Source organism: Rhodobacter maritimus (genome assembly GCF_058747975.1).
Window position 1 is genome coordinate 3,113,832 of the sequence record NZ_CM179095.1, and the last position, 111,613, is coordinate 3,225,444.

The window sequence follows — 111,613 nt, forward strand, 5'->3', positions numbered from 1 at the left end:
GGGTGAGCTGCTGGAGGCGCTGGACGGGCTGGAACACTGGCCCGAGAAGGTGCGCCTGATGCAGGCCAACTGGATCGGCAAGAGCCGCGGGCTGCAATTCGCCTTCTCGACCGTCGGCGCGCCCGGCGGGTTCGACCGGCTGGAGGTATATACCACGCGCCCCGACACGCTGATGGGGGCGAGCTTTGCCGCGATCAGCCCCGATCACCCGCTGGCCCGGCACCTGGAGCGCCACGACCCCGAGATCGCCGAATTCGTGGCCGATTGCCGCCGCATCGGCACCACCGAAGAGGCGCTTGAGAAGGCCGAGAAGCGCGGCATGGATACCGGCATCCGGGTGCGTCATCCGCTGGACGAGGCCTGGGAGCTGCCGGTCTATATCGCCAATTTCATCCTGATGGATTACGGCACCGGGGCGATTTTCGGCTGCCCCGCCCATGATGCGCGCGATTTCGAGTTCGCCACGAAATACGGGCTGCCGATCCATTCCGTTTTCCGCCCGGTGTCCGACGATACCGCGGCGGCCGATCTGCCCCCGGCCGAGGAATATGTGCCGCTGAAATCCGAGAAGGTGCGCTATATCCGCGGCTTCGCCGGTGAGGACGCCCAGACCGGCGAGGAGGCCGTTGCCGCCGCCATCGCCTTTTGCGAAGCCAACGGCATCGGGCAGGGCGTGACCAATTACCGCCTGCGCGACTGGGGGCTGAGCCGCCAGCGCTACTGGGGCTGTCCGATCCCGGTGGTGCATTGCCCCGGTTGCGGCGTGGTGCCGGAGAAGAAGGAAAACCTGCCTGTCCGCCTGCCCGACGACGTGACATTCGATCAGCCCGGCAACCCGCTGGACCGTCACCCCACATGGCGCGACTGCACCTGCCCCGCATGTGGCGGCGCCGCGAAGCGCGAAACCGACACGATGGACACTTTCGTGGACAGCAGCTGGTATTTCGCGCGGTTCACCAGCCCGCATGCCGCCACCCCCACCGATCCGGCCGAGGCGGATTACTGGATGAATGTCGACCAGTATATCGGCGGCATCGAGCATGCGATCCTGCACCTGCTGTATTCGCGCTTCTTCGCGCGCGCGATGCACAGGACGGGCCACCTGCCCGCCAAGGCGATCGAGCCTTTCGACGCGCTTTTCACGCAGGGCATGGTGACGCACGAGATCTACATGACCCGTGATCCGGCGGGCCGGCCGGTCTATCACCTGCCCGAGGACGTGGCCGAGGGCAAACTGGCCGACGGCACCGCGGTCGAGGTGATCCCCTCGGCCAAGATGTCGAAATCCAAGAAGAACGTCGTCGATCCGATGAACATCATCGCCTCGTTCGGGGCGGATACGGCGCGCTTCTTCGTGATGTCCGACAGCCCGCCCGAGCGGGACGTGGAATGGACCGCATCCGGGGCCGAGGCGACCTACAAGTTCCTCGCCCGCGTCTGGCGCATCGCCAACGATGTGGCCGAGGGTGCGGAAGGTCCGGGCGGGGCCGAGGATGCGGCGCTGCTGAAGGCCACGCACAAGGCCATCGACGAGATCACCCGCTCGATCGACGGGTTCACCTTCAACAAGGCGGTCGCGGCGATCTATGCGCTGAGCAACACGATGTCGAAATCGGGCGCCTCGAATGCGGTCCGGCGCGAGGCGATGAGGCTGATGGCGCAGCTGATGGCGCCGATGGTGCCGCACCTGGCCGAGGATGTCTGGCACCTTCTGGGCGGTCAGGGGCCGGTCGTGCGCGCGCCCTGGCCCAAGGCCGATCCCGCGCTGCTGGCCGACGATTCGGTGATCCTGCCGATCCAGATCAACGGCAAGCGGCGCTCGGAGGTCTCGGTGCCCAAGGACATGCCCGCATCCGAGGTTGAAAAGATCGTCCTGGCCGATGAGACTGTGATCAAGGTGCTTGCCGGTCAGGCACCAAGAAAGCTCATCGTTGTGCCGGGGCGGATCGTCAATGTGGTCATCTGATCGTCGTTCATTCCTGCTGGCGGGCCTTGCGCTCGCGGGCTGCGGCTTTACCCCGGCCTACGGGCCGGAGGGCGGGGCGGCGGGGCTGCCGGGTGGCGTGGCGCCCGACACCCCCGTCACGCGCGACGATTTTGCGCTGGTGCGGCGGCTGGCCGAACGTCTGGGGCCGGCCGGGAACGCGCGCTACCGTCTGGCCTACGGCATCGAGACCGAAGCCATCGGGCAGGCGATCACGCCCGACAACGCCACCACGCGCTATTCGCTGACCGGCGCGGCCGATTACACGCTGCATGACGCGGCCAGCGATGCCGTTCTTCTGACCGGGCGGGTCAGCTCGTTCACCTCGTGGTCGGCGGCCGGGTCGACCGTCTCGACCCTGACGGCCGAGCAGGACGCCCATCGCCGCCTGATGCGGATTCTGGCCGATCTGATCGTCACCCGGCTTCTGGCGCAGGCAGGGTCCTTGCCGCAATGAAGCTGTCCGGGGTTGCGGCAAGCCGGTATTTCGCCAAGCCCGATCCGGGGCGCACGGGGCTTTTGATCTTCGGCGCGGATGCGATGCGCGTGGCGCTGCGCCGGCAAGAGGTGATCCGCGCCCTGATCGGCCCCGAGGGCGAGGCCGAAATGCGGCTGAGCCGGATCCCCGCGGCGGATCTGCGCAAGGATGGCGCGGCCCTTCTGGATGCGGTGAAGGCCGTGGGCTTCTTCCCCGGCCCGCGCGTGGCCTTCGCCGAGGACGCGACCGACGCCCTTGCCCCCGTCATCAAGGCCGCGGTGGACGACTGGCGCGAGGGCGATGCGCAGATCGTGGTCACCGCCGGATCGCTGACCGCCAAATCCGCCCTGCGCAAGCTGTTCGAGGGGCATGCCAATGCCTATGCGATCGGGATCTATGACGATCCCCCCTCGCGCGAAGAGATCGAGGAGACGCTGAAGACCGCGGGCCTGCACCGGATCGGCCCCGAGGCGATGACCGATCTTCTGGCGCTTGCGCGCGATCTCGACCCCGGCGATTTCCGCCAGACGGTCGAGAAGGTCGCGCTTTACAAGCACGGCGATGCCACCCCGCTTTCGCCCGGGGATGTGGCCGCCTGCGCACCCGCCACGATCGAGGCCGAGGTGGATGACGTGCTGCGCATCGTGGCCGAAGGCGAGGTGGCGGCCCTTGGCCCGATGATGCGCCGCCTTGAGGGACAGGGCATCCTGCCCGTCACGCTTGCGATTCAGGCCTTGCGGCATTTCCGGGCGCTTCATGCCGCCGCCTCCGATCCCGGCGGCCCCGGTGCGGGCATCGCCCGGATGCGCCCGCCGATCTTCGGCCCGCGGCGCGACCTGATGCAGCGCCAGGCGCAGGCCTGGGGCATGTTCCGCCTTGAGGATGCGATCCGCCTGCTGGTGGAAACGGACCTCACGCTGCGCTCTTCCAGCCGCGCGCCGCAGATGGCGCTGATGGAGCGCGCGCTGATCCGCCTTGCGATGATGGCCAACCGCCGATAGGCGCGCGGACTTGCCTGTCACGGCGGCACATGCGAAGGAACGACACGCGCGCCGGAGCCGGACATGAACCCGATCAGTCAGTATCTTGAACAAGCGATGGGCTTTGCGCAGCCCTATCTTCTACTGGCGCAGGACTGGCTGACCAGTCCCGCGGCCTGGTCGCAATTCGCGCTTCTGGTGGTGTCCTGGCTGGTCGCGGGGATCGCCGCGCATCGCATCGCCCCGCGGCTGGAGCGGCTGATCGCCCCCCGTCCCGAGGCGAAGGGCGCCTTTGCCACCGCGCGCCGCTTCGTGCTGCGGTTCCTGCCGCTTCTGCTGCCGCTTCTGGCCTATGGCTTCACCGCGATCGGCGAGGCCTTTACCCGCTCGGTCTTCGGATCGGGCGCGGTGATCGCCTTCGGCAAACGGGTTTTCCTGCTTCTGGCCGCGCGCGCGCTGGTGCGCGACATCCTGCGCGAGCCGTTCCTGAGGCTGCTGGGCCGCTATGTGCTGATGCCGGTCGCCCTGCTTTACACCTTCAACCTGCTGGAGCCGGTCTCGGCCTGGCTGGACAGCCTGACGGTAGAGTTGGGCAATATCCACTTCTCGGTGATGGCGCTCTTGCGCGGCGCGATCGCGGGCAGCCTTCTGTTCTGGCTCGGCTCATGGTCGAACCGGCAAAGCACCGACTACATCAAGGCGCAAGAGGCGCTGCGCCCCGCGACCCGCGAACTGGCCGTGAAGGCGACCGAGGTCGCAATCTTCGGCGCGGCGTTCCTGCTGCTCATGTCGATCATGGGGATCGACCTGACGGCGGTCGCGGTGCTGGGCGGCGCGCTTGGCGTGGGCGTGGGCCTTGGGCTTCAGCAGATCGCGGCGAACTTCGTCTCGGGCGTCATCCTGCTGATCGAGGGACAGACCACCGTCGGGGACTATGTCGAGCTGGACGGCGGCGAAACCGGCACGATCGTGAAGATGACGGCGCGGGCCTGCGTGCTGGAAACCTTCGACGGCAAATGGATCGTGGTCCCGAACGAGCATTTCATCACCACCCGCGTGGTGAACTATTCCGATCAGGGCTCGGCCAACCGCTACGAGGTGGAATTCTCGGTCAGCTACGACACCGATATCAACCGCGTCCCAGACCTGGTCGAGGCCGCCGTGGGCCGCCTGCCCTTCGTGCTGAGCAAACCCGACGGCCCGGATGTCGAACTGGCGGGCTTTGGCGATTCAGGGATCGACTTTGTGGTCGAATACTGGGTGAACGGCATCGACGACGGCAAGAACAAATATGCCAGCCATGTGCGCTTCGCGGTCTGGAACGCGCTGAAAGAGGCCGGGATCGAGATCCCCTATCCGCATCGCGTGGTCGAACTGAAATCGCCGCTGCCCGCATGACCGCGGCCCTTGTCATCGGCGGCGGACCGGCCGGCCTGATGGCCGCCGAAGAACTGGCGCGGGCAGGCCATGCCGTCACCCTGGCCGAGGCGAAACCGACGCTGGCGCGCAAGTTCCTGATGGCGGGAAAGTCCGGCCTGAACCTGACCCGAAACGAGGCCCTTCCCGATTTCCTCGCGGCCTATGGGTGCGACTGGCTGGCCCCGATCGTGGCCAGTTTCGGCCCCGCCGAGGTGCAGGATTTCGCGCGCGGGCTGGGTGTCGATCTGTTCACCGGCAGCACCGGGCGCGTCTTCCCGGTCGGGATGAAGGCCTCACCGATGCTCCGGGCATGGATCGCGCGGCTGGCCGCAGCGGGCGTGCAGATCCGCACCCGCTGGCGCTGGAGCGGATGGGAGGATGGGGCCTTCCGGTTCGACACGCCCGAGGGACCAGGGTTCAAGGCCCCGCAGGTCGCCGTGCTGGCACTTGGCGGGGCAAGCTGGCCCCGGCTGGGGTCGGATGCCGCCTGGCTGCCCTGGCTGGCCGAGAAGGGTGTCCGCATCGCCCCCTTCCGCCCCGCGAACATGGGCTTTTCGGTGGACTGGTCGCCCCATATGGCGCCGTTCTTCGGCCAGCCGGTGAAGGGCGCCGCGCTCTCGGCCGCCGGGCGCATCAGCCGGGGCGAATTCGTCATCTCGGCGCGCGGGATCGAGGGCGGCGGGGTCTATGCCCTCTCTGCCCCGGTGCGGGACGGGGCCGATCTGACCCTGGACCTGATGCCCGATCAAGGCCTGCCCGAACTGGCGCGCCGCCTGTCGCGTCCGCGCGGCAAGGACAGCCTTGGCAACTGGCTGCGCAAATGCCTGCGGCTGGACCCGCTGCGCCTTGCGCTGGTGCAGGAATGGGGCCGACCGCTTCCCGCCACGCCCGAAGGGCTGGCCGCGCGGATCAAGGCGCTGCCGGTGCCCCATTGCGGCCCCCGGCCGCTGGCCGAGGCCATTTCGTCCGCCGGCGGGATCATGGCCGACGGCCTGAGCCCGGATCTTGAACTGACCGCGCTTCCCGGCGTGTTCGCCTGCGGCGAGATGCTGGACTGGGAGGCGCCGACCGGCGGCTACCTGCTGACCGCCTGCCTGGCCACCGGGCGCCATGCCGGACGCGCCGCCGCCGCGCGGCTGGCCCGCACCGCCTAGCGGTTCTGCGCGCGGCCCAGCGCCGGGCGCGCGCGCATCCGGTCCAGATACTCGGTCAGCCGGTGCTCGACGATGGGGAACTTCGCGCTCAGCGCCCAGGTCAGGCAATGGGTCAGGATGATGTCGGGCACAGTCATCATCTCGCCCATCACGAAGGTGCCTTCACCGATGCGCTGCATCAAGGTGTGCTGCGAACGCTCGAACTCCCAGCGCAGGGTGTTCTTGATGCCCGACATGCGCAGCTCTTCGGGCAGGATGAAGGAATGGCGCGCCGCCATCCACAAGGCCGCGTCGAATTCGTCCAGCAGGAACTGGGTCAGGCTGTCCTGCCGCGCGCGCTCCAGCGTGCCGGCGGGATGGGTCAGCGCGCCGTGGCGATCAGCCAGATACTGGATGATCGCGGTGGAATCGGTGATCGGCGTGCCGTCCACGATCAGCACCGGCACCTTGCCCGCCGGGTTGAACGCCACCACCCCTTCCGAGCGCGGCGCAGCCACCACATGCTCGTAGGATTGCCCGAGTTCCTCCAGCATCCACAAGACGCGCAACGCGCGCGATTGCACCGTGCCGATGACCGTATACATCCATGCCCTCCGCTTTTGCGGTATTGGGTCACGAGGCCCGCGCCAGTGCAAGGGGCATTGTGGCAGGAACAATTCCGCGATTGACGCCGCTGCCGCAAAGGCGGATTTTCGCGGGGCGAACCGGAGAGTCCCATGCAAAACCCGCGTCTGTTCACGCCCGTCCTGATCGGCGGCGCCATCATCCTGATGCTCGGCTTTTCCATCCGCGCCAGCTTTGGCGTGTTCCAGATCCCGATTGCCGAGGAATTCAACTGGCCGCGCGCCGAGTTCAGCCTGGCCATCGCGATCCAGAACCTCGCCTGGGGCATCGGCCAGCCGATCTTCGGCGCCATCGCCGAGCGGTTCGGGGACCGCCGCGCAATCGTCCTGGGGGCGCTGATGTATGCCGCGGGGCTGGTCCTGTCGGCCTTCGCCATCCATCCGCTGCAACACCAAATCCTTGAAATCCTTGTCGGTTTCGGCATCGCGGGCACGGGCTTCGGCGTGATCCTTGCCGTTGTCGGCCGCGCCACCAGCGACGAGAACCGCTCGCTCGCGCTTGGCATCGCCACCGCGGCCGGGTCGGCCGGGCAGGTCTTTGGCGCCCCCGTGGCCGAGATGCTGCTGGCCTACATGCCGTGGCAAAGCGTGTTCATGATCTTCGCCGCGGTGATCCTTCTGGCGCTGCTGGCGCTTCCGCTGATGCGGACGCCGGTTTCCGCGACCCGCGCCGAGCTGGAGGAAAGCATGGGCACGGTGCTCAACCGCGCGTTCCGCGACCCGTCCTATACGCTGATCTTCCTGGGGTTCTTTTCCTGCGGCTACCAGCTTGCCTTCATCACCGCGCATTTCCCCGCGATGGTGACCGAGATGTGCGGCGCGGTGGACCCGACGGGCATGCTGGCCGGGATCGGGATCTCGACCACCTCGGCGCTTGGGGCTGCGGCGATCTCGCTGATCGGGCTGGCCAATATCGTCGGCACGATCTACGCGGGCTGGGCGGGTAAGCGCTGGTCGAAGAAATACCTTCTGGCCGGGATCTATACCGCACGCACGGTGGTGGCGGCGGTCTTCATCCTGCTGCCGATCACGCCGGCCAGCGTGCTGATCTTCTCGCTTCTGATGGGGGCGCTGTGGCTGGCGACGGTGCCGCTGACCTCGGGGCTGGTCGCGCATATCTACGGGCTGCGCTACATGGGCACGCTTTACGGCTTTGTCTTTCTCAGCCACCAGATCGGGGCGTTCCTTGGCGTCTGGCTGGGCGGCAAGCTTTACGACATCTACGGCGATTACACGATGGTCTGGTGGGTCGGCGTGGGCGTGGGCGCGTTCTCGGCCATCGTGCACCTGCCGATCCGCGAACGCCCCATGGCGGTGCCTCAGCCGGCCTGAGCCAGAAGCGCCTGCAACCCGCTGCGATAATCGGGATAAAGCAGCCGCACGCCCAGTTCCGTCTTGATGCGGTCGTTGCGCACGCGCTTCGACTCGGCATAGAAGCTGCGCGCCATCGGCGTCATCTCCGCCGCGTCATAGGCCACGGCCGGCGGGGCGGGCAGGCCCAGCAGTTCGGCGGCATAGCTCAGCACGTCCTCGGGCGGGGCGGGATCGTCATCGCACAGGTTGTAGATCGCCCCCGGATCGGGCCGCCCGATCGAGGCCGCCAGGACCTGCGCGATATCCTCGACATGGATGCGCGAAAACACCTGTCCGGGCTTGATGATGCGCCGGGCAGAACCGTCGCGCACCTTCTCGAACGGGCCGCGCCCGGGGCCGTAGATCCCGGCGATGCGGAAGATGTGCAAGGGCAGGCCCGCCTGCCGGGCAAGCGCGCCCCAGGCGGCCTCGGCCGCAACGCGGGCACGGCCGCGCGCGGTGGCGGGGGTCAGGGGCGTCGTCTCGTCGACCCAGCCGCCCTGATGGTCGCCATAGACGCCGACGGTCGAAAGATACCCCACCCATTGCAGGTTCGGTGCGGCGGCGGCAATCGCCGCAGCCTCGGTTGCCAGAACCGGGTCGCCCTCGCGCCCCGGCGCGACCGAGGTCAGAAGATGCGTCGCCTGCCCAAGCGCCGCGGCCAGCCCCTCGCCGGGCCAGATCAGCGGCTCTGTTCCCTCGGCGCGCAGGGCATCGGCCCTGTCGGGGCTGCGCGTGGTGCCGATCACCCGCCAGCCAAAGGGCAGAAGGCGGCGCGCAAGCGCGCGCGCCGAATATCCATGCCCGATCGACAGCAGCGTGCTCATGCGCCCGCCCGGTCGATATGGCCCAGATCGCGGTCCGGCTCGATCACGTCGCGCAGCCGTTTCTTCAGCTCCTTGGCATCGGGGAAGCCGCCATCGCGCTTGCGCTCCCATATCGGGGTGGCGCCCACCCTGACCTCGAAGATGCCGCCATGGCCGGGCACCAGCGTGACGCCGCCCAGATCCTCGCCGAAGGTGGACAGCAGCTCCTGCGCCATCCAGCCGGCCCGCAGCAACCAGTTGCAGCCCGTGCAGTAGACAATCGTGACTTGAGGTTTCATGCTTTGCTCCTTGACCGAGTGATACCCCGGCCGCGGCTTCATCACAACGTCACTTGAAAGCCCCGCGCCACGGGCGCACAGTTGGCCATGGAAACGACGAATACCTTGAAATCATGGCCAGAGGCCGCGCCGCGCCTGATTGCCGTCGCCTCTGGCCGGGCGCCGGCCGATCTGGTGATCCGGGGCGGCCGATGGGTCAATGTCCAAACGCGCGAGGTGCTGCCCGGCATGGATGTCGCCGTGGCCGAAGGGCGCTTTGCCGCCATCGCGCCCGACCTTTCCGCCGCCATCGGCCCCGGCACGCAGGTGATCGAGGCCCAGGGGCGCTACATGCTGCCGGGCCTTGTCGACGGGCATATGCATATCGAAAGCGGCATGCTGACCCCGGCCGAATTCGCCGCCGCCGTGATCCCGCATGGCACCACCACCATGTTCACCGACCCGCACGAGATCGCCAATGTCCTTGGCCTTGAAGGCGTGCGGATGATGCATGACGAGGCGCTGATGCAGCCGGTCAACATCTTCACCCAGATGCCAAGCTGCGCCCCTTCGGCGCCGGGGCTGGAAACCACCGGCTTCGAGATCACCCCTAAGGACGTGGCCGAGGCGATGACATGGCCCGGCATTGTGGGCCTGGGCGAGATGATGAACTTTCCCGGCGTGATCCATGCCGACCCGAAGATGCTGGCCGAGATCGCCGCGACGCAGGATGCGGGCAAGACCGTGGGCGGGCATTACGCCAGCCCCGATCTGGGTGCGCCGTTCCGCGCCTATGCGGCGGGCGGACCTGCGGATGACCACGAGGGCACCTGCGAGGCCGACGCCATCGCGCGGGTGCGCAACGGCATGCGCGCGATGATGCGCCTCGGCTCGGCCTGGTATGACGTGGAACGCCAGATCACGGCGGTCACCGAAAAGGGTCTAGATCCGCGCGGCTTCATCCTGTGCACGGATGATTGCCATTCCGGCACGCTGGTCAATGACGGCCATATGAACCGCGTCTATCGCCATGCGGTCGCCTGCGGGGCCGATCCCCTGGTGGCGCTTCAGATGTGCACGATCAACACCGCCACCCATTTCGGGCTGGAGCGGGAACTGGGCAGCATCGCCCCCGGACGGCGGGCCGACCTGATCCTGAGCCCGGACTTGCGCACGCTGCCCGTCGAGACGGTGATCGCACGCGGCAGGATCGTGGCCGAGAATGGCCGCCTCTTGGCCGAATGCCCGCATTACGACTGGCCCGATACCGCGCGCCGGACAGTCAGGCTTGGCAAGATGCTCAGCCCGACCGATTTCGAGATCGCGGCGCCGGAGGGTGCGAATTCGGTCACTGCACGGGTCATCGGCGTGGTGGAAAACCAGGCGCCCACCCGGGCATTGACGGCGGAACTGGCGGTCACGGACGGGCTGGCGCAGCCCGACCCGGCACAGGACATCGCGCAGATCGCCCTTGTCGAGCGCCATCGTGGCACCGGGGGCGTGGTCAACGGCTTCGTGTCGGGTTTTGGCTATCGGGGGCGCATGGCGATGGGCTCGACCGTCGCGCATGACAGCCACCACATGATCGTGGTGGGCACCGACCGCGCGATGATGGCCGCCTGCGCCAACCGGCTGGGCGAGATGGGCGGCGGGATTTCCGTCTGGAAGGACGGGGCCGAGATCGCCTCGGTTCCGCTGCCGATCGCGGGGCTGATGTCCGACGCCCCCGCCGCCGAGGTGGCCGATGCCGCAAGCCGCATGGTCGCGGCGATGGCGGATTGCGGCTGCACGCTCAACAACGCCTATATGCAACATTCGCTGCTGGCCCTTGTGGTGATCCCCGAGATCCGCATTTCGGATCTCGGACTGGTGGATGTGACACGCTTTCAACTGACGGACCTGTTCGAATGAATATGACCGATACGCTGACGACCCTGACCCCGCACAGCCACGAGCCCGAGCTGTTCACCGATGCCGCCGAGGCCGTGACCCGGCTGGAAGAGCTTTACACCGAGGCCACCGGCTTTCTTCTGGAGAAGTTCAACGAAACCCTGCAAACCGGCCGCGCCGCGGCGCGTTTCCGCGCCTATTACCCCGAGGTGCGCCTGACCGTCACCTCGCATCGCAAGGCCGACAGCCGGCTGGCTTTCGGCCATGTGCCGCTGCCCGGCACCTATGGCGCCACGATCACCCGGCCCGACCTGTTTCGCAATTACCTGACGCAGCAGCTGGGCCACCTGATCCGCAATCACCGCGTTCCGGTGCAGGTGGGCATCTCGGACACGCCGATCCCGGTGCATTTCGCCGTGGCCGCCAACCCCGATGTCAACGTGCCGCAAGAGGGCGTCCTGGATTTCCCGCTGCGCGACGTGTTCGACGTGCCGGACCTTGCCTCGATGAACGACGATATCGTGAACGGCACCGCCGTGGCCAATCCCGACGGCTCGCTGCATCTGGCGCCCTTCACCGCGCAGCGGGTGGATTATTCGCTTGCCCGCCTGGCGCATTACACCGCCACCAGCGCGGATCATTTCCAGAACCACGTCCTGTTCACCAACTACCAGTTCTATGTGGACGAGTTCGAAAGCGTGGCGCGGCGCATGCTGGCGGACCCGAATTCGGGCTATTGCGAATTCGTGGGGCCCGGCAACACCGCCATCACCACCGCGGACGGCGACCTGCCCGCCCTGTCCAAGCTGCCGCAGATGCCCTCATACCACCTCAAGCGGGCCGACGGGCAGGGGATCACGCTGGTCAATATCGGCGTCGGCCCCTCGAACGCCAAGACGGCCACGGACCACATCGCGGTACTGCGCCCGCATGCCTGGCTGATGGTGGGCCACTGCGCGGGCCTGCGCAATTCGCAAAGCCTTGGGGATTTTGTGCTGGCCCATGCCTACCTGCGCGAGGATCATGTGCTGGACGACGACCTGCCCGTCTGGGTGCCGATCCCCGCCCTGGCCGAGATCCAGATCGCGCTTCAGGAAGCCGTGGCCGAGATCACGCAGCTTGACGGGTTCGAGCTCAAGCGGATCATGCGCACCGGCACCGTGGCCACGATCGACAACCGCAACTGGGAGTTGCGCGACCAGTCCGGCCCCGTGCAGCGGCTGTCGCAGTCGCGCGCCATCGCGCTGGATATGGAAAGCGCCACCATCGCGGCCAACGGCTTTCGCTTCCGGGTGCCCTACGGCACGCTTCTGTGCGTTTCCGACAAGCCATTGCATGGCGAGTTGAAGCTGCCCGGGATGGCCACGGATTTCTATCGCACGCAGGTCGCCAGCCATCTGCTGATCGGGATCTGCGCGATGGAAAAGTTGCGTGAAATGCCGCTGGAGCGCATCCACAGCCGAAAGCTGCGCAGCTTTGAGGAAACCGCCTTCCTTTAAGGCGGCAAATTCCCGCAACAGGACGAAAAAGGCTTGCCTTGCCCTTAAAAAGCGTGTGTTACAGGCGCACCAAGCCGTGTAACGCGGTTAAAGCGACCCCCCGAACGGGGCGATACAGAGGATTGTGACATGACGAAACCGATGACCAAGACCCAGCTCGTCGCGGCCCTTGCCGAAACCATGGGTTCGGACAAGAAAAGCGCTTCGGCCGTTCTGGACGCCGTTGCCGAAGTCGTGACCCGCGAAGTGGCCGCCGGCGGCGCCGTGACTCTGCCGGGCATTGGCAAGATCTCGTGCAAGGCACGCCCCGAACGTCAGGTTCGCAACCCCGCGACCGGCGAGATCATGACCAAGGCCGCCGACAAGCAGGTCAAGGTCACGATCGCCAAGGTTCTGAAGGACAGCGTCAACGGCTGATCCTGACCGGCCGCCTGCAAAAGGCGAATGCTGATAATAAACGGGCCGCCCTTCGATAGTCTCGGGGCGGCCCTTCTCCGTCCCGGATATCACAAGAGGATTGCCATGGATCTGCGCGCGATCGGCATGGGCCTTGCCTTTGCCCTGATGTGGTCCTCGGCCTTCACTTCGGCGCGCATGATCGTGGCGGATGCGCCCCCGCTTGCCGCCCTGGCCCTGCGGTTCCTGTTCTCGGGGATCATCGGCGTGGGCATCGCGCTTGCGCTTGGCCAAAGCTGGCGGCTCACCCGTGCGCAATGGCGTGCGACGCTGATCTTCGGACTTTGCCAGAACGCGATCTACCTGGGCCTCAACTTCATCGCCATGCAATGGGTCGAGGCGTCGCTGGCCTCGATCATCGCCTCGACCATGCCGCTGATGGTGGCGTTCTTCGGCTGGCTGCTGTTCAAGGAGAGGCTGCGCCCGCTTGGCCTTCTGGGGTTGCTCGCCGGGCTGGTCGGCGTGATCGTCATCATGGGCGCGCGGTTGTCGGGCGGCGTGGATGTGATGGGACTTGCGCTGTGCTTCATCGCGGCGCTTGCGCTGACCGCCGCCACGCTGATGGTGCGCGGAGCCTCTTCCGGGGGCAACGTGATGATGATCGTGGGGTTGCAGATGTTCGTGGGCGCGGCCCTTCTGGCCGTGGCCTCAGCCCTGTTCGAGGATTTCACCGTCCACTGGACCCCGCGCCTGCTGGCTGCCTTCACCTATACGACGCTGGTTCCCGGCGTTCTGGCAACCTGGATCTGGTTCGTCCTTGTCGGCCGCATCGGCGCGGTCAAGGCGGCTACCTTCCATTTCCTCAACCCATTCTTCGGCGTCGCCATCGCCGCGGCCCTGCTGGGAGAGCGTCTTGGCTGGGCCGATATCCTTGGCGTGACGATCATCGCGGGCGGCATCCTGGCCGTGCAGATGTCACGCCAGACGCGCTGAACCGCTGGCGGCCCACCGCCAATGCATCATCGTGTGGTTGAGCAACGCCCTGCCCGCTGCTAATCGTTTCTGCGCCCGTGTCGCGGCCCGGCGGCAGGTAGATTGAAGGTCAAGCTCATGTCCCGCAGCCCACGCAAGGCGATCGTCCAGGCCCTGACCAAGGTGTGGTCCACCCGGCGCTTCATCGCCGACCGGGATCTGGCCGGCTGGCTGCGGCTGCGCAATGCGCCGCCCCAGACCTTCTCGATGGTCGTGGCGATCTACAAGGTCGAGGATTACCTGGACGATTTCGTCCGCAGCGTCCTGCGCCAGCGTGGCGGGCTGAAACAGCTTGAGGTGATCTTCGTCAATGACGGCAGCCCCGACCGCTCGGGCGAGATCGCGCAGGCCTGGGTCGCGCGGCGCCCCGACGTGTTCCGCTATATCGAGCAGGAAAACCAGGGCGTCGCCGCCGCGCGCAACGCAGGCCTGCGCATCGCCACCGGCGACTGGGTGGGCTTTCCCGACCCGGACGATTTCTTTTCGCGCAACTACCTGCTGGAGGCGCGTATCGCCGCAATGCGCGGGGGCGAGACGCTGACAGCCATCACCCCGAACTTCATCTTCTACTGGGAAGCGCGGCACATGTTCCGCGACGGTCACCCGCTGCGCTATCGCTTCCGGAAAGGGCGCCGCACGGTTCCGCTGGTGGAAATGGATCGCGACATCTTCAATTCCGCGAGCCATCTTTTCCTTCGGCGCTCGATCCTCGACGCCAGTGGCGCATTGTTCGACCCGCATATCAAGCCCACCTTCGAGGACGGCTCCTTCGTCAACAACGTCTTGCTGTCCGTCGAGGATGGCGCCATCCGCTTTGCCCCGGCCGCGCATTACTTCTACAGGCGGCGCGCCGACAACAGCTCTGCCATCAACAACGCAGCCGACGACAGACGCTGGTTTACCGACCAGATCCGGCTAGGCTATCTGGGCCTGATCAACAACGCATTGTCCCGTTGGGGTTACATACCGATCTATATCCAGCGGATCGTCCTTTACGAGATCATGTGGAGATTCCGCCATGTCCTCAACAATGCCAACCGGGCAAGTTTCCTTGAGGATTCCGAAGTAGAAGAGTTCAAGGCCCTTCTTCATGAGGCCTTTGAACACATCTCCTGCGATACGATCAACGAATTCGAGCTGGCCGGCTGCACCGAGGAATACAAGGTCGCAATTCTCGGGCACTACAAATCCACTACCCGCGTTGCGCAGCGGGTCTATGTGAAGGATCTGGACGAGGTAAAATCCCTCATTCAACTCGCTCACTACGATGTGCCGGGATATGAGCGCGACATCACCGTGCGGGTGAACGGCAAGGTGGCGGACAAGCTGTTCCCCTCGGGGCGCAGCGCCGATCTTCTGGGCGATGTCTTCTTCCGTGAGCGGCGCTTCTGGGTCCGGGCGGAACCTGCGGACCTGATCGAGATAACCACGGCGGGCGCAGAGACCACCCAGATCGTTGCGCGCGGCGGCGCCTTTACCGAACCGGCCAGCCGCGAGACCCTTTTCACCCCGCGCCCCGGCCCCACCGGGATCGCGGCGCTGCGTCACAGGATGCGCCGGATCAAGGCCCGTGGTTTCGGGCTGGCGCGCACCGTGCTTCTGGGCAACCGCTCGTTGCTTCAGAACGCGCGGCGCAAGCTGAAACTGATGGCGCTGCGCCGCTATGCGCAATCCGATGCGGCCCGAAGCCTTTATGGCGATTGCTGGCTGCTGATGGACCGGGCCGACCGGGCCGACGACAATGCCGAGCATCTTTACCGCCACCTGATGAAGATCGGACAAGCGGACAAGGCCTATTTCGTGGTGGAGGCCGACTCTCCCGATTGGGCACGCCTGTCGGCAGAAGGCTTCAAGCTGCTCCCCTTCCGCTCTCGCGAACATATCGCCGCGCTGATCAATGCGCGCTTCGTGATTTCGTCGCATGCTGACCACTTCATTCTCTGGCCCGAAGAGCGCAAGCATATCGGCGATCTGACGCATTACCGCTATGTCTTCCTGCAACATGGCGTCACGACCAATGACCTGTCGGGTTGGCTCAATCGCAAGCTGATTCACCTGTTCATCACCGCGATGCCATCGGAATATGACGGAATTTCCGATCCTGCGGGGCAGTATCTGGTCTCGGAAAAGGAAACCGCGCTGACCGGGTTTGCCCGGCATGACCACTTGCTGGAAATGGCCGAAACGCCGTCAATCATCCTGATTGCCCCGACATGGAGAAAGGGTCTGGTTGCCGATACGGCTCCGGGCGACTACCGGCGGGATAAGCTTGATGAGTTCACTGAATCTCTTTATGCGCGAAGCTGGTCGGGCCTGCTGAACGACCCGCGCCTGGCCGAGGCCGCGCGGCAGCATGGCCTTCAGATCGTGTTCTGCCCGCATCCGAACATGATGATGTATGTGCCTGAATTCGGAGTGCCAGAGCATGTGCGCGTGGTGGAGCCCATGAAAGAGGGCGGCTACCAGCCGCTTCTGGCAAAATCGGCGGTGTTAGTTTCCGACTATTCATCGGTTACATCGGAGGCCGGATATCTAAATCGGCCGGTAATTTACTATCAATTCGATGAGAGTGACTTCTTCGGGGGGGGGCATATTCTATCACGCGGCCATTTCGACTATCGCCGCGACGGGTTCGGTCCGGTCACGACCGCGCATGACGCGACCGTGGATGCGATCATCGATGCGATCTCGGGGGACGAAGATCCGGTCTATGCCGAACGTCGCATGCAGGCCTTCCCGCATCGCGACGGGCGCTGCTGCGAGCGGATCCATCAGGCAATCCTTGCACTGGACGATCCCGCGGCCGATGCCCTGCCGTCGCGGCCTAACGCTCCCACTCTGCCGGGTCGGGAAAACGCTCTGCCAGAAGCCGGCTGACCGTGCGCAGCCATTGCCGCGAGGGCGCGGTGTCGCCCCGTTCGTTGATGCAATAGGTCTGCACCTTGGGGTGTGCCGTGCGGCGCAGCATCGCGCGCCAGCGGATGTCGTTGTTCTGCGCCAGCACCGAGGCGATCTCGGCCACCACCGCACGACCGGTGGCGATGGCGTAGTGGTGATAAAGAAAGCTCGTCACATTCACATCGCCCGGATCGCGGAAATGATTGCCGCGCATGGTGCGGAAGGTATCGGCAAACCGCTCCTCGATCTCGGCAAGGACCGGACGGCGCAGGGCAAAGGTGGTGTGGAGATGCAGCCGGGTCGGGGCTAAGCCGAAGGCCTGACGGATGAGCGCGGCGGAATTGCGCGCGGCATTGCGGTAATCGGCATCCCCTGGCGTCACCGGACCGCTGACCATGCCATAGGGCTCAAGAAACGAACGGCTGATCCCCGAGGGTTCAAAGAAGAACCGACGGGGCAGCGGATGCGCAATGATCACATCGTCGTTCTGATACAGGAACGCCTCGGACAGGCCGGGGATACGGTGGAGGTAGGATTCGATCACATGCGAATTGAAGGTCGGCAGGAACTCGGCCGGGATCACCTCTTCGTGCCGCACCCAGACCAGGCGATCCTGACCGGGATCGAACCAATCGGGCGGCGCGCAGTTCGAGAAAACGAAGATCCGGTTGACCCACGGCAGGTTCTGCGCAACCGAGCGCAGCGAATAGCGCAACTCGTCATTGCTGTGAAAGCGCGACAACGCATCGCCATCGGCGCTTTTCGTATCCGCGCGGGACAGAGCGCCCAAGGATTTCGCCGCCTGATAGGCGGCCTTCCAGTCCGGATCGTCGTGATTGACCCAGGTATAGACCACGTCCACAGGGGCCTCGGCCGCGCGGTCCTCGAAGGTCGGGGCGCCAAGAAGCTCTGTGATCAAGGTTCGGCCCGGCGCGTCCAGGCAGGGGGTGAACAGCCCCCTCGCGCGCAGGTTGGCAAGGTTGCGCGACACGCGCTGACCGGGCGGCCCCGGATCATAAGGCTCAAGGCGCAGGGTCAGCGGCGCGGCAGTGCGCGCACGGAACACCACCTGCGCGGCGCGCAGCGCAAGCCGCGCATCGCGGCGCCGGGCGGGGGCGATGGTGCGTGCGCCCACTGTTGCGCGCCCCTGCGGCACCAGCGCCTGCAACAGCTTCAGCGCAAGCAGCAGGTTTTCGGTGCCGACACCGATATGCGCGCTGTTGCCCCGCATCTCTAGGACCAGCACCCCCATCCGTTCGGCAAGGCGATCGACCAGAAGATCGGGCGACAGTTCGGCATCGGCGGGCAGCGCCTGGGGCAGAGCCACACCATCCGCGCGGCGCAGACTTTCGCGCCTTGCTGCGCGGTTCTGCCGGACACGGGCCAGGGCTTCGCGGAACAGGGCGGGGCTTTCGACGCTCGTTCGTGCATAGTCCATCCAGTTTCGCGGCCGGGCAAAACCGGAATGCAGCAGTTTTCTCGTTCTCTTGAACACGGACAGGGCCTTCTTGGGGGCATCGGGACTGGGTCCGCCCGATTTCGCCGGGCTTGTGGGCGCCTGACTACAGGATAAGTGCGAAGGGGTGAAGCGGCCAGCCATCCGCACCCGGCAGAACGGCGCCTAAAAGAACAGGTGACGCAGATCCGCGATCCGTTCGACCCTGCGCCAGTTGCGCATCACGAACAAGAGCGCGAAGACCGGCCCCGCACGCCCGAAGACGCGGCGAAACAGCGCCTTGCGCGCCCGCATCGGCGCCGCCCCCGAAAAGCGCAGCCCCGAGCTTTCGGCCGGATGTTCGGCGATCGTCACGGGGATGAAGCGCGCGCCCAGCCCCGCGCGCAAGAGATCGGCCACGAAGATATATTCGTCACCGATGAAATTCGGCCTGCCCGCCCCGAACGCCTCGTCGAAGCGCAGACCATGGCGGCGCACCGCGTCAAGCCGCACCATCATCTCATAGGTCGCGATCCGGGCCGAGTTGAACAGGGTCAGCCGCGTGGGCCGGTCGGCATACCGCTTGTGCAGGCGGCCATCGGGGTTGCGCGCCTGCCCCATCACCAGCGCAAGGCCCGGATCCGCGGCAAAGGCCGCAAGGAAGGGCGCGACGGCCTCGGGCAGATGGGTGATGTCGTCATCGGCGAAAAGCAGGAACTGCCCCTCGGCATACGCAATGGCCGCATTGCGCGACCGCGCCACCCCGTCGCCCTCAAGCGCGATCACGCGGATATCGGGACGCGCCGCGGCCTCGGGCGCGACCTGCCCACCGCCCTGCACGAGAACGAGGATCTCGACCCCCGCACGGGGCTCGGGAAAGCGGATCTGCGCGCAGCGTTCGCCCAGGGTCGAATAGGCGATGCTGAGTTCCGGGCGCATCACGCCTGGACCGGCCGCGCCATGTTGGCCTCATGCGCGGCGATGGCATCGTCGATATCGTCGTAAAGCGTCAGCTTGCCGGCCTCGAGCACCGCGCCCATCGTCGCCATGCGCTTGATCATCGCCATGGAGTGGGTCACCACGATGGCGCCCGCATCCTGCATGCGTTCCATGAAGACGGCCTCGCTCTTGGCCTTGAAATTGGCGTCGCCCACGCTTGTCACCTCATCCACGAGGTAGGTGTCGAAGCGCACGCCCATCGACACGCCGAAGGCCAGCCGCGACCGCATTCCCGAGGAATAGGTGCGGAAAGGCAGGTGGAAATGCATCCCCAGCTCTGCGAATTTCTCGACGTAATCGACCAGATAGTCGGAATCGACGCCATAGACACGCGCCACGAAGCGGGTGTTCTGTGCGCCCGTCAGGTCGGCATGGAAGCTTCCGGCAAAGCCCACCGGCCACGAGATCGTGCCATCCGACACGATCCGTCCGCGCGTGGGCCTGCTTGTGCCCGCGATCATGCGCAACAGGCTGGATTTTCCCGCACCGTTGCGCCCCAGAAGACCGACCGAGACACCCGTGGGAAAGACCGCGTTCAGATCGTCGGCAACGACCTTGCGGCGCCCCTTGATATAGAAGGTCTTGCTCAGGTTCTGGAGGCGGATCATCGTCTTAGTGGCGGTCGCGGATGCTGAAATAGATCAGGACACACATCGCCCATACGATCACGAGGAAGAACCCCGCGATCGCAAGCAGGGACCAGCGCTGCGGGAACTGCGAGGTCTCGGCCAGCGTCGGGCGCACATGGGCCGCCAGGTAGCGCGACTGCCGGCGTGCCTCGCCCTGCGCCATGTCATAGGCGGCGAGCGCGGCGCGGTAGGTTTCCTCGGCAAACAGCATATCGGCGCTCAGGCCTTCATATTCGGCGATCAGCGCGCCATAGACCTCGCCGCCGGGGCCGCCGCCTGTTTCCCCGAATTTCGAGCGCTCGTCCTCCATCCGCGCGCGGATGACGTCGATCTTGCGCTGCGCCTGCAACAGCCGCGCATCGTCGGCCTTCAGGCCGGCGGGCAGCATGTCCATCTCGATCATCGACGAGGCGAGCTGCTCTTGAAGCGAGTTCAGGATGCCCATCTGGCCCTGAAGATCCGCCGTCGGGTCGACGATCTGGTTTTCGATCCGGAAGCGCGTCAGATCCTGGCGCGCCTGCCGCAACCGCGCGAAGGCGCGATCCAGCTCGCCCTTGGCGAAGCGCGTCGAATCCGCGCGCGCACCGGCCGACAGTTCGTTGATCATCTCGCTGCTCTGATCGAAGACCGTCTGCGCGATCAGGCGCGCATCTTCAGCCGTGAATGCCAGCGAGCGCAGGGAAATCAGCCCGGTGTGGTTGTCGTAGGACACGCGCACCATGCGCTTGGTATGGTGGTGCAGGTCTTCGATCGAACCGCCGGGGTTGAACGCGAAGACCGGATCGTCGGGCCATCTTTTGGAATACAGGCTGCGCAGGTCGATCGCCGCATCGACATTCTCGACCAGTTCCTGGCTTTTCAGAAAATCGTCCAGAATATCAGTATCCGAAATCATCGAGCCCGACAGCAGCGGAATACCCCCAAGCACATCGAGCGAGGATTTGTATTCCTCTTTCTGGACCGAGAAGGATACCGTGGAGGCATACTGATCGGCCGCCCAGAACCACAGATAGGCCGCGATCACCACAAGCGGCGCGATCACCGCCCATGTGAAACTGACGACCAGACCATTGCGGCCGCCCTTGCGCCTGTTGCCCGCCATCAAGCCCCCCAGATACGCCCTCAGGCGCGCCAAACCGGATATTGCCGGCGTTCGTCCGCCACCCGCGAAGGATTCTGCCGAAAGCGGTTTTCGCTGCTCTGTCAAAACGCCCTCTTCTCGGATATGGCTTGTTCGATCCAAAGGTTGATTACAGAACCAGCGCCCGCAATGCCAGAGACAACTGCCCCCATGACCGCTTTGCAAGCCGACGATCCGGGCCGCCCGAACCGGCGTTTCCGCACGATCCGCACCATCACCGCATTGATGATGCGCGAGATGGCCACGACCTATGGCCGCTCTCCCGGCGGGTACCTGTGGGCATTCCTGGAACCCGCCGGTGCGGTCGCCATCCTTACCCTCATGTTTTCGTTTGCCTTTCCGGTCCCCCCGATGGGCAAGAGCTTTGCGCTGTTCTACGCGACGGGATACCTGCCCTTCACGCTTTTCAACGACATGTCGCGCAAGGTATCCGCGGCGATCAAATTTTCGCGGCCCCTGCTGACCTATCCGGCCGTCACCTATGTCGATGCGCTTCTGGCGCGCTTCGTTCTGACCCTGCTCACCCATATCGTGGTGGGCATGATCATCATCGGCATCGGCTGGCTTCTGTTCGAGCCCGATGCCCATCCCGATGTGCTGAAGATCCTGTTCGCCTTTCTCATCACCGGGCTGATCGGCTTTGGCGTGGGGGTGTTCAACTGCTATGTGATGACCGATTTTCCGGTCTGGGAACGGGCTTGGTGGGTTCTGACGCGCCCCCTGTTCATGATATCGGGGATCTTCTTCACCTTCGACAACCTGCCGCCGCTGGGCCAGGACATCCTTTGGTATAACCCGCTGATCCATGCTGTCGGGCTGACACGCGGCGGGTTCTACGTCACCTATGACGACAGCTATGTCAGCCTGCTCTATGTGTGCACGGTCTCTGCGGTTCTGTCGCTTGTGGGCATGTTGCTGGTGCGGCTGCGCTACCGTGACTTTCTCGAATGAAATGGCCGCACGCTTGAATCCAATTGTCGATAAAAGGCCCTTGGCCGTGGCCCCGTGTTGATCGCCGGTTAAGACCCGCGGCCTAGCCTCGATCCTTGCACGGGGGTGCGTGAAATCGGGGGTCGGGGCATGCCATGGTTCAGGCATCGCAGCACGCTATACGCGGGCTTTGAAAGCTATGTCACCACGTTGACGGATCTTGAGGTCGCGCGGATCGGGGCGCGCACGGTGCTGCTGGCCTCGACGGGCAGCGGCGGCGGGATCTCGGTCTTCGATCTCAGCCCGGGGGGCAGCGCGCAGTTCCGCTCGGCGGTGGGGCTGGTCTCGCCGCTGGGCCATCTGGTTGCGCCGCAGATAGAGTTCGTGCCGAACGCCGGCGGCGGTGCGGTCATCTCTTACGGGCTGCGCAGCGCGGCCAACAATGTCTTTGCCGTGGATACCCTCGGCAATCTCGGTCCGCGGGTCTCGCTCGGGCAGGCAGGCTCCCCTTTTGCGGATATCATCGCAACCACGCAGATCGAAAGCGGGGGGCGGAAGTTCCTTTTCGCCAGTGCCTCGCAAACCGGCGACACCACCACCTGGGAGGTTTTGGGCAACGGGCAGCTTGCCCTGTTGCAGGCACCTTCGGACCTGCCGGGGCCGGTGTTCAACCTGCTGGCCGGCCTCACGCTTGAGGGCACCGCATTTCTGTTCAGCGCCAGCACGGCCAGCAACCTCATCCGAAGCCAGGCCGTCGCGCCGGACGGATCGCTGTCCACGGTGGCGGAATTCGCCATGCAGTCGGGCATCGGCTTTTCCGCCCCCACCGCGCTTTGCACCGTGCAGGTGGCGGATCGTTCCTTCCTTGTGGTCGGGGCGGCCGAAAGCTCGTCCCTGACGGTGTTTTCCGTGGGCGCGGGCGGGGTGCTGAATGCCGTCGACCATATCGTCGACAGCCTGTTCACGCGGTTCGCCGATGTGACGGCGCTGCGCAGCTTCGTGATCGGGGATCAGGTGCATATCCTTGTCGGCGGCTCCGATGGCGGGCTGAGCCTGTTCACCATGACCGCGCGGGGCCAGCTGGTGTTTCGCGCCACGCTGGAGGACAACGCGACCATGACCCTGTCGGAACTGTCCGCACTCGCGCTGTGGCAGGAACCCGGCGGCGCGGTGCAGATCTTCGCGGGCAGCGAAAGCGAGGCCGGGCTGACCCAGATCACGCTCGACGTGGGGCCTGTCGGCCTGACGCGCGAGGCGGCGCATGGACAGCAACTGCTGACGGGATCGGCGGGAAACGACATCCTTCTGGGCAGTGACGAAGCGGTCCGCATTCAGGGCGGCGCCGGCGACGACATCCTTGTGGGCGGCAGCGGGGCGGCGCAACTGGCCGGCGGCGCGGGCGCCGACATCTTCATGTTCCAGCACAATGGCGCGGTGAACCGGATCCTCGATTTCCAGCCCGGAACCGACATCATCGACCTGACTCTGATGCCCATGCTGCGCGGGGCCGGGCAGCTTCGGGTGGTGACCACAGCCCAAGGTGCGGGCCTTGAATATATGGGCACCGAGATCGTGATGGAATCCGCCGACGGCACCTGGCTGACCGAAACCGAGATCACCGCGGCGCTGCGCTTTGCCGTGGCACGCTATACGCCCGGCATGGTTCTGGCCGAACAGATGGGGATGCCCCCTCAGGATGCCTCGGGTCTTTTTGCCAATGGCCGGACCTATGACGACATCCTGGTCGGCACGACCGGCAATGACATGCTGTTCGGTGGCACGGGGGACGATCTGCTTTACGGCCATGGCGGCAACGACACGCTGGAAGGGGGCGCGGGGCAGGATGTTCTTGTCGGCGGCACCCTGCACATGGCCGATCCGACGGCGCTTGTGGCCAGCTATGGCCGGGCCGCCGGAGGCTGGGTCTCGCAAGAGGTCTATCCCAGGCTTCTGGCCGATGGGCCCGAAGGGGGAACCGCGCTTGGCTTTGGTTACAAGGGGGTTTACGCAACCCCTGTCAACGCCCCGGAGGGCGCGGCGCGGGCGACCCTTGTCCTGGCCAGTTTCGGCACGAATCTGGGCTGGACCTCATATGACAAGTTCCCCCGGCTGGTCGGCGATTTCAACGGCGACGGGCTGGATGACATCGTGGGGTTCGGCCATCGAGGCGCATATGTCGCCCTTGGGCGGCAGGACGGAAGTTTCGGCAACACAAGGCTCGAGGTCGACAATTTCGGGGTGGCGCAGGGCTGGTCCTCGTTAAACAAGTTCACGCGCGCAGTTGCCGATCTGAATGGCGACGGGCTGGACGACCTGATCGGATTCGGCAATCTGGGGGTCTATGTCGCAGAGGCAGATGGATCGGGCGGTTTCGGCGGGATCCGGTTCGCGCTTGCCAGTTTTGGCGCCAATCTCGGCTGGACTGACGACGCCCGCCTGCCGCGCCTCATGGGCGATGTGAATGGCGACGGCCATGCCGATATCGTGGGCTTCGGGTACCGTGGCGCCTATGTCTCGCTTGGCGATGGATACGGTTTTTCCAATCCCCGCCTTACCGTAGATGAGTTCGGCGCATCGCACGGATGGGAGGCCGATCCGCTAATTCAGCGGCTGGTTCAGGACATCAATGGCGACGGGTTCGACGACATCATCGGCATCCGCGACGGCCAGGCGCATATCGCGCTGTCACGGGGCGATGGCAGCTTCCAGAACCCGCGCAGCTTTGCCGCGCCGCTGGACGATGGCTGGCTGGGCCACAACCTTGAGCCGCGCTACTATGCCAACCTGAACGAAGACGGCATCCTGGACGCGCTCACCTTCACCACGAACGGGGTCACGGTTGCGCTCGGGCTGCCGAACGCGGACCGTTTCGTGTTCCGCGACGGGTTCGGCACGGATCGCATCGTGGATTTCGACCCGCTGGACCCTGATGAGAGGATCGACTTCTCGGGCCTGACGCTGTTTGACAGTTTCGAGGATGTCGCGGCGGTCATGCGGCAGCATGGCGACGATGTGCATATCGACGCAGGTCCGGACCTGCTGATCCTTGAGCACGTTCAGATCGCCTGGCTTGGCGCGGATGACTTCCTGTTCTGAGCGGCGCCCTCAGGCAAAGGGGCTTTCGAACTGCGCGAAAGGCACCGCGCCGGCATCCTTGTCGGACAAGAGCGGGTCTTCCACGCCCCAGTCGATCCCGAGGCTGCTCCAGAGCACCGCGCCATCGCAGGCCGGGTCGTAGTGATCGGTGCATTTGTAGACGATCTCGGTATCGGGGTCGCGGGTGACGAAGCCGTGCAGGAAACCGGCGGGGATCCAAAGCTGGCGGCCATTCTCGAAGGACAGCTCCTCGCCCACCCATTGGCCATAGGTGGGGCTGGAGCGCCGCGCATCCACCGCCACGTCGAACAGCCGCCCGCGCCCGCAACGCACCAGCTTGCCCTGCGCATGGGGGGGCGATTGATAATGCAGCCCGCGCACCGTGCCCGCCCTGCGCGACAGCGAATGATTGTCCTGCACGAATTCGGGCAGATCCAACCCCGCCTGGGAAAGCGTGCGGCGGTTCCAGCTTTCGCTGAAAAAGCCGCGTTCGTCGCCAAAGCGGCGCGGGGTCAGCACCAGAACCCCGGGCAATGCGGTTTCACGGATGTCCATATCGTCCCCTCAGCGCAGGCGCCGCAACAGATCGAGCGTGGCATAGCCATCGGGCGTCATCCCCTGATGGCGCTGGAACGCCTCGATCGCAGCAATGGTGTTCGGCCCGATCCTGCCGTCCGACCCCTGCGTGTCGAACCCGCGCGCGGTCAGCCGCTCTTGCAGCTCCTTGCGTTCGGTGGATGACAGGGCGCGGTCGTCGCGGGGCCAAGGCGTGCGGAACGGCGCCTTCCCCTTCAGCCGGTCGGACAGGTGACCGACCCCGATCACATAGGCATCGGCCGAGTTGTAGCGCGAGATGGCGGTGAAATTGCCGAAGATCATGAAGGCCACGCCCTTCGATCCGGCCGGCAGCAGGATCGAGGCCGCGCCATGATCGGGCACCGTCCCGCCCGAGGCCGCGCGCACGCCCAGTGCGGCCCATTCGGCGGGGGATTTCTTCACCTTCTTGCCCGCCAGCCCATAGTTGAAGCCCGGCGGCAACTGCACCTCCACGCCCCATGGCTGGCCGCTTCGCCAGCCCGAGCGCGCAAGGTAGGCCGCGGTCGAGGCCAGCGCGTCGGCCGGGTTATCCGACCAGATGTCGCGCCGCCCGTCACCGGTGAAATCCACCGCATAGGCCAGATACGAGGTGGGGATGAACTGCGTGTGCCCCATCGCGCCGGCCCAGCTTCCGGTCAGATGGGCCGGGTCGGTATCGCCCGCCTGGATGATCTTCAGCGCGGCGATCAGCTGCTCGGCGAAAAAGGCGCCGCGCCGCCCGTCATAGGCAAGCGTGGCCAGCGCCGGAATGATCTGCGTGGTGCCGCGGTTCTTGCCGTAATTGCTTTCCATGCCCCAGACGGCCACCACCACTTCCTTGTCGACCCCGTAGCGCGCCTCGATCTGGCGCAGCACCGCGGCGTGCTGGGCCAGCATGGCGCGGCCGTTCTCGATGCGGGTATCGGACACGGCACTGTCGAGATATTCCCAGATCGTCTTGGTGAATTCGGCCTGGCTCCGGTCCCGCTCGATGACCTTGGGGTTGTAGCGCAGATCGCGCATCGCGCGGTTCCAGGTGGCCTCGGAGACCCCGGCGGAAAGCGCGCGCGGGCGGAAGGATGTCACCCAGGTCTCGAAGCCGCGCTGCACCTCGGGCGCAACCGGGGCGATGGGATCGGCCGACGGCATGGAACCTCCTGCGCGCGACATCGGGCGCGGCGAATCGGTCGGCCCTGCACAGGCCGCCAGCGCCGAAAAGACCAGCGCCGGAATAAGGGTGGATCTGACTGCGTGTTTCATGGGGTGTGCCTGCCTGCTTGTCTTTTCACCAAGTGTAGCAAGCATGCCGGCGAAGGCAATTCACCTTTGGCGCCTTATTGCGGCTTGGGATGATCCTTGCCGAAAAACGGCGTGAACTGCGCCACGACGACCGAATTTTCGGCCAGGGCGCGCTGCATCAGCCCGCGCTCTTCCTCGCCGATCTCATGGCCCTGCGCTTCGCGTTCGGCCAGCGTGCCATAGCCCGTCACGTCCAGCGGCGCCATGTCGGCCTGCTTGAGGATGGCCACGGTTTCGCGCACCGCCTCGGCCTCGTCCACGCCGCTTGCATAGCACAGAAGCCCGGCCCCGCTTGCCCCCTTGGGCAGGCCGTCGCCGGCCTTGCGGCCGACCTCGACCAGCAGGGTGTAAACCTGTTGCGGGCGTTTCTCTTTTTTCGGGGGGGAAGGTTCGCTCACATCGGCCTCATGGGGTTGCGCCACAGACAGGGGGGGCGGCCCCCTGTCACACGCCGTTACCGGCTGCGCAACCACTCTACCGCCAAACCGTTGCGGATCACCAGAACGCCCGCGGCGGTTTTCATCAGCATCACGCGCCCGGCGTCCTGATCGCCGCAGGTAGTGTCGTAAAGCGTGGCATCCATCGCGCGCACGTTCACGGGGTTGGCGATCGTGCAGCTTGCGCCCATGCCTTTCAGGCTGTCGCCCTCGATCTTCAGCCCGTTTCCGGAGGCCAGCGTCATCGCCTCGTCCCAGCCCGCGGCGAAGGGCAGATCGGGCTTGTAAACCCCGTCATATTCCGTTGCCATGACCGGCCCGGCCACCGCAACCGACAGGACTATTGCCCCGAAAATCCTTGGAATCATTGCGTTCTCCATGCTCGCGCGTCCGGCGGGCGGCACCATGCCCCCAGTCAGACCGGGCAGCGCGCCGCCATTTCGGCCGCGCGCCCGCCGCATGGCAATTCCGCAAATCGCCTCAGTCGCGCAGCAGCTCGTTGATCCCGGTCTTCGAGCGCGTCTGCGCATCCACCCGCTTCACGATCACCGCGCAGTAAAGGTTGATGCCGTTCTTCGAGGGCATCGAGCCCGACACGACGACCGAATAGGGCGGCACCTCGCCATACATCACCTCGCCCGACTCGCGGTCGACGATCTTGGTGGACTGGCCGATATAGACGCCCATGCCAAGGACCGAGCCTTCGCGGATGATGCAGCCCTCGACCACCTCGGAGCGCGCGCCGATGAAGCAGTTGTCCTCGATGATGGTGGGGCCGGCCTGCATCGGCTCCAGCACGCCGCCGATGCCCACGCCGCCCGACAGATGCACGTTCTTGCCGATCTGCGCGCAGGACCCCACCGTGGCCCAGGTGTCGACCATCGTGCCTTCGTCGACATAGGCGCCAAGGTTGACGAAAGACGGCATCAGAACCACACCCCTGGCGATATAGGCCGAGCGGCGCACGATGCAGTTGGGCACCGCGCGAAAGCCCGCGGCCTTCCACTGTGCCTCGCCCCAATGGGCGAACTTGCTGTCGACCTTGTCCCACCAGTTGCCGCCCTGCGGGCCGCCCGATTGCAGCTCCATGTCCTTCAGGCGAAAGCCCAGAAGAACCGCCTTCTTGGCCCATTGGTTGACATGCCACTTGCCGTCGGCCTGACGCTCGGCCACGCGCAGCGCGCCCTGGTCCAGCGCGCCCAGCGTCGCTTCGATCGCGTCGCGGGTTTCGCCCTTGGTGGCCGGGGTGATGGTATCGCGGATCTCCCAGGCGGTTTCGATGGCGGTCTCAAGGGCGGCGTTCGACATGGTGTCCCCTCTTTCATGGCGCGTTGGTGTGGTCTTCCCGAAGGACAGCCTATAGTTGGAAGGCAAAGGCCGTGCAATGCGGCGCTTGGACAAAGCCCCTGTGCCGGGGCAAGGAAAGGACATCGCATGAAGGATGACGGCCGCAACCACCCGTTCCGCGACAGCCATCAGGATGCCCGCGCGGCAGACAGCGTGCCCGACACGCCGCAGACCCGCGCGCCGGCCTACCGGCTGTCTTTCCTAGACAACGATTTCATGCTGCGCGAAGAGCTGCGCCCCGTGCGCCTTCAGCTTGAACTTCTCAAGCCGCAGATGATCCTGGACGAGAGGGGCGTGGAATCCACCGTGGTGGTGATGGGCTCGGCCCGCATCCCCCCCGAGGGAGAGAAGGGCAAGGCCGGAAAACTCTCGATCTGGTATGAGCGCGCGCGCGATCTGGCGCGCCTGGTGACCGAGAAAAGCCTGGAAAGCTATGGCCGCGAGAATGTTGTCGTGACCGGCGGCGGGCCGGGCATCATGGAGGCCGGCAACCGCGGCGCGCAAGAGGCGGGCGGCCACTCGATCGGGCTCAATATCGTGCTGCCGCATGAACAGGCGCCCAACCCCTATGTGACGCCCGACCTGTGCTTCAACTTCCATTACTTCGCCATCCGCAAGATGCATTTCCTGATGCGCGCGCGGGCGGTGTGCATCTTTCCCGGCGGCTTCGGCACGCTGGACGAGATGTTCGAGGCCCTGACCCTGATCCAGACCGGCCGGATGAACCGCATCCCCTTCATCCTGTTCGGGCGCGAATTCTGGGAAACCATCGTGAACTGGAAGGCGCTTGCCGAGGCGGGCACGATCTCGCCCGAGGATCTGGACCTGATCACTTTCGTGGAAACCGCCGAAGAGGCGATGGCCGTGATCGAGGGATGGGATTACGGTTGCGACTGAGGCGTTTCGAACAAGGGGGCAGCACCATGACAACCCGGCATCTTCTGGCATCCCTGCTTGCGGGAATGGCGTTTCTCGGGCAGGCCCAGGGCGCCATGGCGCGGCCGGCCGAGGGCACGCTTGGCTATCCGCAACGCATCGCCCTGCCCGAAGACGCGCTTGTGGTGATCGAATGGCGCGGGCCCGACGGTGCGGTGGCGGGCGAAAGCCGCTTTGCCACCGAGGGCCGCCAGGTGCCGCTGCCCTTCACGCTCGACCTGCCCGACGGGATGGACCTGAGCCTGCGCGCGGCGGTCTTCGTGGCCGGGCGCACCGCATGGCTTTCGGACATGGCCGAGATCGTCGCAGGTGACACGCCCGTGGCGATCGGAGAGCTGCGCCTGACACCGTTCCAGCCGATGGGCTTCGACAGCGTGATGCAATGCGGCGACCTTCGCCTGCGCATCGGTTTCGTCGGAGAGGATGCGGTGATGGAACTGCCGGGCGGCGAAAGGCGGGTGCTGTCGCCCGCCATCGCGGCCTCGGGCGCGAAATATGCCGCGGCCGACGATCCGGACACATGGTTCTGGTCCAAGGGCGGCACGCTTGCGCTGGTGTCACTGGCGGGGCGGGAACTGCCCGAGTGTTTCCCCGTTCCGCCCGCCCCCGGCCCCGGCTTTCAGGCCGCCGGGAACGAGCCGTTCTGGATGCTGCGCCTGGACGAGGGCCGGATCAGCTTTACCCCCAATATCGGGGAAGACCCGGTGACCGCGCCCCTGCCCGCCCCGCGTCTGGACGGAAGCGATTTCGTTTTCGACGCCCCAGAGGCCGCGCTGCGCCTGCGCCTGGCCCCCCGGATCTGTCACGATTCGATGTCGGGCATGCCGCATCCCCAGACCGTGACCGTCACCCATGACGGGCAGGACTACAGCGGCTGCGGCGGGGCGCCGCTTGACCTGCTGCTGGGCGGGGAATGGGTGGTCGAGGATATCGCGGGCGGCGGCATGATCGACGCCGCGCATGTCACCATGGCCTTCACCCCCGCGCGGATTTCGGGGCAAGGCGGCTGCAACCGCTACAGCGGCGGCTTCACCCTGACCGGCGAGGGCCTGAGCTTCGGCCCGGCCATCGCCACGCGCATGGCCTGTGCCCCCGCGCTGATGGATCAGGAATCGCGCTTCTTCGGCCTTTTGCCGCAGGTCGCGGGCTTCGACATCGACGAAACCGGCGCGCTTCTGCTTCTGGGGGCGGATGGCGTGGCGATGATCACCGCGCGGCGCGGGGGATAGCCGGCAAGGCCGCAGCCGGTCAAAGCCCGGCTTCGGCCTGGATCTCGGCGCGGGATTTGCGGGCCCGCTCGGTCGCGGATTTCAACTGCCCGCAGGCCGCCATGATATCCTCGCCCCGCGGGGTGCGGATCGGCGAGGCATAACCCGCCTTGTAGATGATATCGGCAAAGGCCTCGATCCGGGCCCAGTCGCTGCGCTCATAGGGCGCGCCGGGCCATTCGTTGAACGGGATCAGGTTGATCTTGGCCGGAATGCCGCGGATCAGCTTCACCAGCCGCCGGGCATCCTCGTCGCTGTCGTTCACACCCTTGAGCATGACGTATTCGAAGGTGATCCGCTCGGAATTGGACAGGCGCGGGTAATCGCGCAGCGTGCCCAGAAGCGTTTCGATGTTCCATTTCTTGTTCACCGGAACCAGCCGGTCGCGCACCGCGTCGGTGGTGGCGTGGAAGGAAACGGCCAGAAGGCAGCCGATCTCTTCGGCGGTCTTTGCGATCTCGGGGACGATGCCGCTGGTCGACAGCGTGATGCGGCGGCGCGACAGGCTGATCCCCTCGCCATCCATCACCACTTTCATCGCGTCGCGCACATTGTCGAAATTGTAAAGCGGCTCTCCCATGCCCATCAGGACCACGTTCGACACAAGCCGGGTTTCGTCCCTGGGCACGCCGGGTTCGGGCCATTCGCCCAGATCGTCACGCGCCAGCATGACCTGGCCCACGATCTCGCCCGCGGTCAGGTTGCGCACCAGCTTCTGCGTGCCCGTATGGCAGAACGAACAGGTCAGCGTGCATCCCACCTGCGAGCTGATGCACAGCGTGCCGCGGTTTTCCTCGGGGATATAGACCACCTCAACCTCATGGCCGCCGGCGATGCGCACCAGATATTTGCGCGTCCCGTCCGCCGATACCTGGCGCGAAACCAGTTCGGGCACCGCAATCTCGAAGCGCTCGGCCAGAAGGGCGCGATAGTCCTTGGCAAGGTTGGTCATCGCCGCGAAATCGCGCACGCCCCAGTGATAGATCCATTGCCAGATCTGCCCGACGCGCATCTTCGCCTGCCGCTCGGGCGTTCCGGCCTCGATCAGCGCCACGCGCAACTGCTCGCGCGTCAGCCCGACAAGGTTGCGCTTCCCCCCCTCGGGCAGCTTGCGCGGGATGGTCAGCATATCCTGGGTGATCGGGGCGGTGGCGTCGGTCATGGCGATCTCGGCATCTGGCGAAAGGCTTCATATAGGGGATTCGCACCAGGGCGGGTAGGGGGCAAAGCAAAACGGCCCCGCATTGCTGCCGGGCCGTTGCCGCAAAACCGGATGCCGCTTACTGGCAGCGCTTGGCGGCCTCTTCCATCGCGGCCGTGAAGCCCAGAAGCGAGAACTTGTCGCGCGTCAGCGTGCCCCGGCCCGAACGCCCCGTCACGACGGCATCCGCCCCTGCCTTGAGTGCGGTGACGATCTTGGCATCCTCCTCGGGCGATCCGGCCCAGGCACCCTCGCCATTGGTGAACAGGGTGAATTTCGTCCCGCCGACATCCAGCTCGACGGTGGAACCGTCGGCAAAAGGATAGCCGCCCATGAAGGACACCTCGCCCGGCTTGCCCGGCCGGAAGGTCACGAACAGCAGGATATCCCCGCGCCGCACCGCCACGGGCTGGCCTTCCTTGGTGTTGACGGTTTCCTTGGGCGCCGACACGCCCCAGCATTCCTTGGGATTGTCGCCCACGAAAACGCTCCAGTCCGTATTCGCCGCCACGCGATTGGAGCTTTCCTGAGCGAAGGCGGTGGCGCCGAACGCGAATGACGCGGCCAAGGTCGCGGCGCCAGCGGCCCGCAGCACGAAATCTTTCATAGTTCACAGCCTCCAGCTGCCTGATGCCTCTGCCCGCCGGACGGGCCTTCGAAAACCCTTTTTTATAATGGCGGACGTCTTTTCAACTCGATATCGAACAGATAACGCAAAAGTGCCGTGGGGGGAAAGCCCCCTGGGCAGGAAATCGCGCATCCTTGAAGGAGAAATCATGACAGCCGTGCCGATGATCGAACTGTGGCGAAACGGGATGCTGGAAAGCAGCCATGCGGGCCATGCCGTGATCTTCGGGCCCGGCGGGATCGAGGCCGCCTGGGGCGACCCCGCAGCCGTGATATTCCCGCGCTCGTCATGCAAGATGCTTCAGGCCCTGCCGCTTCTGGAAAGCGGTGCCGCGGCCGCGGCCGGGCTGACAGAGGCGCAGCTTGCCCTTGCCTGCGCCTCGCATAACGGCGCGGCGATCCATACCGATGCGGTCGCGGCCTGGCTCGCCGCCCTGTCGCTGGGGGAAGGCGATCTGCGCTGCGGCGCGCATATGCCCCAGGACAAGGCCGCGAACAAGGCGCTGACCTGCTCGGACACGGCGCCATGCCAGTTGCACAACAACTGCTCGGGCAAGCATGCAGGCTTCCTCACGCTTACCCGCCACCTGGGCGCGGGCCCCGAATATGTCGAACTCGACCATCCGGTCCAGCGCGCGGTCAAGACCGCCTTCGAAGAGGTCACGCAGGAAACCTCCGCCGGGTTCGGCATCGACGGCTGCTCGGCGCCGAATTTCGCCTGCACCCTCACCGGGCTTGCCCGCGCCATGCAGTTCTTCGCCACAGCCAACCCCGAAGGCTCTGCGCGCGAAGCCGCGGCCAGCCGGCTGACCCGCGCCATGACCGCCTTTCCCGAACTCGTCGCCGGCGAGGGCCGCGCCTGCACCGAACTGATGCGGGCCATGAACGGGCACGTCGCGGTGAAGACCGGGGCCGAGGCCGTCTTCGTCGCCATCCTGCCCGAACAGAAACGCGGCATCGCCCTGAAAATCACCGACGGCGCCACCCGCGCCTCCGAGGCCGCCATCACCGCGCTCCTGATCCGGCTTGGCGCGCTCGACCGCGCCCACCCCGTGGTGGACCGCCTCCTGACCGGCCCGCAGCGCAACTGGCGCGGCCTGATCACCGGAGAGATGCGCCGGGCGCCGGGCTTCGTCTGACGCCCCCTGAACAGGCACGCAATTCTTCAGAGCGGCAAATATCCCCGCCGGAGGCTCCTGCCCACCCCGCCTGCACGGGCGGGCGAATACCTCACAACATCTGCCAGATCAGCCGCAGGGCAAGCACCGTCGAGGTCACGACAAGAAGCGGCTTGATCACCCGCGCGCCCACCCGCATCGCCAGCCGTGCCCCGATCCGCGCGCCCGCCACCTGCGCAAGGCCCATCGCAAGCCCCGTCACCCACCACGGCGCCCCCACCACCGCAAAGGCCACCAGCCCCCCCATGTTCGAGGCGAAATTCAAAAGCTTGGTATGCGCGGTCGCCTTCAGCACGCCATACCCCGCCAGCGTGACGAAACCGATCATGTAGAACGCCCCCGCGCCCGGACCGATCAGCCCGTCATAGAACCCGATGAACGGCACGACGAAGGCGGTGAAGGCCGCGGGCCGGATGCGTTCCAGCCGGTCGGTATCGTCCAACCCCTTCTTGAAGGCGAAGAACGCCGCGATCCCGATCAGAACCACCGGCAGCGCGATGCGCAGCCCGTCGGTGGGAATGACGCTCACCAGAAGCGCACCCCCCAGCCCCGCGGCAAAGGCCAGCCCCGCAGCCCCGATCTGCCGACGCAGGTTCACATGCCCCGAGGCCGCATAGCTCAGCGCCGCGGTCGCCGCGCCGAACGCGCCCTGCACCTTGTTGGTCGACAGCGCCTGCAAGGGCGAGGCCCCCGAAAGCAGCAGCACCGGCAAGGTGATCAGCCCGCCGCCCCCGGCGATACTGTCGACGAAACCGGCCGCAAACGCCGCCACGATCAGAATGAGAGCAATCTCGGTCGAGACTTCGAACATGATGGGGTTCCCTGCGCCAACCGCCTCTCTTCCGCCGCCCGCCTGCCAAAGTAAAGCGCTTCCGCGCGTTCCGCCCCTTGCATCCCGGCGCCGCCGCGCGGAAAACTGCGCCCAGACAATGGCAAGAGGCGGATGATGAGCGTTGAGCGACACCTGCGCGCGGAGTATGCGGCGCTGCCGCGCTTCGTGGCCCCCGCCGCCCCGCGCGCCGAGCTTTGGCGCAGCCTTGTCGGAACGGTGCTGATCGCGCTGATCTACGCAGCATTGCTTTACGGCAGTCTCGCGGCGCTTGCGGTCGGCATGGGGGAATGGCGCTTCAGCAAGATGCTCTACGCGCTCGTCTCGGCCAGCACGCCGCGGGGCGTGCTGATGCTGTTTGCCACCTTCCTGCCCATGGCGATCGCCGCGATCTTCGTCACCCGTATGGTCCATGACCGCCCCTCGGGCACGCTGTTCGGCCCCGCCCCAAGGGTGGCGCGCGATTTCCTGCGCGTCAGCCTGCCGCTTGTCGCGCTCTGGATCGCGCTCTTGCCGCTGACCACCGCATCGCCCGATGTCGGCAAAAGCCTCCCGCTGCGGCAGCTCCTTGCCTGGCTGCCGCTGGCCCTGCCGCTTCTGGCGCTCCAGATCACGGCCGAGGAACTGGTCTTCCGCGGCTACCTGCTGCAACAACTGGCCATCCGCAGCCGCGCGCCCTGGATCTGGATGGGGCTGCCCTCGATCCTCTTCGGCGCGCTGCACTACGCCCCGTCCGAGTTCGGCGCAAATGCCTTCTGGCCCGCCCTGTGGGCCGGCATCTTCGGCTGCCTTGCCGCGGATCTTACCGCCCGGACCGGATCGCTCGGCGCCGCGATGGGGTTTCACTTCGCCACCAATGTCTCGGCGATCTTCCTTGTCGGGCTTTATGGCAATCTCGACGGGCTCAGCCTCTACACGGTCGTCATCAACACCCGTGACGCAAGCCAGCTCCTGCCCTATCTTGCGATAGACTTCGCGTCGATCCTCGTGGCCTGGCTGGTCGCCCGGCTGATGCTGCGGGTCTGATTGCATTTCCGCGCGCCGGGGCGTATCTGGTGCGGACGCGACGGAAAGGGGCTTGGCCGATGAACTGGATCTCGAATTACGTCCGACCGAAGATCAACTCGCTGTTCTCGCGCCGCGAGGTGCCCGAGAACCTGTGGACCAAATGCCCCGAATGCGGGACGATGCTGTTTCACCGGGAACTGTCGGACAATCTCAACGTCTGCACGAATTGCGATCACCACATGGCGATCACCCCGCGCGAACGCTTCAACGCACTTTTCGATTCGGGCATCTTCACCGAGGTGAAAATCCCCGAGCCCATCGCCGACCCGCTGCATTTCCGCGACCAGAAGAAATACCCCGACCGCCTGAAAGCCGCCCAGAAGGCCACTGGCGAGAAAGAGGCGATGCTCGTCGCCGAGGGCGAAATGGGCCGCACCCCGATCGTCGCCGCCGCGCAGGACTTCTCGTTCATGGGCGGCTCCATGGGCATGTATGTCGGCAACGCGATCATCGCCGCGGCCGAGCGCGCGGTGAAACTCAAACGCCCCCTCGTGCTCTTCTCGGCCGCGGGTGGCGCGCGCATGCAGGAAGGCATCCTGTCGCTCATGCAGATGCCGCGCACGACCGTCGCGGTGCAGATGCTGCGCGAGGCGAACCTGCCCTATATCGTCGTGCTGACCCATCCCACCACCGGCGGGGTGACGGCCTCCTACGCCATGCTGGGCGATGTCCAGATCGCCGAGCCGAACGCGCTGATCTGCTTTGCCGGCCCCCGCGTCATCGAACAGACGATCCGCGAGAAACTGCCCGAAGGCTTCCAGCGCGCGGAATACCTCCTTGATCACGGCATGCTGGACCGGGTGACCCACCGCATGAAGATGCGCGACGAACTGATCACCATCCTGCGCATGCTCATGCGCCTGCCGCCCCCCGTCGCGGGCGACCTGCCCGCCCCCGAAAAAGCCGAACCCGCCGAAAAACCCGCCGAGGCCGCTCCCGCCAAGGGCAAGAAGGCCTGATCCCTTCATCTTCGCTCAAATATCCCGGGGGTCCGGGGGCGGCGCCCCCGGCCCGCCCGCCAGTCCAGGGGTGCCCCCATGTCCCAGCCTTCCGACGCGATCCTTGCCCGGCTGATGTCGCTGCACCCCAAGGTGATCGACCTCACGCTCGACCGGGTCGAACGGCTTCTGGCCGCGCTCGGCCATCCCGAACGTGACCTGCCGCCGGTGATCCACCTCGCCGGAACGAACGGCAAGGGCTCCACCCAGGCGATGATTCGCGCAGGCCTCGAGGCGATGGACAAGCGCGTGCACGCCTATACCTCGCCGCATCTTGCGCGCTTTCACGAACGCATCCGCCTTGCCGGCACACTGATCTCCGAACCCGCCCTCGCGGCCCTGCTCGACGAATGCGACGCCGCGAACGAAGGCCAGCCGATCACCTTCTTCGAGATCACCACCTGCGCGGCCTTCCTGGCCTTCGCGCGCAGCCCCGCCGATTACACCCTGCTCGAGGTCGGGCTTGGCGGCAGGCTCGATGCAACCAACGTGATCGAGCGCCCGGCGCTTTGCATCATCACCCCGGTCTCGATCGACCATCAGCAATATCTGGGCGAAACCCTGCCCGAGATCGCCGCCGAAAAGGCCGGGATCCTCAAGCGCGGCACCCCCGTCATCGTCGGCCCCCAGCCCGAGGCCGCGCTTGAGGTGATCGAGGCGCGCGCCGCCCGGCTCGGCGCCCCGGTCCTGGCCTGTGGCCAGCACTGGCACGCCTTCGAGGAACGCGGCCGGCTGGTCTTCCAGGACGAGAACGGCCTGCTCGACCTGCCGTTGCCGAACCTGCCCGGCCCGCATCAGATCCAGAATGCGGGGGCCGCCCTTGCCGCGCTGCGCACCCTTGGCGCGAACGAGGCCGCCTGCGAGGCCGCCGTGACCCGCGCCGAATGGCCCGCCCGCATGCAGCGCCTGCGCCGCGGCCCACTGGCAGATGCGGCGGCGGGGGCAGAGCTGTGGCTTGATGGCGGGCACAATCCGGCCGGGGGCGAGGCGGTGGCCGCGACGCTTGCGCGCCTGCCCGCGCGCCCGACCCACCTGATCTGCGGCATGCTCAACACCAAGGACATCGCGGGCTATCTGCGCCCGCTGGTGGCTCAGGCGCAAAGCCTGACCGCCGTTTCGATCCCCGGAGAGGCCAACACCCTGCCCGCCGAAACCACCGAGGCCGCGGCCCGCGCCGCAGGTTTCGCCCGAGCTTCCAGCGCAGACAGCGTGGCCGACGCACTGGAACGGATCATTGCGGCCGATCCCCATGCGCGGGTGCTGATCTGCGGCTCGCTCTATCTTGCCGGGCAGGTGCTGAAGGAAAACGGCTAGCCCGCCGCGGGCGTATCCCCGGCGGCGGCCCAGTCGGCCGACTGCATCTCGCGCAGGCGGCTTGCGGTGCGCTCGAACTCGAACGTGCCCTCGCCTTCGATATAAAGCCGCTCGGGCACATCCGCGGCCGAGCAGATCAGCCGCACGCGCGCCTCGTAAAGCGCGTCGATCAGGATGACGAAGCGCTTGGCCTCGTTGAAATTGCCGGCCGACAGGTGCGGGATGTCGTCGATCATCAGCACGCGCACCGCCTCGGCGATGGCCAGATAATCCGCCGGACCCAGCATCGCCGCGCACAGATCCCAGAAAGAGGCCCGCCCGACGCCGTTGTGGAAATGCTCCAGCACCACCTCGCGGCCCTTCACGTTCAGCACAAGGCGGCTGGCCTCGTCATGGCCGGTCAGCTCGTCCCAAAGGCGGTTCATCTGCGCATGGGCGGCCGCGCCGGCGGGGGTGAAATAGACCTCAGCCCCGGCAAGGCGGTGCTGGCGGTAATCGGTTTCGCTTTCCAGCGCATGCACGTCCAGCCGGTCGCGGATCATGGCGATGAAGGGCAGGAAAAGCTGCCGGTTGAGCCCGTCCTTGTAAAGATCCTCGGGCACCCGGTTCGAAGTGGTCACCACCGTCACGCCGCGCTCGAACAGGTAATCGAACAGGCGCCCCACGATCATCGCATCGGCAATATCGGTCACCTGCATCTCGTCGAAGCACAAAAGGCGCACCTCGTCGGCGACCGATTGCGCCACCGGGCGGATCGCATCGGCCACGCCGCTTTTGCGCGCGGCATGCAGCCTGGTCTGCACCTCCTGCATGAAGGCATGGAAATGCACACGTCGCTTGGGAACCTGTGTCGCATCGCAGAACAGATCCATCAGCATCGACTTGCCGCGCCCGACGCCCCCCCAAAGGTAAAGCCCGCGCACCGGCGCCGCCGGTTTGCCGAAGATCCCGAAAAGGCCGGGCTTGCGCACCTCTTCCAGGCCCGTGCGCACCGCCTCCAGAAGCGGCAGCACCGCGCGTTGCGCCGCATCGGCGCGCAATGCGCCGTTGGCCACGCGCGCGTCGTAGATCTCGGTCAGGCTCTGTCTCATGCCCATCGCATAGCGCGCGCCGGGGCGATTGAAAAGTCGCCCTCCGCCGCCCTGCACGCGCCTTGAGCCCGCCTTCCGCTTGGCGTAGGCTCCGGCCGCGCAATTCCGCCACAGGAGCATCCATGAGCAACCCGACCCCGCAACGCCTGCATCTCGTCTTCGGCGGCGAGCTTGTCTCGCCCGCCCGCACCGAGTTCAAGGATGTGAGCGATATCCATATCGTGGGCATCTTCCCCGATTACGCATCGGCCCATGCCGCCTGGAAGGCCGAGGCGCAGCGCACGGTGGACAACGCCCATACACGCTATTTCATCGCCCACCTGCATCGCCTGCGCGACGAGGAAACGGCCGCGTCCCCGACCGAAGAACTGGGGGCCTGACGGACCCGACCCGCAATGGCACCGCGCCGATCCCTTCTGCTGTGGCTGTATCTTCTTGTGCGGCCCCGGCTTGTCCTGTCCGGCAGGCTTGCCCCCGACCCCAGGGAAGGGGAACGCCCTGCCGCCGGCCGGATATGGATGCATGTCACCGAGACCCCGTCGGCACAGGGGGGGGCGCTGATCGCGCGGCGGCTGGTGGCGGCGCGGCCGGAGCTGGAACTGCGGGTTTCGCAGGCGCAGGACCCACCCGGCGAGGTGGCTTTCCCCCCCGAGGCCAGGCAGCTTCCCGCCCCGCAGGGACGGCGCGCGATCGCCCGGCTGCTTGCGCAGCACCGCCCCGATCTGGTGTTGCTCTTGGGGGCGGACCTGCCGCCCGAGCTGATCGTGGAGGCCGGTGCCGCGGAAATTCCGCTGATCCTTGCCGATGCGCGGTTCGGGGCGCCGCAGTTGCGCCGCTGGCGGTTCCGGCGCGGCATGTTCGCGGCGCTCATGGCGCGGTTTTCCCGAATCTTCGTCGAGGATCAGGCCAGTGCCGCCATCATCGCGCGCCTGCATGCGCCCGCCGCGCAGGTCGAGGTCACCGGCCCACTGACCGAGCCGCCCGAGCCGCTTGGCTGCTCCGAGGCCGAGCGCGTTTCGCTTGCGACGCTGATGCAGGCGCGTCCGGCATGGCTTGCAACCTCGGTGCCGCAGGCCGAAATCGCGGCGGTAGTCGGCGCGCATGAGGCAGCGCTGCGCCACGCCCATCGCATGCTGCTGATCCTTGTTCCCGACGATCCGGCCAGCGGCCCGGCCCTTGCCGAAAGCCTTGTCGCGCAGGGCTGGAGCGTGGCGCGCCGCAACCTTGAGGGCGAGCCGGACGAGGATGTGCAGATCTTCATTGCCGACGATCCGACCGAATACGGGCTTTGGTATCGGCTGGCTCCGGTCAGCTACATGGGCGGCACCTTGCGGGGCGGGGCCGCGGCGCCGCGCGCGCCGTTCGAGGCCGCGGCCCTCGGCTCGGCCGTCCTGCACGGGCCGCAAGCCGGCGATCATGCCGCGCAATATGCCCGCCTGACCGAGGCGCGCGCCGCCCGCCTCGTTTCGGCAGAGACGGGCCTTGGCGATGCGGTGGCCGACCTCATCGCCCCCGACAAGGCCGCGATCCTTGCGCATAACGCCTGGGCCGTCACCTCGGGTGGGGCGGGCGTGGCCGAGGCGCTTACGCGGCGCATCCTCGAACAGCTTGAGACCCGCCGGCGGGATGACAGGCCCGCCGCCCGGGCGGAGGCACGGTGATGCGCGCGCCGGCCTTCTGGTTCCGCCCGCCCGAGCGGCCCGGCCTTGCCGCAAGGCTGCTGGCACCGCTGGGCGCACTTTACGCCGCGGGCACCGCCCGGCGCCTGCGCGGCCCTTCGGACAAGGTGGCGGTGCCGGTGATCTGCGTGGGCAACATCAATGCCGGCGGCACCGGCAAGACGCCCACGGTCATCGCGCTGGTCCAGCACCTTTCAGCGCGCGGCATCGCGGCCCATATCGTCAGCCGCGGCCATGGCGGCACCCTCGCCGGCCCCGAGCGCGTGGACGAGCGGCGCCACAGCGCCGCCCAGACCGGGGACGAGCCGCTCTTGCTGTCGGCCTTCGCGCCGACATGGGTCGCGCGCGATCGCGCGGCGGGTGCGCGTGCGGCCATCGCGGCGGGCGCGCAGGCGATCGTGCTGGATGACGGGCATCAGAACCCCGCGCTTGCCAAGGATCTGTCGATCGTGGTGGTCGATGCGGTCAAGGGCTTTGGCAATGGCCGCTGCCTGCCCGCGGGCCCCTTGCGCGAACCCGTGGCGGCGGGGCTTGCACGGGCGGATCTGCTTCTGTCCATCGGGCATGCACAGGCACAGGGCGCGTTTCGCCGCCAATGGGCGCGCGCGATCACGATCCCGCACCTGAGCGGCACGCTTGCCCCGCTGGAAACCGGGATGGACTGGTCCGGCCAGCGCGTTCTGGCCTTTGCCGGGATCGGCCATCCGGAAAAGTTCTTCGCCACGCTGCGCGGCCTTGGCGCCGATCTGGCGCGTGGCGAGGCGCTGGACGATCACCAGCCCTTCTCGGCCGCGCTGTTGCAGCGGCTGGAAACCGAGGCGAACCTTCTGGGCGCGCAGCTTGTCACCACGGAAAAGGACGCGGTGCGCCTGCCCGCCGCCTTCCGGCCCAAGGTGCTGGCGCTTCCCGTCCGGCTGGTGCTGGAGGATGCGGCGCCGCTGGATGCGGCGCTGACGCGGCTTGGCCTTTGAGGCAGCGGCTCAGACCTTGGCGCCAAGGCTGGCGCGGATCTCGGCGTCATGCTGGCCAAGGCGGGGCGAGGGCCGCTCCAGCGCCAGGTCTGCATCCGAGAAGGTGACCGGCAGGCGCACGCCCGGCACGCCGCCCGGCGCGATCTGCATGCCGCGCGCGATGACCTGCGGATCGGCAAAGACATCGGCCATCTCGTTGATCGGCCCGGCGGGAACGCCCGCCCCCTCGCAGGCGGCCAGCAGATCGGCCCGCGCCCATGCGCGCGTCGCGTCCGAGATCACGTCGGTCAGGGCCGCGCGGTTGCGGATCCGGTCGGCATTGGTCAGGTAATCGGGATCGGTCGCATGGCCCTCGATCCCGAGGATCCGGCAAAGCCGCTGATATTGCGCGTCATTGCCCGTGGCGAGAATCACGAAACCATCGGCGCAGGGGAACACCGCATAGGGCACGAGATTGGGATGCGCATTGCCCATCCGCTTCGGCGATACCCCGGTGGCCAGATAATTCATCGCCTGATTGGCCATGATCGCGCTGGCCACATCCAGAAGCGCCATGTCGATATGCTGCCCGCGCCCGGTCACCGAACGCTGATGCACCGCGGCAAGGATCGCGGTGGCGGCATAGATGCCGGTGAAGACATCGGTGACCGCAACGCCCACCTTCTGGGGCTGGCCATCGGGTTCTCCGGTCACGCTCATCAGGCCCGACATGCCCTGGATGATATAGTCATAGCCCGCGCGATGCGCATAGGGCCCGGTCTGCCCGAAGCCGGTGACCGAGCAATAGATCAGCCGCGGATTGAGCGCGCGCAGGCTTTCGTGATCCAGCCCGTATTTCGCCAGCCCGCCCACCTTGAAATTCTCGATCAGGATGTCGGCATCGGCCACCAGCGCCCGCACGAAAGCCTGCCCTTCGGGCGTGCGGAAATCGCAGGTGACCGAGCGTTTTCCGCGATTGGTGGCGTGGAAATAGGCCGCGGCCTCTTCGCCGTCATGCGTGATGAAGGGCGGACCCCAGCGGCGGGTATCGTCGCCCTCGGGCGCCTCGACCTTGATCACGTCGGCCCCCAGATCGGCGAGCATCTGGCCAGCCCACGGGCCAGCCAGAATCCGCGCCAGTTCGACGACTTTCAGTCCCTGCAACGGCGTCATGGGTTATTGCCCAAGCTCTTCGTCGAGAATCGCCTTCAGGTCGGCATAACTCATGTTCGAATGCTTCGTGCCGTTGATGACCAGCGTCGGCGTGGAATTCACGTCATCGGCAGTGGCATTTTTCTGATAGGTCGCCACCATCTTGCGCGCCATGTCCTGATCGTTCAGGCAGGCATCCAGCTGATCCTGCGACAGGCCCGCCTTCAGCCCGATCTTGCGCAGGTTGGCGGCGATGGTCGCCTCTTGCCCGTCGCCGATCCAGTCGCGCTGCGCATCATAAAGCATGCCCGAGATCGCGTAGTATTTCGGCGCACCGCCGCAGCTTGCGATCATGCCCGCCCAGAGGCCGAACTTGTCGAAATAGACCTCGCGGTGGATGAAGCGGACCTTGCCGGTATCGACGTAATCGGCCTTCAGCTTGTCGAACACCTCGTCATGGAAGCTTGCGCAATGCGGGCAGGTATAAGAGGCGTATTCGATCAGTGTCACCGGCGCATCGGCCTGGCCCATGACGATATCGGGCAGCGTTTCGGCGGTGGCCTCCTGCGCGACGGCGGCAAGCGACAGGTTGCCCGCCCCCACAGGTGTCTGGCCCGCGCCGGACATCCACCAGCCTCCGGCAGCGAGGGCCGCAGCGGTCAGGATTCCGGCGGCAAGCTTTGGGGAAGCGATCTTCATGGGTCAGCCTTTCTTGGAATGGGTCTTGGAATGGGGCCGGTGCGCGGACCGGCTCAGGATATTGGCCCCAAGCGCCTCGAGTGCGGCGCGCAACGAAGGGTCCTGCGTGCCGTTCACCGTTTCGGCGGCACGGCTGCGGATCTCGGGGGCGGGTTCGGGTCTGGGTGCGGGCGGGGCGGGCGTGAACTCGGCCTGCCCCTCGGCAAAGCCCATCGGGGCGGTCTGGGTCAGCAGCACGCGCGAAATCGCGTTGTAGCCATAGCAGGCATTCACCTTCTCGCGGATGCGGGGAAGCTGCATCTGCAAGATCGGGGCCGCCGCGCCAAGCGTCAGAAGCGTAAGCGTGGCACCCAGCCCGCCCTTGCCATAGCCGATCCTGACCGGGCGGGTCTGGGCGGCGATCTCTTCGCCCACCACTTCGGGCCAATGCGTGAACAGCCGCGACACCGCGAAACCGCGGCTTTCGCCCGCGGTGCGGATCCGGTCCTTCAGCAGGTTCGCCGCGGGCTCGAAGCCACGCATCCTGCGATCGGGGGACTTGCTTCTCATCGGCTGTCTTTTCCTCACTCGGCGTCTATTCTAGGCAGGTGCTGCGCCAATGCCAGCGGATAGGAACGACACGAGGCATAAAGATTGCGTGACGAGGATGTAAGAGCGGCCGGCGCGGCCCTGCTGGAATGGTATGACGGCGCGGCCCGCGTGATGCCCTGGCGGGTGGGCCCCGAGGCCCGCCGCGCCGGCCAGCGACCCGACCCCTACCGTGTCTGGCTGTCCGAGGTGATGTTGCAGCAGACCACCGTTGCCGCCGTGCGCGATTACTTTCGCCGCTTCACCGACCTCTGGCCCGATATCGGCGCGCTTGCCCGCGCCCCGGACGATATGGTGATGGCCGAATGGGCCGGGCTTGGCTATTACGCAAGGGCGCGCAACCTGCTCAGATGCGCGCGCATCGTGGCCAGCGATCTTGACGGGCGGTTCCCCCAAAGCGCGCAGGGCCTGCGCGCACTCCCCGGCATCGGGCCCTATACCGCCGCCGCCATCGCCGCCATCGCCTTCGACGAACCCGCAACCGTCATCGACGGGAATGTCGAACGCGTCATAAGCCGCCTTTTCGCAATCCAGAACTCGCTGCCTGCCGCCAGGCCCGAGATCGCCCGCCATGCCGAAAGGCTGACCCCCGCCCTGCGGCCCGGCGACCATGCGCAGGCGATGATGGATCTGGGCGCCACGATCTGCACCCCGCGCAACCCCGCCTGCGCTCTGTGCCCCCTGCGCGAAATGTGCCGGGCGCGGGCCAAGGGCATCTCCAGCGATCTGCCACGCAAGGCCCCGAAGCCGCAAAAGCCGCAGCGGGCCGGCTTTGCCTATGTCGCCCGCGACGCGCATGGCGGCATCCTGCTTGAACGCCGCCCCGGCCACGGGCTTCTGGGCGGCACGCTCGGCTTTCCCGGCTCGGACTGGAGCGAAGCGCCCGATCCTGCGCCGCCCTTTCCGGCCGACTGGCGCCCCGGCCCGTCCGAAGTGCGCCACACCTTCACCCATTTCCACCTGCGCCTGACGGTCCTTGTGACCTTGGTCGCGGGGCGGGCACCGGGCTTCACCGCGGCCGAGGACTTTCGCCCAGCCGCCCTGCCCACCCTGATGCGCAAGGTCTGGCAGGCGGCACAAAGCGCCGATTGGCCGCAGCCACCGTGATTGCACGACAATCATGCCCCGCTATGATCCGCCCCGCAGCCAAGTGCCGGAAAGCCGATGTCCACGCCCGAAGAAATCCGCAAACCCTCGCACGCATTGCCGTTCTGGCTTTCGCTAGGAACGGTGCCGCTGATCGTCCTTGGCGCGGTGGCAGGGGGATGGACCCTTCTGCTGCTGCCGCTTTACGCCTGGCAACTGGTGACGCTGCTCGATGTGTTCCTTGGCCGGAACGAGGATCAGCCCGACATCTCGACCAATGATGCCGATCTTTTCTGGTATCGCCTGATCACCCTGATCTGGCCTCCGATCCAGTTCTGTATCGTCTTCGGCACTATCTGGTGGGTGCGCCATACCAATCATCTGAACACGGCCGAGATGATCGGGCTGTTTTTCGGCGTCGGCGTGATCTCGGGCACGATCGGGATCGTCTACGCGCATGAGCTGATGCACCAGAAAAGCCGGATGGAGCGCTGGCTGGGTGACCTGCTGCTGGCGATGGTGCTTTATTCGCATTTCCGCAGCGAACATCTTCTGGTGCATCACGCCTATGTCGGCACCCCGCGCGATGCGGTCTCGGCGCGCTATAACGAGGGCTTCCACCGGTATTTCCTGCGCGTCCTGCTCAGCTGCCCGCCCTCTGCGTGGCGGATCGAGGCCGCGCGGCAGGCCCGTGCCGGGCGCAAGGCGTGGCACCGCTCCAACCCGTTCTGGCGCTACGGCGGGCTGCAACTGGGCGCATTGCTGCTGGCCTGGGCGCTTGGCGGGCTGCCAGGCATCGGCCTTTTCGTCTTTCAGGCCTTCATCGCGGTCTGGCAGCTGGAGCTGACCAATTACATCGAGCATTACGGGCTGACGCGCGAATATCTCGGCAATGGCCGCTACGAGCCGGTGCGCCCGCATCACAGCTGGAATGCCTCGCATACGGCCTCGAACTGGCTGCTGATCAATTTACAACGCCATTCGGACCACCATGTCCGCCCCGATCGCCGCTTTCCGCTTCTGCAAACCTATGCGCCGGAGACCGCGCCGCAGCTTCCGCTCGGCTATCCGGCAATGACCCTGCTGGCAATGATCCCCCCGCTCTGGCGGCGGCGCATGAATCCAAGGGTGCGCGCCTGGCGGCGCCGGCATTACCCCCATGTGTCGGATTGGGGCAGCTACAACCGGGCGCGCAACCCCCTGCCGGGCGGCGCAGCCTGAAATCTCGGAAGCCTCCGGCGGGAATATTTGGACTCTGAAGAAATGCCGCATCTTCAGAGAAAAAATATCCCCCGCGGAGCGTCCGCGCCCTCCGCGAAAGGCGCGCTCAGGTCACGACGCGCAGGGTCAGGTTGATCCGCCCGCCTTTCGGCAGAAGCACCGAGCTTCCGGGCGCGATTCGGTCGATCCCGTGATATAGAAGTCGTGCCGCGCCCCCCATCACCATCACATCGCCCGAGCGCAGCCACAGGCTTTGCGTCCGCCCGCCCCGGGTTTCGTTTCCGATGCGGAAAAGCCCGTCATCACCCAAAGAGATGGATACCACCGGCGCGGTGAAATCGGCCTCGTCCCGATCCTGGTGCATCCCCATGCGGGCATTGTCGGCATAGTAGTTCACAAGGCAGCATTCAGGTGGGCGAGCGCATCCCGAAACCGCCTGCCAGACCGTCAGGACGGATTGCGGGATCACGGGCCAGGGGCCACCCTCGGGGTGGCGTTCGGCATAGCGGTAGCCGCGCCGGTCCGACACCCAGCCGAAGCGCCCCGCCGACGTCATGCGCACCGACATCAGGCGGCCATAGGGGGTCATCGGCGAGAAAAGCGGCGCGGCGGCGACCACGGCGCGCAGATCCGCCAGCATCGCGGCCTGCTCGGCCGCCGAGAGCCAGCCCGGATAATGCAGAAAGCCCCGGATTTCCTGCGCCGCGGGCCGGGGGTGCTGTGCGGGCCCGGGCTGAGCGGTTTCCTTCATTTGTAACAAGCTTCCTTCGGATCGGGTTCTTGCAGGGCCTTTGACCCCTCCTTATATACGCCGGGAAGCCGGATGCGGGGCAACCCAGCTTCCGGATCATGAACTGAAACCCTGGGATAGGGGTCGGGGGCCCGATCGGGACCCGCGCTCCGTCAAATCGCCGTAACAAGAGGTAAAGATATGGCCAAAGTCATCGGGATCGACCTCGGGACGACCAACAGCTGCGTTGCCATCATGGACGGATCGCAGCCCCGAGTCATCGAGAACTCCGAAGGGGCGCGCACGACGCCCTCAATCGTCGCCTTCACCGACAGCGAGCGCCTTGTGGGCCAGCCCGCGAAGCGTCAGGCCGTCACCAATCCGAGCAACACGATCTTCGCCGTCAAGCGCCTGATCGGCCGCCGCGTCACCGATGCCGAGGTCGAGAAGGACCGCAAGCTGGTGCCCTACAACATCGTCGACGGCGGCAACGGTGACGCCTGGGTCGAGGTCAAGGGCGAGAAATATTCCCCCGCACAGATCAGCGCCGTGATCCTTCAGAAGATGAAGGAAACCGCCGAAAGCTATCTGGGCGAAAAGGTCGAACAGGCCGTGATCACGGTTCCGGCCTATTTCAACGATGCACAGCGCCAGGCCACCAAGGACGCGGGCAAGATCGCGGGCCTTGAGGTTTTGCGCATCATCAACGAGCCGACGGCCGCCGCACTGGCCTACGGGCTGGACAAGAAGGAATCGAAGACCATCGCGGTCTATGACCTTGGCGGCGGCACCTTCGACATCACCATCCTCGAGATCGACGACGGTCTGTTCGAGGTGAAATCGACCAATGGCGACACTTTCCTTGGCGGTGAAGATTTCGACATGCGGATCGTGAACTACCTCGCCGAGGAGTTCAAGAAAGAGCATGGCGTCGACCTGACCAAGGACAAGATGGCGCTTCAGCGTCTGAAAGAGGCCGCCGAGAAAGCCAAGATCGAGCTTTCCTCGAGCCAGCAGACCGAAATCAACCAGCCCTTCATCTCGATGGACGCCTCTTCGGGCACGCCGCTGCACATGGTCATGAAGCTGACCCGCGCCAAGCTGGAAAGCCTGGTGGGCGATCTGATCAAGGCCTCGCTGAAGCCCTGCGCCGCGGCGCTGAAGGATGCGGGCCTGTCCAAGGGCGATATCGACGAGGTGGTTCTGGTCGGGGGCATGACCCGCATGCCGAAGGTCATGGAAGAAGTGACCAACTTCTTCGGCAAGGAGCCCCACAAGGGCGTGAACCCCGATGAGGTCGTGGCGCTTGGCGCGGCGATCCAGGCCGGCGTCCTGCAAGGCGACGTGAAGGATGTGGTCCTTCTGGACGTGACCCCGCTGAGCCTCGGGATCGAGACCCTGGGCGGCGTCTTCACCCGCCTGATCGACCGCAACACCACGATCCCGACGAAGAAATCGCAGATCTTCTCCACGGCCGAAGACAACCAGAACGCCGTGACGATCCGCGTCTTCCAGGGTGAGCGCGAGATGGCCGCCGACAACAAGCTGCTGGGCATGTTCAACCTTGAGGACATCCCGCCCGCACCGCGCGGCATGCCGCAGATCGAGGTCACCTTCGACATCGACGCCAACGGCATCGTCAGCGTTTCGGCCAAGGACAAGGGCACGGGCAAGTCACAGAACATCACCATCCAGGCCTCGGGCGGTCTTTCCGACGAGGATATCGAAAAGATGGTGCGCGACGCCGAGGCCAATGCCGACGCCGACAAGCAGCGCCGCGAGCTGGTCGAAACCCGCAACCAGGCCGAAAGCCTGCTGCACTCGACCCGCAAGTCGCTTGATGAGCATGGCGACAAGGTGGACGGTTCGACCGTCGAGGCGATCGAACTGGCGATGAACGCCCTTGAAGAGGCGCTCAAATCCGACGACGTGGGCAAGATCAAGGGGGGCGTGTCCAACCTGACCGATGCCGCGATGAAGCTGGGCGAGGCGATCTACAAGGCGCAGGCCGCCGAGTCGGACTCTGCCGAGGCCGACGAGGATGCCCCGCGCGGCGTGGACGACGATATCGTCGATGCCGATTTCGAGGATATGGGCGACGACAAGCGCAAATAAGCGCAAGGAACAGGGAAGCGGGCTTGCGGGCCCGCTTCCGCGTTCCCCCAAGGGGGCAAGGGAATGGCAAAACGTGATTTCTACGAGGTTCTGGGCGTGGCCCGCGGCGCCTCGGCCGAAGAGATCAAGAAGGCCTATCGCACGAAGGCCAAGGAACTTCACCCCGACCGCAACAAGGACAAGCCCGATTGCGAGGCCCAGTTCAAGGAAGTGAACGAGGCCTATGACATCCTGAAGGATGCCGACAAGAAGGCGGCCTATGACCGCTTTGGCCATGGCGCCTTCGAGGGCGGCATGGGCGGCGGCGGTCCGCGGGGCGGTTTCGCGCAGGGCGATTTCGCCTCGGCCTTCTCGGACGTGTTCGAGGATCTGTTCGGCGATTTCATGGGCGGCCGCGGCGGCCAGGGCGGCGGTCGGTCGCGCGCGACGCGCGGATCGGACATGCGCTACAACATGCGCGTCACGCTGGAAGAGGCCTTCGCTGGCGTGCAGAAGCAGATCACCGTCCCCGGCTCGGCCACCTGCACGGAATGCAACGGCACCGGTGCCGAGGGCGGGGCCGAGCCCGCCACCTGCCCGACCTGTTCGGGCATGGGCAAGGTGCGCGCGCAGAACGGCTTTTTCACCGTCGAGCGAACCTGTCCCACCTGCGGCGGCCAGGGCCAGGTGGTGAAGAACCCCTGCCGCGCCTGTCACGGCGCGGGGCGGACCGAAAAGGAACGCACGCTTTCGGTCAATATCCCGGCCGGCGTGGAAACCGGCACCCGGATCCGCCTTGCGGGCGAGGGCGAGGCCGGCCTGCGCGGCGGACCCTCGGGCGATCTTTACATCTTCATCGAACTGCGCGAGCACCCGATCTTCCTGCGCGACGGGCTGACGCTGTTCTGCCGGGTGCCGATCTCGATCGCCACGGCCGCGCTTGGCGGCGAGGTCGAGGTTCCCACGATCGACGGCGGCCGTTCGCGCGTGAAAGTGCCCGCCGGAAGCCAGTCGGGCCGCCAGATGCGCCTGCGCGGCAAGGGCATGCCCGCCCTGCGCGGCGGCGGTGCGGGCGACATGGTGATCGAACTGGCCGTGGAAACGCCGGTCAACCTGACCCACCGGCAAAAAGAGATCCTGCGCGAATTCGAGAAGATCGAGGCCGAGAACAACCCCGAAGGCGCGTCTTTCTTCAAGAAGGTCAAGACGTTCTGGGACGGAATGAAGGGATGAGGGGGCGCCTGCGGGCGCCCTTTTCCGTTTACGGTTAAGACTTTCTTCACTTCGACTCGGCCATGCTGCGGGCATGACACGCACGCCGCCCGCCTTCCGCGAAGCCCCGCTGCCGCTTTTCGGTGACCCCGACGAGGCGGCGTCGATCCCGCTGCCGCAGGGGCGGCTGCCCTCTTATATCCAGGACCATCGCAAAAGGCTGCGCGCCCGTTTCATGGAGGGTGGCGCCACCGCGATGCCGGATTACGAATTGCTGGAGCTTGTGCTTTTCCGCGCAATCCCGCGCCAGGACGTGAAACCCCTTGCGCGGCGGCTTCTGGACCTGTTCGGGGATTTCAACCGCGTGCTGTCGGCCCCGCCCGACCGGCTGGCCGATGTGCAGGGCGTGGGCGATGCCGTCGTGCAGGAGCTCAAGATCGTGGAGGCCGCGGCGCATCGCATGGCACGCGCAAGGGTGATGAACCGCGCGGTCCTGTCGTCCTGGGATGCGCTTCTGGACTATTGCCACACAGCCATGGCGCACCGCGAGACCGAGCAGTTCCGCGTCTTCTACCTTGACCGCAAGAACGTCCTGATCGCGGATGAGGAACAGGCCCGCGGCACGGTCGACCATGTGCCCGTCTACCCGCGTGAGGTGGTCAAGCGCGCGCTGGAGCTGAACGCCTCTGCGCTGATCCTTGTCCACAACCACCCCTCGGGCGACCCAACCCCGTCAGAGGCCGACATCACCATGACCGCCCGGATTCAAGAGGCCGCAAGCGTGCTGGGCATCGTGCTGCACGATCACCTGATCATCGGCAAAAGCCGTGAGCTCAGCTTCCGCAGCGCGGGGTATCTTTAGTCGCGCGCCGCAAAGACCAGCGGCAGGGCGGGAAGCCGCATGACCACCGCATCGCCGATCGCATCGCAATCGGGCATGGCGACCCGGATCGCCACGGGGTCTTCGCCGCGCCCGCCAAGGCTGCGTTGCGAGACCGCTTCAAGATCGGTGCCGCAGGTCGCTTCGTTCACGGGGGCCACGAATTCAAGGGCAATCTCGGCCAGGCCCGCGGGCGCGGAATAGATTTGCGCGAACCGCGGGGCGGGGGCTTCTTCATCCCCAAGCACCGTGAGGTATCCGCCAAGCGCGGTGCCCGTAACGCGCGGTGCCGTGGCCGAGACATGGCCGGTTTGCGCAACCGTGGCCCCCGCTTCGAAGACGTGCAGCCCGATCGCGGGATCGGTGTCCCACGAGAGCGCCACGCGATTGAGCGCGGCGGCGCCGGGCACGCTCAGCGCGGCAGTGGTACGGAGCCCGTCCGGAAAGACGGCTTCGATCCGTGCCTCAGGGCCAAGGGCGGGAACCGCGCCTTGCCATTTGCCGGCCGCATCGGTTTGCCCGGTAAAACCGATCGCCCCCTGGTTCAGCGTAAACGGCGAGTTCGCCGCACAGGGTGCATCGATCTCGACGGCGACGAAGGCATCAGGCGCGGCGGAAAGCGAAAGGGTGGGGGCCCGGGCGCAAACATGCGCAAACCCACCCGAGGGCGCGTCGGCAGCCAGGTCCATGCCGGGAAGCTCAAGATCAGCGGGAAGGCGGATCATCGGAACCGGAGGAAACGAAGTCCCGGCGCCCCCGGAGGCCACGCGCGGCGCGGCGCCCTCTGTCCCGGGCTGACTGGAAACCGGCGTGATCCCGGTCACCCCAAGCGCGGCCCCGACGGAACCGGGCAACGGATCGCCCCGCAGGCGCGCGCCGATCTCGTTGGAGTTCTGCATCATGTGCCCCGTGGCCGCCGCAACAAGAAAGGTCGCGGCAATCGTCATGACATGCTTGGCGTTCTTCATCATCCCCTCCACGGCGTCACTCATACAAGCAAAGCCTAGGGGGGGAACTGGGCGAAGCGATGACCCACGCAGGGCATTATCTGGCCTGAAACTGGTGAAGAGGCAGGCAAATCTCTGCGATATATAGCGCCAAGAAGTGACGCAGGCTCAATATATGGAAAGGGCGGCCCGCGCCGCCCTGCCCATGCCTTAATTCCGCCGCGTCACGCCAGGCGGCCGTGGCAATGCTTGAACTTCTCGCCCGAACCGCAGGGGCAGGGATCGTTGCGCCCCGGATCGCCCCAGGTCGTGATGTCGTTCTCGTCGAAACCGGGGCGGGCGTCGGGATTGGGCGCTTCGGGGGCGGGCGGCGGCGCGGACTGGCGCAGAAGGGCGGCCTGCTCTTCGGGCGTCAGCGGGCGCACCTGGGCCAGCCGCCTGGAGACATCGGCGCGAAGGCTGTCAAGCATCGCCTCGAACAGCTGGAAGCTTTCAGTCTTGTATTCCGACAACGGATCGCGCTGCGCATAGCCACGGAAACCCACAACCGAGCGCAGATGTTCAAGCGTCACCAGATGCTCGCGCCACTTGGTGTCGATCACCTGCAACAGGATCTGCTTTTCGATCGAACGCATGGTCTCGGGGCCGAAGGCCTCGGCCTTTTGCGCCATATAGGCATCGCAGGCCTCTTCGATGCGCTCGCGGATCGTGTCCTGATCGACGCCCTCTTCATTGGCCCAGTCGGCCACCGGAACGTCGATGTTCAGCCCGTCGATCAGCGCGGCGTGCAAGCCGTCGGTGTCCCACTGATCGGCATAGGTCTTGGCGGGCATGTTCAGATCGACCAGATCCGAGATCACCTGGTTGCGCATATCGCGCGCGATATCCGCGATATCCTCGGCTTCCATGATTTCGCGGCGTTGGCTGAAGATCGCCTTGCGCTGATCGTTCATCACGTCGTCGAATTTCAGAAGCTGCTTGCGGATGTCGAAGTTGCGCCCTTCGACCTTGGCCTGCGCACGTTCGAGCGATTTGTTGACCCAGGGGTGGATGATCGCCTCGCCCTCTTTCATGCCCAGCTTCGAGAGCACGCTGTCCAGCTTGTCCGAGCCGAAGATGCGCATCAGGTCGTCTTCCAGCGACAGGAAGAACAGCGAGCGCCCCGGATCGCCCTGACGGCCCGAGCGGCCGCGAAGCTGGTTGTCGATGCGGCGGCTTTCATGGCGTTCGGTGGCCAGGACGAACAGCCCGCCGGCCTCGATCACCTTCTGCTTTTCCTCGGCATGCGCGGCCTCGATCCGGGCGCGCAGCTCTTCGGGATGGGCCTCGGGACTGGCGGCCAGTTCCTCAAGCACCTTCATCTCGACATTGCCGCCAAGCTGGATGTCGGTGCCGCGGCCGGCCATGTTGGTGGCGATGGTGACAGCGCCAAGGCGGCCCGCATCGGCCACGATCTTGGCCTCTTTCTCGTGCTGGCGGGCGTTGAGAACGTTATGCGCCACACCCTCTTTCTTCAGCATCTCCGACAGCATCTCCGAGCGTTCGATCGAGGTGGTGCCCACAAGGATGGGCTGGCCCTTCTCGTTCGCCTTCTTGATCGCGTCGATCACGGCATCGTATTTCTCGCGCGCGGTGCGATAGACGCGGTCATGGTCGTCCTTGCGCTGGACGGGGCGGTTGGTGGGCACCTCGACAACGCCCAGCCGGTAGATCTCGGCGAATTCCTCGGCCTCGGTCGCGGCGGTGCCGGTCATGCCGGCCAGCTTGTCGTAAAGCCGGAAATAGTTCTGGAAGGTCACGCTGGCCAGCGTCACGTTCTCGGGCTGGATGGTGACGTCTTCCTTGGCCTCGATCGCCTGATGCAGTCCGTCCGACAGGCGGCGGCCCGGCATCATGCGGCCGCTGAATTCGTCGATCAGCACCACCTCGTTGTCGCGCACGATATAGTTTTGGTCGCGGTGGAACAGCTTGTGGGCGCGCAGTGCCTGGGTGACATGGTGCACGATGGTCGTGCTTTCGGGATCGTAAAGCGACTGGCCCTCGGGCAGGATGCCGTCTTCCTGAAGCCGCTGTTCGAGGAATTCGTTGCCCTCTTCGGTATAGGTAGCGTTGCGGCCCTTTTCGTCCAGCTTGAAATGCTCTTCCCGGATCTCGGGGATGTAGCGGTCAAGCGTCTTGTAAAGCTCGGATCGGTCCTGCGAGGGCCCCGAGATGATCAGCGGCGTGCGCGCCTCGTCGATCAGGATCGAGTCGACCTCGTCGACGATCGCGTAGAAATGGCCGCGCTGCATCATCTCTTCGACCCTGCCGCGCATGTTGTCGCGCAGATAGTCGAAGCCAAGTTCGTTGTTCGTGGCGTAGGTCACGTCCGCGGCATAGGCGGCGCGCTTTTCCTCGTCGCTCTGGAACGGCACCACGACGCCGGTGGTCAGGCCCAGATGGCCATAGACCTTGCCCATCCATTCGGCATCGCGCCGCGCCAGATAGTCGTTGACGGTGACGATATGCACGCCTTTGCCGGCAAGCGCGTTCAGATAGGCCGGGAAGGTCGCCACAAGCGTCTTGCCCTCGCCCGTCTTCATCTCGGCGATATTACCCTGATGCAGGAAGATCCCGCCCATAAGCTGGGTGTCGAAGGCGCGCAGGCCAAGCGCGCGCTTGGCAGCCTCGCGGCAGTTGGCGAAGGCTTCGGGCAAAAGCGCGTCCAGCTTTTCGCCCTGCTGGGCGCGCGTGGCCAGCTCTTCGGTCTTGGCCCTGATCTCCTCGTCCGAGAATTTCTCGTATTCCGCTTCCAAAGCGTTGATCTTTGCCACCAGCGGGCGGGTCGATTTCACCTTGCGGTCATTGGGGGTGCCAAAGACCTTCCTTGCGACTGTTCCGATGCCCAGCATTTGCTCTCCGCGGGTTCGACTGACCTAATCGTGTGACGAGTGGCCTTGCCCGATCCCTCAAGCCCGCCTAGAACGACAGGCGAAAAAGGGTGGAGCGGCCTTCACAGGACCCTTGGCGATGTAAGCTTCGCCCACCAGAGTGTCAACGCCGCGGGGTGCCGCGGCCCTGAGGGAGTGGCTCGAATGCCCATGATGAAGAAACTTCTTGGTGCGACGGCGGTCGCCTTCGCCTTGGCGCAAAGCGCGGGCGCGGCGGATCTGAACGCCGACAGCGTCATGGCCACCGTGAACGGAGCCGAAATCACCCTGGGCCACATGATTGCGGTGCGCGATACGCTTCCCGCCGAATATCAGCAACTGCCCGACGACGTTCTGTTCGAGGGGATCCTGGAGCAGCTGATCCAGCAGACCGCCCTGGCCGAGATCGGTGCCGCGGACATGACCAAGCGCGACGAGATTGCGCTTGAGGTCGAACGGCGCGCCTATCTGGCGGGCTCCGTTCTGGACAATACCGCCAAGACCGCCGTCACCGAAGAGGGCGTCCAGGACGCCTACAAGACCCGCTTCGCCGAGGCCGAGCCGACCCGCGAATACCATGCCGCCCATATCATCGTCGGCACCGAGGAAGAGGCCGCCGCGATCAAGGACGAGATCGAGGGCGGCGCGGATTTTGGCGATGTGGCGAAAGAGAAATCCACCGATGGCGCGGCCGCGAATGGCGGCGATCTGGGCTGGTTCGGGCTGGAAGCCATGGTCAAGCCCTTCGGCGATGCCGTCGCCGCGATGGAGCCGGGCGGCCTGGCCGGGCCGGTGCAGACCGAATATGGCTGGCATGTCGTCAAGCTGATCGACACGCGCCTGGCCGAGGCCCCCTCGATCGAGGATGTCCGCGCCGAACTTGAGGGCGATCTGCGCCAGAAGGCCGTGGAAGCGCGCGTGACCGACACGGTCGAGCAGGCCAAGGTCGAGAAGATGACCGAGGGGATTGACCCCGCGATCCTGAAAGATCAGACGATTCTGGGCAACTGATCCCGGCAACGTAAGAGAGGGCGGCGCATCATGGCGAAGAAGAAGGTCTGGAAGGCGCGGGCACAGAAGCTGCGCTCCAAGGTCAGGAAACTTGAAGACAGGCTGGTCGCGGCCGCGCATTCCGTCGCGCCCGGCACGAAGAAGGCCAATCCGGTTTCGCCCCTTGCGCCCGCGGCCTTTCCCGCGCTGCCGCCCATCGACGGGGTGGAATTCGCCGCGGCCGCCGCCGGCGTGCGCTATGCCGGGCGGACCGATGTGATGCTTGCGCGGCTTGCGCCCGGCACCACGATCGCCGGGGCGTTCACGCGCTCGTCCACGCGGGCGGCCTGCGTGCTGGATTGCCAGACCAAGCTGAAGGCGAAGGTGCCGCAGGATGCCGGAGCTGCGATCATCGTCAACTCGGGCAATGCCAACGCCTTTACCGGCGCGGGCGGCCAAAGCGCGGTGGATGCCGTGACCGGCGCAGTGGCCGAAGCGCTTGGCGTGCCGGCCACGCGCGTCTTCTCGTCCTCGACCGGCGTGATCGGCGAGCCGCTTCCCCATGAGAAGATCACCGCCGCGATCGGCGGGCTGACGGCCGGGCTCGATGCCGGCGCGATCGAGATGGCCGCCCGCGCGATCATGACGACCGACACCTTCCCCAAAGGTGCGTGGGCCGAGATCGAGGGCGTGGGCGGGCCGATCCGCATTGCCGGGATCGCCAAGGGCTCTGGCATGATCGCCCCCGACATGGCGACGATGCTTGTCTATATCTTCACCGATGCGAAGATCGCCGCGCCCATGCTGCAAAAGTTGCTTTCGCGGCAGGTCGACGATACGTTCAACGCGATCACGGTCGACAGCGATACCTCGACCTCGGACGCGCTGATCCTGGCGGCAACCGGGCGCAGCCCCGCGGCCGAAATCTCGGATCTGCGTTCCAGGCCCGCACGGGATTTCGAAGCCGCGCTGCGTGGCGTGATGATGGACCTGGCCCATCAGGTCGTGAAGGACGGCGAAGGCGCCACCAAGTTCGTCGAGATCCGCGTGACCGGGGCGGCCGATGCCGCCGACGCCCATCGGGTGGCGATGGCAGTGGCCAATTCGCCGCTGGTCAAGACCGCGATCGCCGGGCAGGACGCGAACTGGGGCCGCGTCGTGGCCGCGGTCGGCAAATCCGGCGCCAGGGCAGACCGTGACCGGCTGAAGATCAGTTTCGGCGACATGGTCCTGGCCGAGAATGGCTGGCGCGTGCCCGATTACGACGAAGCTGCCGCCTCGGCCTACATGAAGCAGCAAGAACTGGTGATCGGCGTGGACCTGGGCCTTGGCAGCGCGGCGAAATCGGTCTGGACCTGCGATCTGACGCATCGCTACATCGACATCAACGCGGATTACCGGTCTTGAAAACCGTCCTGGTTTCCGCCGTTGCGCTGATCGACCCCGACGGGCGCGTGCTTCTGGCGCAGCGCCCCGAGGGCAAGTCGATGGCCGGGCTGTGGGAATTTCCGGGCGGCAAGGTGGAACCCGGCGAAACGCCCGAGCTTGCCCTGATCCGCGAGCTTCAGGAGGAACTGGGGATCGACACCTGGGCATCGTGCCTGGCACCGCTGACCTTTGCCAGCCACAGTTATGACGATTTCCACCTGCTGATGCCGCTGTTCGCCTGCCGGAAATGGAATGGAATCATCACCCCGCGCGAGGGTCAGAAGCTGGCATGGGCAAGGGCCAATGAGCTGCGCAACTACCCGATGCCGCCCGCGGATGTGCCCCTGATCCCCATCTTGCGGGACTGGCTTTAAGAATATTGCGACAATCCGCTCATATCTTTCGCATTGTGCCAAAAATAATTGCCATTTGTAAATCATTTGGCACTATCCAAACGGGGAGAGCGCCTTGGGAGGATATGGCATGCTTCGAACAATCGTTATCGGCTCTTGCGTGTCCATTCAGGGCATTTTCGAGACGCAGCTGGAAAACGGCAAGATCGTCGTAAGAGTGGGAAGTTCGCTGTTCACCGGCACGCCGGTCAGCAAAAAGGCCGCCTGACAGCAGGCGGCCCTTTGCGTCGATGCCGGGGGCCGTTGCGGCCCCCGTTTTCTTACAGGCTGCGTTCGACCTCTTCGCGCTCGAAGATCTCGATCACGTCGCCCGGGCGAACGTCGTCGTAATTCTCGAACGCCATGCCGCATTCCTGACCGGACTGCACTTCCTTGACCTCGTCCTTGAAGCGCTTGAGCGTCTTGAGCGTACCTTCGTGGATGACCACGTTGTCGCGCAGAAGGCGCACGCCGGCGGAGCGGCGGGCAACGCCCTCGGTGACAATGCAGCCGGCAACCTTGCCCACGCCCGACACCTTGAACACTTCCTTGATCTCGGCATAGCCGATGAAGTTCTCGCGCACTTCGGCCTTCAGCAGGCCCGAGGCGGCGGCTTTGATGTCATCGACCAGATCGTAGATGATCGAGTAGTAGCGGATCTCGACCCCCTTCTGGTTGGCCGAGGCCCGCGCCGGCGCATTGGCCCGCACGTTGAAGCCGATCACCGGCGCCCCCGATGCCTCGGCCAGGCCGATATCGGATTCGGTGATCGCGCCAACGCCCGAATGCAGCACGCGCACGCGCACCTCTTCGTTGCCGACCTTTTCCAGCGCCTGCACGATCGCCTCGGCCGAGCCCTGCACGTCGGCCTTCACCAGAACCGGCAGTTCCGCCACGTTCTCGTCGGCCTTAGCGCGCGCCATGAGCTGTTCCAGCGTGGTCGCGGCACCGGCGGCGGCGCGCTTGTCCTTGGCCGCCTGTTCGCGGTAATCGGCGATCTCGCGCGCCTGGGCCTCGGTCTCGACCACGTTCAGCACGTCGCCCGCTTCGGGCGTGCCGTTCAGGCCCAGAACCTCGACCGGAACCGAGGGCGCGGCGCTTTCGACGCGGTCGCCCCGGTCGTTGATCAGCGCGCGGACCTTGCCCCATTTCTCGCCGACGACGAAGATGTCGCCCTGCTTGAGCGTGCCGTTCTGCACCAAAACCGTCGCCACCGGGCCACGGCCTACATCCAGCTTGGCCTCGATCACGGCGCCTTGGGCGGCACGTTCGGGGTTGGCCTTCAGCTCAAGGATCTCGGCCTGAAGCGCGATGGCTTCCAGAAGCTCGTCCAGCCCCTTGCCGGTCTTGGCGGACACCTCGACATCCTGCACGTCGCCCGACATCGCCTCGACCACGACCTCGTGCTGAAGCAGGTCGGTGCGCACCTTTTGCGGGTTCGCATCGGGCTTGTCGCATTTGTTGATCGCCACGATCATCGGCACGTTGGCCGCCTTGGCGTGGTTGATCGCCTCGATCGTCTGCGGCATCACCGCATCGTCCGCGGCAACCACCAGCACAACGATATCGGTGACTTGCGCACCGCGGGCACGCATCGAGGTGAAGGCCGCGTGGCCGGGCGTGTCGAGGAAGGTCAGAACCGCGCCGCTTTCCGTCGTCACCTGATAGGCGCCGATATGCTGCGTGATCCCGCCCGCTTCGCCCGAGACGACATTGGCGTGACGGATCGCATCCAGAAGCGAGGTCTTGCCGTGGTCGACATGGCCCATGATCGTGATGATCGGCGGGCGCGACTTCAGATCCTCGGGCTTGTCCTCGACGCTGTCGATGACCTGCTCCACGTCGGCATCCGAGACGCGCACGGCCTTATGGCCGAATTCCTCGATCACCAGCTCGGCCGTGTCGGCATCAAGCGATTGGTTCGCGGTGACCATCATGCCCATCTTCATCAGCACCTTGACCACGTCGGCGGCGCGTTCGGCCATCCGGTTGGCAAGCTCGGACACCACGATGGTTTCGGGCAGCTGCACGTCGCGCACCTGCTTTTCGGCCCGCTGACCGCCGCCCATCGCCTTCTGGCGGGCGCGCTCCTGCTTGCGCTTCATCGCGGCGAGGCTGCGCTGACGGCCGCCTTCGCCACCGCTCAGCGCCTCGGTCAGGCTCAGCTTGCCGGTGCGGCGGCCTTCGTCGCCCTTGCCCTTGCCGCGCGAATCGCGGTCGGGGCTGCCGCGGTCGGCGCGGTCACGGTCGGTCTTGCGCGGGCCGACCGACGCCACGCCCTTGGTCTCGGCGCGCGCGGCCGCGGCCTCGGCGGCGGCCGGGTCGGCGGCAGGCTCGGCGCCGGCCGGGGATTTGCGGATCTCTTCTTTCTTCTGGGCGCGCAGCTCGGCCTCGCGGGCCTTGCGCTCGTCTTCCTCGGCCTTCAGGCGCAGCGCTTCCTCGCGTTCGCGGTCTTCGCGCTCTTTCGCCTCGATCTCGGCGCGGCGGCGCTCGCGTTCCTCCTCGCGGGCCTTTTCCTCGGCCTCGCGGGCGGCGGCCTCGTCGGCCTCGCGCGCCTTGGCGGCCTGAAGCGCCTTCAGGCGGCGCTCCATCTCGGCATCCGAGATCCCGGCCGGGCGCTTCGACGGATCGCCCATCGCAGGGCCACCCGCCCCGCCGCCCTTGGCCGTGCCGCTGCCCGGCTTGGGCACGACAACCTTCTTGCGCTTGGTCTCGACCACAACACTCTTGGTGCGGCCGTGGGAGAAGCTTTGCTTCACCTGACCGGGACGCGCGCCGCCAAGGCCCAGGGGTTTTTTGCCGTCAGTATCGCTCATGCCGTCTTCGTATCCTTCCCGGCGGTCTTGCCGCCGTCCTGCTTGCGCAAACCCGCAAGCCTTGCCGCTTCGCTTATAACACGCGGGGTGAGTCCGCCAGCCGCAAGCGCGCCGTGTATCGCATGATCGCGGCCGAAAGCCAAACCCAATTCCGCCGAGGTCAGGCAGCCGAACCAGCGCCCCCCCTCGGGGGTCCAGAGCTTGCCCTTTCCGCGGTCCGACCCGTCCGAGGCCTGCAACAGAACCCTGGCGCGGCCCTCGGCCAGCCAGCCCTTCACCTTTTCGAACCCGACCACCGCGCGGCCGGACTTGCGCACCAGTGACACAAGCTCCACCACGCGCTGCGCCAGCCCCCGCTCGACCATGCCGGGCAGGTCTTCGGGGATCTGCACCGGGGCCTTCGCGGCCCGCGCGAACAGCCCCTTCGCCGCGGCCTTTGCGATCAGGTCGCGGTCGGCCGTGACCCAGATCCCCCGCCCCGGCAGCTTTTCCGCCAGGTCGGGATAAAGCGCCCCGTCGGGGCCCACGACAAAGCGCACAAGCCCCGCCTTGGGCTGCACGTCACCCGTGACGATGCAGCGCCGCTCGGGCTCTTGCCTGTCCTTGTCGCGTCCCCCACGGGTCATGCGTCACACCTCGCCGGGGCTCAGGCCCCGGTCTCCTCTTCGCCCGCGTCCTCTTCGTCATCGGCGGCGGGGTTCAGTTCCGACGGATCGACCCAGCCAAGCTGGATCCGCGCCGTCATGATCAGCGTCTGCGCTTCCTCGAGGCTCATGTCGAACTTCTCGAGGATGCCATCGTCCTTCACGCGCGCGCCGTCGACCGTGGTCCAGCCACCGGCCAGTTCCCAGTCGGCGCAGGTTGCGAAATCCTCAAGCGTCTTGACGCCGTCATTGGCAAGCGCCTCGAGCATCTGCGGGGTCAGCCCGTCGAAGTCGATCAGCGACTGCTCCACGCCAAGGGCAAGCGCCGCCTCCATCGCCTTGCGGTTCTGCTCTTCGATGAAATCGCGCGCGCGGGCCTGAAGTTCCTGCGCGGTGCCTTCGTCGACACCCTCGATCGCCAGAAGCTCGTCGATATCGACATAGGCGACCTCTTCAAGCGAGGTGAAGCCCTCGGCCACCAGAAGCTGGGCGAAGAACTCGTCCAGGTCCAGCGCATCGACGAACAGCTTGGTGCGTTCGGCGAATTCGGCCTGGCGGCGGCTCGATTCCTCGGCCTCGGTCAGGATGTCGATATCAAGGCCCGTCAGCTGGCTGGCAAGGCGCACGTTCTGGCCGCGCCGCCCGATGGCAAGCGAAAGCTGCTCGTCGGGGACCACGACCTCGATCTTGCCGGCCTCTTCGTCGATCACGACCTTGGAAACCTCGGCCGGTTGCAGCGCGTTCACAAGGAAGGTCGCCTGGTCCTCGTTCCACGGGATGATGTCGATCTTCTCGCCCTGAAGCTCGCCCACGACGGCCTGGACACGGCTGCCGCGCATGCCGACGCAGGCACCGACCGGGTCGATCGAGTTGTCATAGCTGATCACCGCGATCTTGGCGCGGCTGCCCGGATCGCGGGCCACGGCCTTGATCTCGATGATGCCGTCATAGATCTCGGGCACTTCCATCTTGAACAGTTCCGCCATGAATTGCGGATCGGTGCGCGACAGGAAGACCTGCGGGCCGCGGGCCTCGCGGCGCACATCCTTGATATAGGCGCGGATGCGGTCGTTCGGGCGATAGCTTTCGCGGCCGATCTTCTCGTTGCGGCGCAGGATCGCCTCGCCGCGGCCGATATCGACGATGATGTTGCCGTATTCCTCGCGCTTGACGACACCGTTGATGATGCTGCCCTTGCGGTCCTTGAATTCGTCATACTGGCGGTCACGCTCGGCCTCGCGGACCTTCTGAAGGATCACCTGCTTGGCCGATTGCGCGGCGATCCGGCCCAGATCGACGGGGGGCACCTCGTCCACGATCTCGTCGCCGACCTGCGGGTTCTCCAGATACTGGCGCGCCTGTTCGGCGGTCAGCTGGGCCTGATAGTTCTCGACCTCGTCATCGGCAACCACGGTGCGCACGCGGGTAAAGGTGGCGCGGCCTGTCTTGCGGTCGATCGCCACGCGGATATCCATCTCGGAGCCGTAGCGCGACTTCGCGGCACGGGCGAGGCTGTCCTCCATCGCCTGGATCACCAGCTCCGGGTCGATCATCTTCTCGCGCGCAACCGCCTCTGCGGTCTGCAACAGTTCAAGCTGGTTGGCAGAGGTGATTGCCATGGGTTTCAAGCCTCCTCGGGATCGGGGGAATCTGTTTCGGTTTCAATGGTGTCGAACTTGTCTTCGTCGATGATGCCCGCGGCCTTCCGCTGGCGCAGCATTTCGGTGATCAGATCGTCGGTCAGCACCAGCTTGGCATCCGACAGCCAGTCGAAATCCAGACCGATCACGACCATCTCGCCGTCATTCTCGATCTCGATCAGCACGTCGTTGTTCTCGGTGCCACGCAGCACGCCCTTGAAGCGCTTGCGCCCGTCGATCTGTTCGGATGTCTCCAGCTTGGCTTCGTAATCCTGCCAGGCATCGAAATCCTTCAGCCGCGTCAGCGGCCGGTCGATCCCGGGCGAGGAAACCTCGAGGTTGTAATTCTCCTCGATCGGATCCTCGACATCCAGAACCGCCGAAACCGCGGTCGAGATCGCGGCGCAATCGTCGACATCGATCCCGCCTTCGGGACGGTCGGCCATGATCTGCAAGGTCGCGGTCTTGCCGCCCATCAGCCGGATGCGCACAAGCTCGAACCCCAGCCCTTCGATGGCGGGGGTCACAATCTCGGCAAGGCGCCGGTCGATCGCGGTCTTGGCGATCAGGTCGCTCATCGGTGCGGTCCTTCAAAACAAAAAAACGGGCGCTGCGGCCCGTTGAACTTTCCGGTGGGCCGCAGGTTTGGACCCTGCGAACGCCGCTGTTGAGTGGCATATAGGACAAAGCCGCCCCGATGGCAAGGGCTCAGGACGGGGCCAGCACCCGGACACGGTAATCGCCGAAATACAGGTCCACCTCTTCGGGATAGTCCTCTTCCCAGGGCAGCGGATCGCCCCAGATCCGCCGCCCGGCAAGGTCGAAGATACCCGGCCCCCGGGTGGGCCAGGTCTTGATCCCGCCGCTGTCCCGGATCTGGATCTCGCCGCCGCAGACATGGCGCACCCCGGTCGAAACCGGCAGTTGCCGGGGGGTTTGGTCCGGCTCCTGCCCGTCGATCACGGTCACGAAAGTGCCGCCGCAGCGCAGGCACAGGCCCACCCGGTCGGGGGCAAGGCAGGTTCGTGCGGCAAAGTCGAACCGCACATCGGGAAAGTTCTCGCATTCCGCGGCGAACCGCTCCGGGTCTTCGTCAATCTGGCGTTTGTAAAAGTCGGCCCACCAGAGCATCCGTGTGCGACAGCGTTCCATCGGAGGGCGACCGATGATGGTGATGTGGTTGCAGCCATGGCAATAGCCAACCGCCGTCAGCATGGGGAAGACCCGGTTTTCGCCATCGCACCAGAACCATTCACGGCTGGCGCTGCTGACAAAAAGATGCTCATCGCAGCCCGTGCAGGCCACGCGTTCGAAATGTCCGCTCATGGGGTATTTATCCTTCCGCTACAGGCGGGAATTATAGCAAAAGGCAGCGATCCGGGCAAATCTGCGGGGTCAAAAACAGGCCGCAAGCACTTGTTTTTACGATGTAATAAAAGTTTGAAAATCAGATGAAAAATATGCGGCGTGTCAGCCTCGCAACCCGTTCATCGCGCCGACGAGGGCCGCCGTGATCCCCGGTTCCGACAGCGCGTGGCCCGCCGCCGGCACCATGCGCAGCTGTGCCCGCGTCCAGCCCTGCGCCAGTCTCCACGCCGAGACCGGCGGGCAGATCATGTCCAGCCGGCCCTGCACGATCGTCGCGGGGATATGCTCGATCCGGTGCCTCTCGCGCAGGATCTGCCCGTCGTCCTCAAGGAAGACGCCATTGTGGAAATAGTGGTTCTCGAGGCGCGCGAAGGCCCGCGCGTAATCGGCCGGCGCCTCGCCGGGCGGGCCGTCGAACTCCACGCTCGCCAGGGCGTTTTCCCAATGCGCCCAGTGGCGGGCATGGCGCGCCTCGGTCGCATAGTCGCCGCTGAACAGGCGCCGGTGATAGGCGCCGATCAGGTCGCCGCGCTCGTCCTCGGGGATGGGATGCAGGAAATTCGCCCACAGATCGGGATAGAACCCGCCCGCACCGCCGGCATAGAACCAGTCAAGCTCGGACCGGGTCGCAAGGAAAACGCCGCGCAGGACCAGGTTTTCCACCCGCGCGGGATGGGCCTGCGCATAAAGCAGCGCCAGCGTCGCGCCCCAGCTTCCGCCGAAGACGATCCACGATGCGATGCCAAGGACGGCCCGGATCCGCTCGATATCGCCCACCAGGTGCCATGTGGTATTGTGCTCCACGCTGGCATGGGGGCGCGACAGGCCGCAGCCGCGCTGGTCGAACAGGATGACGCGGTAATGCGCCGGGTCGAAATAACGCCGCATCGCGGGGCTGCATCCGCCGCCCGGCCCGCCATGCAGCACCACCACGGGCCGGCCTTGCGGATGGCCCGACTGCTCGACATAAAGCCGGTGCCCGTCGCCCACATCCAGCATGCGCTGATCGAAGGGTTCGATCGGCGGGTAAAGAAAGGCGCCGGATGTGCGCTTTTGCCCTGCGGTTCTGTCCATGACCGAACTATATAACGGGAAACGGGCGCCCGCCACGTCTTGCGCGCGCGCAAAAGCGAGGATTGCGATGGAAAATGCAACGAACACCGTCGATCCGGCCGAAGTGGCCAAATTCGAGGCAATGGCCGCCGAGTGGTGGGACCCGAACGGCAAGTTCCGGCCGCTCCACATGCTCAATCCCTGCCGGCTGGACTATATCACCGGCCAGATCGCGGCGCAGTTCGGCCGCGACCTGAAGGCGCCGCGCCCGTTCGAGGGGCTGCGGATCCTCGATATCGGCTGCGGTGGCGGGCTTTTGTCCGAACCGATGGCGCGGCTGGGCGCCGAGGTGACCGGCGCCGACGCCGCCGAACGCAATATCCCCGTGGCGCGGCTGCATGCCGAACAATCGGGCCTCGGGATCGACTATCGCCATACCACGGCCGAAGCGATCGCCGCCGCGGGCGAAAGCTATGATGTCGTGCTGAACATGGAAGTCATCGAACATGTCGCGGACCCCCAGGGCTTTGCCACCACCTGCCACGACCTGCTGAAACCCGGCGGGCTGATGATCTGCTCGACCCTGAACCGCAATGCCAAAAGCTACCTCATGGCTATCATCGGCGCAGAGCATGTGATGCGCTGGCTGCCGCGCGGCACCCATGACTGGACCAGGTTCATCACGCCTGACGAGCTTTACGTTCTGATTCGCACCGCAGGCCTCGACCCGGTCGACCGCAAGGGGATGGTCTTCAATCCCGTCTCCTGGCGCTGGTCCCTGTCGGATCGGGATCTGTCGGTGAACTACGTCACCGCCAGCATCCGCCGCTAGGGCTTCACCTTTGCAAAAATATCCCCCGCGGAGCGTCCCGCGGCAAGCCACAGGAGCCTCCGGCGGGGATATTTGAACGAAGATGAAAGCAGTTCAGCTGTCTTCGAGACGGGCGCGCAGTTCACGCAAGACCGGCAGCGCGGCGCGCACCTTTTCGGGGCCGATGTCGCGCACGATGTCGGCGATGACGGGCATGAATGCCGCAAGGGCGGCATCGCGCGCCGCGCGGCCTGCCGGGCTGATCGACACGAATTTGCGCCGCGCGTCGTCCCAATCGGGACGGATATGCACATGGCCCGCCCAGACCAGCTTGGAAAGCGTGTTCGTCATGGCGCCGCGGGTGATGTGGAAGGTGGCGGCAAGCTGCGCAGGCGTGCGTTCCTCGTTGATATGCGCTAGGTGATTCAGAACCGAGAAATGCGAGATTTCCATCCCCTTGGGAAGGGCGCGGCTGACACGGTTCCGGGCAAGCTGATCGGCCATGAACACTTCGGCGAAAAGCGATGCGGCAAGGGGATCGAGGGTCTCGTTCATGGTCCTGTAAACTCCCTGTCATGCGACAGCGAGGGCACGCGGGCGCGCGCCTCGTCCACCCGGCGCAGGTCGAGATCGACAAGCGTCACGCCCGGCGCCATCCCCGCATCGGCCAGCACCTCGCCCCAGGGGGCCACGGCAAGGCTGTGGCCATGGGTCCGGCGCGGGCGCCCCGCATGCGCGGCATGGGTGCCGCATTGCGCAGGTGCCAGCACGAAGCAGCCATTCTCGATCGCGCGGGCGCGCAGAAGGCTTTCCCAATGCGCGGCGCCCGTGGTGTCGTTGAAGGCCGCCGGGACGGTCAGGATCTGCGCGCCGCCCCTGGCCAGCCGTCGGAACAACTGGGGGAAGCGCAGGTCGTAACAGACGCTCAGCCCGATCCGCGCGAAGGGCGTTTGCGCAAGAACCGCCTTTGAGCCGGGGCGGTATCCATCGGATTCGCGGTATTTCTCGGTCGGGGAAACATCCACGTCGAACATGTGGATCTTGTCGTAGCGCGCGACGATCTCGCCGGCCGGGCCGATCAGGAAAGAGCGGTTGGCAAAGCGGCCATCCGCATCGCCGGTCTTCAGCGCCAGCGATCCGATCAAGAGCCAGATCCCCAGCCTTTCGGCCTCGGCCCGCAGCGCGGCAAGGGTGGGATCGGTTTCCTCGAGGTGCAGCGCCGCCTGCTGATGTGCGCGGTCCGAGGACAGGATATTCGTGCATTCGGGGGTAAGGACAAAGCCCGCGCCCCCGGCCGCGGCCGCCCGCACCAGATCGAGGGTGACCGGCAGGTTCGCCGCCGGATCGTCGGACACCGAAAGCTGGACCAGCGCCGCGATCATGACCTAGGCCGCCAGCATCGGATCAAGCTTGCCCGCGCGGTCGAGGGCATGCAGATCGTCGCAGCCACCGACATGTTCGCCGCCGATAAAGATCTGCGGCACGCTGCGCCGCCCGCCCGCGCGTTGCGTCATCGCGGCCCGCAGGGCCGGATCGGCGCCCACGTCGATTTCCTCGTAGGGGGCGCCCTTGCTGGACAGCAAGGCCTTGGCGGCGATGCAGAACGGGCAGGTGCGGGTGGTATAGATCTCGATGCGTTTCATGGTGATCCCTTCCGTCGTCCGCGACTATAGGGATTTAGGCGTCCTTCGCAACGCGCGCCAGCACCAGAACCGAAACAGTTGACGCACCGGCATCGAGGCACGCCTCGGCCGCGGCGGCCAGCGTGGCGCCCGAGGTCATCACGTCATCGACCAGCAGCACGGGCCGCCCCGCGACAAGCGCCGCGCGGCGGGGATGCACCCGGATCGCACCCGCGAGATTGGCAAACCGTGCGGACCGGTCGCGCCCCTCCTGGCTGGGGGTGGCGCGGCGGCGTTGCAGCAGATCGGCGCACCCCGTCAGGCCGGCCCGCCGCGCAAGCGCCTGCGAGAGCAGGGCCGACTGGTTGTAGCGCCGGCGCAGCAGCCGGAAACGATGCAGCGGCACCGGCGCCACCACCATGTCGGGGCGCAGAAGCGGCGCGGCGGCCCGGTGCAGCCAGCCCGCCATCGGCCCCACCAGATCCAGCCTGTCGCCATGTTTCAGCGCCAGCACCATCCGGCGCGCGCTGTCACGATAAAGAAGCGCCGCGCGCCCCTGCGCCCAGGGGCGCGGCATCGCCAGGCAATCGTCGCACAGGTCGCCCTGGCCATCGGCCTCGCCGGGCAGGGGGCTGCCGCAGGCATCGCAGACATGGCCCGCGATGAAGGGCGTTTCGCGCCAGCAGGCACCGCACAGGCCGAAATCGTCGTCGACCGCGCCGCCGCAGGCGATGCAGCGCGGCGGAAATATCAGGCGCAGGGCCGCGCGCAATCCCGCTGGTATCCCCGCCCAAAGCGCCTTAGTCTGTGCCCTTGCCATGACATCGCCCCCTATTCTGACCGACCGCCCCGCCCTTCTTCGCCACCGCGCCCGTGCCCTGCGTGCCGGACCGGAGCTGTTCTTGCACGAGGACGCGGCCCTTGAGCTTGAAGAGAGGCTCAACGAGGTTAACAGAACGTTTACGGCGCCCGCGATCGTGGCCGCTTTTCCCGAACCGTGGCGCCGGCTGCTGCCCGGGGCGCGGGTGGTGGCCGATGACGAGGTGCTGGCGCTGGAACCCGGCGCGCATGATCTGGTGGTGCATGCCCTTTGCCTGCACTGGGCCAATGATCCGGTCGGACAGATCGTTCAGGCCGCGCGTGCGCTGCGCCCCGACGGGCTTTTCATCGCGGTGATGTTCGGCGGCCAGACGCTGAACGAGCTGCGCGCCGCCCTGGCCGAGGCCGAGGTGGCGGTGACCGGCGGGCTGTCGCCCCGCGTCCTGCCCATGGCGGAGATCCGCGATCTGGGCGGCCTGCTGCAACGCGCGGGCCTTGCGCTGCCCGTCGCCGACAGCGTCCTGCGCCGGGTCAGCTATGCCGGACCGGCACGGCTTCTGGCCGATCTACGCGCCATGGGCGAGGCCAACGCCCTTGCCGGGCGCCGCCGCGGCTATACCCGCCGCGCGGTTCTTGCCGATGCGATGCGCCGCTATGCCGAGGCCTATGGCGATGCCGAAGGCCGGGTTCCGGCCTCGTTCGACATGATATGGCTGACCGGCTGGAAGCCGCATGAAAGCCAGCAAAAGCCCCTGCGCCCCGGATCTGCCGTGGCGCGGCTGGCCGATGCGCTTGGCGCGGCGCAGCCCCCCGACGAAAAGTCGTGAAACGGCCCGGCTGCACAACGCCGCATTGACCCTTGGGCAAAACGCGTTAATTCGGGGCAGGACCGATCGACAGAAAATCGACAGAAACAGGACAGGACGCACAATGCCCAAGGACAGCACGAACCCTCGCCTTGCCCATGCCCCGGCCGATCACCCGCCGGTTCCGCGCGCCAGGGTCGGGTTGCTGATCGCCAATCTGGGCACGCCCGATGCCACCGATTACTGGTCGATGCGGCGCTACCTGAGCGAATTTCTCAGCGACAAGCGGGTGATCGACTATCCGGCATGGAAGTGGCAGCCGCTGCTGCAACTGATCATCCTGAGCAAGCGCCCCTTCACCTCGGGCGCGAATTACAAGCTGATCTGGAACGCGGAGGCCGATGAAAGCCCCCTCATGACCATCACCAAGAAACAACTGGCCAAGCTGCGCACCGCCGTCGGTGCGCGTTACGGCGCCGATGTCATGGTCGAGTTCTGCATGCGCTACGGCAACCCCTCGACCCGGTCGGTGGTGGACCGCATGGTGCGTGAGGGCTGCGAGAAGATCCTGTTCCTGCCGCTTTACCCGCAATATGCGGGCGCCACCTCGGCCACGGCGAACGATCAGTTCTTCCGCGCGCTGATGGCGCAAAAGCGCCAGCCCGCCGCCCGCGTGGCCCCGGAATATTTCGAGCGCCCGTCCTATATCGACGCGCTCGCGCAATCGGTGGAGCGGGTCTATGCCGGGCTTGAGACGAAGCCCGACGTTCTTGTCGCCTCGTATCACGGGATGCCGAAACGCTATCTGATGGAGGGCGATCCCTATCACTGCCAGTGCCAGAAGACCTCGCGCCTGCTGCGCGAGCGGCTTGGCTGGGAAGCGGGTGCGATCGACACGACCTTCCAGTCGGTCTTTGGAACCGAGGAATGGCTGCGGCCCTATACGGTGGAGCATGTGGCCGAACTGGCGAAGGCGGGCAAGAAGAACATCGCCGTGATCTCGCCCGCGTTCAGCGCCGATTGCATCGAGACCCTCGAAGAGATCAACGGAGAGATCCGCGAGGCCTTCGAGCATGCCGGGGGGGAGAGCTTCACCTATATCCCCTGCCTGAACGACGACGATGCGCATATCGCCGCGCTGATGGAAGTGGTCGAAGAGAATTTCGCGGGCTGGCTGAAGTAGGGGGCGCAAGGGGGGCGCTGCCCCCGTCGCCTGGCGGCGACTCCCCCGGGATATTTCCGCAAAGGTGAGGGGCCGGAAAAGAGAAAGGGCAGGCACGGGGCCTGCCCTTGTCATCGGGTCGATCCGGCCGGAGCGCGGGTCAGATCAGCAGGACCTGGGTGCCGACCTTCGAGAGGGCGAACAGTTCCTTGATATGTTCGTTGTAAAGGCCGATGCAGCCGTTCGAGGATTTGCGGCCGATCTTGCGCGTGTCGTGGGTGCCGTGGATCCGGTAATATTGCCACGACAGGTAGAGCGCATGCGTTCCCATCGGGTTATCGGGTCCGGCGGGGACGAAATCGGGCCATTCCGGGTTGCGCTTCTTCATTGCAGGGGTCGGCGCCCAGGTGGGGCCTTCGACCTTGCGGATCACCTCGGTCCGGCCGCGGCGGGTGAGATCTTCGGAAAGCGGTACCGAGGTGGGGTAGAGCTTGTAGACCGACTGATCCTCGGACCAGAAATGCAGCGCGCGCGAGATGGTATCCACCAGGATCGCGCCGTTGCGCGTATCGGCAAAGAACGGGCGCCAGTCCAGCGAGCGGAAGCTGGAGATGTTACGGCGCATGTTGGTGTTGGCGGTGTCCTCGTGGGTCTCGAGCCCGGCATCGAGCGTGTTCTGGGCAAGCGCGGGCATGGCAAGGCCCGCGCCGAACATGGCGGCCGTTCCCATGAACGCCCGCCGGTTCAGGGGCTTTAGCACATCGGTCATATCATCCACTCCATCCGATCCGGTCTTTGCCAGAGTTGCGCGCACAGATATTGCGCGAGCGCCGCAGGTGCAAATCAAACCGATGTCATCAGGGGTTTTCACGCAACTGTTGGTTTGCGGCCACGGGTGTTAGGTTGTATGGGACTGTCGAAATCAGCACAGGTGACCAATCATGCTTCGCGTCAAAGGATTGATCTTGCTCAGCGTTCTTGCGCTTTCGGCCTGCGAGCCGACCCAGCCGCAGGTCGGGCCGGACGGAATGCCGCTGCCGCAGGTCTACAAGATCCGGCCGGGCGACGCGGACAAGATCGCCTATCGCGTGCTTGATTCGGTCAACAGCCTGCGTTCGGCGCGCGCCACGCCGCCGCTGACGCTGAACGCGCAGCTGAACGCCGCCGCCGCCGCGCATTCGCGCGACATGGCCGCGCAGAACCGGCCGTGGCATTTCGGCTCTGACGGCTCGTCGCCCTATGACCGTGCACAGCGGGCGGGTTATATGGGCCAGGTGCTGGGCGAGAATATCTCGGAGACCTACGAGACCGAGACCGAGACCCTGTCGGCATGGATGGGGCTTGCCGATACGCGCGATGTCATCCTGAACCCGCAGGCGCGCGACCTGGGCTTTTCGTGGTATCAGGAACCCTCGGGAAAGATCTGGTGGACGATGCTGACGGGCGGCTGAAGACGGCCCGCCCGCGTGATGCAAAAGGGGCCCCATGGGCCCCTTTTTCGTGACCCTCAGGGGAAGATGAAGATCGGGGTATGGTCGCCGACCATGGCGTAGATCTCTTCGATCTCCTTGTCCTTCACGGCGATGCAGCCCGCGGTCCAGTCCTTGCCGCGCCCCTTGTTCTTGCGTGCGCGCCCATGGATGAAGATGTCGCCGCCGGGTTTCTTGCCCATCGATTCCGCATAGGCGCTGTCGGCCTCGTTCGGATAGGAGATGCCGATCGACAGGTGATAGGCGCTGTTGCCGTTGCGCCGGTCGATATAATAAAGGCCCTCGGGCGTCTTGCCGTCGCCCTCGAACTGCTTGTGGCCGACGGGGTTTCCCCCCAGCCCGATCTTGTAGGTCTTGAGCACCTTCGTGCCGGAAAGCAGATACATTCGCCGCTTTGCCTTGTGCACCTGCACCTGTGTGACCGTCGGCCCCTTGTAGCTGCGGAATTTCGATTTTGCGCTGTCGCCGCATGCGCCCAGAAATGCCAACCCGCCAAGCGCGGCGCCGGCCATCAGGATCGATCTGCGTGTCTGCATGTCACTGCCCGTTCTTCATGACGTGTTTTGTGATTCAGATACCGCAACCGCGCGTCCGGCGCCAGAGATTGCGTATCACTCGGCACGGTCCTGCAAGCGGGTCTCGATCTGGCGCAGGCGGCGCAGAACCTCGTCTCGGTAGGCATCGGTGCGGGCGTTTTCCTCGGCGTGATGGGCGTCCTGCATCGAGTTCACGATAAGGCCCACGACAAGGTTCACCACCGCGAAAGTGGTGATCAGGATGAAGGGCACGAAGAAGCCCCAGGCCAGGGGATAGACCTCCATCACCGGGCGCACGATCCCCATGGACCAGCTTTCCAGCGTCATGATCTGAAAGAGCGAATAGGCCGAGCGTCCAAGCGTGCCGAACCATTCGGGAAAGGCCGTGCCGAACAGCTTGGTCGCCATGACCGCGCCGATATAGAAGATGATCCCCATCAGAAGGAACACGCTGGCCATGCCGGGCAGCGCGCTGATGAAACCCTCGACCACCCGGCGCAGGCGCGGGGCAACCGAAATCACCCGCAAGAGCCTGAGCACGCGCAGCGCCCGCAGCACCGACACGCTTTGCGCACCGGGCACCAGCGCAAGGCCAACGATCAGAAAATCAAAGACATTCCAGCCCGAGCGGAAGAAGCGCGGCCCGCGCGCGACCAGCTTTGCCGCGATCTCGAGGACGAAGACGGCAAGGCAGGCCAGATCGAGCGCGCGGATCACCACGCCGAAATGCGCCATCACCGGGGCCGAGGTTTCCAACCCGAGGATCACCGCGTTGAACAGGATCACGCCGAGGATCGCGTAGCGCACTTTCGGTTGTTCGATCCACTGGCCAAGCTGTTCGCGCATGTTCCTGCCGTCCCTGTCTGCAATCCGCCTCAGCGCGGGATATGGGGCAGGCGAAAGCGGGCGACAAGCTCGACATGCGCCGACCAGCGGAACTGGTCGACGACGCGCACCCAGTCCAGGACGTAGCTGGCCCCGGCCAGCACGCGGGCGTCGCGCGCGAAGGTGACGGGATTGCACGATACATAGGCCAGAAGCGGCACCTGCGACCGGGCGATCTGGGCCACCTGCGCCTCGGCGCCCGCGCGCGGCGGGTCGATCACGATTGCGTCATATCCGGCCAGCTCGTCGGGCAGAAGCGGGCGGCGGAAAAGATCGCGTGCCTCGGTTCCAAGATGTTTCAGGCCGCTTGTGGCGCGCCAGGCCTGATCCATCGCCGCGACCATCGCCGCCTCGCCCTCGACGGCATGGACCTCGGCGGTTTCGGCCAGTGCAAGCGCGAAGGTGCCCGCGCCCGCGAACAGATCGGCCACCCGCGCGGGTGCCCCGATCGCCGCGCGTACCCCGGCCAGAAGTGCGGCTTCGCCATCGGCCGTGGCCTGAAGAAAGGCGCCGGCGGGCGGGACCACATGGGCGCGGCCGAATTGCTGCGCGGCGGGGCGGCGCGCGGCCACGGTTTCGCCGTTCCAGCTCAGCCGCGCCAGATCGTGACTGCGGGCCAGACCGGCCAGGGCCTCGAAAAGGGCGGGGTCGTCGGGCTTCTTGCCGCCCTGTGCCGCGACATCGAGGCCCGCCTCCGACAGGGTCAGGGTGAAGGCGACCTCTCCCTTCCGGCTGGCGCCAAGCGCGGTTGCGGCATGGAGCGCGGGCAGCGCCGCCATCAGTTCGGGGCGCAGGATCAGGCAGTCGGCAATCTCGATCACCGTGCCCGAGGCGCGTGCGTGGAAACCGACCAGCGTACCCTTCTTGGTGCGCCGCCCGGCAAGCGTCGCGCGCCGCCGCGACCGGGGCGGAGAGGTCTCGACCGCCGCGACCGGCGCCTCAAGCCCCTGCCCGGCAAGCGCGACCCGCACCACATCGGCCTTCCAGCCCGCCACGAAATCATCCGAGGCATGTTGCAGGGCGCAGCCCCCGCAGGCGCGGTAATGCGCGCAGGGCGGGCGCACCCGCGCGGCAGAGGGCGTCACGATCCGCGGCGCCTCGATCCGGCCGCCCGCGATTTCGCCCTCGACCTCTTCGCCCGGCAGGGCCATGGCAACATGCACCCTGCCCTCGGGGCCAGTGGCCACCCCGTCGGCATGCAGCGAAAGCCGGTCGATTGTCAGGCGCATTGGTTGATCCTGTTCTGTCTGCCGCCCCGATTTAGCCGCCTGGTTGCCGCAGGCAAGGCCCGGATGTCACTCGGCCGCCTCGGCCTTGTCCTCATCGGTGCCCAGAAAGCCGCCCGACTGGCGGTTCCAGTAGCGCGTGTAAAGCCCGTTGAGGGCCAGCAGCTCGGCATGGCTGCCCTGTTCCACGATGCGGCCCTCGTCCATCACGACGATGCGGTCCATCTCGGCGATGGTCGACAGCCGGTGCGCGATAGCCAGCACCGTCTTGCCCGCCATGATGCGATGCAGCGCCTCCTGGATCGCGGCCTCGACCTCACTGTCGAGCGCGCTTGTCGCCTCGTCCAGCACAAGGATCGGGGCGTCCTTCAGGAAGGCGCGCGCAAGCGCGATGCGCTGCCGCTGCCCGCCCGACAGCTTCACTCCGCGCTCACCCAGGGCGGCTTCATAGCCGCGCTTTCCGGTATGATCCTGCAAGGTTTCGATGAAGCCATGCGCCTCGGCGGCCCGTGCGGCGGCGATCATGTCCTCTTCGGTGGCATCGGGGCGGCCGTAAAGGATGTTCTCGCGCGCCGAGCGGTTGAACATCGCGGTTTCCTGCGTGACCATGCCGATCTGGCGGCGCAGGCTTTCCTGCGTGACCTGCCGCAGATCGGTGCCGTCGATCAGAACGCGCCCCTTCTCGGTGTCGTAAAGCCGCAGCAAAAGCGCCACCAGCGTGGATTTGCCCGCGCCCGAGGCCCCGACGATCCCCAGCCGTTCGCCCGGACGGATCGTCAGGTCGATATCCGACACGCCCCCGGCCTGGCGGCCATAGGCGAAGGAGACGTGATCGAAGCGGATCTCTCCGGTCACGCGCGGCAACTCGCCGGCATCGGGCGTATCGACCAGCGCATGGGGCGGTGCAAGCGTGCGCATGCCGTCCTCGACCTCGCCGATGGACCCCCAGATGCCCATCAGCGACATCGACACCCAGCCCGACATCTGCGCGATGCGGATGGCAACGGCACCCGCCGCCGCGATATCGCCCACCGTGGCCGCGCCGCGCTGCCACATCAGGATCGCGCCGCCGATCAGGATGACCGGCAAAAGCCCCGAAAACGCCATCTGCGCCAGCCGATACCAGGTGGAGGTCACGCCGAAGGCGCGCGCCTTGTCGCGGAATCGCCCCATCGCGCCAAGCGCCGCGCGATCCTCATGCGCGGCATGGGCGAACAGCTTGACCGTCTTGATGTTGGTGATCGTGTCGACGACCTGTCCCGTCACCATGGCCCGCGCCGAGGCCCGGTCGGCCGCGCGCCCGCGCACCCTGGGCAGGAACCAGCGGATCAGCGCCAGATAGGCGATCAGCCAGACCGAAAGCGCAAGCGCGCCCCAGATGTCGATCCCCACCAGAAGCGCGACCGATCCCACGATCGAGGCAAGCGCGAAGGTCGCGGTGTTGATGATCTCGCTGGCCACGTCGGTGACGGCGCGGGCCGTCTGCATCTGCTTCTGCGCGATCCGCCCGGCGAAATCGTTGTCGAAGAAGGTGACGGCCTGGCCCATCGTCCAGCGGTGCAGCCGCGACAGCACCAGCGGCATCACGTTAGGATTGATCAGCAGGTTCGACGCCGCCGAGGAAAGGCCGAACACCAAGGGCCGCAACAGCAGGTAGAACCCCGCAAACCCCAGCATGAGCGGCCAGTTGTCGGCAAAGACCCGCCCCGGATCCGAGGCCACGGCCGCGTCGATCACCAGCCCCAGAAGCCAGGCCGAGATCACCTCCATCGAGCCTGCAAGCGCCGACAGCCCGCCCGACAGCCACATCGCTGGCCAGGCACCCGCCAGACACCAGCGGAAAAAGGCACCAAGGCGTTGCGGCGGCGCCCCCTTGGCAGGGCGAAAGGCATCGATCATGGAAAACTCGCTTTCAGCCCATGGATATAGGCACCGCGAACGGAAGTCCAAGCCTCAGGACAGAAGCTCTTGCCGGGTCGCACGAAAGCCCGAGGCGATCCAGGCCTGTTCCAGCGCCTTCAGCCGCGCGCCAAGCGCGGGGCCCGACAGCGCGGGCATCAGGTCCGCCGCCGATACCGGAAAAAGCGCCGCCGCACCGCGCGCGACCGCACCCTGCCAGCCCTCGGGCGGTTCGGTGCCAAGCAAAGCGGCCCGGATCAGGACCGCGTTCGCACCGTCCGCCGCCCCCAGCCGATAGCCCAGAACCTCGGGCCGGTCCTCTTGCAGCGCGCCCTGCAACTGATCTAGCCGCCGCGCCTCGGCCCGCGACAGGCGCAGCCGGTCCGCCACATCCGCGCCGCCCAGAACCGCAAGGCGGCGGATCGGGTCGGGCGTGGCCGCCCCTTCCAGATGCACCAGCGGCGCAAGCGCACGCGCATCGGCGCCGGGCAGGACACGGCCCAGAACGCCGGCGGCCTGCATCGCCGCCACGGCCGGGGCCGGATCGGGCGCGGCCAGCATCTTCCGCATCTCGGCGCCCAGCCTTTCGCGCGACAGCCCCGCGATGCCCTCCGCGTGGCGCGCACAGGCGTCAAGGCCCTCGGGGTCCGGCCCCTCGGCCGGATCGCCATACCATGCAGTGAACCGGAAGAACCGCAGGATACGCAGGTAATCCTCGCGGATCCGGTCTTCGGGATGCCCCACGAAACGCACATGGCGCGCCGACAGATCGGCAAGACCCGCGCCAAGCGGATCGAGCACCTGCCCGTCGGCACGCGCATAAAGTGCGTTCATCGTGAAATCGCGCCGCGCCGCATCCTCCTCGATCCGGTCCGAGAAGGCCACGACGGCATGGCGCCCGAAGGTTTCCACATCGCGCCTGAAGGTCGTGATCTCGTGCGGCTCATGCCCGGCGATCACCGTGACGGTGCCATGCTCGACCCCGGTGGGAACCGCGCGCAAGCCCGCGGCCCCGGCAAGCGCCATCACCCGTTCGGGGGTCGCATCGGTCGAGATGTCGATATCGGACACCGCCTGGCCCAGCAGGGCGTTGCGCACGCAGCCCCCGACCAGAAGCGCCTGATGCCCGCCCTCTTCCAGCAGGGCCAGAACCTGCTGGACATGCGCTGCCTCGATCCACGCACCCGTGACCTTCATGGCGCCATCCGGTCGGCAAGCGCACGCAGGATGCGCGCGGTGGCGCCCCAGATGTAATAGGGACCATAGGGCGCAACATAATAATGCCGCCGCGTGCCACGCCAACGCCGCCCCTCCACGCGGAAGCGGGCCGGATTTGCCACATGTTCCAACGGGACGGTAAAGACCTCTTCGACCTCGCCAGCCTCGGGAACGGGCAGGAAGGGGGCGCGGATGCGCGCGATCACCGGCGTCACCAGAAAGCTCGTGACGGTTTCATGCGGCTCCATCGTGCCCAGGATCTCGACATTCGCGGGATCGAGCGCGATTTCCTCCTGCGCCTCGCGCAGCACCGCCCCGATCGGGCCATAGTCGCCCGGATCGACCTTGCCGCCCGGAAAGGCGATCTGGCCGGGATGGTGGCGCAGATGCGAGGACCGCTTGGTCAGGTAAAGCACCACGCCGCCGGGCGTGGCCAGAAAGGGCACCAGCACCCCGGCGGGGCGCAGCACGCGCCCCTCGGGCGGCAGCGTGCCTGGGTTCAGGTCGTAATCCGACGAAGGCCGCCCCGGTCTTGCCAGGGCGGCAATCACCGGGGCCAGCGGATCACGCATCCCCATCCTCCCGGGCCGAGTCGTCGGGATTCTTCGCCGCCTCGAACCCGAGGGTTTCGGGATCGAAGACGTAATGCGCGCCGCAGAACTGGCAATCCGCCGTCACGGTGCCCTCGGACGTGGTCATGTGCCCGATATCCTTGGCCGAATAGATCGCCAGGGAATCGCGCACCCGCTCTGCCGAACAGGTGCAGCCGAACTCGATCCGCTGCGAATCGAACACGCGGGGCAGTTCCTCGTGGAACAGGCGCACCAGCAGGTCGGTCGGCTGAACCGAGGGGCCGATCAGCTCCATATCCTCGACCGTGTCGAGAAGATGGTTCACGCGGTTCCAGTTCTCGCCTTCCTCGCCGTCGAGGATGTCGTGATGCTCAAGCAGCCCGCCCTCGCCCGACCCTCCCTCGGCCGCGACGGAGGACGAGGCCTTGGGCATGAGCTGGATCATCACGCCACCCGCGCGCCAGTGCTCCTCCTGCCCCGGCAGGGTCGAGCGGCCATAGGACAGCGCAAAGCGCGTCGGAAGCTGCTCGGACTGCGCGAAATAGGTCTGCGCACAGGCGGCAAGCGAACCGCCGGCCAGCGGGGTGATGCCCTGATAGGGCACGGTGCCGCTGCCCTGGTCGATCAGCACGGCGAAATACCCCTCGCCGATCTGCGAGAACGGGTCTTTTCCGGGGTCCAGCGCCTCGGCATCGAAGCTGGCCCAGCCGCGCACGCGCGCAGGCGCGCCATCCTCGGACGGCCCGTAATAATCGGTCGCAAGGATGCGGATCGGCCCGGTGCCACGGATCTGAAGGCTCAGCTTCCAGCGCAGCTTGATCGTCTGCCCGATCAGCGCGGTCAGAAGCGCGGTTTCGGCCACCAGCGCCTCGATCGGCGCGGGATAGGCGTGCTGGCCCAGAACCTTCTCCAGCACGCCATCCAGACGGGCGACGCGCCCGCGGATGTCCGAACGGTCGAGCTGAAACGGCAGGACGGTATCGTCCCAGGCGATTTGCGAAAGCGTGGTCATGCTGTTTCCTTGGGGGTTTTCGTTCAGCCCGCAGGCTGGCATACCCCGCCTATATAGGCGGAGCAACCGATCACCCAAGGGGGCAGGCACATGATACCCAGATTCGGCGAGCCGGTGAAACGCGGTCAGCGCTATTCGCTGCGGCCCGGCGCCTATGCCGTGCTGCGGCTTGGCGCGCGGGTTCTGGTGACCCTTCAGGACGGCGCGCCGCCCGAATTCCAGCTGCCCGGCGGCGGCATAGATCCCGGCGAAAGCCCGCTGCGCGCGCTGCACCGCGAGGTCTATGAGGAAACCGGCTGGTCGATCGCGCAGCCCGTGCGGATCGGCGCGTTCCGCCGCTTCACCTATATGCCCGAATATGACCGCTGGGCCGAGAAGCTGTGCACCATCTACAGCGCGCGCCCGGTGCGCAGGCTTGGCCCGCCGCCCGAGGCCGGGCACAGCGCGGTCTGGATGCCGATGGCGCAGGCCGCCCGCCTTCTGGCAAATGAAGGCGACCGGCATTTCCTGCTGCGCGCCTGGAACCGGGCGTAGCCTGCGCTATCCGGCAGGCCCATCGAATTCCAGCAGGACGGCCGAGATGTCATCGGCCAGTTCCCCCCCGGAATGGGCGTCGATATCCCAAGTCAGGGCATCCAGAAACGCAGGCCCCCGCAGGCGTGCCGAACGCTCCATGATCGCGGCCAGGCCGTCCTCGCCCAGAAGACCGCTCCCGGCGCCTTCGGCCTCGGTGAAGCCGTCGGACATGAGCATCAACCGCTCTCCGGGGGCAAGCGTCAGCCGCCGGGTTTCGTAGCGCGCGCCCTCGATCAGGCCGATCGGCAGGCCGCCATCGCCGATATAATCGACCCGCCCGTCCCGGCGCAGCACCGCCGGATGCGGATGGCCCGCCTGCAACAGCTCGACCTGCCCGGTGGCCAGATCCACATCGGCATAGATCAGCGTGAAATAGGTATCGGTGCGCATCTCCTGCAACATCATGGTGTTGAGGAACGAGGCAAGCTCCGCCGGGGGGCGGGCATCGTAGCTGTCCGGCCCGGTGCGGATCAGGGCGATGTTCTGCTCGGGCGAGGCGCCCGACAGGTAACCCGCCAGCCGCGCCGTCATCAGTGCCGAGGTGATGCCATGGCCCGACACGTCGATCCCGAACAGGGCCACGCGCCCGGCATGGATCGGGAAAAACCCCACCAGATCGCCCCCGACATGCCCCGAGGGCCGCAGCATGAGCGACACCGACGCCGTCCCGAAGGATCGGAACCTTTCGCGCACAAGGCTTTGCTGCAACTTGCGCGCCTCGACCAGATCGCGGTCGATGGCCTCTTTTGCGGCGCGCAACAGGCGGTTCTTCTCTTGCAGCTCCCGCTCCATCCGCAGGATGCGATCGCCCGCGCTCAGCCGCGCGCGCAACTCATCGCCGTTGACGGGTTTGGACAGGAAATCATCCGCCCCCATTTCAAGACCGCGCGCAACATCCGTGGCGTCGGATTTGGAGGTGAGCAGGATGAAATAGCCATAGCCCTCCCGCTCCATCGCGCGGAATTCCCGGCAGAAATCAATGCCCGTCAGCCCCGGCATCATCCAGTCCGAGATCACCATGTCGGGCTCGGTCCGGGCACAGATCGAAAGCGCCTCCTCGACAGAGCCGGCCTCGATCACCTGATAGCCCGAGCGCGCGAGCTGCGCGGACAGGATGCGGCGCTGCATCCTGCTGTCATCGACGACAAGAACCCGGCGCGGAGCGTCGTTCGGGCCTGCGCCGATGCGCGGATGCGGCTGATGGTGCAAAACGGACCCTGCTGGCTGCTGCTTCGCACCAGACTAGGCCGCGGCGATTTAACAACCCGTGAAGCCGCGATGGCGGCTGGAATTAAGCCTTCCGAAACGATTGCCGCCTAGCCTGAGCGCGGTGGGTATCTTTACGGGGTATGTGATGATTGACTGGGTCCGCGTGATCGAACTGCGTAACGAAATCGGCGCCGACGGCTTTGCCGAGGTGATCGAGCTTTTCCTTGAAGAGGTCGAAAGCGTCATCGGCACCCTTGGCCAGGCACCCGCGACACTACCCGAAGATCTGCATTTCCTGAAGGGTTCGGCGCTCAATCTTGGCTTCAGGGCTTTCGGAGACATCTGCCGCCAGACAGAACGGCGCTGCACCGAGGGCACGGCGACGCAGGCGGACATCGCGGCGACACAGGCCTGCTATATCGCATCGAAGGCCGAGTTCCTGACTCGCATGCAAGAAGTCGGCACAGCGGCCTGACCGCGCCGGTCAGATCAGGAATTCCGCCAGAATCGTGTCTTCGGTGATGTCGCGATAGCTGAAACCGGCCGTGTCGAGCTTGTCCGTCAGATCCCGAAAATTCCCCGCCTGTTTCGTTTCGATCCCGATCAGGACCGAACCGAAATTGCGCGCCGAACGCTTGAGGTATTCGAACCGGGCGATGTCGTCATCGGGGCCCAGCATCTGAAGGAATTCGCGCAGCGCGCCGGGGCGCTGCGGCATGCGCAGGATGAAATATTTCTTCAGCCCGGCAAAACGCTGCGCACGTTCCTTGACTTCGGGCAGGCGCTCGAAATCGAAATTCCCGCCCGAGGTGATGCAGACCACGGTCTTGCCGCGGATCTCTTCGGCCAGTTGCGGCAGCACATCCAGCGCAAGCGCCCCGGCCGGTTCCAGCACGATGCCCTCGACATTCAGCATCTCGATCATCGTGCCGCAGATCCGGTCTTCGGGGGCAAGCAGCACCTGTTCGGGCCGCACCCAGTCAAGCCGCGCAAAGGTCAGCGTGCCGATCCGGGCCACGGCCGCGCCATCGACAAACGAGTTCACCGCCTCAAGCGTCACGGGATGACCGGCGCGAACCGCTTCGGTCAGGCTGGCCCCGCCCATGGGCTCGACGAACCGGAACGCGGTCTGCGGCGCCACCTCGCGCAGATAGCCGGTCACCCCTGCCGCAAGCCCGCCGCCACCGACCGGCAGGATCACCAGGTCCGGCGCATGGCCCAGCTGTTCCAGCAATTCCACCCCGACGCTGGCCTGGCCCTCGATCACGTCGGCATCGTCGAAGGGCGCCAGGAAATGCGCCCCGGCCTGCGCACAGAATTCCTTGCTGGCCGTCAGGGTCTGGTCGAAATAATCCCCCGTCAGGACGATCTCGATATTGCCCGCGCCGAAAGTGCGGGTCTTGTCGATCTTTTGCTGCGGCGTGGTGACCGGCATGAAGATCGTGCCCTTCACGCCGAAATGCCGGCAGGCATAGGCCACGCCCTGCGCATGATTGCCGGCGCTTGCGCAAACAAAATGGTCTTGGGCGGGGTTATCGGCGCACACCTTGCGCATTGCGTTGAACGCGCCGCGCAGCTTGTAGCTGCGCACCGGACTCAGATCCTCGCGCTTGAGCCAGATCTCGGCACCATAGCGCGCGGAAAGGTGATCGTTACGCTGCAACGGGGTCGCGTCGAAAAGATCCCGCAGGGCCCCGGTGGTGTTATGCGCTGCCTCTGCGAACCCGCCCATCGTGCATTCCTCGCTGAATTTTCTTTCTTCCGCCACGATTGGCGGCATGTGTCAAGCCGCCGGTCCCGGCAAGAACACGCCTGCGAGACGGCCCTTGCCTCATTTTTGCCTTGCCCTCGTGCCAGTTTCGCAAAAGCCTTCAGATTGCAATCAATGCCGCCCCGCAGGAGGATTTGGACAATGGCACGCTCGACTCGCATGATGGCGGCACTTGCCGCCGCAGCATTGGCATTCGCCCCGCTTGGCGATTCTGTTCCACTACTTGGGGCCGATGCTGCCTTCGCCAAGGGTGGCAATGGTGGCGGAAATGGTGGCGGCAACGGCGGTGGAAACGGCGGCGGCAAGGACAAGAGCAATAACGGGAAATCGGGCGGCGCCAAGTCCGGCAGCGCCAAGTCCGGCGCAAAATCCGGCACTCCCAAAGGTGTCATTTTCAACGGCGGCTCGCAGAAGGGGAGTGTGAAGAGCTCCTCGAAAAACTCGACCAAGAAGGCCACCGGCGGTTCGAAGAAACTTGCCAAGACCCGCTCGACAGCGCCGACCGAACTGGCTCCCAAGGTTTCCAGGTCTCCGATGAAGAAACCTGGCCAGGGCGCCCTCGCATCCGAGCTCAAGGGGCTGAATGCGGCGCATGCAAGCGCCACGGCAATGGCCAATGCCAGCCCGAACAGCCAGGTCGGCCGGATTGCCGCCTATCGTGACAGCGTGATGGCCGAGGCCGAGGCCCTCGACCGCCTGCCCGCCGCCGCCGAGGAGCTGGCCGCGTTGCAAGCGGACGAATATCGCACGACCGAGGAAATCCAGACCGAAATCGACGCACTGGAAGATCCGGTCGGGGCCGATGCCGAAACCCTCGCCGCGCTGGAAGCCGAGCTTGAGGCCACGCAGGCCAACGCAGAGCAGGTCGCCGCCCTGGAGGCGGAGATCACAGAGCTTGAAGACACCATCGCAAATGCCGATATCAATCAGCAGGAAGCCCTGCTTTCCGCATCCAACGGGCGCGCACTCTCGCCTGAGGCGATGTCCCAGCTGCATGCGCTTCTGGGCCTACCCGAACCCGATCCGATCGCTCCGGCCACCGAGCCCCCGATCGAGGACAGCCCCGAAGAGCTTGCCGCAGCGGAAGATTCCGTCACCACGGAATAATCCCGGATTGCAACGGCACAGGAAAGGCGGCCACCCGGCCGCCTTATTCTGTTGGTGCGAACCCTTGCCCGGCTGCGAAAAACCCAATAGACCGCCATGCGACATTCCCTTGAGACAAGAGGCAGTCCCATGACCGCGCCCAAGAAAGTCGTTTTGGCCTATTCCGGTGGCCTCGACACCTCGATCATCCTGAAATGGCTGCAAACCGAATACGGCTGCGAGGTGATCACCTTCACCGCCGACCTGGGCCAGGGCGAAGAGCTGGACCCCGCCCGCAAGAAGGCCGAACTTCTGGGCATCAAGCCCGAGAACATCCATATCGAGGATGTGCGCGAGGAATTCGTGCGCGATTTCGTCTTCCCGATGTTCCGCGCCAATGCGCTTTACGAAGGGCTTTATCTGCTTGGCACCTCGATCGCGCGCCCGCTGATCTCCAAGCGGCTGGTAGAGATCGCGCATGAGCATGGCGCCGATGCCGTGGCCCATGGCGCCACCGGCAAGGGCAACGATCAGGTCCGGTTCGAGCTGTCGGCCTATGCGCTCGATCCCTCGATCCGCGTGATCGCGCCCTGGCGGGAATGGGATCTCAGCTCGCGCACCAAGCTTCTGGAATTCGCCGAGCAGAACCAGATCCCGATCGCCAAGGACAAGCGCGGCGAGGCGCCCTTCTCGGTCGATGCGAACCTGCTGCACACCTCCTCGGAGGGCAAGGTGCTGGAAAATCCGGGCGAAGAGGCCCCCGATTACGTCTATCAGCGCACCGTCCACCCCGAGGACGCCCCGGACGAGCCCGAGTTCCTCGAGATCACCTTCGAGCGCGGCGACGCGGTGGCGATCAACGGCGCGGCGATGAGCCCGGCCACGATCCTCACGAAGCTGAACGAGCTGGGCGGCAAGCACGGCGTGGGCCGGCTGGATCTGGTCGAGAACCGCTTCGTGGGCATGAAATCGCGCGGCGTCTACGAAACCCCCGGCGGCACCATCCTGCTGGAGGCACATCGCGGGATCGAACAGATCACGCTCGACAGCGGCGCGGGCCACCTCAAGGATTCGATCATGCCGCGCTATGCGGAACTGATCTATAACGGCTTCTGGTTCAGCCCCGAGCGCGAGATGCTCCAGGCCTTGATCGACAAGAGCCAGGAACATGTCACCGGCACGGTGCGCGTGAAACTCTACAAGGGCTCGGTGCGCACGGTGGCGCGCTGGTCCGATCACTCGCTCTATTCCGAGGCCCATGTGACCTTCGAGGAAGATGCCGGCGCTTACGATCAGAAGGATGCCGCGGGCTTCATCCGGCTCAACGCGCTGCGGCTGAAACTGCTGGCCACGCGCAACGCACGGGTCAAGCCGTGACGGCCCGCGCCGCCATCGTCACCGTCTCCGACCGCGCCTCCAGCGGCGAATACGAGGACAAGGGCGGCCCCGGTTGCGAAGACTGGCTGCGCGGCGTGGTCACCACGCCGCTCACCATCACCCGCCACATCATCCCCGACGGACGCGCCAGCGTGCGCGACACGCTGCACAAGCTGGTTGCCGAAGGGGCGGATCTGATCCTCGTCACCGGCGGCACCGGTCCCGCCCCCCGCGACGAAACCCCCGAGGGCGTCGCGGAGGTGATCGAAAAGGAACTCGCAGGCTTTGGCGAGGAAATGCGCCGCGCCTCGCTTCTCGAGGTGCCCACCGCCATCCTGTCGCGCCAAAGCGCGGGCATCGCGGGCAAATCGCTGATCATCACCCTGCCGGGCAAACCCTCGGCCATCGCCACCTGCCTGAACGCGGTCTTCGCCGCCGTGCCCTACTGCCTCGACCTGATCGGCGCCGGGCATATCGACACCGACCCGCAGAAGATCCGCGCCTTCCGCCCGAAAAAGGGCTGACCCTTCATCTTCGCAAAAATATCCCCGCCGGAGGCGCAGCGTGCCGCAACACCGGCGGCGGGCACGAAAAGGCCCCGCCGGATGAACGGCGGGGCAAGGCTGCGCCCGTGGGCGGACCACAGGCACCGGCGGTAAACCTGGTTCGGATCTGCCTCAGTTCGGGCGTTCGCCCATCTCGGCGCGGATCTGCTGGCGCAGAAGATCGATCGGCACCATCTTGCCCTCGCGCCTGAAGTGCCAGTAGGTCCAGCCGTTGCAGGACGGCGCGCCTTCCAGATGCGCCCCCACCTGATGGATCGAGCCCTTCACGTCATTGCCCACCAGCGTGCCATCGGCGCGCACCTTGGCCTTGTAGCGGTTCCCGACCGAGAAAAGCTCTTCGCCCGGACGCAGCATCCCGCGCTCCACCAGCTGGCCGAAGGGCACGCGCGGCTCGGCACGTTTGGAGCCGGTGATCTCAAGCGCCTCGCGGTCGAACTTGCGCACCTTCGAGATGCGCTTGCCGGCCACCTTGCGATAGGCCTCTTCGCGCTCGATGCCGATGAACTCGCGCCCCAGCATCTTGGCCACCGCACCCGTGGTGCCGGTGCCGAAGAACGGATCAAGGATCACGTCGCCCGGATTGGTCGTGCCAAGGATCACGCGGTGCAGCAGGCTTTCAGGCTTTTGCGTGGGATGGGCCTTGTCGCCCTGCTCGTCCTTCAGGCGCTCGTTCCCGGTGCAGATCGGCAGAACCCAGTCCGAACGCATCTGCACGCCTTCGTTCAGCGCCTTCAGCGCCTCGTAGTTGAAGGTGTATTTCGCCCCTTCGGATTTCGACGCCCAGATCAGCGTCTCATGCGCGTTGGTCAGGCGCTTGCCGCGGAAGTTCGGCATCGGGTTCGACTTGCGCCAGACCACATCGTTGAGGATCCAGAAGCCCTGGTTCTGAAGCTCGGCCCCCATGCGGAAGACGTTGTGATAGCTGCCGATCACCCAGATCGCCCCGTTGGGTTTCAGGATCCGGCGCGCCGCGGCCAGCCAGTCGCGGGTGAAACGGTCATAGGCCGCGAAAGAGGCGAACTGGTCCCAGGCATCATCCACCGCATCGACCTTGGAATTGTCGGGCCGGTGCAGATCGCCGCGCAGTTGCAGGTTATAGGGCGGATCGGCAAAGATCAGGTCCACGCTTGCCTCGGGCAAGCCGTTCATCACGTCGATGCAGTCGCCTGCGATAATCTGGTTCAGTGGCAGCGCCGCCTGCGCCGCCCTGGTTGCTGTCTTTGTCATTTCTGCCTCGTCTTTGCCCGTTTCGGCCATGCCGGCTTTGTGCCGATCTCATGGGTCAAAGATGAGTCATTGGCGATTCGCCGTCAAATTCTTTTTTGAATCAAGGACTTACAGATTTCACTTGGCACAAGATATTGTGCACCGGGCGAAACGAACGCCTATGGTGAGGGGTCACCCCCAGATTTAGGAGCGCCTCCAGGTGGTCCTTTGTGGGATATCCGGCATTGCGCTCCCAGCCGTAGCCGGGATGTTGTTGCGCCAAATCCACCATGAGAGCATCGCGCGCCTGTTTGGCCAGGATCGAGGCCGCCGCGATCGAAACCGAACGCGCATCGCCCTTGACCACGGCTTCGGCGGAAAGCGTCAGGCCGCGCGGCAGGCGGTTGCCGTCGATCAGCGCGTGATCGGGCGGCGCGGACAGCCCCGCCACCGCGCGGCACATCGCCAGATGCGATGCCTGAAGGATGTTCAGCCGGTCGATCTCTTCCACGCTGGCATGGGCCACGCACCAGTCGGCATTCTCCATGATGGCGCGGGCCAGCTCGGCACGGCGCGCGGCCGAAAGCTTCTTTGAATCGTTCAGCCCATCGGGAATGCGCGCGGGGTCCAGCACGACCGCGGCGGCCGTCACCGGGCCGCAAAGCGGGCCGCGCCCCACCTCGTCCACGCCGCAAACGCGCGAAAGGCCGCGCGCGAAAGCGGCCTCTTCGAAGGAAAAATCGGGTGCCTGCGTCATGGGCCAGCAATGGCCCGGTTTGGCCGTGCAGGCAATGCCAATCGTCGCCGGAGCCGAATTGCCCCGGCGACGGGCGCCCGGTCAGCGCCGCGACACACGGATGCCGTTTTCGCGCAGGCAGTTCAGCCCATAGGCACGGCGAGCACCACGATCGCCGCGCAGATCAAAGGCGCAATGGGCCGGCAGGTAGCGCGCATCGACGGAACGCTCGGCACAACGCGCGGGAACCACTTCGCGCATACGGTTGCCCAAACGAAGCTGTTGCACACATTCCGCGGGGATCACGCGCCGTGCATCCCGCTTGTGGTTCCAGTTCCGGCGCTGGTCCTTGTTGCGATACTGGTTCTTGTCGTCCCAGTCGTAATTGCGGCCGTAATAGCGGTCGGCCTCTTGCGCCGCGCGGTCAGCTTTCCGTTGCTTGTTGTCGTTTACTTCCTTGACGACAAGGCCGATCGCAGCGGCGGCGGCAAGGGCGCGCAGCACGTCGCGCTCGGTGTCGCCCAGTGCGGCGGCGGGCGTGGCGGTGGCCAGCATCGAGCTGAGCACGATCGAGCCTGCAACGACATAACCGCTCAGGCGCCGAAGGATGGCCTTGGGTGCGATGGTCATGGCAATTTCCTTTCCGGTTGCGGCGGCAACGTGCCGCCCGAGGCGTGGTGCCGTCAAACTGCGCCCCCCTGGCAGCGTCACGCAATATCGCCCCGTTGATATCCGATAACAGGGCCGGCGGGGGCGTATCGCTATTGCATAACGCCCCGCCTCGCCGCAGGTTTTGCACATGATGAAACACATGCTCCTTGTCCTGGCCCTTCTGGCCGCATCGCCCGTGCAGGCCGCCTGTTATGCCGATTACAAGGCCAAGCAGGACAACCCGCTGCGCCTGCATTACGGCGTGGCGCAACTGCCCGACGATGCCTGCACGATGGATGGCGCCTCACGCCATCTTGCCCCGCGCCTTGCCCGCGACGGCTGGACGCTTCTGAACATCTTGTCCATCTTCGGGCCGGAAGGTATTCAGCAAAGGAAAGCCAGTGCCGGGCCATACTACCTCCGTTACTGAGGGGTTGCGCGCGGGCTCGCGTGCGCTCACCTGGGGCATCGTGGCGATCGTCGTGCTGCTGGCGCTTGCGGCGGTGCTGTTGCTGGCCGCGCTGCCCGATGCCAACGCCTTCAACGCGCGGGTCGAGCGGATCTTCGTCGAGAACGACGCCCTGACCGGCGCGGCCGAAATCCGGCTGCTGGAGATCCTTGCGCAATCCGGCACCGCCTTTTCCGAGGTGCTGGGTTCCTACCGGGTGATCATCTTCATCCTTCTGGTCTTTGCCACCGCGCTTCTGGTCGCGTCCCTGGTGTTTCTGGTCACGATCATGGCGCTGAACCGGCGCATGTCCGAGATCCGCCGCGCCGGGATCGAGGTGCAGACCATGCGGATCCTGCGCGGCGAGAATGCGGTGATGCTGAACGACATGGCCTTCACCCTGACCCCCGCCGCGATCGAGACCCTTGCCGTGCTGGCCGAGGCGCGGATGGATGATGACATCCTGACCGGCGCCCAGATCGAGGCGGTGATCTCGGGCCGCCCCGAGGCCGATTGCGACGAGGCCGCCGGCGCCACCCGCATCAAGCGGCTGCGCGACGCGCTTGGAAACCAGTTGGTGGCCGAGCTTCTGGTGCGCAACATTTCGCGCAAGGGTTACACGCTGACGGTAGACAAGGACGCGATCCGCGTGGACTGACTTTCGCTTGCGAAGGGGGGGAGGGGGTCCTATATCGCGTCTTCACTTTGCCGTTTGGGGGGGCCCATGATTCCGACACCCTACTACCTGATCGACAAAAGGCGCCTTCTGTCCAACATGGAAAAGATCGCGGCGCTGCGCGAGGCCTCGGGGGCGAAGGCGCTTCTGGCGCTAAAATGCTTTGCCACCTGGTCCGCCTTCGATTTCATGCGCGAGTATATGGACGGCACGACCTCTTCCTCGCTGTTCGAGCTGCGCCTGGGGCGCGAGAAGTTCGGGCGCGAAACCCATGCCTATTCCGTGGCCTGGGCCGATGGAGAGATCGACGAGGCGGTCTCTTATGCCGACAAGATCATCTTCAATTCCATCGGCCAGCTGGAGCGTTTCGCGGGCAAGGCGGCGGGGATCGAATGCGGCCTGCGGCTCAACCCCCGCTTCTCGACCTCGGGCTTCGATCTGGCGGACCCTGCGCGCCCCTTCTCGCGGCTGGGCGAATGGGACGTGGCGCGGATCGAGACGGTGATGGACCGCATTTCCGGCTTCATGATCCATTACAACTGCGAAAACCGCGACTTCGCGCTTTTCGACCAGCAACTGACCCGGATCGAGGCCGAATTCACACCGCTTCTGTCGCGCATGAAATGGGTCAGCCTTGGCGGCGGCATCCATTTCACCGGCGAAGGCTATCCGCTGATGAAGCTGGCCGCGCGGCTGCGGGCCTTTGCCGACAGGTTCGGCGTGCAGGTCTATCTGGAACCCGGCGAGGCCGCGATCACCAATTCGACCACGCTCGAGGTTTCGGTGCTCGATCTGCTGGACAATGGCAAGCGCCTGGCGATCGTCGATTCCAGTATCGAGGCGCATATGCTCGATCTGCTGATCTACCGCGAAAGCGCCAAGCTGCCGCAGCAGGGCGAACACGAATACCAGATCTGCGGAAAATCCTGCCTTGCGGGCGATATTTTCGGCGATGCGCGCTTTCCCGCGCCGCTGAAGGTGGGCGACCGGATTTCCGTTCAGGACGCGGCCGGGTATACCATGGTCAAGAAGAACTGGTTCAACGGCGTCAACATGCCGGCCATCGTCATTCGTGAACTCGACGGTTCGGAACGGGTCGTGCGCGAATTTTCCTACGAGGATTATGCCTCCTCGTTGTCCTGAGGGCGCAAGCCCCCTTCCCCTGTCCTGCGAGAAAAGGAGACAGCCGAAGTGAAACGTAACGTGCTTATCATCGGTGCCGGTGGTGTGGCGCAAGTGGTTGCCCACAAATGCGCACAAAACAACGACATTCTGGGTGAGCTGCACATCGCCTCGCGCACGAGGGCGAAATGCGATGCAATCATTGCCAGCGTTCACGAAAAGAACGCGATGAAGCAGCCCGGCACGTTCGAGGCCCACGGCGTCGACGCAACCGATACCGCCGCGGTAGCGGATCTGATCCGCGGGACCGGCGCGCAGATCGTCATCAATGTCGGAAGCCCCTTCGTGAACATGCCGGTGCTGGAGGCCTGCATCCAGACCGGCGCCGCCTATATGGACACCGCGATCCACGAAGACCCGGCGAAGATCTGCGAAACTCCGCCATGGTATGGCAATTACGAATGGAAAAGGCGCGCGGCCTGCGCCGAGGCGGGCGTCACGGCGATCTTTGGCGTCGGCTTCGACCCCGGCGTGGTGAACGCCTATGCGCGGCTGGCCGAGGAAGAGCTGCTCGATACGATCGAAAGCATCGACATCGTGGATATCAACGCGGGTTCCCACGGCAGGTATTTCGCCACGAATTTCGACCCCGAGATCAACTTCCGCGAATTCACCGGCACGGTCTACAGCTGGCAGGGCGGCGCCTGGCAGACGAACCGGATGTTCGAGATCGGCCGCGAATGGGATCTGCCCGTCGTCGGCAAGCAAAAGGCCTACATGACCGGTCATGACGAGGTGCATTCGCTTTCGGCGCGCTACAGCCATGCCGATGTGCGCTTCTGGATGGGATTTGGCGATCACTACATCAATGTCTTCACCGTGCTGAAGAACCTTGGCCTTCTGTCCGAGCAGCCGGTGAAAACCGCCGAGGGGCAGGAGGTCATTCCGCTCAAGGTCGTCAAGGCGGTGCTGCCCGATCCAGCCAGCCTTGCGCCGGACTATACCGGCAAGACCTGCATCGGCGATCTGGTCAAGGGCACCAAGGACGGCAAGCCCGCCGAGGTCTTCGTCTATAACGTGGCCGATCACAAGGACGCCTTCGACGAGGTCGGCAGCCAGGGCATCAGCTACACCGCCGGCGTGCCACCGGTTGCCGCGGCCATCCTGATCGCGCAGGGCACCTGGGACGCGGCCCGAATGGCCAATGTCGAAGACCTGGAACCGCGCCCCTTCCTGGAGCTTCTGGGCAGGATGGGCCTGCCGACCCGCGTGATCGACACGGACGGAACCGACCGCGCGCTTTGATACCGGAACGGCAGATGCCAGACCAGAACGCCGCCCCGAGGGGGCGGCGTTTTTCATGATATATGCGGGCTGGCCGCAAGGTCCGCCATGGCCCCGCCGCGCAGGATGCCGGTTGGTAAGGCGCCGGTCCTATTCGGCGGCGATGGGGCGGCCCTGATCGGCCATGACCGAGCGCAGCGCCGCCTCGATGTCCTGCGGGCGCGCGCAGGCCGCCGCTTCCAGCACCCTGGAAATGCTGGGCGATGCCTCGGCCCCGTGCACCCGGCGGATCGGCTGGTCGAGCCAGTCGAAGACCCGGCGTTGCAGCTCGTCGGCCAGCCAGCCGCCATATGAGGTGCCTGCCGCCCCCTGTTCCACGATCAGGACATTGCCGGTCTTGCGGATCGAGGCCTCGATCGTCTCCCAGTCAAGCCCGGCGCGGTCAAGGCTGCGCAGGTCGATGATCTCGGCATCCACGCCCAGGCGTTCGGCCGCCGCACGGCTCTGTTCCACCATGGACAGGTAGCTGAGCACCGTTACATCCCGCCCGGCCCGCACCACCTTCGCCCGGCCAAGCGGGATGATGTAATCAAGATCCTCGGCGGGCGCGGCGCCGGTCGAGGCATAAAGATCGACATGCTCCAGAACCAGAACCGGATCTTCGCATTGCAGGGCCGCATTCATCAGGCCGACGTAATCGAAGGGCGTCGAGGGCGCGACGATCCGCCAGCCCGGCGCGGTGGCGAAGATGCCCGCCGGGTCCATCGAATGCTGCGAGCCGTATCCGGTGCCCATCGCCACCTTGGTGCGCAGCACCAGCGGCATGGCGTTTTCGCCGCCGAACATGTGGCGCGCCTTGCCGATCTGGTTGAATACCTGATCGGCCGCCACCCACATGAAATCGGGATACATGAACTCGATCACCGGGCGCACCCGCCCGTCGGCGGCCATGCCCGCCGCGATCCCGGTAAAGGCATTCTCGCTGATCGGCGTGCCGAGGATCCGGTCGGGATATTTTTCGGACAGGCCGCGCGTGGCGCCGTTGGTGCCCCCTTTCAGGCGATGCACATCCTCGCCGAGGACCACGATCCTGTCATCCTGCGCCATGCGGCGATCCATCACCCTGGCCACGATGTCGATGAACTTCGCCTCGGGTTCCAGCGCGCCTGCAAAGCTTTCCAGTTCCTCGATGCGGGCACCGTCGAATTCCGAAAGATCGCCGCGCAGGCCGAAATCCCGAAAACTCTCTTCGGGCCAAAGCGCGGGAACGATGCGCCGCTTGCCGTCGGCGGTTTCGACCAGCTCGCCTGCGACCTCGGCCATCAGGCTCTGGCAGGCCGCGCGCAACCCCTCAAGGGTTTCGGCGCCCAGCATCTGGCGCTCCATCATCTCGCGGGCAAGCGCTTCCAGCGGATCGCGGGCGCGCCACTGCGCCTCTTCCTCCTTGCCGCGATAGCCGAAGGCGCTGCCGGGCAGGGGGCCGTTCTGGTGGAAATAGCGATAGACATCGGCCTCGATGATCACCGGCCCTTCGCCCGCGCGCATGATGCGGTTGGCCGCGTCCGACGCAAGATAGACCGACAGCGCATCCATTCCATCGACCTGGAAGGCCGGAATGCCGAAGGCCAGCCCGCGCGAGGACAGGCGCGGCTCGGCCGTCGTTTCCTCGACATGGGTAGAGACCGCGTAGCGGTTGTTTTCGATGAAGAAACAGATCGGCAGCTTCCAGGCCGCGGCAAGGTTCATCGTTTCCAGAACCGAGCCGATATTGGTCGCCCCGTCGCCGAAATAGGTATAAACGACATCGCCGGTTCCGGCCCGTTTATGCGCCCATGCCGCACCGGCGGCCATCGGCACGCCGCCCCCGACGATAGCGTTGGTGCCAAGGTTGCCCGATGCCGCCCAGCGAAGATGCATCGAGCCGCCGCGCCCCTTGCAAAAGCCCTGCGCAAGCCCGAGGATCTCGGCCAGGGTCCGTTTGGACAGATCCCGCACCGGCGCCGCGAAGGGCGCGGCGGGATCAAGCCCCTTTGGGGCGACATAGCCAAGCGCCTTCGCAAGGAACTGGTGATGCGCGCGGTGCGAGCCGTTGACCTGATCGCCCGGACGCATCGCAACCGCGGAGCCTGCCGCGCCACCCTCCTGCCCGATGGCGGAATGCGCCGGGCCGTGGACAAGGCCCTGCCCCGCCAGATCCAGCACCTTTTCTTCGAAGGCGCGGATCAGGTGCATCTGCACCAGCATGCTTCCCGCGATGCCCGGATCCAGGGAATTCCAGTCATCGTCGCTTGCGCGGATCGCGCGCCAGAAGGAGCGGGGGCTCAGATCGGTGGTGATCGGCATGGATGAATCCTGACTTTCAAAACTGTTGCGGCGTGTTCAGGCCGCAAGGAAACCGCCATCGACCGGCAGGATCGTGCCGGTGATGAAGCTGGCCATGGAGGAGGCAAGGAAGATCACCGGATCAACGACTTCCTGCGTCTCTCCGATGCGCTTCATCATCACGCGGCCAAGGAACCAGTCCGCGCCACCCGGCCGGTTCAGCTGCGCGACGGCCATCTCGCTCATCATGATGCCGGGGGCGACGGCGTTCACGCGAACGCCGAAGGGCGCCAGATCACGCGCCATGACCTGCGTCAGCGAACGCACCGCCCCCTTGGAGGCGACATAGCCCGCGGTCGAGCCGCCCGCGACGAACCCGGCAACCGAAGACAGGTTCACGATGGCCCCGCGCGCCGCCTTCAGCGCGGGAACGAACGCGTGCGAGGTGTTGAACGTGCCATCCAGGTTGACGCGCATCACCTTGTCCCAGACCTCGGGGGCGTGATCCTCGTCGATGCGCGCGCGCCCCGCGACACCGGCATTGTTCACTAGCACGTCCAGCCCTCCGTGCCGCGCCGTGAACTTGCCGGCGAAGGCCATGACGGCGGGCCGGTCGGTCACGTCCAACACCGCGCCTTCGGCGGAATATCCCTTGTCGCGCAGGGCCGCGGCGGTGGCCTCGACCCCCGTGGCGTCGATGTCGACAATGACGACCCTAGCCCCGGCTTGCGCAAGACCTTCGGCGATCGCCGCCCCAAGGCCGCGCCCCGCGCCGGTCACGAGCGCGATCTTTCCATCAAGAAGCTGCATCGTCTCTCTCCTGTTTCACGGATGTGCGGGCCTCGTGGCTCACACCATGTAAAGCCCGCCATTCACCTGGATCGTCTCGCCGGTCACGAAGCTTGCGGCGGGGCTGCACAGGAACCCGATGACCGAGGCCACCTCATCGGCGCGGCCCATGCGGGCCAAGGGCGTGCCGGCAAGTGTTTCGGGGCCGCGTTCAGCCATCAGCCGCACGGTCATGGGGGTTTCGATGATGCCCGGCGCAACCGCATTGACCCGCGTGCGCGGTGCAAGTTCGCGCGCGAGGCTGCGGCTGAACGCCCCGAGCGCCCCTTTCGAGGCCGCATAATGCGCGTTCTTGACCGCGCCTCGATGCGCCGCCAGCGAGGTGATGTTGACGATCGAGGAACCGTCGCGCAGATGCGCCGCGGCGCGCCGGCAAAGATAGAACACGCCGTCAAGGTTGATCGAGAGGGTGCGGCGCCACTGTTCGTCGGTCATCTCGGCAAAGGGTTCGGCCATGTAGATCCCCGCGCCCGGCACGATGAAATCGACCCCGCCAAAACGGGCCTGCGCCGCCGAAACGATCGCATCGGCCATCTCGGGGCTGGCTACGTCGCCGGCCAGCAGGGCCACTCGGTCCGACCCGCCCAGATCCTTGCCAAGCGCCTCAAGGGCACCGGCATCGAGATCGGCCAGAACGAGGTTCGCCCCCGCATCGTGAAACAGCGCCGCCACGGCCCGGCCGATCCCCCCGGTTGCCCCGGTCAGCACAAGCGTCCTGCCTGCAAAGTCGAAATTCATGGCGTCATTCCTTGTTGAAGATCCGGCCGGTAGGCGGCGATGTCGTCATAGGAAACCAGTTCGAGAACATGGCCCTCGGGGTCGTGCAGGAAGGCAAGGTAGATGCCGGGACGCACCTCCACGGGGTGGGGGCCGGTCAGGCTGCGCGCACCGGCGGCAAGCGCCCGTTGCAGGACCGGGGCGATGTCTTCGACGATAAAGGTCAGGTAGCTTGCCCGCGGCCGCCCGAGGATGAACGCCTCATCCGTAGAAGCCACGGCAGGCGGCCCCGAGGTCGCAAGCAGCTTGAGGCGTTCACCGTTCGGGGTTTGCAGGCGCACGACCGTGTAACCCTCGGCGCAAAGTGCCGCCTCGCGCGCCTTTTCCGCCGGAACCCGGAACTCCGCGACGAAGGCGAAACCAAGTGCGGTCTCGTAGAACGTGCGCATCCTTGCAAGGTCGCGCACCGCAAGCCCCGCTTCCATCGGTGCCGTCATCCGCATCCGGTTTCTCCTTCCTGCCTGCTGTCTCAGCCCCGCGCGTCCTGCAGCACCAGATCGGCACCCCTGTCCGCAATCATCATCACCGCCGCCTGCGTGTTGCCCGACACCATCTCGGGCATCACCGATGCGTCGATCACCCGCAGCCCGCGAACCCCGCGAACCCGCAGCGCCGGATCGACCACCGCGCCATCGTCGCCGCCCATGCGGCAGGTGCCCGCCGTGTGGTAAATGGTCTGCCCGTTGGCACGGGCGAATTGCAGCCAGTCCGCATCGCTCCGGCATTCCGGGCCGGGGCTCATCTCGTGCACGCGGTAGCGATCCATCGGGGCCTGCTCCACGACGCGGCGGCCGATCTTCATGCCCTCGACGATCGCCCTGCGGTCTTCGTCGGTGGAAAGGAAATTCGGCCGGATCGCGGGCTGCACGGCCGGATCGGGGCAGGTGACATGGATGGTGCCACGGGACTCGGGCCGCAACTGCGTCACACCCAGCGTCATTCCAGGGAAACGGTCCAGCTTGCGTTCCGCCGCATTGGCATAGCTTGCATGCATGAAGAAGAACTGCACGTCGGGGCCATCCAGCCCGTCGCGCGTGCGCACGAACCCATGTGCAAGCCCGGTGCCGAAGGTCAGCACGCCCTTGCGCGTCAGGGCGTATTGCGCCACCGCCCGCAGCAGGCGCCAGCCGCGCGTTTCCTCGTTCAGGGTTTCGGGCAGGCGCACGCGCCAGTTCATGCGGGTGCAGAAGTGATCGAGGTAATTCTCGCCCACCTGCGGCAATGCATGGCGTAGCTCGATACCGGCCCGGCGCAGCACCTCGGGGGCGCCGATGCCCGACAACTCCAGCAGTTGCGGCGATTGCACCGCGCCGGCGGCAAGGATCACCTCGCGGCGCGCGCCGATACGCAGCCTTTGCCCCCCGCGCAGGGCCGAAACCCCGGTCGCGCGGCCCTCGGCAAAGGTCAGGCCGGTCACGAACACGCCGGTCCTGACCGACAGGTTCGGGCGGCCCCGCGCGGGCGCAAGCCAGGCGGCCTCGGCGCTGACCCGCCGCCCGTCCTTCTGATTGACCTGATAATAGCCGAAACCGTCCTGCGCGGCGCCGTTGTAATCGGGATTGCGCGGGTATCCCGCCGCCGCGCCGGCCGCAATGAAGGCCTCGGCGATGCCGGGGCGTTCCTGCACTTCGCACAGGGGCAATGGCCCTGCATCGCCGCGCAGCCCGTCGGGATCGGGGCCGGCATAGGCTTCCAGCCGGCGGAAAACGGGCTCGATATCGGAAAAGCCCCAGCCGGTGCAGCCGCGCTGCGCCCACCGGTCGTAATCCTGCGGCTGACCGCGGACATAGATCATGCCGTTGATCAGGGTCGATCCACCCAGCCCCTTGCCGCGCGGCACGGCAATTTCGCGCATGCCGGTCGCCGCTTCGGGTTCGGTGTGAAAGCCCCAGTTGTAGCGCGGGTTGGTCAGCAGCTTGTAAAAGCCCGCCGGAATGACGGTCCAGGGGCTGCGTGCCTCGCCGCCCGCTTCGAGAAGGGCAACGGTATGGCGCCCACCGGCGCTGAGCCGTTCGGCCAGGATGCAGCCCGCGGTGCCGCCGCCGACGATGACGAAATCGAAGACCTCTTCGGGATTGTCGGTCCTGCTCATTTCTGTGCGTCCTTTCCGTCCGGCACCGGCACCGCCTTGCCGGGATTGAGCACCCCCCGCGGATCGAGCGCGCGCTTCACCCGCGTGACCAGCGCACGTTCGGGCGCGGGGCGCAGCCTTTCCCATTCGCCCAGGCGATACTGGCCCAGCCCGTGTTCCGCCGAGATCGACCCGCCTTCCCCTGCCACCAGGTCGTGCACCGCGCGCATCACCGGCTCGGCCGCGCAGTCCGGCGGCAGGAGCACGTTCACATGAAGATTCCCATCCCCCAGATGCCCGAAGATATTGGGGCGGGCCTCCGGCGCGATCCGCGCCAGTTCCGCGGCAAAGCGCGACAGAAAGCGCGGCATGGCGCGCAGCGGAACCGAAACGTCGTGCTTGATGCTGCGCCCCTCGCGGGCCTCGGCCTCGGTGACATGTTCGCGCAAGGCCCAAAGCCCATCGGCCTGCGCCTCCGAGGCCGCGATCACGCCATCGCTGGCCCAGCCCTCGGTAAAGGCATGTTCCATCAACGCCTCGGCCGCCGCGTGCAAGCCGGGCAGGGTCGAGGCCGCCTCGATCAGCAGATACCATTCCCCGCCAGCGACCGGCGGGGTCAGCGAGAAATGCCGCGCGACAAGATCCAGCGAGGGGGCCGAGATCAGCTCGAACGCGCTCAGTGCCTCGCCAATCGTGCTGAGCGCGTGGTCGAAAAGGGTCAGCGCCGCGGGAAGTTCAGGCACCGAGATCAGCGCCACCATGCGCCGGGTCGGCCGGGGAACAAGGCGCAGCACGGCCGCCGTCACGATACCGAGCGAACCTTCCGTGCCGATGAAGAGCTGCTTCCAGTCCTGCCCGGCATTGTCCTTGCGCAGGCGGCGCAATCCGTTCACCACCGTGCCGTCCGCCAGGACGACCTCTAGGCCCAGCACAAGATCCCGCGTCATACCATAGCGCAGGACGTTCACGCCGCCCGCATTGGTCGAGACGATTCCGCCGATCGTCGCGCTGCCCTCAGCCGCGATGCTGACGGGCAAAAGCCGCCCCGCCCCGGCCACGGCTTCGCGCACGGTCTGAAGGATGGCCCCCGCCTCGACCTCGACGCTCAGCCCGGTCGGGTCGATGTCGCGTATCGCGGCCATCCGCGACAGGCTCAGCACAACCTGCAAGCCGCCCGCGTCCGGTGTCGCCCCGCCGGCAAGGCCGGTATTGCCCCCTTGCGGCACGACCGCGATGCCCGCGCCGTCGCAATGGCGCAGGATGGCCGAGACCTCGGCCGTATTGCGCGGGCGCAGCACGCAGGCGGCGCGCCCGGTAAACATCCCGCGCCAGTCGGTCAGGTAGGGCGCCATCGCGGCCGGGTCCGTGACGACCGCGTCCGCCCCGACAAGCGCACGGAATGATGCGGCAATCCCCTCCGCGTCGCGCATCACAGCACCTTCATATGTTCCGCCATCAGCCGGATCTGGCTTTCCAGCATCGGCAGACCGGGATGGATGCGACACCCGGCCGCCTGGGCGGCCCTGAGAAGCGCGGTCATCGGCGGCTGCATGATCGCTTCGGCCACGATCTGTCCGGCGTGAAGCTGCCCGGTATCAAGCGGCAACGCGTCACCTTCCTGCATGCCAAGGGAGGTTGCGTTCATCACCAGATCCTGCCTGGCCACATCGCCCGCATCGGTCGACAGCGCAAGGCCCGGATAGGCCGCCGCGATCCGGTCGCACAGGTCGCGGGCCTTGGCTTCGGTGCGGTTGCCGACGGTCAGCGAGGCCACCCCCGCCCCGGCAAGCGCGAAGGCCACGGCACTGGCCGCGCCGCCCGCGCCGGCCACATAGGCCCGCATGCCGGCCGGGTCGATCCCCGCGCCCCGCAGCCCCTCGACGAAACCGATCCCGTCGAGGATCGCGCCCACAAGCCGGCCATCGGGATCGCGGCGCACACAGTTCACCGCCCCGATATGGGCGGCATCTGCCGTCAGTTCGTCGCAAAGCCCGACGACCGAGGGCTTGTGCGGCACCGTCACGATGAACCCGCCGAAGTTCTGCATTCTGCGCAGGCCATTCAGCATATCGCCAAGCCCCTCGGGCACGACATGCATCGGAACCAGAACACCGTCCACCCCGTGCTTTTGCAGGAACGCGTTGAAGACCTCGGGCGTTTTGACGTGATGGATCGGGTCGGCGATGATGCCGAAGATGCGGGTGCGTCCGGTGATAAGCGTCATCCGATGGCTCCTTCCTGCAGCGTCAATGCGCCGTGTAGCCTGTCTTGATCGTGGTGTAGAATTCGCGCGCATGGGCACCCTGTTCGCGCGGGCCATAGCTTGAACCCTTACGGCCGCCGAAGGGGACGTGGTAATCCACCCCGGCGGTAGGCAGGTTGACCATCACCATCCCCGCCTCGGCATTGCGGCGGAAATGGGTGGCATGTTTCAGGCTGGTGGTTGCAATCCCCGCCGAAAGGCCGAACTCGGTGTCATTGGCAACTGCAAGCGCCTCGTCGTAATCGCGCACGCGGATGACGCAGGCGACCGGCCCGAAGATCTCTTCGCGCGCGATGCGCATGGTGTTCGTCGCCTCGGTGAAAAGGGCGGGCTGAAGGTAGAAGCCCGGCGTTTCGCGGTTCAGAAGGCCGCCCCCGAAATGCAGGCGGGCGCCCTCTTGCTGGCCAAGCTCGATATAGCGCTGGTCGGTGGCAAGTTGCGCGGCATCGACCACGGGACCGACCTGCGTGCCGGGCCTGAGCGCATGATCGACATGCAGCGCCTGAAGCCGCGCGCTCAGCGCCGCGACGAACCGGTCGTGAATGCCCTCGGTCACGATCAGCCGGGACGAGGCCGTGCAGCGCTGCCCGGTCGAGAAGAAGGCGCCGTTCAGCGCGCAATCCACCGCAACGTCAAGATCGGCATCGTCCAGCACGACAAAGGGATTCTTGCCGCCCATCTCAAGCTGGACCTTCTTCATCGGCTGCGCGGCGACGCAGGCCGCGGCAATCGCGCGGCCGGTGCCGACCGAGCCGGTGAAGGACACCGCGTCGATGCCAGGATGCTCGATCATGCGCTGCCCGACGACCGAACCGCGCCCCATCACAAGGTTGAGCACCCCTTCGGGCAAGCCCGCCCGCACAAGGATATCGACCAGCATCCAGGCGCTGTGCGGCACCAGGTCGGCGGGTTTCACGACAACGCAGTTACCCCAGGCCAGTGCCGGCGCAATCTTCCATGCCGGGATCGCGATGGGGAAGTTCCACGGCGTGATCAGCCCGACCACGCCCACCGCCTCGCGCGTGATTTCGACGCCGACACCGGGGCGCACCGAGGCGATCGCCTCGCCGCCCGTGCGCAGGCATTCGCCCGCGAAGAAGCCAAGCACCTGTGCGGCGCGGGTCGCCTCGCCGATGCCCTCGGCAAGCGTCTTGCCCTCTTCGCGCGACAGGATGCGGCCCAGCTCGTCGACGCGGGCGAAGACCTCGTCCGAGGCGCGTTTCAGGATGTCATGGCGCAGTTGCGGGGTGCTGCGCGACCAGGCCGGAAAGGCCGCGCGGGCCGCGGCGACGGCGTGGTCCACATCGCCCGCACCGCCGCGGGTGAATTCGCCGATCACGTCATCGGTGTCCGAAGGGTTGATATTGCGCGCAGCCTCAGGGCCTTCACGCCATTCGCCGCCGATATGGTTCCCGAAGATCATGTCCTGTTTCTTTCCGCATCACGTCATGTAGAGGCCGCCGGCGACATCGACCGTCTGCCCGGTAACGAAGCTCGATTCCGCCGAGGTCAGCCACAGCGCCACATCGGCAACCTCGTCGGGCTGGCCAAGCCGCGCCAGCGGCGTCAGGCGGACCTGATCGGCGTTGATCTCGGGGGCGACGCCGCGCACCATCGGCGTTTCGATGCGCCCCGGCGCAAGCGCGTTCACGCGAATGCCGCTGGGGCCAAGCTCGGCGGCCAGATGCTTGGTGAAGCCGATGATCGCCGATTTGGTCGCGGCATAATGGCAGGCTACGATGGGCGAATAGGTCTTGCCCGCAACCGAGGATGTATTGACGATCCAGCCCCGCCCGGCCGTGCGCATGGCCGGCGTCAGAAGGCGGATCGTGTTGAAGGTGCCGGTCAGGTTCACGTCGACGACCCGGCGCCATTCGGCCGGGTCCAGTTCCCAGACCTTGTGGGCCACACCCTGATGCTTGGGCGAGATGCCGGCATTGTTGATCACCGTATCGAAAGCGCCGCCCATCGCCTTGTCCGCCTTTGCCACGGCCGCTTCCAGCGCCGCATAATCCGAGACATCCACCGTCAGGCCGACGGCGCGGCCCCGCCCGGCGGCATTGATTTCGGCTACGGCGCGCGCGACATCCTCTTCGCGCAGGTCGGCCACGCCGACGGTTGCGCCGCGCGCGGCGAAGCCCTGCGCAATCGCGCGCCCGATGCCGTTTGCCGCCCCGGTCACAAGCACCCGGCGGCCCGCATGGCTGTCGCGCGCAGCAATTTCGGCGGGATTGATTTCGCGTTCGGTCATTGCTCAGATCCCCAGATAGGCTTGTCGCACATGGTCATCGCTCAGCAGCGCCTCGGCGGTATCCGTGAGGACGATCGAGCCGTTCTCAAGGACATAGCCCCGGTCGGCGGCCTTGAGCGTGGTGAAGACGTTCTGTTCCACGATCAGCACGGTGGCGCCGGCGGCGACGATCTTGCCGATCGCCTCGAAGACCTGCGCCACCACGATCGGGGCAAGCCCCAGCGAGGGCTCGTCGAACATCAGAAGCTTCGGCCGCGCCATCATGCCCCGCGCGATGGCCACCATCTGCTGCTCTCCACCCGACAGCGAGGAGGCATGCTGATCAAGCCTCTCGCGGATGCGCGGGAACAGCTCCATCACATGGTCCATCGTTTCGTGCTGCTGTGCCCGCGCGCCCCGGCGATAGGCTCCCATCATGAGATTCTCGCGGACCGTCATGTCGGGGAACAGCTGGCGCCCCTCGGGGATCAGGGTGATGCCCAGATCCACGATCTCGTGGGCGGGCAGGCTGGTGATGTCCTGCCCCTCGAAGGTCACGCGCCCCGAGGTCGGCTTGATCAGCCCCGCGATGGTGCGCAACGTCGTGGTCTTGCCCGCACCGTTGGCGCCGACGATCGTGACCACCTCGCCGGCCTGAACATCCAGGGTCACGCCGTTCAAGATCGTGGTGGCGCCATAGCCGGCATCGACCCCCTCAATGCTGAGCATGGACAAAATCCTTTCCAAGATAAGCTTCGATCACATGGGGGTCGCGCACCACGTCCTGCGGCTTGCCCTCGGCGATGATTTCGCCCGAGTTCAGCACGATCACGCGATCGGAAAGCGACATCACCGCCTGCATCACATGCTCGATCGCAATGATGCTTACGCCGGTGTCACGGATCGACAGCATCAGGTCGATGGCGCGGCGCACATCGGTCTGGTTGATGCCGGCCATCACCTCGTCCAGCAACAGGATGCGCGGCTCCATCGCCATGACGCGCGCCACCTCAAGGCGTTTCAGCCCGCCGATGGTCAGCCCGCGCGCCTCGGCGTCAAGCCAGGGGCCAAGCCCCATCCGGTGCGCGGTTTCGCGTGCCGCCTCGCGCGCGTCATGCACGTCGTGGTGGCGATAGAAGGCGCCGACCATGATGTTCTCCTCGACCGTCATGGCGGCGAAGGGTTGCACGATCTGAAAGGTCCGGCCCACGCCAAGCGCCGCGAAATCGGCCGGAGAGGTGGGCGCCTGGAACCGGCCCTCGCGGTCAAGCACCGAAACGCTGCCACTGTCGGCCTGAAGGAAGCCCGAGATCATGTTGAACACGGTCGTCTTGCCCGCGCCGTTCGGACCGATCAGGCCGAGGATCTCGCCCTCGCGCAGAGAGAAGCTGACATCGTTGGTCACATGCAGACCGCCGAAGTGCTTTTGCAGGTTCTCGACCCGCATCACTTCCTGTCCGATCGGCGGCCGCTCGGCGGCGCGGGGGGCGGCCGCGACCGGTGCCGCCTGAACCACCTTGGGATCCTGGCTCGCCTTCGGCGCGGTGAAGCGTTGCAGCGCGCCCATCAGCCCGTTGGGGAAGAACAGCACCGCCATGACCAGCACCAAACCGTAGACGAAACCGTGCAGGCCAAGCGCCTCGGCCCCCAGCATGCCACGGGCGAATTCGGTCAGCGGAACCAGAAGCACGGCGCCCAGAAGCGGGCCGTAGACCGTACCGATCCCGCCGATCAGCGCGAACATCGCGATCTGGATCGAGAACGGCAGCGAGAACATGGCAGCCGGTTCGATGAAGGTCAGATACATCGCATGGAAGGTGCCAAGCATCGCCGCAAGCGCCGCGGAAACCGCAACGGCGGTCAGCCGCACCTTCACCGTCTGGACACCGGCGGCACGGGCGGCGGATTCACGTTCGCGCGTGGCGACCAGATAGAAGCCCAGCCGGTGGCTGCGGATCACCTGCGCGACGATCAGGCAGACCAGCATCATCCCGAAGGCGATGATCAGCGCGGGCAGGCGTTCGCGGAAGACCATCCACTCCCACCCAAGCTTGAGCTGGATCATCATGCCCATGGCGCCGCCCGTCAGGTCGCGGAAATGCAGCGCAAGCACGCGGAACACCTCAAGGAAGGCGATGGTCGCAAGTGCGAAGAACGGCCCGTGCAGGCGAAAGCAGGGATAGCTGATAACGATGGCCACTACCGCCGCGATCGCGGCGCCCACGAACATGCCGAACCAGGGGCTGATCCCCATGTTCATCAGGATGACCCCGGCATAGCCGCCGATCCCGTAGAAGATGGCATGGCCAAGCGACAGCTGCCCGGCATAGCCGCCGACGATGTTCCACGCCGTCGACAGGCCCGCAAACAGGCAGATCGTGATGAAGACGTGATAGACGAATTCGTCGCCGATCAGGACGGGGGTGATGAACAGGCCGGCAAGCAGCGCGACAAGGCCCATGGCGGCGGGCGTCAGGCGCCGGATGGCGGGAAGGGTGGGAGAAAAGGTCACGGGCATCCTCGCTCAGCTGATATGGGACAGTTTCACGCGCGTTCCGAAAAGCCCGGACGGCCTGAGGATCAGGATGATCAGGAACACGCCGAAGACCACGGCCTCGCGCAGATCCGATCCGATGTAGAAGCCCGCCAATGCGTCGATCAGGCCGATGAGCATCGCGCCAACGAAGGCCCCCGGAATCGAGCCGAGCCCGCCCAGAACGACGACGACGAAGGCGGTCAGCACGAAATAGGTGCCGATCGTGCTCGATGTCGGGTAAAGCGGCGCGATCAGCGAGGATGCCAGCCCGACGCAGGCAGCGCCGATGCCGAAGCTGAGAACATAGATCCAGTTGGCGTTGATGCCCATCAGCTGCGCCGCGGCGCGGTTCTGCGCCACCGCGCGGATCGCACGGCCCGTCTGGGTGCGGTGCAGGAACAGCTCCAGCCCGACGACAAGCAGCGCGGCGCACAGGAAGATGTAGATCTGCCCCTCGAGCACCCGCACCGGGCCGATATCGACCGGCGTGCGCAGCCCCGAGGTCGGGGTGTTCGCGATATCCGCGCCGTAAAGCAGAAGCGCAAGGTTGATCATCGCGGTGGAAAGGCCGACGGTTGCGAAGATCTGCACATGGTCGTCGCGCGCCGAAAGAAGCGGCTGGATCAGCAGCCGCTGGGTCAGCGCCCCCAGAACGAACAATGCGGGCGCAACCACGACAACGCTGGCATAGGGATGCAGCCCAAGCTTCGTCGTGATCAGGTAGGTCAGGAACATCCCTGCCATCAGGAACTCGCCATGGGCGAAGTTCACCACTTTGATAATGCCGAAGATCAGCGTGAGGCCGATACTGATGATGGCGAAAAGACCGCCAAGCATCAGCCCGTTGGCCACGACCTGGAGAAAGGTTTCCATGATGCCTCGCAACTGGACAGGGACGGTCCGGGCGGGGCGCGAATGCCCCGCCCGGAGATGGGAAGGTTACTGCGCGAAACGCATCTCGGCGGCGGCGGCCGCTTCGGGATAGACGGTGACAAGCCGGCCATCCTGCCATTGCATCCCCATCATCGACGCGCGGTCGTTCTGGTTGCCCGCGCCGAACTGCACGCCATACCCGGCCGCCGTGGCGCCCTGCGGGATGTCGATCGCCGAGACAGAGGCGACGATGGCGTCGGGTTCGAAGCTGCCGGCCCCGTCGATCGCCTTCAGAACCGCCATGGCGCCCACATAGTTGTTGAGCGAATGGCCCGAACGGGGTTCCTCGTTGTATTTGGCCTTGTAGGCCGCGACAAAGGCTTCAAGGCCCGGCGTGAACTCGGTGTTGACGGCATATTGCGTGAAGTCGGCATCCAGAACGCCTTCGATCACATCCGAACCGACGGCCTCGGCGGTGGGCAGCATCGAATAGCCGCCGCCGCCGCCGATGATCGCGGCAGGCTTGAAGCCGGCCTCGTTCGCCTGTTGCAGGAACAGCACCGAGTCATTCTGATACGAGGTTTGCAGAACGATATCGACTTCGCGCTGCTTCAGGTCCAGCACGATCGAGGACATGTCGACGGTTGCCGCCGGATAGCCCTGGGTCGTGACGATGTTCAGCCCGGCTTCCTCGCCATAGCGCTTCTGGTGGCCGGCCACCGAGGTGCCATAGCTCGAATCCTCGTGGATGATGCCGATCTTGAGATCCTTGGGATCCTTGCCCAGACCGGGTGCAACCTTCTCCACGATCATGTTGACGATCAGCTTGCCCATGTGATCCGCGGTCGGATTGGTGCGGAACAGGTATTTGAAGTCACGCGCGGTCACTTCGTCGGCCACGGCGCCAAGCTCGAAATAGGGGATACCGGCAAGCTCTGCCACTTGGCTGGCGGCGATCGAGCGCGCCGAGGAATAGGACCCGAAGATCGCCTTGACCCCGGCGACCGAAATCAGGCGGCGCGCTTCGCCGATGGCCTGGTTGTTATCGACCGCATCGCCGCGTTCCAGCACGACCTGCTCGCCCTGGACGCCGCCGGCGGCGTTGATCTCATCGACCGCGATTTCAAGGCCGCGGGCGCTTTCCTCACCCAGAAGCGCAAGCCCGCCGCTGAACGGATAGAGCGCCCCGAATTTCACCTCGGCGGCGGCTTGTCCTGCAAGAAGGGCAAGCGCAAGCGCGCTGCTGGTCATCAGTGCTGTTTTCGTCATGTCTTCCTCCCTTGGGTCGAACCCGTTTGAAATGCTTCAGTAATCAAGCGCCGCCTTGCCCTGGAAACTGGTGATCGGCGGATGGGCGCGCTCATCCGTCACCACGTCGATGACGGTCACCCCGTCACCCGAAAGCGCGGAACGCAGCGCCCCGGCGAAATCGTCGGGGGCCTCGATGCGGATACCCGAACAACCGCAGGCCCGCGCGATGTCGGCGTGATCGACGGCCTCGAAGTGGCACACATCGGTATGGTCGCCGAAAAGGCTCAGCTCGGCATGTTTCTGATAGCCCAGGATCTGGTTGTTCAGCACCACCACGACCACGGGCAGCTTCATGCGGCGCGCCGTTTCCAGCTCGCCCCAGACATGGGCGAAACCGCCATCGCCGGTCACGCAGATCACCGGCGCATCGGGACGCGCCGCCTTGGCGCCAAGCGCGAAGGGCAGCCCCCAGCCCAGCCCGGCAAGGCCCCGCGGGGTCAGGAACCGCTGGCCCGCACGGCGCGCGGTCAGCCCGTTGGCAATCCAGATCGAGGAATAGCTGGCATCGGCCACGACGATGCTGTCGGGGGTCAGGGCGGCGTCGATATCGGCCATCATGCGCTCGGGGCGCAGGGGGGCCGCATCCATCTTCACCAGACGCGCCAGATCGGCTGCGGCCGCGGCATGACCCGCGGTGATCCCGGCCTCGAGGTCCGCGCGGCGCGCCCGGGCGGCCGACAGATCGCGCGACCCGAGTGCCGCGTTCAGGGCGGCCAGCGTCGATTTCGCATCGCCCTGCAATCGCAGCGCCTCATAGTTCCGGCCGATCTCGGAAGGGTCGACGTCGAGGTGGATATAGCTCGCCCCTTCGGGATAGAGCGACCAGCTGTCGGTTCCGTTCTGATTGGTCCGGTTGCCGATCAGGAAGACCACATCCGCCTGCGTCACCAGATCACGAAGATGCGCGGTGCGGCCGCCCGGCGCCATGAAATACCCCACGACACCGACCGACAGGGGATGCGTCTCATCCACCGCGCCCTTGCCCATGACCGTTGTGGCCACCGGCAGGCCCATTTCCTGCAAGGCCGACAGCTCCGCACAAGCGCCCGAGGCATGCACCCCGCCGCCGGCAATCACGATCGGCGCGCGCGCCGCGGCCAGGACATCCGCCGCCCTTGCGATCTGCGCCGGATCGGCCACGGCCCGGTCCAGCGGGAAGTGGCCCAGTTGCGCCTGACGGCGCGCCGCGCCGGCACGCAGCTCCGGCCGGGCATCGAGCACATCGACCGGCACCAGCAGGACCGCAGGGCCACAGCGCCCACTGGCTGCCGCGGTAAAGGCCATGTCCACATAATCGTCGATACGGGCCGGATCGCTTACCCGGCGCACCCATTTCGCCACGCCCGAGAACAGCGCGAAATGGTCCAGCTCCTGAAAGGCGTTCCTGTCGGTAGCGGCGCGATGCACGTCCTGCACGATCGCCACCACCGGGATCGAGGCTTTCAGCGCCTCGGCCAGCCCGGGCACCAACAGCGTCGCGGCCGGGCCGTTCTGCCCCGTCACGACCGCCACCTTGCCCGAGACCCGCGCATAGGCATCGGCCATCGCGGCGCCTGCATTTTCCGTGCGGTATCCCACCTGACGGATGCCGTAATGCGGCGCGGCAAGGAACAGCGCCGACGGGATCGACTGGCCGAAGATCTCGGTCACGCCATGGCGCTGAAGCGCCGCCGCCATGAGGTCCGCGCCGGTCTGGTTCGTTGCGGCATTGATTTCGGTTTGCTGGGTCATTTCCCGTTTTCCTCGCGAAGCGCTTCATCGGTCATGGCAAGAACGATCTTGCCGACATGGCTGCCACCATCCATGCGGGCATGCGCGCGCGCGACTTCCTCGAAGGGGAACACGCTATCGATGACCGGCAGCGCCACGCCGCGCGCAAGAAGCGGCAGGACATGTTCTTCAAGCGCGCGCGCCAGCCGCGCCTTCATCTCGACCGGGCGCGCCCGCAGGGTCGATCCGCTCAGCGTCAGGCGCTTGAACAGCAGCGGGCCTAGATCAAGATCGGCGCGGCTGCCCTGCTGGAACGCGATCTGCGCGATCCGCCCATCCACCGCCACCAGGTCAAGATTGCGCTGGAAATAGGGCGCCCCCACCATGTCGAGGATGACATCGGGCCCCTTGCCGCCGGTCAGTTGGCGCGCCTCGGCCACGAAATCCTGCGTGCGGTAATTGATCGCGTGATCCGCGCCGATCCGCAGGCTGGCCGCGCATTTCTCATCGGTGCCTGCGGTGGCGATGACATGCGCACCCCGCGCCCTGGCAAGCTGGATCGCGGTGGAGCCGATCCCGGACGTGCCGCCATGCACCAGCAAGGTCTCGCCCGCGCGCAATGCGGCGCGCTCGAAGACATTGCTCCAGACGGTGAAGTAGGTTTCGGGCACCGCCCCCGCCTGAATGAAGCCCATCGTGTCGGGAATGGCGATGGCGATGTCCTGATGCACGATGGCATGTTCGGCATAGGCGCCCGAGGCCACCAGCGCCATCACCCGTGCCCCCGGCGCGAAGCGCGTGACATCGCGGCCCACGGCCTCGACAACGCCCGCAAGCTCAAGGCCCAGCACATCGCTTGCGCCGGGCGGCGGCGGATAGTTGCCCTGGCGCTGCATGACATCGGGGCGGTTCACCCCGGCTGCATGAACGCGCACCACGATCTCGTCCGGGCCCGGCGCGGGCAGGCTGCGCTCCGTGATGCGAAAAACCTCCGGGCCGCCTGCGCCCTCGGCAATCACCGCGCGTGTCTTGTCAGTCATGCGACACCCTCATCCTGTTCGTTTCCCGGAAGCAGCAGAACCTTTACCGCGGCGCGCTCGCGCGCGATTCCGAAGGCCTGCGGCGCATCGGACAGCGAGGCACGATGCGAAATCATGAAGCGCAGCACGGCACCATGGCGCGCCAGAAGCCCGATCGCTTCCCGAAACGCGCGCGCGGTCGTATCATGGGCCCCACGCAACTGCTTTTTTTCCCGCACAAGGCGGATCAGATCGAGTTCACATACGGATTTATGGATACCCGCCACGACCAGAATGCCCCGGGGCCGAAGCGCGGCAAGCCCCTCGTTCACAGCCGGAGCGTGGCCAGTGGCCTCGATCACCTTGTCGGCCGCGGCACCGAATATGCGGGCAACGGCCTGCCCCAAGCCTTCCTGCGCAAGATCGACAGTGTTTTCGAGACCCAGTTGCCGCGCGCAACCCAGCCGCGGGGCATCATCGAACCCGGCGAGAAGAACCCGGGCACCGCGCTGCTGCGCGACCCATGCCGCCGCGAGGCCGATGGGCCCCGGCCCCAGAACCACGACCGCCTCGCCCGATGCCACATCGGCAAGGTCCACCGCGTTGACGGCAACCGCCAACGGCTCGGCCAATGCCGCAAGATCGAGCGGCAGATCGTCGGGGATCGGAAAGCAGTTTGCCGCGGGCACATCGGCGAACTGGCAGAATGCGCCGTCGCGGTGCAGGCCGATCACCGTGCGGTTGGAGCATTCATCGGGACGGCCGGCCCGGCAGCCCGCGCAGGACCCGCAGGGCACGGTCGGCCAGCAGGTCACGCGGTCGCCGCAGCCGAGCGCCCCGGCCCCCATTCCGACGGCCGTCACCACGCCCGCGAATTCGTGGCCAAGTGTCAGCGGAAGCAGGCGTGCCATGAACTCGTAGCCGGGTGTCCAGTCATAGGCGTGCAGATCGCTGCCGCAGATGCCCGTCGCGGCAATGCGCAGGCGCACGAACCCCTCGGCCGGCGGTGCGGCGGGTTCCGGCAATTCGACAAGCTCGGCACCAAAGCCGGCCTGAACCTTGCGCAGCGCAAGCATGATAATTCTCCTCCGCCGGATGCCGCCCTCCCGACGTTGCGTCGGCTCCTCCGAGATGCGGCTTCCAAATCTTGTGTAATATGTTATTTGTTATAACACAAACGTCAACAGGGTTCCTCGAATGACCGAAAGAAGCGCGCGGA

The 111,613-nt window shown here is 66.0% G+C and carries 105 protein-coding genes (1 of these 105 running past the window's edge); 44 read left to right on the top strand and 61 right to left on the bottom strand.

Features of this window, described 5'->3' with window-relative positions:
• The 5 genes from leuS to AC4PTO_RS15655 all read left to right on the top strand — a co-directional run.
• A protein-coding gene (gene leuS / locus AC4PTO_RS15635; protein ID WP_492730027.1) for a leucine--tRNA ligase crosses the window boundary here: on the top strand, positions 1-1,966 show its 3' portion. 593 nt of this gene lie to the left of the window's left edge; 1,966 of the gene's 2,559 nt are visible here — the last part of the coding sequence; its start codon lies off the left edge, out of view; its stop codon occupies positions 1,964-1,966.
• Positions 1,953-2,441: an LPS assembly lipoprotein LptE gene (gene lptE / locus AC4PTO_RS15640; RefSeq protein ID WP_492730030.1), complete on the top strand. Its 489-nt coding sequence runs from the start codon at positions 1,953-1,955 to the stop codon at positions 2,439-2,441. Before leuS ends, lptE begins: the two co-directional genes overlap by 14 nt.
• Positions 2,438-3,463 carry a DNA polymerase III subunit delta gene (locus tag AC4PTO_RS15645; protein ID WP_492730032.1) on the top strand — a complete coding sequence of 342 codons (1,026 nt, stop codon included), beginning with the start codon at positions 2,438-2,440 and terminating at the stop codon, positions 3,461-3,463. The genes lptE and AC4PTO_RS15645 overlap by 4 nt, the downstream gene beginning before the upstream one ends.
• Positions 3,464-3,526: 63 nt before the next feature.
• Entirely contained in the window at positions 3,527-4,840 is a 1,314-nt protein-coding gene (locus AC4PTO_RS15650) for a mechanosensitive ion channel family protein (protein WP_492730034.1), read from the top strand.
• A complete protein-coding gene (locus AC4PTO_RS15655) occupies positions 4,837-6,015 on the top strand; it encodes a TIGR03862 family flavoprotein (protein WP_492730036.1) in 1,179 nt (392 codons plus the stop codon). Before AC4PTO_RS15650 ends, AC4PTO_RS15655 begins: the two co-directional genes overlap by 4 nt.
• Here AC4PTO_RS15655 and AC4PTO_RS15660 read toward each other — a convergent pair.
• Positions 6,012-6,599, bottom strand: a complete 588-nt coding sequence (locus AC4PTO_RS15660) for a glutathione S-transferase family protein (RefSeq protein WP_492730038.1) — start codon at positions 6,597-6,599, stop codon at positions 6,012-6,014. The two genes, AC4PTO_RS15655 and AC4PTO_RS15660, sit on opposite strands and share 4 nt — an antisense overlap.
• A gap of 132 nt (positions 6,600-6,731) precedes the next feature.
• On the opposite strand from AC4PTO_RS15660, the gene AC4PTO_RS15665 reads away from it, so the two are divergent.
• Positions 6,732-7,970, top strand: coding sequence for an MFS transporter (locus AC4PTO_RS15665; RefSeq protein ID WP_492730040.1), 1,239 nt, complete (start codon positions 6,732-6,734; stop codon positions 7,968-7,970).
• On the opposite strand, the gene AC4PTO_RS15670 is transcribed toward AC4PTO_RS15665, so the two are convergent.
• Positions 7,958-8,818, bottom strand: coding sequence for an SDR family oxidoreductase (locus tag AC4PTO_RS15670; RefSeq protein WP_492730042.1), 861 nt, complete (start codon positions 8,816-8,818; stop codon positions 7,958-7,960). The two genes, AC4PTO_RS15665 and AC4PTO_RS15670, sit on opposite strands and share 13 nt — an antisense overlap.
• On the bottom strand, positions 8,815-9,096 hold the full coding sequence (locus AC4PTO_RS15675; protein ID WP_492730044.1) for an Rdx family protein: 282 nt from the start codon (positions 9,094-9,096) through the stop codon (positions 8,815-8,817). The genes AC4PTO_RS15670 and AC4PTO_RS15675 overlap by 4 nt, the downstream gene beginning before the upstream one ends.
• An 87-nt stretch (positions 9,097-9,183) precedes the next feature.
• Here AC4PTO_RS15675 and AC4PTO_RS15680 point away from each other — a divergent pair, with 87 nt between their 5' ends.
• The 5 genes from AC4PTO_RS15680 (at position 9,184) to AC4PTO_RS15700 (ending at position 16,769) form a co-directional block, all read left to right on the top strand.
• Positions 9,184-10,986 (top strand): adenine deaminase, encoded by a 1,803-nt coding sequence (locus AC4PTO_RS15680; protein ID WP_492730046.1) that lies wholly within the window; start codon positions 9,184-9,186, stop codon positions 10,984-10,986.
• Between the two features lie 2 nt (positions 10,987-10,988).
• A complete protein-coding gene (locus AC4PTO_RS15685; protein WP_492733655.1) occupies positions 10,989-12,464 on the top strand; it encodes an AMP nucleosidase in 1,476 nt (491 codons plus the stop codon).
• A gap of 129 nt (positions 12,465-12,593) precedes the next feature.
• Positions 12,594-12,881, top strand: coding sequence for an HU family DNA-binding protein (locus tag AC4PTO_RS15690; RefSeq protein ID WP_492730048.1), 288 nt, complete (start codon positions 12,594-12,596; stop codon positions 12,879-12,881).
• A gap of 105 nt (positions 12,882-12,986) precedes the next feature.
• Complete coding sequence (locus AC4PTO_RS15695; RefSeq protein WP_492730050.1) at positions 12,987-13,853, top strand: DMT family transporter; 867 nt, start codon at positions 12,987-12,989, stop codon at positions 13,851-13,853.
• 117 nt (positions 13,854-13,970) lie between these two features.
• On the top strand, positions 13,971-16,769 hold the full coding sequence (locus tag AC4PTO_RS15700; RefSeq protein ID WP_492730052.1) for a CDP-glycerol:glycerophosphate glycerophosphotransferase: 2,799 nt from the start codon (positions 13,971-13,973) through the stop codon (positions 16,767-16,769).
• On the opposite strand, the gene AC4PTO_RS15705 is transcribed toward AC4PTO_RS15700, so the two are convergent.
• The 4 genes from AC4PTO_RS15705 to AC4PTO_RS15720 all read right to left on the bottom strand — a co-directional run bounded on the left by AC4PTO_RS15705 (position 16,717) and on the right by AC4PTO_RS15720 (position 20,955).
• A complete protein-coding gene (locus AC4PTO_RS15705) occupies positions 16,717-18,228 on the bottom strand; it encodes a stealth conserved region 3 domain-containing protein (RefSeq protein ID WP_492730054.1) in 1,512 nt (503 codons plus the stop codon). The two genes, AC4PTO_RS15700 and AC4PTO_RS15705, sit on opposite strands and share 53 nt — an antisense overlap.
• A 183-nt stretch (positions 18,229-18,411) precedes the next feature.
• A complete protein-coding gene (locus AC4PTO_RS15710) occupies positions 18,412-19,164 on the bottom strand; it encodes a glycosyltransferase family 2 protein (protein WP_492730056.1) in 753 nt (250 codons plus the stop codon).
• Entirely contained in the window at positions 19,164-19,832 is a 669-nt protein-coding gene (locus AC4PTO_RS15715) for an ABC transporter ATP-binding protein (RefSeq protein WP_492730058.1), read from the bottom strand. Before AC4PTO_RS15715 ends, AC4PTO_RS15710 begins: the two co-directional genes overlap by 1 nt.
• A 4-nt stretch (positions 19,833-19,836) precedes the next feature.
• On the bottom strand, positions 19,837-20,955 hold the full coding sequence (locus tag AC4PTO_RS15720) for a KpsE/RkpR family capsule polysaccharide export protein (protein WP_492730060.1): 1,119 nt from the start codon (positions 20,953-20,955) through the stop codon (positions 19,837-19,839).
• Positions 20,956-21,144: 189 nt separating this feature from the next.
• On the opposite strand from AC4PTO_RS15720, the gene AC4PTO_RS15725 reads away from it, so the two are divergent.
• Positions 21,145-21,945: an ABC transporter permease gene (locus AC4PTO_RS15725; protein WP_492730062.1), complete on the top strand. Its 801-nt coding sequence runs from the start codon at positions 21,145-21,147 to the stop codon at positions 21,943-21,945.
• A 129-nt stretch (positions 21,946-22,074) separates the two neighbouring features.
• The gene (locus AC4PTO_RS15730) at positions 22,075-25,020 is read left to right on the top strand and encodes an FG-GAP-like repeat-containing protein (RefSeq protein ID WP_492730063.1); all 2,946 of its coding nucleotides are present in this window, start codon (positions 22,075-22,077) and stop codon (positions 25,018-25,020) included.
• 9 nt (positions 25,021-25,029) lie between these two features.
• Here AC4PTO_RS15730 and rfbC read toward each other — a convergent pair whose 3' ends face one another.
• The 5 genes from rfbC to dapD all read right to left on the bottom strand — a co-directional run bounded on the left by rfbC (position 25,030) and on the right by dapD (position 28,640).
• Positions 25,030-25,575 carry a dTDP-4-dehydrorhamnose 3,5-epimerase gene (gene rfbC, locus AC4PTO_RS15735; RefSeq protein WP_492730064.1) on the bottom strand — a complete coding sequence of 182 codons (546 nt, stop codon included), beginning with the start codon at positions 25,573-25,575 and terminating at the stop codon, positions 25,030-25,032.
• A 9-nt stretch (positions 25,576-25,584) separates the two neighbouring features.
• A complete protein-coding gene (locus tag AC4PTO_RS15740) occupies positions 25,585-26,856 on the bottom strand; it encodes a lytic murein transglycosylase (protein ID WP_492730066.1) in 1,272 nt (423 codons plus the stop codon).
• 74 nt (positions 26,857-26,930) lie between these two features.
• Positions 26,931-27,293, bottom strand: a complete 363-nt coding sequence (locus tag AC4PTO_RS15745; RefSeq protein WP_492730068.1) for a DUF8846 family protein — start codon at positions 27,291-27,293, stop codon at positions 26,931-26,933.
• Between the two features lie 56 nt (positions 27,294-27,349).
• Positions 27,350-27,700, bottom strand: coding sequence for a hypothetical protein (locus tag AC4PTO_RS15750; protein ID WP_492730070.1), 351 nt, complete (start codon positions 27,698-27,700; stop codon positions 27,350-27,352).
• A 112-nt stretch (positions 27,701-27,812) separates the two neighbouring features.
• Entirely contained in the window at positions 27,813-28,640 is an 828-nt protein-coding gene (gene dapD, locus AC4PTO_RS15755) for a 2,3,4,5-tetrahydropyridine-2,6-dicarboxylate N-succinyltransferase (protein WP_492730072.1), read from the bottom strand.
• A gap of 126 nt (positions 28,641-28,766) precedes the next feature.
• Here dapD and AC4PTO_RS15760 point away from each other — a divergent pair, with 126 nt between their 5' ends.
• A complete protein-coding gene (locus AC4PTO_RS15760; RefSeq protein WP_492730074.1) occupies positions 28,767-29,576 on the top strand; it encodes an LOG family protein in 810 nt (269 codons plus the stop codon).
• Between the two features lie 26 nt (positions 29,577-29,602).
• Positions 29,603-30,844, top strand: a complete 1,242-nt coding sequence (locus AC4PTO_RS15765; protein ID WP_492730076.1) for an META domain-containing protein — start codon at positions 29,603-29,605, stop codon at positions 30,842-30,844.
• A 19-nt stretch (positions 30,845-30,863) separates the two neighbouring features.
• On the opposite strand, the gene rlmN is transcribed toward AC4PTO_RS15765, so the two are convergent.
• Positions 30,864-32,045: a dual-specificity RNA methyltransferase RlmN gene (rlmN, locus tag AC4PTO_RS15770; protein WP_492730079.1), complete on the bottom strand. Its 1,182-nt coding sequence runs from the start codon at positions 32,043-32,045 to the stop codon at positions 30,864-30,866.
• Between the two features lie 118 nt (positions 32,046-32,163).
• Complete coding sequence (locus AC4PTO_RS15775; protein WP_492730082.1) at positions 32,164-32,691, bottom strand: invasion associated locus B family protein; 528 nt, start codon at positions 32,689-32,691, stop codon at positions 32,164-32,166.
• 169 nt (positions 32,692-32,860) lie between these two features.
• On the opposite strand from AC4PTO_RS15775, the gene AC4PTO_RS15780 reads away from it, so the two are divergent.
• Complete coding sequence (locus tag AC4PTO_RS15780) at positions 32,861-33,850, top strand: asparaginase (protein ID WP_492730084.1); 990 nt, start codon at positions 32,861-32,863, stop codon at positions 33,848-33,850.
• 91 nt (positions 33,851-33,941) lie between these two features.
• On the opposite strand, the gene AC4PTO_RS15785 is transcribed toward AC4PTO_RS15780, so the two are convergent.
• Positions 33,942-34,700 carry a TSUP family transporter gene (locus tag AC4PTO_RS15785; RefSeq protein ID WP_492730086.1) on the bottom strand — a complete coding sequence of 253 codons (759 nt, stop codon included), beginning with the start codon at positions 34,698-34,700 and terminating at the stop codon, positions 33,942-33,944.
• Positions 34,701-34,835: 135 nt separating this feature from the next.
• Here AC4PTO_RS15785 and AC4PTO_RS15790 point away from each other — a divergent pair, with 135 nt between their 5' ends.
• The 3 genes from AC4PTO_RS15790 (at position 34,836) to AC4PTO_RS15800 (ending at position 38,098) form a co-directional block, all read left to right on the top strand.
• Positions 34,836-35,744, top strand: coding sequence for a CPBP family intramembrane glutamic endopeptidase (locus AC4PTO_RS15790; RefSeq protein ID WP_492730088.1), 909 nt, complete (start codon positions 34,836-34,838; stop codon positions 35,742-35,744).
• Positions 35,745-35,803: 59 nt separating this feature from the next.
• Positions 35,804-36,745, top strand: coding sequence for an acetyl-CoA carboxylase, carboxyltransferase subunit beta (gene accD, locus AC4PTO_RS15795; protein ID WP_492730089.1), 942 nt, complete (start codon positions 35,804-35,806; stop codon positions 36,743-36,745).
• Between the two features lie 78 nt (positions 36,746-36,823).
• Positions 36,824-38,098: a bifunctional folylpolyglutamate synthase/dihydrofolate synthase gene (locus AC4PTO_RS15800; RefSeq protein WP_492730091.1), complete on the top strand. Its 1,275-nt coding sequence runs from the start codon at positions 36,824-36,826 to the stop codon at positions 38,096-38,098.
• On the opposite strand, the gene zapE is transcribed toward AC4PTO_RS15800, so the two are convergent.
• Positions 38,095-39,189 carry a cell division protein ZapE gene (zapE, locus tag AC4PTO_RS15805; protein WP_492730092.1) on the bottom strand — a complete coding sequence of 365 codons (1,095 nt, stop codon included), beginning with the start codon at positions 39,187-39,189 and terminating at the stop codon, positions 38,095-38,097. The genes AC4PTO_RS15800 and zapE overlap by 4 nt on opposite strands.
• A 122-nt stretch (positions 39,190-39,311) precedes the next feature.
• Between zapE and AC4PTO_RS15810 the strand changes: the two genes are divergently transcribed.
• Genes AC4PTO_RS15810 through lpxK form a run of 3 tightly spaced genes read left to right on the top strand, consistent with a single transcriptional unit; the run spans position 39,312 to position 41,839 of the window.
• Positions 39,312-39,569, top strand: coding sequence for a DUF4170 domain-containing protein (locus AC4PTO_RS15810; RefSeq protein WP_492730093.1), 258 nt, complete (start codon positions 39,312-39,314; stop codon positions 39,567-39,569).
• A gap of 15 nt (positions 39,570-39,584) precedes the next feature.
• Positions 39,585-40,850 (top strand): 3-deoxy-D-manno-octulosonic acid transferase, encoded by a 1,266-nt coding sequence (locus AC4PTO_RS15815; protein WP_492730094.1) that lies wholly within the window; start codon positions 39,585-39,587, stop codon positions 40,848-40,850.
• Positions 40,850-41,839 carry a tetraacyldisaccharide 4'-kinase gene (gene lpxK / locus AC4PTO_RS15820; protein ID WP_492730096.1) on the top strand — a complete coding sequence of 330 codons (990 nt, stop codon included), beginning with the start codon at positions 40,850-40,852 and terminating at the stop codon, positions 41,837-41,839. Before AC4PTO_RS15815 ends, lpxK begins: the two co-directional genes overlap by 1 nt.
• 9 nt (positions 41,840-41,848) lie before the next feature.
• Here lpxK and AC4PTO_RS15825 read toward each other — a convergent pair whose 3' ends face one another.
• The 3 genes from AC4PTO_RS15825 to AC4PTO_RS15835 are packed head-to-tail and all read right to left on the bottom strand — an operon-like array spanning position 41,849 to position 44,218.
• Entirely contained in the window at positions 41,849-42,991 is a 1,143-nt protein-coding gene (locus AC4PTO_RS15825) for a CaiB/BaiF CoA transferase family protein (protein ID WP_492730097.1), read from the bottom strand.
• A gap of 3 nt (positions 42,992-42,994) precedes the next feature.
• Positions 42,995-43,669: a DsbA family protein gene (locus AC4PTO_RS15830; RefSeq protein WP_492730098.1), complete on the bottom strand. Its 675-nt coding sequence runs from the start codon at positions 43,667-43,669 to the stop codon at positions 42,995-42,997.
• A gap of 3 nt (positions 43,670-43,672) precedes the next feature.
• Positions 43,673-44,218, bottom strand: a complete 546-nt coding sequence (locus AC4PTO_RS15835; RefSeq protein WP_492730100.1) for a DUF721 domain-containing protein — start codon at positions 44,216-44,218, stop codon at positions 43,673-43,675.
• Between the two features lie 84 nt (positions 44,219-44,302).
• Between AC4PTO_RS15835 and AC4PTO_RS15840 the strand changes: the two genes are divergently transcribed.
• Together AC4PTO_RS15840 and AC4PTO_RS15845 are read left to right on the top strand one after the other, a co-directional pair.
• Positions 44,303-45,364 carry an A/G-specific adenine glycosylase gene (locus tag AC4PTO_RS15840; RefSeq protein ID WP_492730101.1) on the top strand — a complete coding sequence of 354 codons (1,062 nt, stop codon included), beginning with the start codon at positions 44,303-44,305 and terminating at the stop codon, positions 45,362-45,364.
• A gap of 57 nt (positions 45,365-45,421) precedes the next feature.
• A complete protein-coding gene (locus AC4PTO_RS15845) occupies positions 45,422-46,564 on the top strand; it encodes an alkane 1-monooxygenase (RefSeq protein WP_492730102.1) in 1,143 nt (380 codons plus the stop codon).
• A gap of 106 nt (positions 46,565-46,670) precedes the next feature.
• On the opposite strand, the gene AC4PTO_RS15850 is transcribed toward AC4PTO_RS15845, so the two are convergent.
• Positions 46,671-47,315: an alpha-ketoglutarate-dependent dioxygenase AlkB family protein gene (locus AC4PTO_RS15850; protein ID WP_492730104.1), complete on the bottom strand. Its 645-nt coding sequence runs from the start codon at positions 47,313-47,315 to the stop codon at positions 46,671-46,673.
• 180 nt (positions 47,316-47,495) lie between these two features.
• On the opposite strand from AC4PTO_RS15850, the gene dnaK reads away from it, so the two are divergent.
• The 3 genes from dnaK (at position 47,496) to radC (ending at position 51,462) form a co-directional block, all read left to right on the top strand.
• Positions 47,496-49,409, top strand: coding sequence for a molecular chaperone DnaK (dnaK, locus tag AC4PTO_RS15855; protein ID WP_492730106.1), 1,914 nt, complete (start codon positions 47,496-47,498; stop codon positions 49,407-49,409).
• Between the two features lie 63 nt (positions 49,410-49,472).
• Complete coding sequence (gene dnaJ / locus AC4PTO_RS15860; protein ID WP_492730108.1) at positions 49,473-50,621, top strand: molecular chaperone DnaJ; 1,149 nt, start codon at positions 49,473-49,475, stop codon at positions 50,619-50,621.
• A 73-nt stretch (positions 50,622-50,694) separates the two neighbouring features.
• Positions 50,695-51,462 (top strand): RadC family protein, encoded by a 768-nt coding sequence (gene radC, locus AC4PTO_RS15865; RefSeq protein ID WP_492730110.1) that lies wholly within the window; start codon positions 50,695-50,697, stop codon positions 51,460-51,462.
• Here the strand turns inward: radC and AC4PTO_RS15870 are convergent.
• A complete protein-coding gene (locus AC4PTO_RS15870; protein WP_492730111.1) occupies positions 51,459-52,472 on the bottom strand; it encodes a hypothetical protein in 1,014 nt (337 codons plus the stop codon). The two genes, radC and AC4PTO_RS15870, sit on opposite strands and share 4 nt — an antisense overlap.
• Positions 52,473-52,651: 179 nt before the next feature.
• Positions 52,652-55,318, bottom strand: a complete 2,667-nt coding sequence (gene secA, locus AC4PTO_RS15875; RefSeq protein WP_492730113.1) for a preprotein translocase subunit SecA — start codon at positions 55,316-55,318, stop codon at positions 52,652-52,654.
• A gap of 189 nt (positions 55,319-55,507) precedes the next feature.
• Here secA and AC4PTO_RS15880 point away from each other — a divergent pair, with 189 nt between their 5' ends.
• The 4 genes from AC4PTO_RS15880 (at position 55,508) to AC4PTO_RS15895 (ending at position 58,375) form a co-directional block, all read left to right on the top strand.
• Entirely contained in the window at positions 55,508-56,347 is an 840-nt protein-coding gene (locus tag AC4PTO_RS15880; protein ID WP_492730115.1) for a peptidylprolyl isomerase, read from the top strand.
• A 30-nt stretch (positions 56,348-56,377) separates the two neighbouring features.
• Entirely contained in the window at positions 56,378-57,733 is a 1,356-nt protein-coding gene (gene argJ, locus AC4PTO_RS15885) for a bifunctional glutamate N-acetyltransferase/amino-acid acetyltransferase ArgJ (RefSeq protein WP_492730117.1), read from the top strand.
• Positions 57,730-58,128, top strand: a complete 399-nt coding sequence (mutT, locus tag AC4PTO_RS15890; protein WP_492730119.1) for an 8-oxo-dGTP diphosphatase MutT — start codon at positions 57,730-57,732, stop codon at positions 58,126-58,128. Before argJ ends, mutT begins: the two co-directional genes overlap by 4 nt.
• Positions 58,129-58,237: 109 nt before the next feature.
• Entirely contained in the window at positions 58,238-58,375 is a 138-nt protein-coding gene (locus tag AC4PTO_RS15895) for a hypothetical protein (protein WP_492730121.1), read from the top strand.
• Between the two features lie 52 nt (positions 58,376-58,427).
• Here the strand turns inward: AC4PTO_RS15895 and infB are convergent, their stop codons facing one another.
• The 6 genes from infB to pip all read right to left on the bottom strand — a co-directional run bounded on the left by infB (position 58,428) and on the right by pip (position 65,688).
• Positions 58,428-60,962, bottom strand: coding sequence for a translation initiation factor IF-2 (gene infB, locus AC4PTO_RS15900; RefSeq protein WP_492730123.1), 2,535 nt, complete (start codon positions 60,960-60,962; stop codon positions 58,428-58,430).
• Complete coding sequence (locus AC4PTO_RS15905) at positions 60,959-61,588, bottom strand: RNA-binding protein (RefSeq protein ID WP_492730125.1); 630 nt, start codon at positions 61,586-61,588, stop codon at positions 60,959-60,961. Before AC4PTO_RS15905 ends, infB begins: the two co-directional genes overlap by 4 nt.
• Before the next feature lie 20 nt (positions 61,589-61,608).
• Positions 61,609-63,225, bottom strand: a complete 1,617-nt coding sequence (gene nusA, locus AC4PTO_RS15910; RefSeq protein WP_492730127.1) for a transcription termination factor NusA — start codon at positions 63,223-63,225, stop codon at positions 61,609-61,611.
• Positions 63,226-63,230: 5 nt separating this feature from the next.
• Complete coding sequence (rimP, locus tag AC4PTO_RS15915; RefSeq protein ID WP_492730129.1) at positions 63,231-63,824, bottom strand: ribosome maturation factor RimP; 594 nt, start codon at positions 63,822-63,824, stop codon at positions 63,231-63,233.
• Positions 63,825-63,954: 130 nt separating this feature from the next.
• A complete protein-coding gene (locus tag AC4PTO_RS15920; RefSeq protein WP_492730131.1) occupies positions 63,955-64,572 on the bottom strand; it encodes a hypothetical protein in 618 nt (205 codons plus the stop codon).
• 144 nt (positions 64,573-64,716) lie between these two features.
• Positions 64,717-65,688 (bottom strand): prolyl aminopeptidase, encoded by a 972-nt coding sequence (gene pip / locus AC4PTO_RS15925; RefSeq protein ID WP_492730133.1) that lies wholly within the window; start codon positions 65,686-65,688, stop codon positions 64,717-64,719.
• Positions 65,689-65,755: 67 nt separating this feature from the next.
• Between pip and ubiG the strand changes: the two genes are divergently transcribed.
• On the top strand, positions 65,756-66,499 hold the full coding sequence (gene ubiG, locus AC4PTO_RS15930; RefSeq protein WP_492730135.1) for a bifunctional 2-polyprenyl-6-hydroxyphenol methylase/3-demethylubiquinol 3-O-methyltransferase UbiG: 744 nt from the start codon (positions 65,756-65,758) through the stop codon (positions 66,497-66,499).
• A gap of 93 nt (positions 66,500-66,592) precedes the next feature.
• Here the strand turns inward: ubiG and AC4PTO_RS15935 are convergent, their stop codons facing one another.
• The 4 genes from AC4PTO_RS15935 to AC4PTO_RS15950 are packed head-to-tail and all read right to left on the bottom strand — an operon-like array spanning position 66,593 to position 68,920.
• A complete protein-coding gene (locus tag AC4PTO_RS15935) occupies positions 66,593-67,033 on the bottom strand; it encodes a MarR family winged helix-turn-helix transcriptional regulator (RefSeq protein ID WP_492730137.1) in 441 nt (146 codons plus the stop codon).
• Positions 67,030-67,860, bottom strand: coding sequence for a carbon-nitrogen hydrolase family protein (locus AC4PTO_RS15940; RefSeq protein ID WP_492730139.1), 831 nt, complete (start codon positions 67,858-67,860; stop codon positions 67,030-67,032). Before AC4PTO_RS15940 ends, AC4PTO_RS15935 begins: the two co-directional genes overlap by 4 nt.
• A 3-nt stretch (positions 67,861-67,863) precedes the next feature.
• A complete protein-coding gene (grxC, locus tag AC4PTO_RS15945) occupies positions 67,864-68,121 on the bottom strand; it encodes a glutaredoxin 3 (protein WP_492730141.1) in 258 nt (85 codons plus the stop codon).
• A 34-nt stretch (positions 68,122-68,155) separates the two neighbouring features.
• Positions 68,156-68,920 (bottom strand): double zinc ribbon domain-containing protein, encoded by a 765-nt coding sequence (locus tag AC4PTO_RS15950; protein WP_492730144.1) that lies wholly within the window; start codon positions 68,918-68,920, stop codon positions 68,156-68,158.
• Here AC4PTO_RS15950 and AC4PTO_RS15955 point away from each other — a divergent pair.
• The gene (locus AC4PTO_RS15955; RefSeq protein WP_492730146.1) at positions 68,919-69,746 is read left to right on the top strand and encodes a methyltransferase domain-containing protein; all 828 of its coding nucleotides are present in this window, start codon (positions 68,919-68,921) and stop codon (positions 69,744-69,746) included. The genes AC4PTO_RS15950 and AC4PTO_RS15955 overlap by 2 nt on opposite strands.
• Positions 69,747-69,849: 103 nt before the next feature.
• A complete protein-coding gene (hemH, locus tag AC4PTO_RS15960; RefSeq protein WP_492730148.1) occupies positions 69,850-70,908 on the top strand; it encodes a ferrochelatase in 1,059 nt (352 codons plus the stop codon).
• 139 nt (positions 70,909-71,047) lie between these two features.
• On the opposite strand, the gene AC4PTO_RS15965 is transcribed toward hemH, so the two are convergent.
• A complete protein-coding gene (locus tag AC4PTO_RS15965; RefSeq protein ID WP_492730150.1) occupies positions 71,048-71,656 on the bottom strand; it encodes a L,D-transpeptidase in 609 nt (202 codons plus the stop codon).
• A 172-nt stretch (positions 71,657-71,828) separates the two neighbouring features.
• Between AC4PTO_RS15965 and dalA the strand changes: the two genes are divergently transcribed.
• The gene (gene dalA, locus AC4PTO_RS15970; protein ID WP_492730152.1) at positions 71,829-72,338 is read left to right on the top strand and encodes a divisome-associated lipoprotein DalA; all 510 of its coding nucleotides are present in this window, start codon (positions 71,829-71,831) and stop codon (positions 72,336-72,338) included.
• 56 nt (positions 72,339-72,394) lie between these two features.
• Here the strand turns inward: dalA and AC4PTO_RS15975 are convergent, their stop codons facing one another.
• The 7 genes from AC4PTO_RS15975 to hslO form a co-directional block, all read right to left on the bottom strand.
• The gene (locus tag AC4PTO_RS15975) at positions 72,395-72,913 is read right to left on the bottom strand and encodes a L,D-transpeptidase family protein (RefSeq protein WP_492730154.1); all 519 of its coding nucleotides are present in this window, start codon (positions 72,911-72,913) and stop codon (positions 72,395-72,397) included.
• Between the two features lie 75 nt (positions 72,914-72,988).
• Complete coding sequence (locus AC4PTO_RS15980) at positions 72,989-73,759, bottom strand: ion transporter (protein ID WP_492730156.1); 771 nt, start codon at positions 73,757-73,759, stop codon at positions 72,989-72,991.
• 29 nt (positions 73,760-73,788) lie between these two features.
• Entirely contained in the window at positions 73,789-75,027 is a 1,239-nt protein-coding gene (locus AC4PTO_RS15985; RefSeq protein WP_492730158.1) for a class I SAM-dependent RNA methyltransferase, read from the bottom strand.
• Between the two features lie 66 nt (positions 75,028-75,093).
• Complete coding sequence (locus AC4PTO_RS15990) at positions 75,094-76,923, bottom strand: ABC transporter ATP-binding protein (RefSeq protein WP_492730160.1); 1,830 nt, start codon at positions 76,921-76,923, stop codon at positions 75,094-75,096.
• A 54-nt stretch (positions 76,924-76,977) separates the two neighbouring features.
• On the bottom strand, positions 76,978-78,120 hold the full coding sequence (locus tag AC4PTO_RS15995) for a CCA tRNA nucleotidyltransferase (protein ID WP_492730162.1): 1,143 nt from the start codon (positions 78,118-78,120) through the stop codon (positions 76,978-76,980).
• Positions 78,117-78,719 (bottom strand): CoA pyrophosphatase, encoded by a 603-nt coding sequence (locus tag AC4PTO_RS16000; RefSeq protein WP_492730164.1) that lies wholly within the window; start codon positions 78,717-78,719, stop codon positions 78,117-78,119. The genes AC4PTO_RS15995 and AC4PTO_RS16000 overlap by 4 nt, the downstream gene beginning before the upstream one ends.
• A complete protein-coding gene (gene hslO / locus AC4PTO_RS16005) occupies positions 78,706-79,725 on the bottom strand; it encodes an Hsp33 family molecular chaperone HslO (RefSeq protein ID WP_492730167.1) in 1,020 nt (339 codons plus the stop codon). Before hslO ends, AC4PTO_RS16000 begins: the two co-directional genes overlap by 14 nt.
• A gap of 90 nt (positions 79,726-79,815) precedes the next feature.
• Between hslO and AC4PTO_RS16010 the strand changes: the two genes are divergently transcribed.
• A complete protein-coding gene (locus AC4PTO_RS16010) occupies positions 79,816-80,259 on the top strand; it encodes an NUDIX hydrolase (protein WP_492730169.1) in 444 nt (147 codons plus the stop codon).
• Positions 80,260-80,265: 6 nt separating this feature from the next.
• Here the strand turns inward: AC4PTO_RS16010 and AC4PTO_RS16015 are convergent, their stop codons facing one another.
• The gene (locus AC4PTO_RS16015; protein WP_492730171.1) at positions 80,266-81,429 is read right to left on the bottom strand and encodes a PP2C family protein-serine/threonine phosphatase; all 1,164 of its coding nucleotides are present in this window, start codon (positions 81,427-81,429) and stop codon (positions 80,266-80,268) included.
• Positions 81,430-81,655: 226 nt separating this feature from the next.
• Here AC4PTO_RS16015 and AC4PTO_RS16020 point away from each other — a divergent pair, with 226 nt between their 5' ends.
• The gene (locus AC4PTO_RS16020; RefSeq protein ID WP_492730173.1) at positions 81,656-81,985 is read left to right on the top strand and encodes an Hpt domain-containing protein; all 330 of its coding nucleotides are present in this window, start codon (positions 81,656-81,658) and stop codon (positions 81,983-81,985) included.
• Between the two features lie 9 nt (positions 81,986-81,994).
• Here AC4PTO_RS16020 and ilvA read toward each other — a convergent pair whose 3' ends face one another.
• Positions 81,995-83,242, bottom strand: coding sequence for a threonine ammonia-lyase IlvA (gene ilvA, locus AC4PTO_RS16025; protein ID WP_492730175.1), 1,248 nt, complete (start codon positions 83,240-83,242; stop codon positions 81,995-81,997).
• A gap of 180 nt (positions 83,243-83,422) precedes the next feature.
• Here ilvA and AC4PTO_RS16030 point away from each other — a divergent pair, with 180 nt between their 5' ends.
• The 3 genes from AC4PTO_RS16030 (at position 83,423) to mog (ending at position 86,268) form a co-directional block, all read left to right on the top strand.
• Positions 83,423-84,388 carry a hypothetical protein gene (locus tag AC4PTO_RS16030; protein WP_492730177.1) on the top strand — a complete coding sequence of 322 codons (966 nt, stop codon included), beginning with the start codon at positions 83,423-83,425 and terminating at the stop codon, positions 84,386-84,388.
• Positions 84,389-84,517: 129 nt separating this feature from the next.
• On the top strand, positions 84,518-85,744 hold the full coding sequence (locus tag AC4PTO_RS16035) for an argininosuccinate synthase (protein ID WP_492730179.1): 1,227 nt from the start codon (positions 84,518-84,520) through the stop codon (positions 85,742-85,744).
• A complete protein-coding gene (gene mog / locus AC4PTO_RS16040) occupies positions 85,741-86,268 on the top strand; it encodes a molybdopterin adenylyltransferase (RefSeq protein WP_492730180.1) in 528 nt (175 codons plus the stop codon). Before AC4PTO_RS16035 ends, mog begins: the two co-directional genes overlap by 4 nt.
• Before the next feature lie 153 nt (positions 86,269-86,421).
• Here mog and AC4PTO_RS16045 read toward each other — a convergent pair whose 3' ends face one another.
• The 3 genes from AC4PTO_RS16045 to AC4PTO_RS16055 form a co-directional block, all read right to left on the bottom strand.
• Complete coding sequence (locus AC4PTO_RS16045) at positions 86,422-87,537, bottom strand: site-specific DNA-methyltransferase (protein ID WP_492730182.1); 1,116 nt, start codon at positions 87,535-87,537, stop codon at positions 86,422-86,424.
• Positions 87,538-87,637: 100 nt separating this feature from the next.
• Entirely contained in the window at positions 87,638-88,273 is a 636-nt protein-coding gene (gene rnhB, locus AC4PTO_RS16050; RefSeq protein ID WP_492730184.1) for a ribonuclease HII, read from the bottom strand.
• An 81-nt stretch (positions 88,274-88,354) separates the two neighbouring features.
• Complete coding sequence (locus tag AC4PTO_RS16055) at positions 88,355-88,882, bottom strand: hypothetical protein (RefSeq protein WP_492730186.1); 528 nt, start codon at positions 88,880-88,882, stop codon at positions 88,355-88,357.
• 172 nt (positions 88,883-89,054) lie between these two features.
• Between AC4PTO_RS16055 and AC4PTO_RS16060 the strand changes: the two genes are divergently transcribed.
• The 4 genes from AC4PTO_RS16060 to AC4PTO_RS16075 all read left to right on the top strand — a co-directional run bounded on the left by AC4PTO_RS16060 (position 89,055) and on the right by AC4PTO_RS16075 (position 92,454).
• Positions 89,055-89,333, top strand: a complete 279-nt coding sequence (locus AC4PTO_RS16060) for a hypothetical protein (protein WP_492733657.1) — start codon at positions 89,055-89,057, stop codon at positions 89,331-89,333.
• Entirely contained in the window at positions 89,305-90,009 is a 705-nt protein-coding gene (locus AC4PTO_RS16065) for a winged helix-turn-helix domain-containing protein (protein ID WP_492730188.1), read from the top strand. The genes AC4PTO_RS16060 and AC4PTO_RS16065 overlap by 29 nt, the downstream gene beginning before the upstream one ends.
• Positions 90,010-90,075: 66 nt before the next feature.
• Positions 90,076-91,170, top strand: coding sequence for a carboxynorspermidine decarboxylase (locus AC4PTO_RS16070; protein ID WP_492730190.1), 1,095 nt, complete (start codon positions 90,076-90,078; stop codon positions 91,168-91,170).
• A 48-nt stretch (positions 91,171-91,218) separates the two neighbouring features.
• Positions 91,219-92,454 carry a saccharopine dehydrogenase family protein gene (locus tag AC4PTO_RS16075; RefSeq protein ID WP_492730191.1) on the top strand — a complete coding sequence of 412 codons (1,236 nt, stop codon included), beginning with the start codon at positions 91,219-91,221 and terminating at the stop codon, positions 92,452-92,454.
• Between the two features lie 129 nt (positions 92,455-92,583).
• Here AC4PTO_RS16075 and AC4PTO_RS16080 read toward each other — a convergent pair whose 3' ends face one another.
• The 16 genes from AC4PTO_RS16080 to AC4PTO_RS16155 form a co-directional block, all read right to left on the bottom strand.
• Entirely contained in the window at positions 92,584-94,776 is a 2,193-nt protein-coding gene (locus AC4PTO_RS16080) for an alpha-ketoacid dehydrogenase subunit alpha/beta (protein ID WP_492730193.1), read from the bottom strand.
• Positions 94,777-94,812: 36 nt separating this feature from the next.
• Positions 94,813-95,565 (bottom strand): SDR family NAD(P)-dependent oxidoreductase, encoded by a 753-nt coding sequence (locus AC4PTO_RS16085; RefSeq protein ID WP_492730195.1) that lies wholly within the window; start codon positions 95,563-95,565, stop codon positions 94,813-94,815.
• A 39-nt stretch (positions 95,566-95,604) separates the two neighbouring features.
• Positions 95,605-96,342: an SDR family NAD(P)-dependent oxidoreductase gene (locus AC4PTO_RS16090; RefSeq protein WP_492730197.1), complete on the bottom strand. Its 738-nt coding sequence runs from the start codon at positions 96,340-96,342 to the stop codon at positions 95,605-95,607.
• Positions 96,339-96,824, bottom strand: coding sequence for a VOC family protein (locus AC4PTO_RS16095; RefSeq protein ID WP_492730198.1), 486 nt, complete (start codon positions 96,822-96,824; stop codon positions 96,339-96,341). Before AC4PTO_RS16095 ends, AC4PTO_RS16090 begins: the two co-directional genes overlap by 4 nt.
• A 26-nt stretch (positions 96,825-96,850) precedes the next feature.
• Positions 96,851-98,473 (bottom strand): GMC family oxidoreductase, encoded by a 1,623-nt coding sequence (locus AC4PTO_RS16100; protein ID WP_492730200.1) that lies wholly within the window; start codon positions 98,471-98,473, stop codon positions 96,851-96,853.
• Positions 98,470-99,882, bottom strand: coding sequence for an FAD-binding oxidoreductase (locus AC4PTO_RS16105; protein ID WP_492730202.1), 1,413 nt, complete (start codon positions 99,880-99,882; stop codon positions 98,470-98,472). The genes AC4PTO_RS16100 and AC4PTO_RS16105 overlap by 4 nt, the downstream gene beginning before the upstream one ends.
• Entirely contained in the window at positions 99,882-100,676 is a 795-nt protein-coding gene (locus AC4PTO_RS16110; RefSeq protein ID WP_492730204.1) for a shikimate dehydrogenase family protein, read from the bottom strand. Before AC4PTO_RS16110 ends, AC4PTO_RS16105 begins: the two co-directional genes overlap by 1 nt.
• Before the next feature lie 22 nt (positions 100,677-100,698).
• The gene (locus tag AC4PTO_RS16115; RefSeq protein WP_492730205.1) at positions 100,699-102,138 is read right to left on the bottom strand and encodes an aldehyde dehydrogenase family protein; all 1,440 of its coding nucleotides are present in this window, start codon (positions 102,136-102,138) and stop codon (positions 100,699-100,701) included.
• A gap of 18 nt (positions 102,139-102,156) precedes the next feature.
• Complete coding sequence (fabG, locus tag AC4PTO_RS16120; protein WP_492730207.1) at positions 102,157-102,966, bottom strand: 3-oxoacyl-ACP reductase FabG; 810 nt, start codon at positions 102,964-102,966, stop codon at positions 102,157-102,159.
• Between the two features lie 3 nt (positions 102,967-102,969).
• Complete coding sequence (locus AC4PTO_RS16125; RefSeq protein ID WP_492730210.1) at positions 102,970-103,674, bottom strand: ABC transporter ATP-binding protein; 705 nt, start codon at positions 103,672-103,674, stop codon at positions 102,970-102,972.
• Entirely contained in the window at positions 103,661-105,463 is a 1,803-nt protein-coding gene (locus tag AC4PTO_RS16130; RefSeq protein ID WP_492730212.1) for a branched-chain amino acid ABC transporter ATP-binding protein/permease, read from the bottom strand. The genes AC4PTO_RS16125 and AC4PTO_RS16130 overlap by 14 nt, the downstream gene beginning before the upstream one ends.
• 6 nt (positions 105,464-105,469) lie before the next feature.
• Positions 105,470-106,354 carry a branched-chain amino acid ABC transporter permease gene (locus AC4PTO_RS16135; RefSeq protein WP_492730214.1) on the bottom strand — a complete coding sequence of 295 codons (885 nt, stop codon included), beginning with the start codon at positions 106,352-106,354 and terminating at the stop codon, positions 105,470-105,472.
• Between the two features lie 66 nt (positions 106,355-106,420).
• Positions 106,421-107,623 carry an ABC transporter substrate-binding protein gene (locus AC4PTO_RS16140; protein ID WP_492730217.1) on the bottom strand — a complete coding sequence of 401 codons (1,203 nt, stop codon included), beginning with the start codon at positions 107,621-107,623 and terminating at the stop codon, positions 106,421-106,423.
• Between the two features lie 36 nt (positions 107,624-107,659).
• Positions 107,660-109,396, bottom strand: coding sequence for an acetolactate synthase catalytic subunit (locus tag AC4PTO_RS16145; RefSeq protein ID WP_492730219.1), 1,737 nt, complete (start codon positions 109,394-109,396; stop codon positions 107,660-107,662).
• Positions 109,393-110,415, bottom strand: a complete 1,023-nt coding sequence (locus AC4PTO_RS16150) for an NAD(P)H-quinone oxidoreductase (RefSeq protein WP_492730221.1) — start codon at positions 110,413-110,415, stop codon at positions 109,393-109,395. Before AC4PTO_RS16150 ends, AC4PTO_RS16145 begins: the two co-directional genes overlap by 4 nt.
• Entirely contained in the window at positions 110,412-111,470 is a 1,059-nt protein-coding gene (locus AC4PTO_RS16155) for a zinc-dependent alcohol dehydrogenase (RefSeq protein ID WP_492730223.1), read from the bottom strand. Before AC4PTO_RS16155 ends, AC4PTO_RS16150 begins: the two co-directional genes overlap by 4 nt.
• Between the last annotated feature and the right edge of the window lie 143 nt (positions 111,471-111,613).

Excerpts from the sequence above, each read along its gene's own strand:
- lptE (WP_492730030.1), top strand. The coding sequence starts at position 1,953 with ATGTGGTCATCTGATCGTCGTTCATTCCTGCTGGCGGGCCTTGCGCTC.
- AC4PTO_RS15645 (WP_492730032.1), top strand. The coding sequence starts at position 2,438 with ATGAAGCTGTCCGGGGTTGCGGCAAGCCGGTATTTCGCCAAGCCCGAT.
- AC4PTO_RS15650 (WP_492730034.1), top strand. The coding sequence starts at position 3,527 with ATGAACCCGATCAGTCAGTATCTTGAACAAGCGATGGGCTTTGCGCAG.
- AC4PTO_RS15655 (WP_492730036.1), top strand. The coding sequence starts at position 4,837 with ATGACCGCGGCCCTTGTCATCGGCGGCGGACCGGCCGGCCTGATGGCC.
- AC4PTO_RS15660 (WP_492730038.1), bottom strand. The coding sequence starts at position 6,599 with ATGTATACGGTCATCGGCACGGTGCAATCGCGCGCGTTGCGCGTCTTG.
- AC4PTO_RS15665 (WP_492730040.1), top strand. The coding sequence starts at position 6,732 with ATGCAAAACCCGCGTCTGTTCACGCCCGTCCTGATCGGCGGCGCCATC.
- AC4PTO_RS15670 (WP_492730042.1), bottom strand. The coding sequence starts at position 8,818 with ATGAGCACGCTGCTGTCGATCGGGCATGGATATTCGGCGCGCGCGCTT.
- AC4PTO_RS15675 (WP_492730044.1), bottom strand. The coding sequence starts at position 9,096 with ATGAAACCTCAAGTCACGATTGTCTACTGCACGGGCTGCAACTGGTTG.
- AC4PTO_RS15680 (WP_492730046.1), top strand. The coding sequence starts at position 9,184 with ATGGAAACGACGAATACCTTGAAATCATGGCCAGAGGCCGCGCCGCGC.
- AC4PTO_RS15685 (WP_492733655.1), top strand. The coding sequence starts at position 10,989 with ATGACCGATACGCTGACGACCCTGACCCCGCACAGCCACGAGCCCGAG.
- AC4PTO_RS15690 (WP_492730048.1), top strand. The coding sequence starts at position 12,594 with ATGACGAAACCGATGACCAAGACCCAGCTCGTCGCGGCCCTTGCCGAA.
- AC4PTO_RS15695 (WP_492730050.1), top strand. The coding sequence starts at position 12,987 with ATGGATCTGCGCGCGATCGGCATGGGCCTTGCCTTTGCCCTGATGTGG.
- AC4PTO_RS15700 (WP_492730052.1), top strand. The coding sequence starts at position 13,971 with ATGTCCCGCAGCCCACGCAAGGCGATCGTCCAGGCCCTGACCAAGGTG.
- AC4PTO_RS15705 (WP_492730054.1), bottom strand. The coding sequence starts at position 18,228 with ATGGACTATGCACGAACGAGCGTCGAAAGCCCCGCCCTGTTCCGCGAA.
- AC4PTO_RS15710 (WP_492730056.1), bottom strand. The coding sequence starts at position 19,164 with ATGCGCCCGGAACTCAGCATCGCCTATTCGACCCTGGGCGAACGCTGC.
- AC4PTO_RS15715 (WP_492730058.1), bottom strand. The coding sequence starts at position 19,832 with ATGATCCGCCTCCAGAACCTGAGCAAGACCTTCTATATCAAGGGGCGC.
- AC4PTO_RS15720 (WP_492730060.1), bottom strand. The coding sequence starts at position 20,955 with ATGGCGGGCAACAGGCGCAAGGGCGGCCGCAATGGTCTGGTCGTCAGT.
- AC4PTO_RS15725 (WP_492730062.1), top strand. The coding sequence starts at position 21,145 with ATGACCGCTTTGCAAGCCGACGATCCGGGCCGCCCGAACCGGCGTTTC.
- AC4PTO_RS15730 (WP_492730063.1), top strand. The coding sequence starts at position 22,075 with ATGCCATGGTTCAGGCATCGCAGCACGCTATACGCGGGCTTTGAAAGC.
- rfbC (WP_492730064.1), bottom strand. The coding sequence starts at position 25,575 with ATGGACATCCGTGAAACCGCATTGCCCGGGGTTCTGGTGCTGACCCCG.
- AC4PTO_RS15740 (WP_492730066.1), bottom strand. The coding sequence starts at position 26,856 with ATGAAACACGCAGTCAGATCCACCCTTATTCCGGCGCTGGTCTTTTCG.
- AC4PTO_RS15750 (WP_492730070.1), bottom strand. The coding sequence starts at position 27,700 with ATGATTCCAAGGATTTTCGGGGCAATAGTCCTGTCGGTTGCGGTGGCC.
- dapD (WP_492730072.1), bottom strand. The coding sequence starts at position 28,640 with ATGTCGAACGCCGCCCTTGAGACCGCCATCGAAACCGCCTGGGAGATC.
- AC4PTO_RS15760 (WP_492730074.1), top strand. The coding sequence starts at position 28,767 with ATGAAGGATGACGGCCGCAACCACCCGTTCCGCGACAGCCATCAGGAT.
- AC4PTO_RS15765 (WP_492730076.1), top strand. The coding sequence starts at position 29,603 with ATGACAACCCGGCATCTTCTGGCATCCCTGCTTGCGGGAATGGCGTTT.
- rlmN (WP_492730079.1), bottom strand. The coding sequence starts at position 32,045 with ATGACCGACGCCACCGCCCCGATCACCCAGGATATGCTGACCATCCCG.
- AC4PTO_RS15775 (WP_492730082.1), bottom strand. The coding sequence starts at position 32,691 with ATGAAAGATTTCGTGCTGCGGGCCGCTGGCGCCGCGACCTTGGCCGCG.
- AC4PTO_RS15780 (WP_492730084.1), top strand. The coding sequence starts at position 32,861 with ATGACAGCCGTGCCGATGATCGAACTGTGGCGAAACGGGATGCTGGAA.
- AC4PTO_RS15785 (WP_492730086.1), bottom strand. The coding sequence starts at position 34,700 with ATGTTCGAAGTCTCGACCGAGATTGCTCTCATTCTGATCGTGGCGGCG.
- AC4PTO_RS15790 (WP_492730088.1), top strand. The coding sequence starts at position 34,836 with ATGAGCGTTGAGCGACACCTGCGCGCGGAGTATGCGGCGCTGCCGCGC.
- accD (WP_492730089.1), top strand. The coding sequence starts at position 35,804 with ATGAACTGGATCTCGAATTACGTCCGACCGAAGATCAACTCGCTGTTC.
- AC4PTO_RS15800 (WP_492730091.1), top strand. The coding sequence starts at position 36,824 with ATGTCCCAGCCTTCCGACGCGATCCTTGCCCGGCTGATGTCGCTGCAC.
- zapE (WP_492730092.1), bottom strand. The coding sequence starts at position 39,189 with ATGAGACAGAGCCTGACCGAGATCTACGACGCGCGCGTGGCCAACGGC.
- AC4PTO_RS15810 (WP_492730093.1), top strand. The coding sequence starts at position 39,312 with ATGAGCAACCCGACCCCGCAACGCCTGCATCTCGTCTTCGGCGGCGAG.
- AC4PTO_RS15815 (WP_492730094.1), top strand. The coding sequence starts at position 39,585 with ATGGCACCGCGCCGATCCCTTCTGCTGTGGCTGTATCTTCTTGTGCGG.
- lpxK (WP_492730096.1), top strand. The coding sequence starts at position 40,850 with ATGCGCGCGCCGGCCTTCTGGTTCCGCCCGCCCGAGCGGCCCGGCCTT.
- AC4PTO_RS15825 (WP_492730097.1), bottom strand. The coding sequence starts at position 42,991 with ATGACGCCGTTGCAGGGACTGAAAGTCGTCGAACTGGCGCGGATTCTG.
- AC4PTO_RS15830 (WP_492730098.1), bottom strand. The coding sequence starts at position 43,669 with ATGAAGATCGCTTCCCCAAAGCTTGCCGCCGGAATCCTGACCGCTGCG.
- AC4PTO_RS15835 (WP_492730100.1), bottom strand. The coding sequence starts at position 44,218 with ATGAGAAGCAAGTCCCCCGATCGCAGGATGCGTGGCTTCGAGCCCGCG.
- AC4PTO_RS15845 (WP_492730102.1), top strand. The coding sequence starts at position 45,422 with ATGTCCACGCCCGAAGAAATCCGCAAACCCTCGCACGCATTGCCGTTC.
- AC4PTO_RS15850 (WP_492730104.1), bottom strand. The coding sequence starts at position 47,315 with ATGAAGGAAACCGCTCAGCCCGGGCCCGCACAGCACCCCCGGCCCGCG.
- dnaK (WP_492730106.1), top strand. The coding sequence starts at position 47,496 with ATGGCCAAAGTCATCGGGATCGACCTCGGGACGACCAACAGCTGCGTT.
- dnaJ (WP_492730108.1), top strand. The coding sequence starts at position 49,473 with ATGGCAAAACGTGATTTCTACGAGGTTCTGGGCGTGGCCCGCGGCGCC.
- radC (WP_492730110.1), top strand. The coding sequence starts at position 50,695 with ATGACACGCACGCCGCCCGCCTTCCGCGAAGCCCCGCTGCCGCTTTTC.
- AC4PTO_RS15870 (WP_492730111.1), bottom strand. The coding sequence starts at position 52,472 with ATGAGTGACGCCGTGGAGGGGATGATGAAGAACGCCAAGCATGTCATG.
- secA (WP_492730113.1), bottom strand. The coding sequence starts at position 55,318 with ATGCTGGGCATCGGAACAGTCGCAAGGAAGGTCTTTGGCACCCCCAAT.
- AC4PTO_RS15880 (WP_492730115.1), top strand. The coding sequence starts at position 55,508 with ATGATGAAGAAACTTCTTGGTGCGACGGCGGTCGCCTTCGCCTTGGCG.
- argJ (WP_492730117.1), top strand. The coding sequence starts at position 56,378 with ATGGCGAAGAAGAAGGTCTGGAAGGCGCGGGCACAGAAGCTGCGCTCC.
- AC4PTO_RS15895 (WP_492730121.1), top strand. The coding sequence starts at position 58,238 with ATGCTTCGAACAATCGTTATCGGCTCTTGCGTGTCCATTCAGGGCATT.
- infB (WP_492730123.1), bottom strand. The coding sequence starts at position 60,962 with ATGAGCGATACTGACGGCAAAAAACCCCTGGGCCTTGGCGGCGCGCGT.
- AC4PTO_RS15905 (WP_492730125.1), bottom strand. The coding sequence starts at position 61,588 with ATGACCCGTGGGGGACGCGACAAGGACAGGCAAGAGCCCGAGCGGCGC.
- nusA (WP_492730127.1), bottom strand. The coding sequence starts at position 63,225 with ATGGCAATCACCTCTGCCAACCAGCTTGAACTGTTGCAGACCGCAGAG.
- rimP (WP_492730129.1), bottom strand. The coding sequence starts at position 63,824 with ATGAGCGACCTGATCGCCAAGACCGCGATCGACCGGCGCCTTGCCGAG.
- AC4PTO_RS15920 (WP_492730131.1), bottom strand. The coding sequence starts at position 64,572 with ATGAGCGGACATTTCGAACGCGTGGCCTGCACGGGCTGCGATGAGCAT.
- pip (WP_492730133.1), bottom strand. The coding sequence starts at position 65,688 with ATGGACAGAACCGCAGGGCAAAAGCGCACATCCGGCGCCTTTCTTTAC.
- ubiG (WP_492730135.1), top strand. The coding sequence starts at position 65,756 with ATGGAAAATGCAACGAACACCGTCGATCCGGCCGAAGTGGCCAAATTC.
- AC4PTO_RS15935 (WP_492730137.1), bottom strand. The coding sequence starts at position 67,033 with ATGAACGAGACCCTCGATCCCCTTGCCGCATCGCTTTTCGCCGAAGTG.
- AC4PTO_RS15940 (WP_492730139.1), bottom strand. The coding sequence starts at position 67,860 with ATGATCGCGGCGCTGGTCCAGCTTTCGGTGTCCGACGATCCGGCGGCG.
- grxC (WP_492730141.1), bottom strand. The coding sequence starts at position 68,121 with ATGAAACGCATCGAGATCTATACCACCCGCACCTGCCCGTTCTGCATC.
- AC4PTO_RS15955 (WP_492730146.1), top strand. The coding sequence starts at position 68,919 with ATGACATCGCCCCCTATTCTGACCGACCGCCCCGCCCTTCTTCGCCAC.
- AC4PTO_RS15950 (WP_492730144.1), bottom strand. The coding sequence starts at position 68,920 with ATGGCAAGGGCACAGACTAAGGCGCTTTGGGCGGGGATACCAGCGGGA.
- hemH (WP_492730148.1), top strand. The coding sequence starts at position 69,850 with ATGCCCAAGGACAGCACGAACCCTCGCCTTGCCCATGCCCCGGCCGAT.
- AC4PTO_RS15965 (WP_492730150.1), bottom strand. The coding sequence starts at position 71,656 with ATGACCGATGTGCTAAAGCCCCTGAACCGGCGGGCGTTCATGGGAACG.
- dalA (WP_492730152.1), top strand. The coding sequence starts at position 71,829 with ATGCTTCGCGTCAAAGGATTGATCTTGCTCAGCGTTCTTGCGCTTTCG.
- AC4PTO_RS15975 (WP_492730154.1), bottom strand. The coding sequence starts at position 72,913 with ATGCAGACACGCAGATCGATCCTGATGGCCGGCGCCGCGCTTGGCGGG.
- AC4PTO_RS15980 (WP_492730156.1), bottom strand. The coding sequence starts at position 73,759 with ATGCGCGAACAGCTTGGCCAGTGGATCGAACAACCGAAAGTGCGCTAC.
- AC4PTO_RS15985 (WP_492730158.1), bottom strand. The coding sequence starts at position 75,027 with ATGCGCCTGACAATCGACCGGCTTTCGCTGCATGCCGACGGGGTGGCC.
- AC4PTO_RS15990 (WP_492730160.1), bottom strand. The coding sequence starts at position 76,923 with ATGATCGATGCCTTTCGCCCTGCCAAGGGGGCGCCGCCGCAACGCCTT.
- AC4PTO_RS15995 (WP_492730162.1), bottom strand. The coding sequence starts at position 78,120 with ATGAAGGTCACGGGTGCGTGGATCGAGGCAGCGCATGTCCAGCAGGTT.
- AC4PTO_RS16000 (WP_492730164.1), bottom strand. The coding sequence starts at position 78,719 with ATGGGGATGCGTGATCCGCTGGCCCCGGTGATTGCCGCCCTGGCAAGA.
- hslO (WP_492730167.1), bottom strand. The coding sequence starts at position 79,725 with ATGACCACGCTTTCGCAAATCGCCTGGGACGATACCGTCCTGCCGTTT.
- AC4PTO_RS16010 (WP_492730169.1), top strand. The coding sequence starts at position 79,816 with ATGATACCCAGATTCGGCGAGCCGGTGAAACGCGGTCAGCGCTATTCG.
- AC4PTO_RS16015 (WP_492730171.1), bottom strand. The coding sequence starts at position 81,429 with ATGCAGCGCCGCATCCTGTCCGCGCAGCTCGCGCGCTCGGGCTATCAG.
- AC4PTO_RS16020 (WP_492730173.1), top strand. The coding sequence starts at position 81,656 with ATGATTGACTGGGTCCGCGTGATCGAACTGCGTAACGAAATCGGCGCC.
- ilvA (WP_492730175.1), bottom strand. The coding sequence starts at position 83,242 with ATGGGCGGGTTCGCAGAGGCAGCGCATAACACCACCGGGGCCCTGCGG.
- AC4PTO_RS16030 (WP_492730177.1), top strand. The coding sequence starts at position 83,423 with ATGGCACGCTCGACTCGCATGATGGCGGCACTTGCCGCCGCAGCATTG.
- AC4PTO_RS16035 (WP_492730179.1), top strand. The coding sequence starts at position 84,518 with ATGACCGCGCCCAAGAAAGTCGTTTTGGCCTATTCCGGTGGCCTCGAC.
- AC4PTO_RS16045 (WP_492730182.1), bottom strand. The coding sequence starts at position 87,537 with ATGACAAAGACAGCAACCAGGGCGGCGCAGGCGGCGCTGCCACTGAAC.
- rnhB (WP_492730184.1), bottom strand. The coding sequence starts at position 88,273 with ATGACGCAGGCACCCGATTTTTCCTTCGAAGAGGCCGCTTTCGCGCGC.
- AC4PTO_RS16055 (WP_492730186.1), bottom strand. The coding sequence starts at position 88,882 with ATGACCATCGCACCCAAGGCCATCCTTCGGCGCCTGAGCGGTTATGTC.
- AC4PTO_RS16060 (WP_492733657.1), top strand. The coding sequence starts at position 89,055 with ATGAAACACATGCTCCTTGTCCTGGCCCTTCTGGCCGCATCGCCCGTG.
- AC4PTO_RS16070 (WP_492730190.1), top strand. The coding sequence starts at position 90,076 with ATGATTCCGACACCCTACTACCTGATCGACAAAAGGCGCCTTCTGTCC.
- AC4PTO_RS16080 (WP_492730193.1), bottom strand. The coding sequence starts at position 94,776 with ATGCCGATCACCACCGATCTGAGCCCCCGCTCCTTCTGGCGCGCGATC.
- AC4PTO_RS16085 (WP_492730195.1), bottom strand. The coding sequence starts at position 95,565 with ATGCAGCTTCTTGATGGAAAGATCGCGCTCGTGACCGGCGCGGGGCGC.
- AC4PTO_RS16090 (WP_492730197.1), bottom strand. The coding sequence starts at position 96,342 with ATGAATTTCGACTTTGCAGGCAGGACGCTTGTGCTGACCGGGGCAACC.
- AC4PTO_RS16095 (WP_492730198.1), bottom strand. The coding sequence starts at position 96,824 with ATGCGGATGACGGCACCGATGGAAGCGGGGCTTGCGGTGCGCGACCTT.
- AC4PTO_RS16100 (WP_492730200.1), bottom strand. The coding sequence starts at position 98,473 with ATGAGCAGGACCGACAATCCCGAAGAGGTCTTCGATTTCGTCATCGTC.
- AC4PTO_RS16105 (WP_492730202.1), bottom strand. The coding sequence starts at position 99,882 with ATGCGCGACGCGGAGGGGATTGCCGCATCATTCCGTGCGCTTGTCGGG.
- AC4PTO_RS16110 (WP_492730204.1), bottom strand. The coding sequence starts at position 100,676 with ATGACGCTTATCACCGGACGCACCCGCATCTTCGGCATCATCGCCGAC.
- AC4PTO_RS16115 (WP_492730205.1), bottom strand. The coding sequence starts at position 102,138 with ATGATCTTCGGGAACCATATCGGCGGCGAATGGCGTGAAGGCCCTGAG.
- fabG (WP_492730207.1), bottom strand. The coding sequence starts at position 102,966 with ATGACCGAACGCGAAATCAATCCCGCCGAAATTGCTGCGCGCGACAGC.
- AC4PTO_RS16125 (WP_492730210.1), bottom strand. The coding sequence starts at position 103,674 with ATGCTCAGCATTGAGGGGGTCGATGCCGGCTATGGCGCCACCACGATC.
- AC4PTO_RS16130 (WP_492730212.1), bottom strand. The coding sequence starts at position 105,463 with ATGCCCGTGACCTTTTCTCCCACCCTTCCCGCCATCCGGCGCCTGACG.
- AC4PTO_RS16135 (WP_492730214.1), bottom strand. The coding sequence starts at position 106,354 with ATGGAAACCTTTCTCCAGGTCGTGGCCAACGGGCTGATGCTTGGCGGT.
- AC4PTO_RS16140 (WP_492730217.1), bottom strand. The coding sequence starts at position 107,623 with ATGACGAAAACAGCACTGATGACCAGCAGCGCGCTTGCGCTTGCCCTT.
- AC4PTO_RS16145 (WP_492730219.1), bottom strand. The coding sequence starts at position 109,396 with ATGACCCAGCAAACCGAAATCAATGCCGCAACGAACCAGACCGGCGCG.
- AC4PTO_RS16150 (WP_492730221.1), bottom strand. The coding sequence starts at position 110,415 with ATGACTGACAAGACACGCGCGGTGATTGCCGAGGGCGCAGGCGGCCCG.
- AC4PTO_RS16155 (WP_492730223.1), bottom strand. The coding sequence starts at position 111,470 with ATGCTTGCGCTGCGCAAGGTTCAGGCCGGCTTTGGTGCCGAGCTTGTC.